The organism is Enterococcus sp. AZ009, assembly GCF_050548785.1.
Lineage (GTDB): Bacteria > Bacillota > Bacilli > Lactobacillales > Enterococcaceae > Enterococcus_D > Enterococcus_D entomosocium.
Genome location: NZ_CP172960.1, coordinates 3053005 through 3168347 on the forward strand (window position 1 = coordinate 3053005; position 115343 = coordinate 3168347).

A 115343-nucleotide genomic window follows, 5' to 3' on the forward strand; every position below is an offset into this window, starting at 1 on the left:
AGCGCAGTCAACACCGGATAATCTTTGGGATTCAGTGAATACAAAATTGTCTTCGGCAGTAAGCTTTCCGCCTGAAGCTGCGCCAATGTCCGACTTAAGCCGTTCGCTAGACGGTCGTCCCCCATCGCATCACCGCCGCTATCAGGTCCTCGTTGTTGGAAAAGTTTTTGACTGTTGTTGCGAGTCGCCATCAGATGCAATTGCGCGGCCCAGCCTTGTTTCGCATATTGGCGCATCAAGTCAATCAGCAAGCCGGTTTGAAACTGTCTGATTTCTTCATTAGTCAGTGTCTCAGTGGTCAAACGCTTTTGAAAAATCGCTTCAAGTGCAGCGCCATCATAAGCTTCCTCTCCAAGACGTGACAGACTGTGATCTGCTAAACGACAACCTTGTTGCTGGAAGTAGGAAATACGCACGGTCAATGCTTCAACCAGCGTTTGATAGCTAGTGATCTCTTTGCTCGCAGCTGCAGCCAATTGCTTAAGGTACGCTGGAAATTCTGGATTCTGCAGATTGATTGCTTTGTCAGGACGAAAGGTAGGATACACGGCAAAGGATTCTTCTGCCAGCTTTTGATGATACGTCAACGAATCAATGGGATCATCCGTCGTACAGATCACCTCAACAGCCATCTTTTTGATCAGCCCTCGTGGTGAAAATTCCTTCGTTTGCAGCTGTTGATTGGCTTTTTCCCAAATGCTTGCTGCATTGGCTGGTGTCAATCGCTCATCAATACCAAAGATTCGCTTCAATTCCAAATTGGTCCAGACATATAATGGATTGCCAATGCAAGCCTCCAAGGTCTGCGCCCAAGCACAGAATTTTTCGTAGTCGTCAGCATCGCCAGTGATCAAAGATTCTGCAACACCGTTGGCACGCATCAAGCGCCATTTGTAATGGTCCCCCGCCAGCCACGCTTGGGTGAGATTGGTGAAGTTTTGGTTTTCGAAAATCTCTTTCGGCTCTAAATGGCAATGGTAATCAATGATCGGCTGCTTTTTTGCATACTCATGGTACAACTGTTTGGCAAAGCTGTTTTTCAAAATAAAATCGTCAGTTAAAAACATTTCTTCGCTCCTTTTCTTAACGCCCCACGCTCTTGTCGATGGCTTCCCACAACCCTAATAAGTAGGAAGCGCCGATCGCCCGATCATACAAGCCATAGCCTGGACGTCCCGTTTCTCCCCAGATCATTCGCCCATGATCTGGTCGAATGTAGCCGTCAAAGCCATTTTTGTACATCGCTTCTAGGATCTGATACATGTCTAATGAGCCTTCAGAGGAGAGATGCGGTGCTTCATAAAAGTCTTTGTCATTGCCCAAGTATTGAATGTTACGAACATGGGCAAAAGGAATCCGATCCCGGCGACAAAACTCAGCCAAAATCTCATAGACATTATTGGCTGGGTCTTCGGCGATACTGCCAGTACAAAGTGTGATACCATTTGACGGACTGTCGACCACGTTGCAGACCCAATCCAAATCATCGCGGTTTTTAACGATACGCGGCAGACCAAAAATCGAATAGGGAGGATCATCTGGATGAACAGCCATCTTGATGCCGACCTCTTCACAGGTGGGAATGATGGCTTTTAGGAAGTAAGCAAAGTTTTCTCTTAATTTGTCATCATCGACATCCTTATACGCAGCAAACAATTCTTTGACATGTGCCAAACGTTCTGGTTCCCAGCCTGGCAAGGTATAGCCAGAGCTTGACTCCTCAACTTCTTTGACGATCTCTTCTGGGTCTTTGTCGATCCCTGCTTTTTCAAATGCCATCGTAGAAGAACCGTCGGCTAAGCGATAATCGAGATCCGTTTTGATCCAATCGAAAATCGGCATAAAATTATAGCAGATCACTTCGATCCCATATGCTGCCAAATTACGAATCGTTTTTTTGTAGTTTTCGATATACAGGTCTCTCGAAGGCAAGCCAATCTTGATGTCATCATGAATATTGACGCTTTCGATCACCTTCAGGGAAAGGCCAACTGCTTCGACTTCTTCCACGAGCGCCTTGATCCGTTCTTTCGGCCAAACTGCCCCAGCAGGCAAATCAAAGAGTGTGCCGACGATGCCTTTCATTCCAGGAATTTGACGGATATCTGCTAACTTGATTTTATCGTAGTCTTTTCCATACCAACGAAATGTCATTTCCATTTTTTATTCGATCCCTTCTACTGTTTCATGTAATGTTTTACGGACTGCGCCGGTTCCTGCCAGCATCTTAGCGAACAAGTGACCCACCTTTTCAGCGATTCCTGCTTGATAGAGATCCAAACCAAAAATCTGCGGATTTGCTAAGATTGGTCGAATGATCCCTTGAACATCGGCGGCTGTCCCTAACTGACACTCACGTAAAATCTCTTGTAATTCTGCTAAGAGGGGATCAGGACTTGGGCCAAATGGATGGCCTTCATCATCGATCGCTAATAGATAATGCAACCAGCCTGCAATCGCTAAGGGAATGAAAGTCAGCTCAGAAGCCGAGCCTTCTTTCTCCACATACTTTTTGATGGTTTCGCCAAAACGGATGGCGATTTTCTGTGAGGTATCTGCGGCGATCCGCTGTGGAGTGTCAGGAATCAGCGGATTGGGTAAACGAAGGCCCACCACCTCATCGATAAATTTCTTTGGCTGAATGATCTCAGGATCTTCCACTACCGGCAAGCCTTCACGATAGCCGATTCCTTTGATCAAAGCAACAATATCTGGATCGGTCATTTCCGCAGCAATAGATGTATAACCGAGTAAACAGCCGAACAAACTCATTGCGGTATGCAGTGGATTCAAACAAGTTGTGACTTTCATACTATCGGTTTTGTCGACGATCTCTCGACTCGTCAAGATCACCCCCGCTTTATCCAAATTCGGGCGACCATTTGGAAAATCATCTTCAATCACCAGGTAATGAGTCGTCTCTGTGTTAGCAAACGGAGCGATATTCGTTCCTTTATCTGTACGGATGACTGGCAGCTGCTCGATCCCAGCTGCTGCTAATTCTTCTGCAACTGCTGTTGAAGGATTTGGCGTGATCCGATCGATCATTGACCACGGAAACGTCACCTGCGCGTTGTTTTCTAAGTATCGGACAAACGCTTCTGAAACATGCCCCAGCTTTTGCCATTCTTTTGCAATGGTGACAATCGCCGTTTGGAAACGGAGCCCATTTTGCGAAAAATTATCGGTGGAAACCATAGCGATCGGAAGTGCCCCTGATTGAAAACGATCCCATAAAAAGCTAGCCAAAATGCTCATTGTATGGTTGACCTGATGGGGACCCGCAGCGAGATCCGCTTGTACGACAGGTAAAAATTTCCCCTGACTGTCTTTTAAGCCATAGCCTTTTTCTGTGATCGTTACGGTAACCAACTGTAGTGACGGCTCCTGAAATACTTTGCGTATTTGCTCATAACTCGCAGCACGGGAAGGATGGCAATAATAACTAGCCGCCGTTGACTGGAGCAATTTTTTCTCCAACCGTCCCCCTTCATGCATGACCACTTCTAAAATATCATTCTCGTAAGGGGCATATACTTGATCAATCACCTGTTCATCAAAGGTTTCACAAACTACGATTCCTTTTGTCAGCGCTTGTTGATCGATCAACGTTTGGGCTACTTCTGCGTGAAATGCCCGATACAAATTTCCCCCACCAAAGTGTAACCATTGAAACTGAGTATCTGATTGATCCGTCACTTCTTTGGGAACGATGGGCATCGTAACTCCTGCCTGCTTCAAGGCAGCAAAATCAAACATCCTACTTCCTCCTTTTTCTTAAAAACTGATATATTAGTATTCTAGTTCATTCTATACTGAATTGCAAGCCTTTACAAAAGGTTATTCAACTTATATACTAGTTTTATTACTCAAAACTATCCCTAGGCACCTTCCTTCATAGTTTTTCTTTAGAAGGTAATTGAATGCCTGATACAGAAAGAAGCGTTTATGTTGAACCCTACAAATTTTCAATCACAAGCTTATGAATCAATCAAAGAGTTGATTTTAACCGCCAAACTGATTCCCGGTCAAAAAATATCTGAAAAGGAATTGGAGCAACGGCTAACCATTGGCAGGACGCCGATCCGTGAAGCAATTATTCGTCTGCGCCGTGAAGCACTGATCCATGTCGTTCCCCAAAGCGGCACCTATATTTCTAAAATCAGTATCAAACAAATTGAAGAAGCTCGTTTTGTCAGAGAGACGCTTGAAAAAGAAGTATTCGTAGCGGCCTGCCAAGCCATTACAGAAGAGCAGCTGAAAGAACTAGAAAAACTCGTTATTTTGCAGCGGACCTATGCCCAATTGAAGGATGAAATCGAGTTTTTCCAACTCGACGAGGCCTTCCATCAGTTGATTTATAAAATCGCCGACAAAGAAAATGTCTGGAATTGGCTACAAACGATCAATCTGCCTTTAAATCGCTTCCGCTTCTTACGTTTAGAGGTGGAGGAATTGTCTTGGGAAATTATTTTGCGGGATCACGAAGAAATCTTAGCCACTTTAAAAGAAAAAGACCAAGCCAAAATTGCTCCCTTGGTCGGACAACACATTGATGTCATTGATAACGATTTGATTTTTGTGGAAAAGGCCTTTCCCGATTACTTTACGGAGTAAAGCTATTTGAAAATCATGGACCTTAAAAACCACCCTCGTCGAGTAGATTGCCTACTTGACGAGGGTGGTTTCATACGCTGAACAAGCGAGAATACGCTCATTCGATTGGGTGATAACTAAAGCCTTGGCCCAGTACTTCTGAGACATTATTGACGATCACAAACGCTTTTGGGTCAATGGTCTCAATGATTTGTCTGATCTGCATAAATTCTTGGTCGCTGGCCACGATCAACAGTACTTGTTTGTCTGCTTGCTGGTAGCCGCCTTGGGCAGCCAATAGTGTGGCACCACGAGCTGTTTTATCAAAGACTGCTTCTCGAATCTCGTTCACGTGGTTCTCACTTAAGATCATGATGGATTTCTTCCGGTTAAAGCCCGTTTCAATGTAGGTCATCACACCAGAGGTGATCACGATCGATAATATCGCAAACAAGAACTCTTCAAACCCGAAAACGAACAAGTTCATGGAGACCACGATCGCATCGGTCGCCAGCAAGCCAATCGCTGGATTCAAATTAAAGTATTTCTTGAAAATCAGCGGTGGAATCGTTGTACCACCGCTAGAAGATTGATTTTTGTACAAAATCGCTACTCCTAAAGCAAAAATCGCACTGCCAAATATCACGGAAAGCAGCCGATCTTCAGCCACCATATATTCTGGGACTAAAGCAATTGCTACTGGAAAAGCAAAACTACCATAGAGGACTTTCAAAAAAGGCCCCTTCCCTAAAAAGGCATAGGCAAGAATAAGCATGAGAATATTCAAGACCATGATCACAGCCGCTCGATCCCAACCGAGGGCTGACTCTAATAAAATACCGATTCCGCTGACACCGCCAGCTGCCACATGATGCGGGCCTAAAAATAAATTGATGCTTGCCGCTAACAAGAAAAGTGCTGCGGTGATTTTTCCATAGGTTTTCAGAATTGTCATTTGTTTCCTCTTTTCTCTGTCATTTTCACGGTTTATTCAAGCCGCTTTGCAGCCATTCTTACTCCTCACTATACGCCCATTTGATGTCACCGACAAAATTTATGTTTAGCCAGAGGGAATAACCGGAAATCTGTTGGCTGATTGCTTGATTCAATCGTTCTCGCAAGGGATCTTGCCGCCCAACTGTATCGAGAGGTGTTGCAGGTAAAATCACCACATCTAATTCCACAATGACTTGATTGCCGACTTTGGCGGTACGTAACACAAAGTCCACCACTTCTTCTGCGCGCAGTTCTTTTTCAACGATCGTCATGATGGACTCTCGTAGTTCTTCTTTCGGAGTTGAAGAAGTCAATTCCAGAATGGCCGCTTTCAACTCTTTAATCGAAAGCTGAATAAAGAACAAGGTGATCCCGATGGAGATGATTGGGTCGACATACATCGCGAAATTTCCATAGGGACTGGCTTGAATCAGCCATGACACAAGAAATGAACCGACGACACCCAGACTAAAGAAAAAGCCGAAACGCCATTGTTCTAGTTCTACCCAGTAAAAGGGATGAGTCAGTGGTTTCTTTTTTAAGTACAAGTAAAAAGAGAAACAGTAGATCGTACCAATCAGCGAGAAATACAAACCGATTGGATCAATCATGCCATCACTGACGTGTAATAAACTAAAAGCAGATTCAATGATTCCATAAATTGAGATCAGCAAGATGATACTATATTGAATAAAAACAACCAACGGCATCAACGCTTCTTTGCCGAATGGGAAACGTTCAAAGTCTTGGGCTTGGATATATTTTGCCACATACAAAGCAATCAGTGACATCACTGCACCAATCAATGTATAAACACCATCTAACAAGAGGACGTTATAACTGACCAGTAACCCAAAAAGCAAGGCACCGCCGCCATAGATACTCCCAGCGACAATCGATGCCAGCAAAAGCTTGCGTATTTTTTTCTTTTCACTCATGATACTCCTCTTTCTTTTTTTTAAAGAAACTATCAATTTGATTGCATTCTTCTATCTATAAGCCTATCTTCCCATATAAATAACATAAAAAACAGTCAATTTTTTCATACAAAGCGGAAAAAAATAGTATTGCTGTCAATCATTCACTCTATTCTCTAGTGATGCATATTCGATCTTTCTATCCCACTCTTTTTACATTCTGGTGTAAATCCCCTTGACTACGCGGATTGATTCCCTTATCATCAAGGGTAACCATATTCAATCAGAATTTTCAGAATATTCCGTTATATTTTTCATAACGGCGATTCATTGGAAGACAGGGAGGATGAAGAGAGTGAATGAAACAAAACAAGTCCCATGGACAGGAGAACCAAACCAACGAGCGATCAACTATTTGAATGAAGAAGGCAAAGTGATCGTCTGCCCAACCAAAGTCGGCTATATCATTGCCGTCTCTGATAAAAAAGGGCTGGAACGCAAGTTTTCAGCAAAGAATCGCAAGCGTAACAAACCAGGTGTCGTTCTTTGCAGCTCATTGGAGCAGCTACATGAATTAGCCGAATTAAATGCGGAAACCGCCGCCGTTTATGAAACGTGTTGGAACAATGACGTGTTATTCGGTGCGATTTTGCCTTGGAAAGAATCAGGAAAAGCCTATATCCCAAAAGATGGTTCAGAAGAATTGATGACGGACGTTCGGGGAACCAGCTGTTTCGTGATCAAATTCGGTGTCCCTGGTGAGCAGATCTCAAAAGAACTTTGGGATCAAAAAAAGAAATTGCTTTTCGCCAGCTCAGCGAACCCTTCAGGCAAAGGAAACCGCGGACTTGTTGAAGGGATCGGCGAACAAATCGCGCAAGAAGCCGATCTAATCATTGAAGGCAACGACTATGTTGCATCGATCCAACCAGACAAAACGCTGGAAACCCGCTACGAACAAGGAGTCATGGTTTCTTTCGTTGATAAAGACGGTAACTTGATTCCAGAGCAAGGAGACCAACGCTCCATCACTCCCGCACCTGTCTTGATCCGTAAAGGACTCGATGTTGAAAAAATCCAAATGTACCTTTCTGATCACTTCAACTCATGGGACTATCGCCACGGGGAGTATTATTAATCTTTCATCGTCAACAAAGAACCGAAGAACCAGCTAACGGCCCTCCTATTCAAGGAAAAACGCTCAGCTCGTTCTTCGGTTTTTCAATAGAAAAAAATACTTTTCTTCTATCGTGTTTCTTTCAAAAGCTGAATGATCTGTGCCTGTTGTTTGATGATCGTATCTTGTTGCTTGATTTTAATCCAGTTTTGGTCGATTTGGATAGCTGCTCCGAGATTTTTGTAACTAAGGTTGGGGATCTCCATGAAATGTATTCGGTGTGCAGATAAGTCATTAAAGATCTGAACAGACAGTTCCTCACTCAATTCATGAACCTCTTTTTCTACAATATACTGGTTGATCAGGTCTTCTACAGTCAAACGCTTTTTTCGTTTCTTGCCTTGTGTGCCATTCGAATTTTCAGATTTCTTGTTCGTACCAAACATTTTTGTTCTCCTTTCGTTAGGTCATCCTTCCTCCATTTTGTGATTCCGTGTCTCTTCTTCAGTGACCAAAATAAAATTGAGCGAAACCTACATACGAACATTTTGTCATAAATTAGCATTATAATCTACATTTTGTTGTTTTTAAAGATAAAAAAGGAGATAAATTACGATCAGGTTTTCTCTGTCATAGAATTCCAACTCTATTTCTGCTATAATCCCCTCATAAACACATAGGAGGGACTCTATGAAAAAGCATTCCTCAATTGCTTTCTAGGGGACGACGCCAATGACAGTGACTTTGGACTACACTTACTGCTGGGTTGTGGGCTGCCGCAACACAGTGCTTAGCACAAAACGAAAAAACTAAGCGTGGTACGGATTGCGAAATCGCATGAAGCTGGAAGCAGAAGTAATCGTTACGGACGGTGAATGTGTCCCTAGCCAAAGAAGCCTGATGAAGAACGAACGGAACCCTTTTCTCTCAAAAGAAATCATTCTTTTGGAGGAAAGCAAAATGAGAAAAGGTGAAAATACGACCTTTGTTTGTAAAAACTGCAGTACGCCTGTGGCACCCTTGACCAATGGTTCTTACCGCAACCATTGTCCTCAGTGTCTCTACTCGTTACACGTGGATATTCGCCCGGGTGATCGTCAAAATACTTGCCATGGCCTGATGCGACCCATCGATTATCGCCAACATTCCAAAAAAGGCTATCAGCTGCTGCATCAATGCACTCGCTGCAAAAACCAGCAGTGGAATATCGTGGCACAGGATACGCAACAGCCTGACCATTTTATTGAGTGGTTGGCTCAAACCGCTGCGTATCACTAAACAGCCAAAGAAGACCATGCTTCAGGCTGGTCTTTTTTGGTAATCAGAACAACGGCCCCCTTATACCACTAACTGCTAATAGACATTGTCGTCATAAGAAGTGCTTACTTTAACCTAAAAAAAACAGCTCGCTGTCTCGTCGATTGGTTGACGAAATCAGCGGGCTGTCCTGCTAGTGTCTTCTTGATGATTTTACGTTGGTTTGCGCTTATTCAAAAACGAATTGATTGTGATACAGTTCCGCATAAAAGCCGTCAGCCGCCACCAATTGATGGTGATTGCCTTCTTCAATGACTTCGCCGTCCTTTAAGACAACGATGCGATCGGCATTCAAAATCGTCTTCAAGCGATGGGCGATCACAAAACTGGTTCGTCCTTTGATTGCTTCATCCATTGCTCGTTGAATTTTCGCTTCGGTCACGGTATCAACATTACTGGTGGCTTCATCCAAAATCAACAATTCTGGATTGGTCAAAATCGTTCGGGCAATACTCATCAATTGTTTTTGACCAGTACTGAAAAGATTGTTCTCTTCGGTGATCTCCGTGTCATAGCCTTTTTCCAACGTCATAACAAACTCATGGATATTGGCTTGTTTCGCTGCTGCAATGACTTCTGCTTCGGTCGCTTCTGGTTTCCCAAAAGCAATGTTTTCACGAATCGTCCCTGAGAACAGCACGGATTCTTGCAAAACGATTCCCACTTGAGAACGCAGCAGATCCAAGTCTAGCTCCCGGATGTCGATGCCGTCAAAGGTCACAGAACCACCATTCACATCATAGAAGCGATTCAACAAGTTCATGATGGTCGTTTTTCCTGAACCAGTCGGTCCGACCAATGCGACCATTTCGCCTTTGTTGACCGTGATCGACACATCTTTTAGGACCAATTTTTGACTGTCATACCCAAAGTCCACATGATTCAAAGCAACCGCCTCTTTGATGCCCTTCACTTTGATCCCGTCTTTTGGTTTGACCTCATCAGGTTCATCAAACATTTCATTGATTCTGCGCGCACCGGTGATCGCCAACTGAATCATGCTGTAACCAGAAGAGATCTGCATCAATGGTTGGTAATACTGCTGCGAATACTGGACAAAGGTCACAACTAATCCTAAAGCAACGGAACGTTCTAAGTCACCGTTCAATGCTAACCAGCCACCAAAGAAAATCACGATTGCCGTGTTCAACAAGGACATCCCTTGCATCAAGGGGAAAAGCAGCCCAGAGTAGACTTGCCCTTTGTAGGTAGCTTCCCGGACTTGTTGGTTGTGGACCAGAAAACCATCGATGGTTTCTTCTTGCAGTCCATTGGTGATGATGATTCGTTGACCACTGATTTTTTCATCGATATAGCCGTTTAATTTTCCGACTTCATCTTGCTGCAGATCGACATATTTGCGGGCTTTTTGGATCACGATCACCGCGATCAACACCGCAATCGGGGTAGAAGCAATCGTTGCCCATGCCAATTCAACGTTTTGACGGAACATCATGATCAAGATCCCCACCATTAAGACTACATTGGTCAGCACTTGCAACAATGCTTGGTTCAGACTGTTTTGGATGTTATCCAAGTCACTGGTGAAACGGCTCAAAATATCACCGTCTTGATGAGAATCAAAGAATTTGATCGTCAATTTTTCCAGTTTATTAAATAAACCGATCCGCATTCTGTTGGTTGATTTCCCCACCACTTGCGTGAACAAGATACTATAGACAAAATTGGCTGCACTGGCTAAGACATAAAAAATCAACAGTTTCCAAATGATCGATAGAAAAGCCGATTTATCATCGACCCCTTGCATCAAACCGCCAACATAATTCGCCAATTCCTGGAACGCTTCTCCGATAAAGACTGGCGCTTGTACTTGCAGATACGTTGCCAGAATCACCGTCACAAAAATGAATAGAAACGACCACTTGTATTGTTTTAAGTAATGGTAGAAAAATTTACTCGCTTTGAACAAATCTGTCATGGTTACTCCTCTCCTTTCTGTGTTGCGAAGATTTCTTGATAGATGGCATTGTTATTGGCTAAAAATTCATGGCTTCCTTCACCAACCAAACGTCCATTATCTAAAACGAAGATGCGGTCGGCTTTCACAACAGAGGCAATCTTTTGCGCGATAATGATTGTTGTCGTGTCTTTTAATTGTTTTTCAAACGCTTCGCGAACCAATTTTTCCGAACGAGCATCTAATGCACTCGTACTATCATCCAAAATCAAAATTTTCGGTTCACCGATCACGCCTCGAGAAATCGATAAGCGTTGCTTTTGTCCTCCAGAAAAATTGCTGCTGCGCTCGGAGACCGGCGCTTCAAAACCCGCTGTCAATTTTTGAATAAATTCGCTGGCTTGAGCGATTTCTGTTGCGCGAGACATCTCAGACTCTGAGGCATCTTTTTTCCCTTGCCGTAAGTTTTGGGCAATCGTTCCTGAAAAGAGGATCGCTTTTTGCAAGACAAAAGCGACCGTTTTACGCAAGCTTTGTTCATTGACTTCTTTCAAGTCAACACCGCCAACCCGCACGACACCTTCTGTTGGGTCAAACAAACGGGGAATCAGTTGCGCCAGTGTTGATTTGCCGGCACCAGTCGCTCCTACGATCCCAATCATTTCGCCAGGTTTGATGGTAAAACTGATAGCCGTTAGGGCATTTTTTTCATCCCCAGGGTAACGGAAGCTGACGTTTTCAAAAGCGACACTTCCAGACAATTCTTGTTCTGGGACATCTTGGTATTGCAGATCCGGTTCGGTATCTAGAATCTCTTTGATCCGTTTTAGCGAAACTGCAGCCCGTGAAGTCATCATCATCATCATGCCGCCGATAATGATCGCCATCATAATTTGCATCAAATAATTCATGAATGAGGCAATTCCCCCAATCAAAGTTGGGTCATCTTTCGCTAGATCACTGACAAAGAAAATCGCGCCGACCACTGCTAAGTTGGCCGCCAGCATAAAGGAGGGGATCATTACAGAGAACAGGGTTCCTACAATAATATTATGCTTCGTTAACGTTTCACTGACTTTAGAAAAGCCTTGCAGTTGGTTGTCTTCTTGAACAAAAGATTTCACCACACGAATCCCCATCAAATTTTCTTTGGCAATCCCATTGATTTTGTCGATCAAGTTCTGGATGATCATAAAGTGTTTGCCCATCCGTGTAAAGGATAGTGCCGTAATCACTAGGACAGCGATAATCAGTAAGACGATGATCCACCACAGTTGCGGCATGGTTGTCATCGCCAAAATGAAGGCACCGATAAATAAGAACGGGATCCGAAACAACGATTGTAGCGAGATCATCACTAAGTTTTGAATTTGCGTGATGTCATTGGTCAAGCGCACCACAAGATTTCCCGCTGAGAAGGTTTCGATATTTCCAAATGAGAATGTCTGGATTTTCCGAAACATCTCTTCCCGAATATCGGCACTAACGCCTTGCGCCACTTTCGCAGAAAAAACCGTGTTGATGATCCCTGCAACAAGGCCTAGCAATGCTAGCCCAATCAACTGCACACCAATTTTTTTCATTTCATCATTGTTTTCAGTAATAATTGATTCTAGCACTTGCTGCAAGAGCTTTGGCTGCCATAATGCAGCAACGACCATTAAAATGACCGATAATAAGGCAATGCTGGTTGCCGCTTTGTACTTTTTGACATGGCGTAAGACCAGATCCATATACGTACCACTCCTTTGTGTTCAGCAGAAAAGACTGCCAAAAAATTTCGGTTGCAAAACAATTTACCATGGATTACGGCTAGAAACAAGCGAACAAATAAAACAAAAAGAGCTTTCATGAAAGCTCTTTGAAAATATTGCATAAATGTTGGCGAAAATAATGAATGATAAAGGGATTATGATGATCCTCAATAGGGTCTTCCTTATTTTCTGTCGCTAAATCTTTGACTTACGATTCGCTGTTTTCCAGCTCACTTTTTTGTTTTTTTGTCAGTTTTTGTTTGACTAGATCGTAGGAAACCAAAATCATTTGTTCGATGTTTTCTTCCATCAAGGCATCAGATACCAACTTGATGGTATTCCAATGGGTCTTATTGGCATAATACCCTGGAATGATGACGTCAGGAAATTGCTCTCGCAGCGTTTCGTTGACCTCGGGCAGATTTTTCAAAGTCAAAAATGCTGTTTCTTCTGCTTGCGGACTCATGATCCCAAACTGTTTTCCTACTAAATCAAAGTAGATTGCATCCCAATCTTCGCGGTAATAGACTTTGGCTCCCGGCAAGCCTTCCCCAAATGCTTGAAATCGCTGCATTTTTTGTGCAATTTTTTCTTCAATCGATGTACTCATTGTGTTTCCCTCACTTTCTACTATCAAAACCGTCATTTTCTGTCTCAATTTTGACAGATTGAATCGCTTTCTGCTCTATTTCCTACTATTATACATGGTTGCCGTGTAAAAAGGGATTTTTTATCAATGGCATGTCGCCTGAAAATGACTCTTGAGAGCTGCATGCGGCGTTACATTCATTCATCTGTCTCAGAAGATACAAAAAAACCCCTTATCAGCGAGTAAGATGTACTCGCCAATAAGGGCAATTGATTACTAGATGTCATGGACAAGATTCATTTTAGAATCTTAGTACCAACCATTTGCTTCCCAGAATGCTCTGGCAGCAGACCAAGAACCATAACGTGATGCAACATATTCATCGGCAACCTTTTCTTGGTTAGCAGCTGAATAGTCACCATTTAAGTAAGAGTTGGTTAATTGGTAACGGCCGTAGTATTGTCCGTTTGTCGCTGTGTAAGAACCACCAGATTCTTTGTTTGCGATCCATTCTTTTGCTGAAGCTTCTGAGCCGCTAGCTGAAGAGCTGTAGCTTGAGCTGCTTTGTGTGCTTGCAGCAGCAGATTGTGTGTTGCTTGATTGTGAAGCTGCTGGTTCACTTGGTTGTTGTACACTTGCTGCAGCAGTCGTGTTTGCAGATTCTGTATAAGTGGCAGTGCCATCTGTAGGGATGATCAATGCTTCCCCAACAAAAATCAAGTTTTTATCAGCAATCTCGTTTGCTTCAACGATCGCATTGATCGTATCATCAGAGCTATAACCGTAAAAGTTAGTAGCGATTGTTGATAATGTATCACCAGATTGAACAGTGTATTGTTCGTCTGCAAAGGCGTCTTTCCCACCTAAGAAAAGGCCGAAACCGGCAAGGACAGCTGTACTAAGTAAAACAGTTTTTAAAGACTTCATATAATTAAATCTCCTTCTTTGAAACTCATTTTGCGTCATTTGAGATGACTCAAGCGCATAAACAAGTCTAACACCGAAGAATATTTCATAGGTAAAGAAATCATTACAGATGATTACGAAAACGACAGTTGCCTTACGTTTCGTAAGAATTGAAAAAGACTATCATATCAAGCTTTTATCTGCTGTAATTTTTAACATTACAGTTATTTTGTTTCTAGGTAAACCAGTTAACCTTAGAAAACCTTTCCTATATTACAAAAAACCCTCTTTTTACACAGATTTGTAACAAAAGAAGGAACGAGACAAGGTCTCATTCCTCATTTACTTCCTATTTTTTCTTCACTGGGATCAATTTATTCATGACGATCGCCGCAATAGCGCTTAAAGCAATCGGTGAATCTAATAAATATTGTAAGAATTGAGGCGCAGATTCTTTGATTTCTGCTGGCATAAACAACAAGCCGATGGCAATAATCAATGGTACCCCGATAATATACAACTCACGCTCGGAAAACTCTTCATTCTTAATGACCCGAAAGCCGCTCAACAAAATAATGACACAGACGACCGCGAACACGCCGCCGATGACAGCAGAAGGTACTGCGTGAATCAAGGCTGAAAGTTTCCCCATGAAGGACAATAGGATAAACCAGACGGATGCCATCACAAAGACTTTTTTACTAGCAACCCCGGTGATCGAAATGATCCCTGCATTGGTAGAATAACCAGTCACAGGGGTCGTTCCTACTAAGGCGGCAACCAAGCAGCCTAATCCTTCGCCGATCACGCCTTTATTGATCTGTTCATCCGTAACAGGTTCTTCTGTCACGGAACTGACCGCATACCAAGTACCTGTTGTTTCTGCTAGGAGCACCATATAGATCACTAGCATCGTTAAGATCGCTGAAACATCAAAGTGCAGGCCATAGTTTAGAAATACCAGTTTTGGCAGACTAAAGAAAGAAGCATCCGCCACCGACTGAAAATCAACGCCCCCCATAAAGGAAGCAATCACGGTACCGATAACCAAAGCAATAATGACCGAACTGATTCGGAAGTATTTTCCCATTCCCGGAAAATAATCGCCTAACATGGAAAACAAAATCAAAATCGCCGCAGTAATCGCAGCCAACAACATGTTTTGATTGGCACTTAGTGTTTCAGTGGCAGGATAGATATTGCTGGTAAAGGCCGTTGGCAGCAATGTCAACCCAACGATCATAATGATCGTTCCACTGACGATCGTAGGAATAAAATGACGAACGATATACTTATAAATGCCCGTAAAACCTAGTAAAATGACTGCTGTGGCACCTACGATGCTGGCTCCTAACACCGTGTCCATGCCGTTGGCACCAAAATAAATACCGATGATCGCTCCAACGGGGACAAAGGATGGCCCTTGACATACGGGTAATTTCAAGAAAAAGAGGACTTGGATCAAAGAAGCGATCCCTGCTCCTAAAAAGGTCGATTGGATCAAACCTGATGCATCTGAAGAGGACATCGCCACCGCCGTTGCGATAATAAATGGCGGCACATACACGTCCATTGCCAACACATGCTGCAACCCTAAAAGTACTGCTTGACCAAAGGGAATGTCTTCATTCATTCCGATCGTTAAATGTTTATTTTTCGTTGATTCCACTGTCTCATTCTCCTCGTTTTTCGTGTACTTTTTTTCCTTGGACCCAGACTTGGCGAATATTTTGCATCGTTGCTAAGTACAGGATTTTTTGTAATCTTGCTTCGGGTGAGGTGAACACACCGAAGTCAGGCAAAGGATTTTCTTTTTGTCGCGTATCGATCACTTGCACATCAAACGCATACCCTTCTTTGATGACACCTACTGGTAATTTCAGTGCCTCACCGCCGCCTTTTGTCGCCAATGAGAACGCATCGATCACGGATATACGAGAATCGGCTACTCCTCGTGTGTTTTGAGGAAGCGTGACATCCACGCCATCTTCTAACATTCTCGAAGACATCACAGCTTGTTTGATGTTGTCATACAAACTCGGTGAAAAACCGCCGGAGATATCCGTTCCTAAACCAATCGTGACCCCTTGCTCTTTCAAGCGCTTGATTGGGATCACACCATTGGCAAAGTAGGCATTTGAGATGGGACAGTGCGCAACTGCGGCGCCGCTTTCGACAAAACGGGCGCCGTCAGCTGGGCTGATGAAATTGCCATGAGCCATCACTGCTTTTTCTCGCAACAAGCCGAAATCTTGCAGCACTTCGGTATCCGTTTTGCCAAATCGCTCTTGAACAAAGTCATGTTCCCATTGCCCTTCACTGCAGTGGGTCTGAACATGGACATCATATTTTTGAGCCAATGCGCCTAACCCTGCCAAGCCTTCATCGGTACAGCTCGGGACAAATCGCGGAGTAACCACAGGATAAACGCCTTGAGGTGCGGTCTTTGCGATTGCTTGTACTTCTTGAATAAAACGTTCTGTATCCGCTAATGCCTCTTCTGTTGATGCGTCCCGATAAAAAGCAGGATTGGCTTGAGGATCGTCCATAACGACTTTTCCGACTAATCCCCGTTGACCAAGAGCGGCACAAATCTTCGCCAATTGAAGGCTCGCTTCTAGATGGATCGTTGCAAAATAAAGAACCGTTGTCGTTCCTCTTGCCAATAGCTGTGCCACCAAATCTTGATAGACAGCTTTGGCAAATGCTGGATCGGCATATTTTGCCTCCAGCGGAAACGTGCATTCATCTAACCAGACATTTAACGGTTCATCTAACGCGATCCCTGCTTGCGGCCATTGCGGTGCATGGACATGCAGATCGACAAACCCTGGTAAAAAGCACTGGCCTTCAGATAAAGCCTGAAGATTCTCTGATGCTTTTGCCAGCTCTGCCTCATACCCTTGATCTGTTTTGGCAGTGACTTTCGTGATGATCCCTGCGTCATCGACTTGAATCAAAGCTTCTTCTATATATTCTAGTTTTCCATCAGTTGGCGTATGGAAAACATCTCCTTTAAAATAGTGAATGGTTGCCATTTGTTTGATTTCCCCCGTTCTCTAAGACATTGTCAGGAAAAAGCCGTTCATTTAATGTTCCTTTTTCACTAACACGATGTTCTTATTTTAACGCTATTCGAAAATAGTGCAATAAAATTCACTATCATAAAGAAAGATAAAACGATAAACGTTCGGTTTTTATGCGATTTCAAAAAAAGACACCGTCTAGAAATAAGACAGTGTCAGTTAACGACGCTTATACTTTTGTTTTCTTTAGTTGCCGATAAAATACCACCAGTCCACCTACTAGCAAACAGAGTACTCCTGCAATCGAGCCCCATTTTGCTGGCTCTAAAAAGCTTTGGATCCTTGAGGTCTGATTCGTTGCCGTCGTTCCTGATAGCTGAAACAAGAAAGCCAGCGGCTGATGTTCAAAACGAAGAATAACAAATAGGAGTGTCATCAAAAGAAATTGATGTACCAGACTCCCTTTGCTTTGTGTGGCATACTTGGCTAAGCTCTGCTGTTCAATTGCTTCCGGTTTTGCCGCCAAATACTGTTTCGTGAGCCATTGATTCAATCCCGCATTAAAGAAACTAATGACAAATAAACTTATTGGGATCAAAAGATCGCTGCTAAATAGAAGAACACCAACCATCAATCCAAGCAAATACGCCGGTACTAACTGTTTTTCTAGCAAGCGTGCGAGTTTTCCTCCGAGAAACATTGCGCCAAAAAGGCCCAGTGCATAAGGCAAGTAAACGTGAGTACTAAGCACTTGTGCCCCAAATCGACCGGTAACATAGACCGAGCCGAAAAGAAAAAGAAAGTTACCGATCACTCCCCGAATAAAGGTGAGGATGTTCAAGTGAAGCGGCTGTTTCCACGAGCGGCTGCGTTTCGTTAAAGTGATCAGCAGCAAAGCAAAGAGAAACAAGAAGCCAGTAATCGCCCACTCAAACAGGGCATTCGACTTGATCAGCCTGGCTGCTCGCAAGCCAAACAGTAAGAGAAAGAAAAAGAAATACAACAAAAACTGCTTGTTGAATAACTGGTTGCGCTGCATCAACGGTCTTTTTGGGAGGTTGTTGAAGGTTTGACTACTCTTAGCTGCCAGCACAAAGAGTGCAAAATAACTGCCAAATAGGCCAACGCCTTGAAGGTCATCAGGCAACCGTAAGGCAAACAGTAAAACAAAAAGAAAGAACAGCGCCTCCTTCCAATCATTTTTCAGCGGCTGTTCAGTGAGCTTGGCTTTTTGTCGTACCATCAGATCAGCTGGCGGCAGCCAAGAAGCACTGATCCCCAACAAACCAGCAGCTGGCAAGAGTGCCACGCTCCACCAAGTGCTCAAGATACCTACCAATGCGCCGGCGCCGCCGATCAAGACACTTGCTGCTAACAATGATGGTGCAAAAAGCGCCGTAAGCGTCTGTAAGAAAAAGACCCCTGTCATGCGAAAGGTATAAAAGAGCGCAAAGGCTAATGCTGCACTTAGCGACTGCTCTTTGCTCAAAGATAAGAAATAAAGATACGGGATGATCGTGATCGTATTGCTGATGATCAAAAGTGCGGTATGGGATTTTAAAACTTTCATCGTCCGACTCCTTGCCTTGATTTAAAGTTCCATCTTTCTTCTATCCTACACTTTCAAGCAATCCTGTCAACTTGCGTGCCAAATTTAAGCAAAAAGAAACCAAGTGTATTGTCAAAAGACTGACACTTCGTTTCTTTTTCTTATTGCGATTTTCGGCTAGGAGCCAGTAGACTGAATCGTTTGCTTAATTGCCTGAATTTCTTCATATAACCCTTGAAACTCTTTTGCAAGCTCACTCATGATGTCTGCGCTCATCAAAAGATCTTCCGCATGACTTAATAGTAAGGACATCCAAACTTTGTCCCCTTGAGCTTCTTGTTGAACTAACTTCCGATGTGCCAAATGGGCTTCATGATAGTGTTCTTTTCCTTTTTCGATTGCTTGCAGTGCAGCCAGATTCTGGGCTTCTCTTCCTTTTTGAATACTTTCAAAAAAGCAACTTCTTGCCATACCCGCTTGCGAGATAATCTGAAAACAAATTTGTTCTTTTTCTTCCATTCTACTCTCCTATTAGTTCAAGTGCTTGTTCCAATGCTTTTTTTCCATCCATCATGCCATAGGTGCGCATGTCGATACTGGCTGCTGGACAAGCAACTAAGCCTTGGACTTCATTTAATCGGTAAGAAACTTGCGGTCCTAACAGTACGCAATCAGCATCTTTTGCTGCAGTCGTGACAGATTCAATGGAGAACGCATCGATCGCCACCGCTTCTCCTTTTTCTTGCGCTGCTTTCTTCATATTATTTACTAAGACGCCAGTAGACATGCCGCCAGCGCAAACTAACACTATTTTTTTCATCATTTTTCCTCCATTTTCTCGTTATTTGTTACTCAACGACTGCCGCTTGGGTTTGCAGATTCTTTTCTTCAGCTAGTGCTGCTTTGTCTTGCAGACGCATAAAAGGGATGTAGATGATGACACATAAGACAAATTGAATCAATTGTGCAATGATCCCTTGCCAGCCATTCACTAAGAAGCCACCGAAAATAATCGGAAAGCCAGTCGGGATATTGACTCCATTGTGATAAGGCAAAAAGCCGACAATTGTTAAGAGATATGCTGACAACACGGAAACAGCCGGTGTTAACATCAAGGGAAGCAGCATTCTGATATTCATCACCTGAGGAATCCCAAATTTGATTGGCTCAGAAATACCAAACATGGAAGGGATCAATCCAATTTTACCAACGGCTTTTAGTTGCTCTGATTTGCAGCCAAAAATAGCCAGTAAAGCGACTGCAAATGAACGAGCCCCGCGATTGTTCAAAATAAACCCAATCGTAAACAAATGTGGTAATGCTTGGCCGGCACTGTATGCCGCCAGATTATCAAGCGCTGGTTGGTAAAAGACCAACATCAAGATCGGATAAACAGCCAACACTCCGTGAATGCCAAAGAACCAAAGAAATTCGATAAACGCCACAATGATCATGCAGGCAAAAATATTCGCTCCTAGCAAGGTCAATGGAGCTTGTACCCAAGTATAGATCATATCTGTCAGTGTGCCGTAAGGAGTTGCCGCCATGCCCACATAAATGATGCCCATAATGGCTGAAACAATAATTGCTGGCACGATCGCTGCAAAGGATTTGTTGACGATCGGCGGTACCGAATCCGGCATTTTGATCATCAAATTCTTCTGTACACATAAAATGTAAATCCTGGCACCCAACAATCCGCCAAACATGGCGACAAACATCCCACCGGAGCCAAGGGTCGACAACTCCATCGTACGGGTTTCTTCTAAAGTCGAAATCGGACTCAAGATCAAAAATGATACCAAACTCATGATACCGGCATTTAGTTGATCCGCATTTAAATGCTCGGCTAATTTATAGCCAACTAGAAAGGCGACATAAACGGAAACGACATCGATCGTCATCGAGTTGACTTGGGTTAATAATGCTTTCACACCAATTTGTTCCATTATCTGTTGCGTTGCCCCAATGTCGATCGCATTGATCAAGGAAGCAATGGAACTGATCATCATGACGGGCATTAAGCCCATCATTGCATTGGCAATGGCTTTCATATAAATATTGTTTTGTACTTGAACGGCTGCAGCTAGTATTTTATCTTTCAGTGTATTCATAAGGTCCTCCTTCACTTAATCCCGCAAGTATTTATCTTTAAGCAGCTGGATTTTCTGCTGTGAAAAACCCAGTTCTTCTTTTACATACGTTTCAATCCCCCCATGAGCCTCAATCAAATCCAAAGCGGTTTGTAAAAAACACCGATCAGCTTCTTTGAAGTATCGCATTGCTGCCACAAAATCGGGGTTGTTCGTTTCTTCTTGTATCTGCTTGAGACTCTTGGTATTTTTCTCCCTTTTGTACTCGTTGGTCAGCAGGTAATCTTCCATGACCTCTTCATAACTGACACCCAACAGTAACTGAATCAGGGCAACCCCATACCCGGTGCGGTCTTTGCCACCACGACAGTGCTGAACCACTGCACCTTCAGCTTCCAAATGAATGGCCAATACTTCTTTAAAAACGGTCTTGCATTGACTGTTTTCAACAAATTCATAATTTTGCCGAATCATCAATTCTTTTGCAACTTCGGCGGTGATTTTTTCTGCAGAAAGCGCCATTGGCTCCCCTTCTTCTGAAGAAGCTAAAGCAGCAATATCAGCAATTGGCGTCAAATAAAGTATCTGAGCATTCCCAATGGGTTTGTCTTCATTGTCTGCTCTTTCTTGGGCATTGCGGTAGTCAATAATTTTCTCAATTCCCAGAGCTGCTAATTTTTTCTGATCAGCTTCTGTCAATTTGCTCAATTCGTCTGAGCGGTATAGTTTTCCAGTCACTACGTATTTGCCCTCTTTGGTCCGATAGCCGCCAAAATCGCGAAAATTATACGCACCTTCTAAGGTTACTTTTTCATTTGTCATACACTACTCCTTTAAATAATTAATGAACGTCATAAAGTCCGTTGTCGCAGCTAGTTTGTTTACTTTTTCAAACGAAGAACATTGTTTGATCAAATGATCATTCAGCGGTTTCACTTTTAAGTGATCTTGTTCAGCAATCACTAATAAGAAAACGAGACGAACCGTCTGTTTGTACCAGAACACTGGCTTTTTCAAGTTTGCAACGGCAATCACCGTTTCTGCACCAATCAGCGCATTGGGATGAGGGAAAGCGACTGACGGTAAGAAATCGGTTCCAAAAAAGGCTTCTCGTTCAAAAACCAACGTTTCAAAATTCTCAGGCATTGAATACTGTTCTTTGATTTGTTGGCATAAAAAATGCAACACCGCTTCTTTTGTTTCAAATTCTTGTTCACAGATGAATAACGATTCCTTAAAGTAGTTCAAAAGCACTTCTTCTGTGAAGATAGCGGCCAATGCGGCTTCGATCTTTTTGATCATATCCGGTTGCATAAAATAATCAACATTCATAACAGGAATCGTTCCTTCGTAAGGAAGTGGAATCGAAGAAAAGATAAAATCGAACTCCTGCTCTTCGATCATTTGCAAAAATTCATAAGGATTGCATACCGTGACTTTCTTGATATAATTGCGAAAATAAAACTCAAATTTCTCTTTAAGGAAGGTATTGGCCGCTCGGCCGAGGTCATTGACCACTAAAATATACTTGCGCTGTGTTTGCGAATCTTTCTTATTTAAAGCCACATCAAAGTGCATCGCCAAATAGCTGAGTTCATGATCACTGACGGTCTTTTCAAATTGCTTTGCAATGACTTGACCGGCAATAATGGCTAAATCATAAGCGACATTACAGTGTACCTTCACCTCATTCAACAAAGGATTTTTCAGCTCGATCCCCAATTCGATCCGATCGATCAGCGGAGCAAAGTGCAACATCAACATCGTTTGCAGATCCAAGTCCTTACTGAAATCGATTTGGCGGCTTTCCTTGATCGCTTTTAAAATTTTGCTGACCAATTCTGCTGCTTCATCTGAAACAGTCATCTTTTCATTTCTAGGGACTACTCGTTTGCCAACGATTTGCCCTAAAACATAATTTCGCTCGTATTCGGTAAAATGTACAGCACACTCTTTTTCAATTCTGGCTATGATTCGCTCTCCTAGTAATGTCTGTTCATCATTGGTCCTGCCGCTGATCGGTAGGTTTCGATCTAAGTAGCGGCCGCTTTGCATGCGTAAGACAGCGATCGCTAAATGATTCACCAGATTGTTCAAAATAGCCTCCGACATGGGGTAGGCTTTTTGCGAAAACTCCGACGAAACGATGGCTTTTATCTGCTGGTGAAGAAGCGACGGTGTATCTTCGCTGATTGTGCCCTCTTCTAACTGCTTGATATGGGTTCTTTGCAAATAATTACTAGCCATAAACCGTCTCAAGTCAAATTCGCTACCGCTAAGTTTCATTCCGTAATACGGCTTCGTTTGAATGGAGAGCTGGTAATGGCTTAGTATCCGTCGCAGCTTTTTCAATTCTTGAGATAGCTTACTCTGAGAAATGAATAAGCGTTCGCAAAGCATTTCGGATTTAATATACGTTTCTTCTTGAATAAAGAATTCAATAATTCTAGAAACAAAGTCGTCATTGTGGGACGCTTGTTCTTTCCTTCGCTGAAAAGCTTCTTCGTTCGTTATTTGTAAATACAACCCACTCCCTTTTTTCGCTTGAATCATACAACCGTATCGTTCTTGATGCTGGTTGATTTCTTCTGCATAACGGCGAACGGTTTTTCTGCTAACACCCAACTCGGCAGCAGCCGCTTTACTCGTCATAAAACCGTCATGCTCCGAAAGTGTTCTTAACAACAATAGGCTTAATTTTTCCATCTCTCTCTCCCTCGCTTACTAGTTTAGAGTCAAACCCAAGCAACCTCCATAGGTATATCTTCCCTTTCATTAAGGGAAATTTCTACAAGAAGTTGCTTGCCTTGTGCTTTGCTTCTTATCAAAAAAACGAATGGTCGTGACTTTCACTTTGTTGTTGCCACATATGACCGACCAATTTGTTTGAGTTTTCTTCTCCACAAAAAAAGACATGATCTTCACTCAATGAAGGTCATGTCTTTTTTATTTAGCGAACCTCGCTAATTTTCTCTACCGACTGTCGCACTTTTAATTGATGGGGACTAATTTTTCGATGGCTCGTTTCTGCTTGATTGGTGATGATGTCTGCTAGTAATTCAGCTGCTTCATAACCGATTCGTTCCATATCTTGGGCAACGGTTGTTAATTCAGGCGTTACGTAGCTAGCCAAAATAATATCATCGAACCCGATGACCGAAATATCTTCAGGAACCCGCAAGCCCATGTCTTTGATTCCTCGTATCGCTCCGATTGCCATAATATCACTAGCACAGAACAGTGCAGTGATTTCTTGATTATTTTCTAACAGATTTTTACAAATCAAATAGGCAATTTCTTCTTCATAGTTGGCGTACTGGATATACGACTCATTCACTAACAAGCCATGCGCTGCCAAAGAAGCGCGGTAGCCTTTTTCTCTAAGTTCACTGACATTGGCATCACGACTCCCGTTGATCATGCCAATTTGTCGATGATTATTGGCAATCAAAAAATCCACAGCTTCTTGCGCCGCTTTTTCATTGTCAATCGAAACCAAGCCGATCTTAGGATTGTCGATTTCCATATCAATCAGAACTGTCGGCAAAGAGGTTTGCTGTACTTCCTGGTAGTAAGGATCGGTGGTTTTTAACCCTTGGATCACTACACCAGTGATATTGTGCTCATTGCAGAACTGACTAAACGTCTTTTGCTTTTGTTTCTCAGTACTTGTCCCATAAAAGACAAACTCAAAATCTGACTGATCCGTATAACGATAGACCCCATTCAACACTTCCAAAGGCATCGTTGATTTTCGGTTGAAATTCAACTCATTTAAAATCAAGGCGATGGTTTGTTGTTTCTTCGAAGACAGTGTCCTTGCTGCCATGTTTGGGGAATAGTCTAATTCTTTCGCTATTTTTAAAATTTCTTGCTTGGTTTGTTGGTTGATATCACTATACCCGTTAAAAACTTTGGATACAGTCGCTATTGATACACCGGCTGCCTTTGCCACATCGCGAATCGTTGTTCGCATTTGCTATCTCTCCTTTATCCAAATACCACCATCAGTCTTCGTAGCGAGCAATTGGGTTGTCTCCGCTAACTGACAGTCAATATGGCGATCCTTTAAACTGATTTTAACAGGTTCTCCTTGATAAAAGAGCGTAAATTTTAGTTCTTTTATTTTCTGTGGCAAATGATTCGCTAATCGCAGGCCTTGATCGTAATACAACCCTGCAAAACCGTAAATCAAGCTCAGCCAACTTCCCCCCATATTTGCTGCGTGAATGCCATCGACAACATTTTTTTGGAGATCCGTTAAATCCATCAAAGCCGTATCCATAAAATAACGATAGGCTTTTTCAGAATCCCCAATTCGACTCGCCATCACGCTAAAAATAGAACGAGACAAGGAGGAATCATGCGTCGTCACTTGTTCGTAATAGTCATAATCTTTTTTTAATTGCTCAAGACTGAAGTCTCCTGTATAGAGCATTTGGGCTAAAACCGTATCGGCTTGCTTACAGACTTGATGTTTGTAGATGACCATTGGATGATAATGCAGCAGGAGAGGATACTTTTCAGCAGGTGTAGTCTCAAATGGCCAGACTGCTTGTTCTAAGAATCCATCGTCTTGCTTCGTAATCCCTCGCTGTTCATCGTAACCAAAGTACATTAAGTCGGCTGCTTGCTGCCATGCACTAATTGTTTCTTGGTATTTACCATACCGCTGTGCTAACTCAATGGCATAATATAGATTATTTTGAACCATTTTATTCGTATAAAAATTATTATTAACAAGGGCACTGTACTCATCAGGTCCAGTCACTCCATTGATGCAAAAGGCAAGTTTGCCCTCTTTTTCTACTAGATCGCCATAGCTCAACCAGAATTTCGCCGTTTCAAAAACAACTTCACTGCCAACCGTTTCGATGAATGCCTGGTCGCCAGTCACTCGTTCATACAATTGGAATGCATAAACGATATCCGCATTGATATGGACTTGGGCAGTTCCCGCTGGATAATAAGCACTCGTCTCATTTCCATCAATTGTTCGCCAAGCAAACAAAGCACCCTCTTGGCTTAGCTCCTGCGCCCGTTGTTTGGCTTGCGGCAAGATCTTCCCGCGATAGGAAAGCAATGCTTTGGCTATTTCAGGGTTCGTGAAAATAAAAAATGGCAACAGATACATTTCCGTATCCCAAAAGTAATGCCCTTCATATCCCTCGCCAGTCAATCCTTTGGCTGCGAAATTTGTTCTGCCGTCTCGCCCCGCACCTTGATTCAAATGAAACAAATTGAACCGAATGCCTTTTTGAAGAACTGGATCTCCTTCGATTTGGATATCACTTGCCGCCCAAAATTGCTGATAACTTTGTTGCTGCTCTTGCAAGAGAACTTCAAAATCGGCAAACTCTTGGTTAAAAGGTGTTTCGTGATTTTGATTATCTTCAAGTAGTTTCATTTGGAAAACCGTCGTAAGCGTTTCCTCTGCTTGTAATTGCTTTTCGCCATTGATCACTCGAATTGCTATACTTCGTTGACTATTTTCAGCAGTCCAAATCGCATAATCCTGATAATCAGCTTTTCGTAAGTGATGTGCTTTACTGGCAACCCGAGGATCATCTGTTTGAACAATTGCTGCTTTTTGTTCTAACGGATGTGTCATGGAAATTGGCTCTGAGAAATTGGTGTTCTTAATTTGATACTGACAGACGTAGAGTTCACTTCGTGTCACAGAGGCAAACGACTGCATCACCAATTCAAAAGTTTTACCTAGTGGCGTTACTACTTTATAGGATTCATCCAACACGCCTTTTTCCAAATCCAAAGTCATTTGTATAGGCTTTACTTGCCATTCTGAAGCACTAGAGTCCTCGTCACCAATCTGTAAACGTACGCCTCTTAGATTCGGCAGCTTGATGATCGTCTGATGCTCTTTGGCATAGCCGTATGCCCATTCACCATATTGGATCGGCTCACTATCAAAAAAGCCATTAACAAAGGAGCCTGGGTTTCCCTCGTAAAGCTCATTAACTTTTAAAGGATGCCCTGCCCGCACGCCAATTTGACCATTGCCAACTGCAAACAATGTTTCTAAGTATTCAGGGGTTTGATGAGAAAGTTCCTGTGTTCTTACTTTAAATGAATCATTTTTCGCCATCCATTCGCACTCCTTGTAAGAAATATTTGTTGAACAGCAAGTAAATGATCACAATGGGAATGATCGTGATCACACTTGCCGCCATCGTCTGATCCCATCGTACACCACCATTTCGACTTTGGAAAGTCTGCAACCCTAGAGTCAAAGTATATTTACTTGGCGTGGTCAAATAGAGCATTGGTTTCATGAATTCGTTCCAAAAGCCCATAAAAATAAAGACAGCTTGTGTTGCGATGGATGGTTTTGCTAATGGCATCACGATACGAAAGAATGTTTGAAATCTGCCGAGACCATCGATTGCCGCAGCTTCTTCCACATCTTTTGGAAAAGATAAAAAGAATTGACGCATCATAAAGATATTCCCGATGTTGATCGCAGCTGGTAAAATCAACGCTGAAAAACTATCTAACATTCCTAGATTCATCAAGATTAAGTAATTTGGAATCAACAAAACCTGAGCTGGCACCATCATCAATGCCAAAAACCCATAGTAAATTCGTTCACGCCCCGGAAAATTTAATCTTGCTAAGGCATAACCTGCCATCGTGTTTAATAAAATATTGATGGTCGTTCCAATAACGGATATAATCACGGAGTTTAGAAACCAACGCATAAACAAAGAAGAGCGCCCCAAGACATATCGAAAATTGTCTAAAGTAAACTCATTGGGGATCAAACTCATATCCCCGGAAACAATTTCTCTATAGGGTTTGAAAGATGCAGCAATTGCCCAGACAAAAGGATAAAAGGTCAGTACTGCATAAAGAATCAAGATCGTATAGAGCAAGATCTTTAAAATTTTTGTTTTCTCTTTTCCTCTCACGTACGTTACCCTCTTTCTTTGTTCAATTTTTCTGCTAAAAGTGACGTGATAAAGATAATAATTGCTAAAACGATCGCTAATGCTGCCGCATACCCCATCGTGTTCATTTGTCCAAAGGCGTATTGGTAAATCATTAGTGACAAGGTCAGAGTCGAATTGTTGGGTCCCCCTGATCCGTTCGAGAAGATATACGCCTGGTCAAACATCTGAAAGGTACCAATGATCCCCGTCAGCAGTACATAGGTAGTGATTGGGCGTAGATAGGGAATCGTGATATACCGTAATTTATCCACGGTTGTCGCACCATCGATCTCTGCTGCTTCGTACAAAGAATGAGGCAGATCAACTAAAGAAGCCAAATAGATCGTCATATAATAAGGCACGGTCGACCAGATATTCATTACCATAATCACTTTCAACGCATAGGCCGGTTCTTGTAAAAAATTGATTGGTTCTGAGTAAAATCCTAAATTCATAAATAAGTCATTGACTGGACCGTAAATATTAAAAATAAACATAAAGATGATCGTCAATGCTGAACTAGAGGTTAAAGTTGGCAAAAAATAAACCATCCGAAACAGTTTCTTCCCCTTGATTCCTTTGCTGCTTAAAATATACGCGATAATCAAAGCAAAAATCGTTTGTAACGGAACGACGACCAAGGCAAACGTGGCCGTATTTCTAAGAGCGATTCGCGCTTTTTGATCGGTGAAGATACGTAAATAGTTTTCTATCCCTTTAAAAGAAAATGTATTGGTAAACAAATTGACGTCGTTGAAAGATAGATAAAAAGCAAAGAGAACAGCTAAGACGAAAAAGATTCCTACGACAATGATTGCTGGAGCCAGAAAGAGCCACGCTTGTCGGATTTCTTGCCATTGGCTTTTTGTATAGTTAGTTTTTTTTCGTTCCATCATGTTGTCACCTTTCCCAAAAGAAAAGAGAGAGGAGTTCCTCTCCCTCGTTCAAATTCAGACTAGTTTGCTGTAATATCTGCGTTCGCTTGTTCATCAGCAGCTTCCATTGCTTCTTCAAAGGTCATGTTTCCATTTAAAGCATTCGGTAAAAAGTTTTGATAGGCTTTGTTGATCGTATCTAAAGTGGTGCCCTTTTGCCAAATCGTTGCATAATCCCAAGCCTCTAGGTGAACATTCAAGTCACTGTTTTCTGTGATTTTGGCCGCATCTGCTACATCTTGACGACTAGGTAATGTCCCGGTTCCTTCAACCCATGCTTGCATACCGCTTTGACCAGTAGCGTGTTGAATCCATTTATCTGCCAAGGCACTTTTTTCAGTCCCAACATATTTTCCCCAACCGACAGAAAACATCATTGACCCTTCCGTTCCTTTATACGTTGGCATTTCTTTTACAACAAAAGGAATATCAGGAAATTCTGTCTTAAGTGTCTCATACACCCAGTTTCCTTCATCCATGATCGCAATTTTTCCAGAACCAAAAGCTTCGCCGTTCCAACCTGTTCCGATATCTTGCGGTGTAACAGCTGCTTTCGTATCGACCAACTCTTTTAAAATAGAAAGATTATCAACTACTGCTGGATCAGCCAAATTAGCCGTCCCATCTTCATTGATTGGTTGAGCATTTTCCCGCGTTGCAAGATGATAGTTGCGAGCCATATCTTGGTTATAGCTCATGGCAAAAACATTTCCGTCACCATACGCCTCATTGATTTTTTCTTGGAACGACGGCAGCCACTCAACATACGCTTCAAGTGTGTCTGGCACTTCATCGATCGACACACCCGCTTCTTCAAAAATCGCTGTATTGAAATAGAGTGCTAAAGTTGACATATCTTTGGGAACAGCCTGCAGTTGTCCATCCGAAGTCGTAAAAGCATCGATCAAGCTATCATAAAACTGCTCACTTTCAAAATTAGCCGGATCCAGCTCTGCAAGTGTGCCATTCTCTGAGAACCATGGGAACATATAGGCATCCACGTAAAAGACATCTGGTGCCGTTCTACCAGCCATGTCAGCTTGAATTTGGGTATTATAATCGGTATATACTTTCTTTTCAACTGTTGCACCCGTTGCTTCTTCAAAAGATTGGATCATCTCATCCAACGATTTTTCTTCTGCCTCGTTGCCACCCCAAACACCGATCGTTAACGAATCCCCTGTGAAATCCGTCTGATCTGTCGAACTACTGGTGTCTTCGTTTCCCCCACAAGCTGCCAGCACCACTGCTGCAGACAATAGAAGCCCTGTTCCTACTACTTTTTTCCATCCAGTCATTTTATTTCCCCCTAAAAAGTGATTTTGATTTGTTCTTCAAGCAGATAAACCTTATCAAAAGCGATAAACTCAATCGCTTGCTCCCCATGGTTGGTGACCGTAAAACCTTCCTGTGTGACCTCAATCTTTAATGGCTGTTGGTGCCACATAATACCAAATTCAAGTGCTTCCCAAGCCTTTGGTAAATGTGGTTCGATTCTTAACTGGCCGTCTAAACAACGGACACCACCATAGCCGAAGACCGTCATTTGCCAAATACCGCCGAGTGATGCTGCATGAATCCCTTCATTGGAAGACAGCATATTTTCTCCCATATCAATGTTGATTGCTTGTTGAAACAAATCATAAGAAAGTGCTATTTCCCCTAAATCAGCAGCGAGGATGGCATGTGTCGATAAGGATAAGGAAGAATCATGCAACGTTTTCGGCTCATAGTAATCCCAATTCAACCGTTTCTCTTCTTTTGGAAAAAGGTTCTCAAATAAGAACAAGAGCAAAAGAACATCCGCTTGTTTCGAAACTTGCATCTCGTTGACCTGTTCTAAGTTATACTCATGGAACAGTGTGCCTACTTGCGAATCATTTTTATATTTCGTGAGATCGATCTCTTTTTTCGTCAAATAGGTATCATCTTGCGGGATGATTCCCGCTTCATTCGGTTGCGGTAAATAAATAGCAGCTACTTTTGCTTGCCATTCTTGATAAGCTTCATTTAATGGTAATTTTTCAGCTAGTTTCGTAAATTGTTCTGGCTGGTTCTTTTTCAACTCTTCATACAATGAAATAGCTAATTGAATGTTCCAGTGCGCAGTATGATTCGTGAAAGCATTATTATCGACATGCTCCTTATATTCATCTGGTCCGACTACGTCTAAAATTTCAAAGCGCTGGTTTTCTTCGGACCACTCTAAACGACTCGCCCAGAAGATCGCCGTATCAAAAATCACTTCATAGCCTTTTTCCCATGCAAATTGTTGATCATTCGTTACATCAATAAATTGTTTGATGCCGTAGGTGACATCGCTGGTAATATGCTGTTCAATAAATCCTGACCAAATTTTCGTTGGTAAGCCCGTAAGGATATCCGCAGCGCCCCAAACTGGCGTAGTCTCACCATCTTCAGGCCAAGCAGCTTCCCACGGAAATTGGGCGCCTTGATAACCGTTCTCAGTAGCTTTTTTATGGGCACCAGCCAAACCTAAATAGCGATAAGTCACTAATTTTTTGGCGATTTCTGGGTGTGTGAAGGTAAAATATGGCAGCATAAAAATCTCTGTATCCCAAAAGGTATGTCCTTTGTACCCTTCCCCAGATAGGCCTTTGGCACCTATGTTCATGCGTTCGTCATGGGCTGGTGTCATCACATGTAGATGATATTTTGCAAAATGAATCGCTAATTGATCTAGTGTGTTCTCTGTCTTGATTTTGATTGGAAAGACGGACCAGACTTCTTTGTCCCATGCCGCTGCTGAAGCTTTTGCTAATTCCTGATAACCGTTTTTGCGAATCTCTTTCAGCTCTTCAAGGGCAATCTTCTTCAAATCTTGTGGTGTCTTTCCTAAATGCTCTTTATCGATCGTGGTATAAACAGAAGAAAACTTCTCAAGCTTCAACGTCTCATTAGGTGCCAAGGTTTGCCAGTAACGATTGTAGATTTTCCGTCTTCCCATCTCGATCCGCTTCTTGGTTCCATCATAGCAATCTTCTGTTTTTTCTAGATTATGTGCTGTCGAAAGAACAAAGGCGATCTTAGATTGAGTGGTCTTTGGCATCATTTGTAAGAAACGATTTTCTGTTAATGATTTGTCACCTTCAGTAAAATGCTGTGAGCCGCTATTTGTCTTTTGTCCGTCAATACCAGAAATAATTTCCAACGTGACTTCTTTTCCTAAATTTTCGACCAGCACTTGTTGCGCAAACACATGCTTTTGGGCAAAGGAAACACATCGCTTAAAGGTCAGTTCGACATTAATCTGACCATGTTTCCATTGAAAGGAGCGCGTGAGTTCCCCAGTTCTCAAATTTAAGACACGTGAATAGTTTGAATATTTGCCTTTTGATAAATCTAATCGTTCGCCATCAAAAAGGAGCTCCATTCCAATCATATCCGGCACATTAGGAAGCTCAGTCACTTCATTTTCGTCGAATTTATTAAAGGTTCCTGCAACAAAAAGATTACGCGTTTCGCCAACATATTTCTCTTCTGTCACAGAGCGCATCCCCAGATACCCGTTGCCCAAACACATGATGGCTTCTGCTTTGCCTAACCATTTTGTATCAAAGGTCTTTTCCGTAATTTTCCAAGGGTCTTCTTTTAAATACTGCATCGCTGTCTCCATTTTTTCCTCCTACTTCTTCAGAAAACGTTTTAGTTTCTTTCAAAAATTTTTTATTTATAAAAATAGTTAATGGACCGAAACAAAAGTACAATCAAGCCCATGAAATAACTACCAATTACTAGGACAATTGCTGCGTTAAGAAACACCCATCCTACGATCAAGTGGAGTGGCGCATAGTAAGCATAATCTCTAATTATTTTTGCGGCTTGGTATTCGTTTCGCCACTTCCAAGCAATAAGACTCGCACTAGCCCAAGCAAAAATAACTAACAAAAGTAGCGCTTGTGTATTGATCTCCAATAAAGGATTCCCTGTTAACAACTCATCGAAGGAGGTTTCGTTCATACTGATCATTCCCCTGTTTCTTATTGAACCCCACTACACTTTGTCCTAAAATGTCGTGTAACGTTTTTTTCGTACCTAGATAGAGGAAGAAAGAACCAGTGAAAAACAACCAACCGATCATTGGTAAAAAGTAGAGCAATTTTGCTACTTCCCTCATTCCTACAGTTAATAAATTACGTTGATTCGTAAAAACAACGAGTTTCGCAAAATGTTTGCCAATCGTTTTCCCCTCAAAACTACTCAAACAAATCATGTTGTAGACCACAAAGAGAAGTTGTGGCAAGACAATCGTTACTCCAGCAGGTACCATTAGGAGATAGCTAAGCATGGTACTTGGTAAAAAAATGATCATGCAATCAATCAAAAATGCTAGCAATCTTAGTAACAGCATATTTGTCCCCCTCTTTTCGAAAACCTTTTCGTTACATCCACATATTACCAGACATCTTTTCTCTATTCAAGCGTTTTCATAAAAAATAATGTTTATTTTTTCCGATTTCCTAATGGAAAATCGCGTGAACACTAAAACGTTTTAGATTGTCTGTTTTTTTGCAAGCGATTTGGTTGGGAACCAGCTTTACTTGTGATACCATGAAGCAAATACGAAAGAAGGCGATTTCTTGGATTTATGGCTTACAAATGTACAACTTGAGACGAGTTATTTAAAAGAAGGCGATTGGTCTTATGGAACCAAAACAGAAAATACAGCAATCGGGATCAATGATGGAAAAATAGCGGAGATCGTGCCGATGACCGAATGGCAGGCATCAAGCGAAGCGACGATCATTGATGGGGGAAATCAGTTATTGTTGCCAGGATTGATCGAAAAACATTGTCATTTGGACAAAAGTAAATTAGGTACTCCTTGGCGTCCAGTAACGCCGGCAGCTAGCTTGGTGGAACGATTTGAAACTGAGATTCCCCAATTAGATGCCTTGCCGTTATCGATCAAAGAACGCGGACAAGCGCTGATCGATTTAGAACTGCCTCATGGTGCGGTGATGTTCCGCTCACATATTGATATTGAACCAATGACTCAGCTGCGTTATTTTGATGCGATTACCGAATTAGTTGCCGAACAACCTTTTGGCTCGGAGTTGGTCTTATTCCCACAACATGGCTTATTGCGCTCAAATGCTGCTTCTTTGATTGAAGAAGCCTTAGCAACGGGCAAAGCATCTTTTATTGGCGGTGTTGATCCTTATACACTCGATCAAGATTACCAGGCTTCCTTACGGACAACTTTTGAACTTGCTCAAAAAGGACCTGTCGGGATTGACCTCCATCTTCACGATCGGCAAGAAGCTGGCAGAGCGACCGTCAAAGAAATGATTCGTTTGACGAAGGAATTCAATATGCAAGGAAATGTGGCGATCAGTCACGCCTTTGGTCTAAATGACTTTGAAGGCACAGAACGCAAAGAAGTCTTTCAAGCCTTAGCAGATTTAGAGATCCACATCATTTCAAGTATTCCCATCAGCCCTGGCACGATTCCACCGCTTAAGGAATTGCAAAGCTATGGCGTTGCTGTTCATATTGGTTGCGACAACGTCTATGATTCTTGGTCTTCTCTAGGAGATGGTTCTTTACAAGAAAAACTGGCCCGCTATTTAGAGATTTTTGCCGTCAAAAGTCAGGAAGACTTGACGCAAGCATTAGGTTTAGTCACGGATGGCAAAGTCCCATTGGATAAAAACGGTGCGCAGCAATGGCCTAAGGTTGGTGATTCGGCTGATTTCTTACTGACACCAGCTACTTGTACGGCAGAATTCGTTGCCCGTAAAGGCTTCGTCAGCAAAAGCTTTTATCACGGAACAGTTGTTTTCACCGCATAAATCTTACCTATATAAAAGGCATCTGCGCTTCTTTTTAGAGGCGCAGATGCCTTTTTTCAGGAATAGTCGTTTGCTAATTGTACATAGTCTTTCAGGTAAATGAATCAACCTGCTGCTTCATAAACTCTTCTATTTCACTTTTTAGTGGCATTCCTGTTTGAGCCCCCAGCTTTTGAACGGACAGACTAGCTCCATTATTCGCCATAGAAACGGCTTCATAAAAATCGGCTTCTTCCCCTAAAGCTGCTGCCAAGATACCATTAAAGGTATCCCCCGCACCGGTAGTGTCTACAACTGAAACTTTGTTCGATGGAATCGTCACAACTTGTGACTTTTCTACAAATGTTACCCCTTTGCTTCCTCGTGTGACAACGATTCGCGTGGCATATTTTTTTTGCCAATCAGCAATGACCTGCTCAATTTCGTCTTCCAAAATGGCCTCTTTACCGATCAAAGCGGCAAATTCCGTTTCATTTGGTGTCAAAATATCAATATACGGCAGGAGTTCCGGTACGATTTCATTGTAAGGAGCAGGATTCAAAATCGTTAGAACTCCTTTTTTCTTGGCAAGAATCAATGCTTGTTTGATTGTTTCCACAGGAATTTCCAGTTGAGTAAGTAAGATATCCCCTTGTGAAAGTTCACTCATTGTTTGCTGAACGTAGGCTTCATCGATCAGTCCATTCGCACCGGGGACGACAGTGATACAATTATCCTCTGCTAATTTAAAAATACTCGCAATTCCTGTGAACATATTTTTTTCACGGGAAACAGACGATAAATCGAGAGCTTCTCTGCTGAGGTGCTGAAGAACCTTTTCCCCAAAAGTATCTTCCCCGATTTTCCCTAAAAATTTTGTTGATGCACCGTAACGAGAAGCTGCCACTGCTTGATTTGCTCCTTTGCCCCCGACAAAATAATCAATTTGCTCCCCAATGATCGTTTCGCCGATCCTCGGCATTCGTGTTGTCGTGATCACGATATCCATGTTCACACTACCTAAAATCGTTATCTTACTCAAAAAATCACCTATTTCTCTTGAATATATAAAAAGGGCCAAAGGCTTCCCGACCCTCAATGGTCGTTTCACCAACCTTTAAAAACCCTGTTTTTACAAATAATCGCTGCATGGGCAGATTGGTATGATTTGTGATTGAAAGAAGTGTTTCCCCTTCATCACACTGTTGTTCCAAACAGCTTCTGATCCACTGGCGGCCAAAGCCTTGCCCCGCTTGAGATGGTCTCGCAACGAGTCGCTGAATCGTTCTTATCCCATGATATTCTTTGCTACAATTTGACAATGAGTCAACTGACAAAACACCGGCACTTACAATGTTTTTATTTTCATCCTTCAACACAAACAGTTCCTTTTTCTCGATATCCTTCGCTAAGATTTCTAGGGAGGGATAAGTATCAGTCCACTGGTAGATTTTCCTTCTATTCATCTGCTGCTTTGCTTCGATGAACAGTTGAAAAATCTCTGCTAATTCTTGTCGTGACGCCCTTTGAAGTTCATTCATGACTCTAGTAAGGGAGCAATACCAACGACAAAATGACCACTGCTATAATCCCAACGATCGTTGGAACGCTGGTTCGTTTCAGTAACCGAACAGGGCTGACGTCGATTGAAGAAGACACAATCATAATTACAGCGGCAACTGGTGAGATCGTTCTGCCAAGATTGGCGATCATCTGCATTGGCAAGGCGATCAAAATCCCGTCAATTCCCGCTTTAGCGGCAATATCGGGAATCAGTTCAATCACAGCGTAAAACATCGCCAATCCTCCGCCACTCAAAATACCGAACAATGCGGTTGCGCCGCTGAATATCAATGCCGTTAACACGCCAGCAGATTGAGAATTTTCTACCGCACTCATTAGTGAATCAATCACTCCTAAGCTTTGGATAGCTGTGGTAAATAATGATCCACCCACAACCAACATGACTACTTGACTAAACCCTTGTCCCATTCCTTTGAATAGTTCCACTGCACTTTCTTGCGCGATTTTGAAAGATTTCTTTCTCAAACATTCAATCAGTAATGCGACAAAAAAGGAAATCATCGTTAGGACGAAAATATCCATTGTTACACCTTCTTTGAATATACCGATTATACCAACGATAATGATCAACACCAAAGGAAGTAGTGGTAAAATTGCATAAAATCCAGGAACAGCCGTTTCTTCTGACTTACTTTCAATTTCTTTTAGTTCTACAAAGGCATCTTTGCCTTCTTTTTTATCACAATACGTTTGCCAAAAGTAATGAACAATGGCCATGATCAGCAATGTTGGGATGGAAATTTTCGCATGGTACAGAACATAAGTTAAGATGTTGTAATTCAATGTCTGAGCCGCAATCACATTATCCGCACCTAATGGCGTCGGCATGATCGTGGCAGTCATTGCGATAACTCCGGCTGCTGTTAAGGAAGAGATACCAATCCCTTGAAGCAGTGGATAAAGGATTGCCATCAAAATTATTGCCAAACTAGATGCACTTGGGACGACTAACGACATCAAATTCCCTAATAAGAAAACGATCGGAATAAATAATGCCTTAGACTTGATTTTGGTCATTGGCTGAACCAGGATATTGACAGCTTTTTGATTGGCACCAATGAGATTCATATAACCTGAATATCCGAATAAGATCATGATCACTAGACCAGCAGAACTTACTTGAGAGATGATCGTATCTTTAAGCTTTAAAAAAATATCGAATAAGGCCAAGCCAGTCCCTTCGCCTTCTGGGTAAAGCGGATTTCCTAAAGCAACGGATGCACAAAGCAAGACAAGTGCCCCAATAATCAAAATCAATGCTGGATTATAACTCTTAATAATAAAATATCCGACGATCCCCAAAACAACGAGTACTAAAATCGCTTCTATCATTTCTTTCCCCTCCTATTTACACTTGCTGATTGCCTGTAAAAACCATTCTTTAAAGAGCGCTTCATCGATATCGACACAAACACGGCAATTGTTTTTCTGCTTCAGACGATTGTTGAGATCGACAATTGTCGCACCTGCTGTGTAGGCTCCTTGTGTTTCGATCGCAACAAAAGTCTCTTGAACAGTGAACATCTCTGGACACAAAAGATAAGCGATCGCGCAACTGTCATACATTTTCAGCCCCGTGCCAAAACTGCCACCACGGTATTTTTTGAATAATTGAACCATCATATCTCCGGTTTGATTCATTTCTTTGATTTTTGCACTGTCTTCTGGGTAAACAAGCGCTTTGGCGCCCACATCTAATGGTGCTACAGAAAGTGGTAAGCCGCTCTCAAAAACAATCGTTGCAGCCTCGGGGTCAATCGCAATATTGAACTCTGACAATACACCAAAGTTTCCTCTGCCTAAGGCTCCGCCCATTAAAACGATCTCATCGATTTTTTCTTTGACTTCTGGATAAATCTTAAGTAAAAGAGCAATATTCGTTAGAGGACCTAATGCGACAATTGTGATTTTTTCTTTATTCTTTTTGATCGTTTGATACATCGCTTCCACAGCTGAAGTTTCCAGCAGCAATGAACGATCTGGTTCTGGAAATGAATAGCCGGCCATTCCTGTGACCCCATGAACATCGCTGGCATCTTTGACTGCTCGCGTTAGTGGCTGAGATGCACCTTGTGCTGCTGGAATCGACAAATCCCAAAAGGAAAGCAGTTTCAGTAAATTATTGGTGACATGTTCAATACCGACATTTCCGGCCACTGTCGTGATCAACTTGACCTCCAAGACTTCACTAAATAGAGCAATTCCCAACGCAACTGCATCATCGATCCCCGGATCCGTATCAATAATGACTTCTTTTTTTGACATACGTATTCTCCTCTCACCTTTGATAAAACGTTTTATCATTTTTCTAAAAAAAAGCGAACATCTGATAAAGCGTTTTATCTAATGTTCACACAAAGAATAGCATCGTTTTAAAGCGCTGTCAATAGTAAAAAAAGAGTTTCGCTAGGAAACTCTTTCAGTCACACTGTTCTTTTTTATCAATCTAGGTGTCAATTGGACGTAACGTGGCTTCTGTCCGCTGATTGCATTCATCAAGGCAAGAACCGTTTTTTCACCTAAATCATTTACATCTTGTTCCACAGACGTTAGAGATACTTCTAAAAGATCATTCAAAACAAGATTGTCGTATCCTACGATCGAAACATCCTCTGGAACCTTGATTCCTAGTTCTTTGGCACGCTTCATAATTCCCAATGCAATCAAGTCGTTGCCAGCAACAATGCCGGTTACATCTCGGTTTTTTAGGAGAATGTCTGCTTTTTCATAGGCGTCTTCAAATTGGAACTTTGTTACCACATGCCAACTGTCTTTTCGTTGGAGATTGAATTCCTTCAGCGCATCTAAATAGCCTTGGTATCGATACACACAATTGATATTTTTATCAGGGTTCATCATCGTGCCGATCTTTTTGTGTCCTTTTTTTATTAGCTCACTGGTAGCAATATATCCCCCATGCCGATTATTATAAAAGACTTGATCGACCTCAAAGTTATCTATTCCTCTATCAACCAAAACGATTGGAACCGAAAGATTCTTCAATCGTTCTTTGGTTTGTACCTCATCCGCGTAGGATTCGGTTGAAAGGGCGATGATCAACGCATCAACGTTGCGGTCAATCAGGAGCTGAATCAATTCCTTCTCAACGTCAACTTTATCATCTGAGTTGACCAAAATCAGCAGATACCCCTGTTTTCGCAGCAAATCTTCTAAGACCTTGGCCAAGTTGGCAAAAAAAGGATTGTTGATATCTGGGATGATCAGTCCGATCGTATTGGTTTTTTTCAAAACCAGGCTTTTAGCCGCAGCATTCGGCGTATAATTGTTTTCTGCCGCCAAGCGCTTGATTTGCTGTTTTTTTTCTTCTGTGATCCGAATCGGTTTGTCATTTAACACTTGAGAAACGGCTGCGATCGATACACCTACTTCTTTTGCAATGTCTTTTAATCTGACTTTCACTGAATACCCCTTTCGCTTTCCTAATTTTGTAAATGAACCAAGCACTCAATCTTATGTTTTCAGTAAATCCTTTTTATACTGCTGAAAAAACGGATTTGAGAATTAGACAAAGATGATTGATTAAAGATTATACTGTTTTTTTGAATTCCTCTTAGATGTTCCACCTCACCCAATCAGCAAACAATTCTGGCCAACGGACAACCGATGCTTCGATCCCGTGTTGATTGCCGTTGGCGGTTTCCGGTGTTCCTAAACTTAGTCCATGACCACCGCGAGGGAAAATGTGCAGCTCATAAGGTATATTAAATTTGCGCAGCTGTTCGGCAAAAAGGAGGCTGTTTTCCGCCAAGACTAATCCATCTTCTAACGTATGCCAAAGAAACGTCGGCGGTGTCTGTTCATTGACTAAAGTCTCTAAAGACAAAGCCGCTTTTTCTGTTTCATAGCGATCTGCTAATAATGAACGGAAGGAATCTTGGTGCCCAAGTTCACCACTAGATAAGACCGGATAACTCAACAGTAACCCGTTAGGTCGCCATTCTTCATTGGCTCCTTGTAAAGCCTCTGCTAGAAAAGGTTGCTGCCAAGACACACCCAGATTAGCAGCTAAGTGACCACCAGCTGAAAAACCGGCAACAATGATTTTTTCAGGATCGACGTGCCAGACCTCATGATTGGTGCGCACAAGACGAACGGCAGCCGCCAATTCCTTTAAGGCTAACGGATAGACAGCCGGTTTGATACTATAATGCAACACAAAGGCTTGGAAACCAAAGCTCATCATTTTGATGGCGATGGGTTCCGCTTCGCGATCAGACAACATTTCATAGCCGCCGCCAGGACAGATGATGACCGCTGGTCGAACACGATCTGGTTCCATTTCAGGAGAATTTTCCATGACATACGTGGTTAAACTGGCTTGGCTTTCTGGTAAAAGTGCGGTTCTTTTTTCATGTATCACGGATTGCGCCTCATTTCATTGTAATTTTATAGACGATTGGTTGGTCGGTTTCAATTGGTTCAAAAGTTAGTTGCAAGCCTTCATCGGTCACTTGCCAATCAATAGGCTGTTCTTCGTGTCCTAGAATCGTCACGGTTTGGATGATGCCGTGAAATTCTGGCAAATTTTGATCTTTAGACTGGGCCAGTGCTTGGATCCTTGCGTGTCCATTCTCAGGACTTGCCATGCCAATAGCATACAACGAATCCCCCTGAACCGTAAAGCGGAAATCCTGGCTCGTGTATGTCGTCGCCTGTGCCTCTTGAAATTGGCCTGAGACAACGGTCGTGGGTCCTTCCCCGGCTTTGCGCCATGGTTTCGCTTCATAAATGGCTTCACCGTTTACATCCAGCCACGCACCGATTTCTTTTAAGATCGTTTGATCTTTTTCTGGGATCGAACCATTCCCTTTCGGCCCGATATTCAAAAGAAGATTGCCATTTTTGCTGACGACTTCGATCAAATCCTGTAAAATCTCACGCGTTGTTTTGTAATCCAACGTTGTGGTATAACACCATGAATTGCGAGCGATCGCTGTATCTGTTTGCCAGTAAAAAGGTTGTGGTTCGGCAAATTTTCCCCGTTCGATCTCCACGACACCACTACCAAACATCATGGCATCGTGTTTGTAGCAGATACCAACTTTTTTGCCCCATTCAGCCCCACGATTGTAATAGTAAGCAGCGAAAACTTGCAGGTGCTCCTTGAAGGCTTCGTGTTGGATCCACCAATCAAAATACAGCAGCTCTGGTTGATAGTTGTCGACGAGTTCACAGGTTCGCAGTAGCCAATCATCTAAAAACTCTTTTGAGGGATATGGCTCGCTATACAAATCTTGATTATCAGGTTCTGGCATAGCAGGCCAATAAAAGTCGCCTTTTTCTAACGGTTCCTTGATGTCGCTGTCAAATTCCTTACCATGTCCCATGAAAAACCAATGTTCGGCACGATGAGATGAGGTGCAAAAATGCAGGCCTTGTTCCTCAGCTGCTTCTTTTAATTCCGCAAGAATATCTTTTTTCGGTCCCATAACTGCCGCATTCCATTCAGAAAGCTCGCTTTTGTACATCTGAAACCCATCGTGATGTTCTGCAACGGGAAAAAGATAATTGGCACCGGCTTGTTTGATCAGTCGAATCCACTCATTTGCATCGAATTTTTCTGCAGTAAATATGGGAATAAAGTCTTTGTAGCCGAAGTTTTTTTGCGGACCGTAGGTGTTGATATGGTGATCGTATTCCGGATGGTCTTTGATGTACATATTTCTGGAGTACCACTCGTTATTAAATGCAGGAACACTATACAATCCCCAATGAATGAAGACCCCAAATTTTGCTTTGGGGAACCATTCCGGTAGAACAAAAGCGCCCAAAGATTGCCAATTTGGGAAAAAGGGGCCTTGATGCGCGACTTGGTGGATCGTTTCTACTGTGATCATGGTCTTTCCTCCAAAATACCGACTGTTTCCAGCCATGTTTTTGCAATCAACACATGTCCTGCAGTCGACGGATGCACACGATCACTGCTTAAGACATAGGATGACTGATAAAGCAAAAAATCATCAAACTTTTCCTGCGTATCTCCTAAAAGGATACCATACTCTTGCGCTACTTTAGCAAGCACGTGTTGGTAGTTGGTAAGCATTTCTCTTAGTGGATCTTCTTTGTTGGCTTCAACCATAAACGGGGTCAAGAGAATCATTCCTTTGACACTCGGTAATGTCTGAGCGATCAAATCACGCAACTCTGATTCAAATCTTTCAATCCCCACCAGTTCCGTTTGAGCAAATGTGCCATCAAAATGCCGCCACACATTATTTACACCGATCATGATCGTTACCCAATCTGGTTGAAATGCCAATACATCATCCTTCCAACGCTTCTTCAAATCGACGACTGTATCTCCACTGATGCCTCGGTTAACGATCATTAATTCCATTTGTGGGAGTAATGCTGTGGTATAGGCGTTGATCAGATGAACATAGCCGTCCCCCCATGACGACCATCCCGCAGGTATCGCTTGATAATTTCGATTACTATCTGTGATCGAATCCCCCATAAAAAGCAGACGATCTTTTTTATCCACTATCATTGTTTTCCTCCTTAAAGAAAGAAGACTGATCCGCTGGTGCTGGATCAATCTTCTTAAGTGATTGCTTAACCAAACGCTGTTTACTCACTTTTGTCAAGGAACCGTTGACCAACCATTTTTATGATTCTTTGTTTTTGATTAGTCCCCAAATTCTTTCGCTACTTCTACCCGTTTTTCGTTTTGATCTTTCGCATTATTCATGTCAAATTCTAGCACTGTTTGATAGCCTAAGCCGTCTGCTGTTTCTTGCATTTCTTTTAGCAATTGGTCAAATTCTGCTTCATCTTTGGCAAAAACCATTCGCCAAGAGTACTCGATGATTGTCGCTTTGGCTTGGTTCCGCAACGTAGAGATCTCTGAACTATCTTCTGGCGCTACATAGCTGGCACCAGGGGCAACTAACAATTGGTCGTTCTCCTCTAAATAGCCAATGGTCGATTCTGCACCACCCATATTTTTTGACCAATCTTCTTTTACAGGATCGGTTGTTTCATTTTGATAGCTTTCCCACATCGTATAAGCATATGGGAAGCCGGTATCAGGATTGATATCGATCGGTAATACCGTATTGACGTTTAGCGCGGATACACCATCTTTGTAACTTCCGCCACCATATTCTTCTGGCACATCCCCATCGCCATCTAGCAAAGCTTGTTTCCCAAACTCAGTTAAGACAGGCTCGCCATCTTTCATTTCCCAAGTTAAGCCTTCAGGGCCACTACTACCGCTTGTTTGAGAAGAATTTGCTAACACGCCTTCTGAAGAGTAGAGCCAGTCAATAAAGGCTGCGATTCGCTCTGGGTCTTCGGCATTTGAACCGATCCCGATAAATTGTTTGCCACCGTAAACTTCCGCACCATAAGAGAAGATTTTTTGGTCTTGAATCGGTGCCAACATAAAGCCTTTTCCTTCATTCAAGTTCGTAGTCGTATTAAAAGCCGCTTGACCTAACCAAGGCCACCATGAGAATAAGACTTGTCCTTCTTGGAATTTGGCAAAAAGTGTATCGTAATTTTGCGTCGTTGATTCTGGATCCACTAAGCCCATTTGATTGGCTTGGAAATAAAACTTAAGTGCGCGAATATATTCAGAATCACTATCGAGAATGCTTTGATAATCAGAACCATCCGCTTTTGCCAAGACAAAACCTGATTCATCGTACCCATAGTAGGTGACCAGCTGTTTGCCTGCATTCATCATGTTGCCGTCCCAATCGCTGAATAGAGAAAACCCATAAACTTTTTTCCCAGAATCTGTTGTTGGATTGTCTTCTTGCATTTTTTGAATCACAGGAAGCAGGTCTTCCAATGTACCGATTTCTGGATATCCTTGATCCCCATAAAGATCCCAACGCACATAAGCACCAAATGTAGGATCTAATCCTTCTGAAGGATCGGTGGCTTTTAATGTAGAAACGGAAGTTGGAAAGCCATATAGACCATCGGCATCTTTGTTTAGATTTTGAACAGCCGCATCGAAGCGCTGAACATTTTCCATAGTTTCATAATACTCGCTCGCATCGGTCAACAAACCAGCTTCAACTAATTCGTTGTATTGTTGGCCATTATCAACAATGATCAAATCGCCCAAATCACCTGCTGCCGTCCTCGTTTGATAAAGAGTGTCTCCGTTTCCAGCAACGTTTGGTGCGATGATGTTCAATTCCATATTGAATTTATCCCGCACGATTTTGGCAAACCAACCTTCTTGCATCCCCATATAGTTGGCTAGCCCATTATAGACATCGATCGTGATCGTTTCATCGTAGCCACTTTCGCTGGAAGCAGCGTCTGTGTCAGAGTCAGCCGCCCCTCCACAGCCGGCTAAACTACCTAGCAATGTCATGCCTAACAAACCTGTTGTTACATATTTCGACATTTTTTTCATTTTCTTCCCTCTTTCTTTTTATTAACCTTTCACCGCACCCAACATAATTCCTTTGACAAAATATTTCTGGAAAAGCGGATAAATAAACATGATTGGTAAAACAACAATGACTGAAACGGTCATGCGAATCGAAGTCGGTGTCTGCGTTGTTGCAGCTGAAGCGATACTGGAAAGTGATCCCGATGTATTTTTGACCATTTGTGCCAACGAATTGGCTTGATTGATATACGTATAAAGAAGGTATTGCAAGGAGTAGAGACTTTGATCCGTAATGTAAATCAGTGTATCTTGGAAAGAATTCCATTGACCAACTGCCGAGAAGATCGCGACTGTTGCTAAAATCGGCGTACAGTTGGGTAAAATTACCCGAAAGAATACTTGAATGATGCCAGCTCCATCCATTTCAGCTGCTTCTTGCAACGATTTGGGGATTGACTCAATATAGGTTTTCACTAAGATGATGTTAAAAGGCTGAACGACAGCCGGCAAAATATAGACCCAAAAATTATTCGTTAAACCTAATGTCTTCATCGTGATGAATAATGGAATCAGCCCTGCATTGAAATACATTGTAATCACGACAAAGCGATACCAAAATTTTCGTTTCCACATTTTTTCTTGGGTAAACATAAAGCCTAAGAAGGCTGAAGCTAAGACGGTTGCTGCTGTTCCAATCACCGTTCTAGCCACCGAAACGGTTGCGGCTAATGGCAACCCTTTTAGTTGTAACACTTGACTGTAGTTTTCAAAATGGATCTCTTGTGGAAAAAAGCGAATTTGTCCTAACGCACTCAACTCATTATTACTGATTGAATTAATAATCAAGTAATAAAAAGGATACGCACAAATCAACGTAATCAGAAAGAAAAAGGTATAATTGAGGATACTAAACGTCAGGTTTTCACGTTTGGGTACTTTTTTCGCCTTTTTCTTTTCACTAATCGATAGTTCCATAGATATCCTCCTCTCCTAAATAATGGAAGTCCCCCGAATTTTTTTCGACGCAATATTGACGATGGCTAACAAGGCAACAGAAATGACACTTTTTAGCATACTGATCGCGGTAGCCAGAGATAGACTATTTCCACCCATCCCTAAATTGTAGACATACAAATCGAGGACTTGGATCGTATTTCGATTGAATGCATTTTGGAAAACAAAGTACTGATCCATCCCGTTGTTCAACAAGTTGGCGATAGACAGCATCAGCATCACAAGAAACGTCGGCATCAAGGCAGGTAGTGTGATATGACGCATCAGGTGGAAACGATTCGCCCCATCGATTCGCGCCGATTCATACAATTCGGGGTCAATTCCTGAAATGCCTGCAAGATACATGATGGCACCCCAGCCCAAGCCTTTCCAAATATTCCAAAGACACATCATTAGCCACGTATGATTGCCGCTATCCAAAAATTTGACTGGATCTGTAACGAAGCCCCATTCTTGCAGCAACGTGTTTACCAGCCCTGTTGAAGAAAACAAGCTAAAGGCGATCGTATACACCAAAACCCAACTGATAAAATTCGGCAGCGTGGTCAGCGTTTGGACCAAGTTTTTAAACCATTTGCACTTGATTTCGTTCAATAAAATGGCGAAGCCTACTGGTAGGATCGAAGTGGCGATCCCTAAAAAACTCATGGCAAAGGTGTTTTTCATTACTTGTACGATCTGATCCACTTGTGTTGGACTAGAGACAAGAAGTCGAAACCATTTGAAGCCTACAAACTCGCTGCGCGCTAAACCTAATGCTGGTTTGTAATCATAAAGTGAATAAATCCATCCGTGCAAAGGAAAATAAGAGAACAAAAACACGAGAATCAGGAAGGGAACGATACATAAAAACAAAATCTTCCCTTCTCGTGTCACCCGCTTATTTTTTCTTGGGACACTGCTTAATTTACTTTCCATTTTCCTCCCCCTTTTTTGTAACCGCTTTTACATTTTTAATACTAGCACCTGAAATCTTATTTGCCACCTGTTAAAAATAGAGGTCAATCCGTACATTTTAGACTTTATTTTTCTTTTATTTATAAAGAATACTGATATATCAAGGTTTCAGATAAAAGACACCTAAATGGTAAGGCTTTCAAAATTTGTTTTTTGCGAGTACTATAGGAATATATCAATTTTGGAGGGATAAAAATGAAGTACAATCCTGATGGTCAACTGTACAAAATAACCACCGTTTTTTCACAATTCACATTGTTAAATTTACTATATATCATTAGCTGTTTGCCAATTATTACGATTGGAGCTGCGACAGCTGCCCTTTATGAAGTGACGATTCGTTATGCGGATGAAGAGCGTGGTGAATTGATCGTGGGCTATGTCCGAGCGCTACGAGCAAACTTTATGAAAGCCACCGGTAGTTTTCTCCTTCTTGGATTGCCCATGGTAGCACTACTGTATAGTAGCTTGTTTTGGTTTTCCTCAAAAACCATTCTTGCCAGTATTTTTGCCTTCGTTCTAATTGTTACAGCTATTTATCTGTTTATTGTGTTAGTCTATTGCCTCGCGTTAATTGGACGTTATGAAAACAGCTTTAGGCAAACATTAAAAAACGCGTTTCTGTTACCGATCGCGGACCCTATCCGTTCGTTAGCCCTCGCGCTTATTCCTATCGCTGCGTTTTGTTTTGTTGTTTTATTTCCGTTGTTTAAATTCCTCTTGTTGATTTTTGGTTTTTCTTTCGTTATTTATTGTAGTTCGTTCCTGTTGCTTTCCATCTTTCGTAATCAGCAAGCATGAAAAAAATCAGTCATCTCTCACTTTTTCGTCGTCTGAGTCAGTTTTCCATTCGGCGACAATTATTCATTCTTTATCTGCCTGTTGTTTTTTTATCCACAGTGACTATAGGTCTCTTATTGGTCTACGATTCAACCAAACAGCTGACAGGCAATTACCAACACTTGGCAGAGTTGAATGCTCAGCGTGTCAAATCTGTTCTTTTTGATACAACAAACACGCTGACCAACACGGCGAGTTCCTTATCAAACGATACTCATCTACGTCAGCTTTTAACTGCCAATTACCTTGACGACCAAGAAGCGATCGTGGACATCAATAGCTATGATCAGCTAGATGAGATCAGAAATCTTCAAACCTCGATTGCGAAATTAACTATCTATACGACGAATCAAACCATTCCGAACTATAAATATTTTCAACAGGCAGATGACACAATTCAAGCGACCGCCTGGTACCAACGAGCCCTCAAACAGCCGGATGCTTTTTTGATGACGATGCCAGAGGATTACAAAGCAAATCGTTTGAGTCTTTATAAAACGTTGCCTTTGCCTTTATCAAAAGAAACTGCCGTTTTGGAGATCCAAGTCGATTATAATTATCTCAGCAACCGACTTCGTAATTCATCCTATGAATTGGAATTACAGTTAAATGATGATGTCATCTTTTATAGCGACAAAATCAATCAAGTCGGTGAACCGGGACAGCTTACGACTCTTTCTGAGCCGCAAACGAGTGCTGCCTTTTTAAAAGATGATGGTACCAAGGTGATGCTCACCAAAAGCACCTTACCCATGAGTAACAAAGAAGACATCATCACAATTTATAGTGCGGATACAAATGCCTATAGCAATCTACGCGCCAATCTGATCCGTTGGAGCACGATCGTTTTGGTGATTTTGATCACTACTTTCATCATCGTCTTTCTGTTTGCTCGATTCTTTACCAAACGAATTTCTCAACTGCAGCAGGCGGTCTACTTTGCCTCGATCGAGGATTATGATTTCTTTCAAAATATTAGCGGCGAAGACGAAATTTCTCAGATCTCTCTTGATTTCCATAAGATCATTCAACGAATCAAGAAAAAAGAAGAAGAGATCTACCGTTCGCGTCTGGCGCAGCAAGAGCTGTTGACTCAACAACAGCAAATGGAATTTAATATCTTAGCGGGGCAGATCAATCCCCACTTTTTGTTCAACACGTTAGAAACGATTCGCATGATGGCGCTGACTTCCGGCAATTCTGACGTCGTTTATGCCATCAAGTTACTTGCAAAATCGATGCGCTATACGCTAGAAGCCCACGGAACCAAGCGAACGAGCTTAGAAGAGTCCTTAGACGCGGTTCACGTGTATGTCAAGATCCAGCGGATGCGCTTTGGCGATCGAGTCAACTTTTCCTATTCAGTCTCCAATGAGATCGACCAAAAAGAAGTCCAAATATTGCCCCTCCTGATTCAACCATTGGTGGAAAACGCCATCTCCCATGGCTTGGAAGGCATCACCTATCCAGGGTTTGTCCGTTTGACGATCACCAAAGACGGCCATGATCTGGTAATCGTGGTACAAGACAACGGCAGCGGGATACCGCCAGAAAAACTCGAACACTTGCAGCAAAAAATCAAGACGCCCTCCACCCATGCCAAAAAGAACATTGGGCTAGCCAATGTCAATCATCGGGTCAAAATGTTTTATGGACCTGAATACGGCTTGACGATCGAGAGTGTGCTGGGCAGTGGCACACAAGTTACCTTGCGGATCCACGATCTAAGCCAAGATTCATTTTCTCCTCGCTAAAACAGTAAAGCCCCCCTTCGATTCCTGTTTCAGAAATCGAAGGGGGGCTTTTGATTGATTAGAAATCCCGCACACGAACGGTTTGTTGTGGTGAAGAAGCACTGGCGTAACAGCCCACCATGATTCCAGTAAAGACACCACCGACCTCAGTGGTCAGATATTTTGTTTCTCCACTGCCTAAAGGCTGTGCTTGTCCTTGTTCATCAAGAACAGAAAAACGATAGGTTTCTTTATCGGCGCTCAGCTGCAAGGTGACTGTATCCGCTGCATAAGGCAGTTTCTTTTCCACTTTCCATAAGGAACCGATTTGTCGGCGGAAAACTAGCTGCTGACTGGACGCCGTTTTTTCTAGGTATCCCTCATAGTGATGGGTGGCATTTAAGAAAACCGTCAATCCTGCTTGTCCATCCGTTAGTTGCCGACAATCAAAGGTTGCCTGAAATTGTTGCTCAAAGGCGGTTTGTCGTTGGAACACAGCCGCGAGTTTGCCTTGATCAGATAGACCCGTCTGATTAGGATGCAGCAAGAAGCCATGCGGCTCTTCTTCAATCAACGTCGGGTCCCATTCGAATAAAGTCACGTAATCAGGCTTGCTGCTCTTCTTTTGTGTTTCCTTTGGTGCCGCCGCTGTGTCTACCTGAATGATTTCTGGCAAGTGACCTTCCTCGCCAAACACCGGCCATGGGTTTGACCAGTCCACCGGTAGCAGGCATGTTTCCCGACCTAGCAAATGCCTCAAAGGATAGCTGATGGGGCGTACTGCCAGACAAACTGCCCACCAGTTGCCTTGGGTATCTTGCACGAGGTCCGCATGCCCTGTAGCTTGCAGCGGCAGATTCGTGCTGCGATTGGTCATCACTGGATTGTTGGGGCATGCTTCATAGGGTCCCGTCAAGGAACGACTGCGGGCCATGGTCAGCATATGACCATAGGACGTTCCACCTTCGGAGATCAACAGGTAGTAATAGCCGTCTTTTTTATACAAGTGGGGGCCTTCTGGATCAGCCGCTCCGCTGCCTGTCCAAATGTTTTGGCGCGGACCTAATTCTCCAGAAGCCAAATTGATCGTCCGCAGATAGATCTCCTTATGGGTGCCTAAGTAATAGGTCTGCCCATCGTCATCTGCGAAAATCGTCGGGTCGATCCCAGGGGTGTCCAGCCAAATCGGGTCAGACCACTCACCGGCGATGTCATCTGTCCAGATCAGAAAGTTGCCTTCTCTTCCTTCGTTTGCCCCAACGTTGGTACAAACGAGGTAAAAGCGGTCCTTGATAAAACGCAAGGTTGGGGCATACAGACCAAAAGCATTGGGATTTTTCGTCGATAACTGCAGCTGCTCAGGTCGCGAAAGTCCATGACCAATCAGCTGCCAGTCTGCCAAGTTTTTACTGTGATAAATTGGTAATCCAGGAAAATATTCAAAAGTACTCGTCACCAGATAAAAGTCTTCACCGACACGGCAAATACTGGGATCTGGATGAAATCCAGGTAAAATTGGATTCGTGATGGTTCGCATCGGCATCTAGAACTCCTTTATCGTGGTTTGGTCAGCCGTCAGCTTATGGCTCGTTTTTCCAGCAGTCGTGTGAATCTGCAAGGATGCTTGCTGGATCCCTGTCAGCTTGACGATCAGTTCTTGATCGACTCTTTCAACAGCCACCTCGCCAATCCACTCACCGTGGTGATCATAGATAGCCGCAGCGGTCTTGTCTTGCGGATCAAAGAGATGAATCGTTGGATGTTCGGCATAGTCATAGACTGCTTTGGTTTGTTCATGGCCTTCGATAATCAGTTGATTTGGTCGGACTAACAGTGGCAAGTGGAAATAATCATAGGTTTCTTGGTACCAACGTCCGCCCTCGTAAGCTTTGCCAGATAAATAGTCGATCCAATGCCCCTTCGTCTTCGGTACGTAAAAGGAGACCGTTCCTTGATCATTAAAAATGGGCGCAACTAAAAGGTGTTCCCCCAGCATGTATTGGCGATCCAAATGATGGGTCATCTCGTCTTCAGGAAACTCTAAGACCATCGCCCGCATCATCGGAATCCCCGTTTGGGCGGTTAGCACCGATTGAGCTTGCAAGTAAGGCATCAAGGACAATTTTAACTTGGTAAAGGCTTTGGCTACCGCCACGGCTTCGTCGTCATAAACCCAAGGCACTTTGTATTCCCAGCTGCCATGGTAACGGCTATGGGAAGACAGCAGACCAAATTGTGTCCAGCGCTTGTAAAGGTCTGGGGTTGAGCCAGCTTCAAACCCTGAGATATCGTGGCTCCAATATCCAAAGCCGCCTAACCCAAAGGACAGACCTGCCCGCAGTGACTCTGCCATTGATGGATAATCTGAGGTACTGTCGCCACCCCAGTGTACAGGCAAGCGTTGCGAACCAACCGAAGCTGCCCGCGCAAAAACGATGGCTTCTTCTGCTCCCTTGACTTCTTTCAGCAAGTCAAAGACGACTTTATTGTATAGGTAGGCGTAATAATTGTGCATTTTTTCTGGATCAGAGCCGTCATAGTACACCGCATCGGTGGGAATCCGTTCACCAAAATCCGTTTTGAAGCAATCCACACCCATGTCTAATAAGGCACGCAGCTTGCTATTGTACCAAGCGACCGCTTCAGGGTTGGTGAAGTCGACGATCGCCAAACCTGCTTGCCATTTGTCCCATTGCCAGACATCTCCATTGGCGCGTTTCAAAAAGTAGCCATTGGCCATCCCTTCGTCAAACAAGGGTGATTTTTGCCCAATGTAAGGATTGATCCAGACACAGATTTTCAATCCTTTGGCTTTCAAGCGCTGCAGCATTTTTTCCGGTTCTGGGAAAGTTCGTTCGTCCCACGTGAAGTTGCACCACTCGTATTCCTTCATCCATAAGCAGTCAAAATGAAAGACCTCAAGGGGAATCTCACGTTCTGCCATACCGTCTACAAAAGATGTTACGGTTTGTTCATCATAATCCGTCAAGAACGAGGTACTTAGCCACAACCCAAAGGACCACGCAGGTGGCAGCGACGGTTTCCCCGTCAAATCAGTGTAGCGCTGGATCACTTGTTTTAACTCATCACCGGCGATCACAAAGTACTGCAGCGTTTGTCCTGGATTGCTGAATTGAACACGAGAAACTTTTTCACTCCCCACTTCAAATTGCACCCGGTCGGGTGAATTGACAAAGACGCCATACCCTTTATTACTTACATAAAACGGAATATTTTTGTAAGCTTGCTCCGTACCAGTGCCCCCGTCGGCATTCCAGATATCAACACTTTGGCCGTTCTTCACGAAATTTGTAAAGCGTTCCCCTAAACCATAAATCGTTTCTCCCACATCCAGGGTCAACTGTTCGCTAATATGGGTATTTGCTTGCGGATCGATCACTAAGGCTTTGCTGCGAGGGTTGCTTTGGGTAATCAGCTGTTCTTTGTAAAAAAACGAAGCTGTCACATTTTCCTCTTTGCTGATCACGACTTGCAAGTCTCCCGAGCGAAAAACATACGATTGCTCATCTTCTGAAATATCAGGAGTGATCTCTTCTGTCATCAATTCAAAGTTGGGGGCTTTGGCTTGGACCCCTTTATAATTGTAGAGGGTGATCCCAATGATATTGGTTCTAGGGGTAGTAACTTCCATCGTTAACAATCCGCCATCCAGTGTTGCCCCTTTATGCCCGACATAGCTATAAGGCAGATATAAGACCAATTTGTTTTCTTCTTTACGGGCATCGTAGACATGCACCGCAAATTTCACATCAAATCCTTCACGAAATAACCAACCGCCATCTGAAAATTTCATTTTTTTCCTCCTTGTTGGATCAATGTCAACGCCCCTAACAGACCAGAATCATTATAGTAACGACAAGTCTCGATCGGCACTTGGAAATCCGGCCAATGGGGGTTCTCATTGATTGCTTGTTTGATTATAGCTAATAGATCAGGGTTTTGGCTGATGCCGCCGCCGATAAGTATTTTTTCGGGATTCATCGTGACAGCTAGGTTGTAAATCGCAAGTGCGACATAACGTGCCCACTGTTTCAGAATCTCCTGCGTTTCAGGGTCACTCGACCGCTGCTGCATGATGGTTTCGCCTAAAATCTCCTCTGATTCAGGAATCGCTTTTGCCCGTCGATAGGCAGCAATCAGTCCTCTCGTTGAAGCTAAGTCATGGAGGGTCGCAAAAGAAGATGCTTGAAAATCAGTGATCATCATTCCGAATTCTCCTGCCCGAAACCCATTTCCGTGAATCAACTGGCGCTGATGAACGAGCGCGCCACCAATACCGGTACCTAATGTGATCATGACAAAATCTTGTACGTCAGTAGCATTGCCGGTCGAGAGTTCTGCTAAAGCAGCACATTTCGCATCATTTTCGATCCAGATCGGATAAGACTTGGTTAAACGCTGCTGTAGCTCTTGTACGACAGCACAGCCGTGTAAAGGAGCCAACGCCCCCGCCATGATCGATCGGCCATTGACTGAATCAATGAAACCAGGAAAACTCAGCCCGATCCCTTCGATAACATGCGCTTGCTCGACTTCTTGTATTTTGGCAGCTAAGGCAGCAAAAAATTCATCCCGCGTATTACTCGGGGTTTTGATTTTGCCTCGGTCCAGCCATTGATTCTTCTCGGTAAAAACCCCGAATTTGATATAGGTCCCGCCTACATCAAAGCACAGGCGTACATCTGTCATTTCTCCTCCTCCGTTCAAAAAGCGCTTACAGTTTCATTTAAATTATATAAAAGAAAAAAAAGAAAGCCTACCAAGCAATTTAGTCATCGTTACCCTAAAAAATAGATGTCCGTAGAAAATCACGGACATCTTTGTGGTTATTCATTTTTCCGAAACTCATTCGGTGAAACCCGATGGTATTGTTTGAACTTTTTATAGAAATAATCAACATTGCTGTAGCCCACCAATTCAGCAACTTCGTAGACCATTAGATTGGAATGACGTAAGATTTCCACCGCTTTTTCCATTCGTACTTCATCCAAGAACGCCAAATAATTTTTACCGGTTTCTTTGCGAAACTTCTTGCCTAGATAGGCACTATTGTAATTGAAACGTTCCCCGATTTTTTTCAAGGTCAAATCTTCTTGATAATGCTTTTTTGTGTATTGGATCAATTCTGCAATGATATCGATTTGGTTCAAACTGCTGGCGACTGTTGCTTGCAAGTCTGCTAGTTTTTCGGTGATCACCTCTTGTAGCATCGGAAACGTTTGGGCGAGAAAAATCTGCTGATGCACTTCGTCTGTCGACCATTCGATCGCTAATGCTACTTTTTCACTGATTTGATGCTGCAGCCATTCGATGTCGCCATTGACTTGCCATTTGATCTCTTCTTCCAATGCCAATAAATGATAAAAGGTTTGATAATAGCGGAATAACGGCTGTTCCAACGGATCGTTTGCCAAAATCGCTTTTACTAATTCTTCACGCAAATCGCTTCGTTCTTCTGCTTCTTGGGTCGTATCCAAAACATGGTGAGAAATGACTTGATTGGGAAATAAGAAAATCAATTTACTTAATGTCTGGATATCGATCATCAATGGCTTCAAGTTCTCTTGCGCCGCAAACCAGCGGGAGATCAAGATCTCTTGATGAGCCATTTTTTTGCGGCACCACGCATCGATCGCCTCGTCGGGAAAGCGTTCCTCGTTTAACAAAACCAAATACCGATGATGCCGATGGATCAAGGTGATGACTTGCGCTACTTGCTCCTGCAATTTCTCAACCAGCTTTTGGGCATCTGCCTCCTCGGAAAGTCGCAATAGCTTGATGGCTTGTGCGTCTTTGATCCCCGTTTGATCCCCGCCAAACAATTTCTCCATCAACTGACTCTTCTGATTTTTCTGCTGATCGGTCTTGGCTTTTTGATCGATTTTCGTCAAAATACCAATCAGCTCTTCTTCATCAACTGGTTTCAGCAAATAGGTCACAGCACCCAGTTGTAACGCTTGCTTGGCATAGTCAAAATCTGAGTAGCCGGACAAAATAATGGCAAAAAACAAAAGCCCTTCCTCCGATGCTGCTTGCACCATCTCAAGACCATTTTTTCCCGGCATACGGATATCAGCGATCACAACGTCTGGCTTCAATTCGCGGATCATTGCCAAGCCATCTTCGCCGTTTTCCGCCGACCCGACGATTTGATACCCCAGACATTCCCAATCGATGATCAGAGGCAGTCCATTTCGGATCGATGCTTCATCATCAACGATCAACACTTTACGCATTTTCCAACCTCCATTTTCAGCTACTCCTTCGTTACATCATGTTTCACTTGTCAAACTTGCCCCATTGGTGCGAATCACCTCTTGATACCAATAAAAACTATCCTTCGGGATGCGCGCCAACTGACGTTCGTTTTGATTGTCGCGATCGACATAAACAAACCCATAGCGTTTTTGGTATCCATTCAACCAACTTAGTAGATCTGTAAAGGACCAAGCACAATAGCCGATCAGCTCAACCCCATCCGTGATAGCCTTTTGCAGTTCCACCAGATGTTCCTGCAAATAGGTAATGCGGTATGGATCATGGATCTGTTTGTCTTCTGTCAATTGATCGATGGCGCCTAACCCATTTTCAGTAATAAAAATCGGCAAGTCATAATTGGCTTGGATACGTCGCAAGGCTACACGGAAACCAACGGGATCGATCTCCCAGCCCCAATCTGTTTTTTTCAAGTGGGGATTTTCCGCCGTCGCAAACATGGTTTCTTCTGGTGAGAACTCGCCAGCTGCCGCTTGCATCAAATACGGATCGACTTTAGAAAATTCTTTCTTTTCAGCTGACTGCTTTTGCAAATTGTTTTGTTGGGCCGTCCCACCGTGATAGTAATTGATCCCTAAGAAATCAGGTTTTGCCTGTTTTAATAGTGCTTGATCTTCTGGAGTGACTTCAGGAGCCAGACCGACTTTGGCTAATTGCTTGTAGACAAATTTCGGGTATTCGCCTTTGCAATAGACATCTAAAAACCACGCGTTGTTGAAGGCTTCGCCATTTTCTGCAGCCAGCACATCTTCTGGGTCACAGCTAAACGGATACATCGGACCATAGCCAAAACTTGGACCAATCTTGCCCTGTGGAACCAGCTCATGGAACAAATTAATTGCCTTTGCATTGGCAAGGTTGATGATATGATTGGCTGCATACATCCGTTTTAAGTCCTTCAAGCCCGGTGGATGTGCCGCCCAACGGTACCCAAGAGAAGTGAAGACATTTTGTTCATTCATGGTGACCCAATAGGTGACTTTCTTTCCTAAGCGTTCAAAAAGGATTCGGCAATACCGTTCAAATGCCGCTGCTGTTTCTCGTCCCTCCCATCCTTGGTATTTGTCTTGCAAAGCCTGAGGAAGATCCCAATGATACAGCGTCAAAATCGGTTCTACTCCTTGCCGAAGCAATTCGTCCACCAGCTTTTCGTAAAACGCCACACCAGCTTCATTGACCGCACCTTCGCCATCAGGCACGATTCGCGACCACGCCACGCTGAAGCGATAGGCTTTCAAGCCCATTTGCTTCATCAAGGCAACATCTTCTTTGTATCGATGGTAGTGATCGATCGCCACTTTGCCGTTGGTTTCCTCAAAGGTATTGCCGGGAATTTGGGCATAGGTATCCCAAATCGACGGACCTTTGCCGTCTTCTGCCCATGCGCCTTCAATTTGATAGGCCGCCGAAGCCGCCCCCCATAAGAAGTTTTCTGGGAAAGGATCTAAGTTTGTGTGAAACATCAAGTTGCCTCCTTCAATTCCTAAACCGAGTTAAATCGGTTACATTTTATCGTATCATAATTTGGTTGATTCGTAACAATTGCCAAAAGATATTATTTAGGTGAAAAAACTGTCGCTCCTCAGAACGACAGTCGTTTCTTATTAAAACAGGTAATCATTCAAACGAGATTTCACATATTCAATGTGGCTGGATTCTAATTCGATTTGATCATGCGCCAATGCGTAATCTGTCAGTGTTTCTAAGTTTTCCTCATCAGCAACGATCTTCGCTCCGATGCCTTCTTGGAACGAGGCGTACCGTTTTTCCTTCAACTCGTCTAAGAAGCGGTCTTCTTTCAGTTTCGCTGCTGCTTTCAACGCTCGGGCATACGTATCCATACCAGCGATGTGGGCTAACAACAGATCTTCCATTTCAAATGACGAACGACGGACTTTAGAATCGAAGTTGATTCCTCCCGGTGCGATGCCGCCGTTTTCTAAGACTTCGTATAAAGCGAGTGTCGAGTCAAAGACGTTGGTTGGGAATTCATCCGTATCCCATCCTAACAGCATATCTCCTTGGTTGGCATCCAGTGAGCCTAATGCGTTATAGCTACGGGCAACGGCGATTTCATGTTCAAAGGTATGGCCAGCTAATGTTGCATGATTGGCTTCTAGGTTTAATTTGAAATCTCCTTCTAAGCCGTAGTGCTGAATGAAGGCCATCGTTGTCGCTGCATCAAAATCATATTGGTGTTTTGAGGGTTCTTTTGGTTTCGGCTCTAATAAGAACTGCGGTTTATGACCGATTTTTTCGCCATAAGCGATCGCCATTTTGAATAGACGGGCGATGTTGTCTTGTTCAAATTTCATGTCTGTATTCAACAAGGTTTCATAGCCTTCACGGCCGCCCCAGAAGACATAGTTTTCACCGCCTAATTTTTTCGAGATATCTAAGCCTTTTTTAACTTGGGCTGCTGCATACGCGTAAACTTCCGCATTATTGGTGGAAGCAGCGCCGTTGTTGAAACGAGGGTGTGAGAACATATTTGCTGTATTCCATAATAGTTTGATCCCCGTTTGTTCCATTTTTTCTTTGATCAAATCGGTGATTTCGTCTAAGTTTTGGAAAAATTCTTCTAACGTTTCTCCCGCAGGTGCCACGTCAACATCATGGAAACAGAAGAACTCTGCCCCTAATTTTTCGCAAATCTCAAAGAAGGCTTCTACTCGATTTTTCGCCGTTTCCATTTCGGTGTCACCAATCCACGTCCGTTTGTTGACGGGTGCGCCGAAAGGATCAGAGCCGTCTTGCGTCATCGTATGCCAATAGGCGATTGCAAAACGTAGATGATCTTTCATTTTCTTGCCTAAAACAACTTCTTCGGCATCGTAGTGGCGAAATGCAAACATATTGTCTGTTTTAGGACCTTCGTAGCGGATTTTTTCGATTTCTGGGAAATAAGTCATTGTTGTTGCCTCCATTTTATGTTTTTTAGTGTAATAAACTAACTTACTTGGTTCCAATCATTTAGAACCAAAAACGATTCCTCGCTTTAATCAAGCAGATTTTCTGCTGCCATTATGCTATTCGATTTGCGCCAACGCATGGCAGATAGGCGCGGTTTGCTGATAGACGGTCCGGTAGATCGCATAGATTTCTTGGTATTTGGCGACATTTTCAGGAATCGGTGCAATTGCCTTGCTGTATTTGACAAAGGCGTTAACACAAGCGGCCGCATCTGGATAAATGCCGCTGCCGATTGCTGCCAGCATTGCTGCGCCCATACCTGGACCTTGTTCAGTAGATAAAGTCAGCATTTCTGCATTAAAAATATCGGCTTGCATTTGCAGCCATTCGGCATTTTTCGCACCGCCCCCCACAGAAACGATCTGGGTGAATTTCCGCTGTGCTCGTTCTTCCATGATCATTTGGGAATCTTTCAGAGAGAAGGTGATCCCTTCTAAGACGGCACGACTGAAATGCTTTTCGCGATGCCGTGTGTCAATGCCAATAAAACTTCCCCTGATTTGGCTGTCGGTATGTGGTGTGCGTTCGCCCACGATATAAGGCGTAAACAGCAGGCCTTCTGCCCCCGGTTTTACCTCACTGATCGCTGAAAGCAATTCCTGAAACGATTGGTTTGGGGCAAACGTATCACGATACCAGCTTAAGGAATTTCCAGCGGCTAAAGTGACCCCCATTGAATACAACTTGTCTTTGATCGCATGACGGAAAAGGTGTAGATCGCCTTGATAATCAACCTCTTGCGCTTCTTCAAAGGATAAGAACACACCGCTAGTGCCAATCGACACCATGCCGACACCTTCGGCGATGATCCCGGACCCTAATGCAGCACAGGCATTGTCTGCGCCACCTGCATAGATCGTCACCTCTTGTTCAAAGCCAAAGGCTTCTTGCAGTTCTTTTCGCATTTGCCCTACAGGCGCTGCTGATTCAAAAAGCGGCGGCAGTAAATCCGATGCGATTGCGAATTTTTCTAGAATGGCTTCAGACCAGCACTTCTTTTCGATATCCAGCAGTAACGTACCCGCCGCATCAGAATAATCCATCGAATAGTTACCAGTCAGCCAAAAAGCCAAGTAGTCTTTTGGCAGCATCATGTGACGAACTTGTTGCCAATGTTCAGGCTCGTGTTCTTGGACCCATAAAATTTTGGGTAAGGTGAACCCTTCCAAAGCAACATTCTTGGTGATTGCTTTTATTTCCTCTCCAAAGGATGCCATGATCGCTTGACATTGTTTGGTGGTTCGAACGTCATTCCATAATATTGCCGGGCGAATGACTCGGTTTTCTTCATCCAATAAAACAAGACTATGCATTTGCCCGGAAAAGCTGATGCCGATCAATTCCTTCTGCAGCTTTGGAAGCTGCTGGATCAAGGTTTTGATTACCTTATCTGCCGCCTCTTGCCAATGCACCGGCTCTTGCTCACTGAACCCCGGTCTAGGGGATGACAATGGATAGTCAACACTTGCTGTTCCTTGGAGTTCCCCGGTTTGATCAAAAACTAAGCCTTTTAACGCACTTGTTCCTAGATCCAACCCTAAAAAATAAGCCATCTCTTCTCTCCTTCCTCTGTTTGAAGCAGTTAACCATTGCCTCTCAATCGGTTAATTAGCATTCAAAACTAACTAATTGGATAGTAAACGATTCTCGTATTTCTGTCAAGCGCTTTCAATGATTCTTTCTTTGATTTTCGTTCTCAAACTGCTGCTCCTACATTCTTCCTCTTTTCTTTATTCTTCAGCTTGCACAATATTAATTTGCACGGTAAACTAACACTAATCACATCTATGAAGAGGAGAACACATGATTATCAATAAAATGGGCATACGCGAACAAAATGAAGCGGCTGTATTGAAGACGATCATTGACAATGAAAATGTGTCACGAGCGGAAGTATCAAATTTGACCCATCTCAATAAAGCGTCTGTTTCTCAAATAACCAAAAAACTGATTGACACGGACTTCGTTCGCGAAGTCGGCATTGGGGATTCCACTTCGATCGGTGGTCGCAAACCGATTCAATTGCAATTCAATCACCGCAGCAGCTTAGCTGTTACCTTTGACATCGGCTATAACTATGTTCGTGGAATGCTTTCTTATATCAATGGCGAGATGATCGCCTCCGCCGACCATTCCCATGAATTGATCACCAAAGAAAATGTACTAGCGACGATCGATTCCATGATGAAAGAATTTTGGCCGCAAATGCCGCAAACCACTCATGGATTAGTAGGAATCTGTTTGGCGATCCACGGCATCGTTCACAATCAGACGATCACCTTTGCCCCCTACTACGACTTGGAACACTTTGATTTGATCGCCCCTTTGAGCCAAAAATACAATACGGCGGTCTATATAGAGAACGAAGCCAATCTGACGGCTTTAGGCGAGTACTGTTTTTCTTCTGATTCCACGAATTTACTAAGCGTCAGCGTCCATAGCGGGATCGGTGTCGGAATCATCGTTGATGGGCAGCTGCAAACCGGTACTCACGGCATGGCGGGGGAAGTTGGCCATTCTACGCTCTTTCCTCACGGCAACTTGTGTCCTTGCGGCAATCGAGGTTGCTTAGAGCAATATGCCTCGAACAAAGTCTTGTTTGATACCTATAGCCACTATACAAAAACTGCGTTCGTTAATTCGGATACCTTCGCACAAGCCTACCATGCCGGAGAAAAATCAGCAGTCGAATTGGCGCAACAAAATGTTGAGTTTCTTAGTATTGGGCTGAATAATGTCATCACTTTTTCTGATCCCGAAGAAGTCTATATCAACAGCTCGATCTATCGCAAAATTCCTGATTTATTGCTGGCGCTGCAGCAAAAATTGACCAGCCAGTTCACCAAAAACACGAAGATCAAAAACAGTCGATTAGGCGATCAAGCCCCGTTATTTGGCGGCAACGTTTTAGTGGCAAAACATTTCTTAAATATCAACGATTTGCGCTTTGCGGCACTTGATCTCTCCCGTGCGATCCGTTAAATGAATGCTGGACTGAAAACTCAGTCCAGCGTTTTCTTTTGGTAAAAGGGTCTCGCTATCCTTTGATTCCGCCAGCCGTCACACCGCCCACGATGTATTTCGATAGAAACAGGTAAATCAGCAGTAAAGGAATAATACTTAATGAGATCCCTAGATACATACTGCCAAATTCAGTACGGTAAACATCAGTTTTCAACAATTGGACCAGCATCGGCAACGTATACTTTTCCGTATCGTTGATCAAGATCAAGGGCATCAAGAAATTATTCCACGAGGTCACGAACGAGAAAATCGCCATGGTAGCTAAGCCCGGTTTCATCAAAGGCAACATGATGCGATGGAAAATTTTGATTTCGCCGGCTCCGTCTAAACGAGCAGAATCTGCCAAATCAGGATGATAGATCGTTTCTAAGTATTGCTTTAAGAAAAAAACGGTAGCGGGTGATGCAATCGCTGGTAAAATCAATGGCAGAAAATTATTTAAGAGTCCTAAGCGATTCATAAATTGATAAAAACCGATCATGCTGATTTGCTGAGGAATCATGATCAGCCCAAGAATGACAGCAAACAGGACTTTCTTGCCACGAAATTCATAGGCGATCACGCCATAAGCCGTCAGCGCCGAAAAATACACATTGAGAACGGTAGCACCAGCAGCAATCAGGAAACTATTTTTAAACCCATTGAAAACATTGAAGCCTCTGCCCATTAAGACGGACCAGTTGTATTGGAGATTACCGCCGGGCCACAAGGACAGCCCTTGCTGGATCTGTTCCGCTGAACGGGTTGCATTGACTAAGACGACCCAAAACGGCAGTATACTTAGGATGGTCAGCAATACCAAAAAGACATAGATCAACAATCGTTTTGCTCGATAGCTATTTTCCATTTATTTTCGCCCCACTTTGCTGTTTTCTTTGAAAAATTGAAACAATAGCGTGCTTAATACGATTGAAAGTACCAATAATAGTACCGACGCGGTTGCGGCAACGTTGAAATTCCGACTCCCGGTAAAGGCCTGGTTGTAGATAAACATCGTGATCGTTAAGACGCTATTGTTGGGATTGCCATTTGTCAGCAAAAAAGGAATGTCGAACATTTGCAAGCCGCCAATCAAGGACGTCACCAATGTATAAAGCAAGATTGGTTTTAACAAAGGCAGCGTGATCTTGCGGAAAATTTGACCATCATTGGCTCCATCGACCATTGCTGATTCAAAAAGAGCATCATCAATGCTCAAAATGCCCGAAACCAAAACGATCGTTGTCTGACCATACCACATCCAAAATTGGATGAAGGAAACGATCAGCCGAGTGCCCGTTTCACTACGGAAAAAGTCATAAGGCTGGTCCAAAACACCGAAATGCTGCAAGACTAGGTTGATCGGACCTAACGGAAAACTGAACAAAACAAAAAATAAGATTGCTACTGAAGCCGCAGTAATGATGTTGGGTAAGTAAAAAGCGACTTTGAAGAAGCCTTTCCCTCGCAAGCGCAGCTTGATATTGGTAAACCATGCCGCCAACAACAAAGCCAAGCCAATTTGAGGGACAAAGTTTACGCCCCACAAAATAAAAGTATTGCTGATCGATTTTAAAAATAACGGGTTGCGAAAAATCGCAAAATAGTTATCCAGTCCGACAAGATTGGCAGCTGGATTCCACCCTTTTAGATCTGTAAAGCTCAGGTAAATCGTATAGAGAATTGGATAAAGCTGAAAAACCAAGAATGCTAGAAAAAATGGTGCGATAAATAATAGCCCATAGCGATGATACTGTTCAAATCTTCTCTTATTCTGCATCGTAATCCCCCTGATATTTTTTTCTTCCACTGTCAACTTCTGCCTGTAAAGACAAGCCATTTAAGCAGCGCCATCGTACCTAGAAAAGGTTGAAACCGACCCCGTCTTCGGTGCCGGTTTCAACAACACCTAATCTACTTGAACATCTGGATAAGCATTGACAACCGCATCTTTAAAGTTTTGGATCGCCGTTTCCTGATCCACTTCACCTTTTGAATATGGTGTCAAACAACTATCCGTAAAGAGGGTTTCAATCGTCTGGTCATACTCGGTCAGAATTTTCGCGTTGATGTCTTGAACCATATCGGCAAATTCTGCATAGTGGTTTTGACCGCCTAAAAATTCCTCTTGGTATTCGCTTTTAATTTCTTCAACGACTCGCTCATTCGATACAAAATCACCGGTATCTTCGGCCCATTGTTTTAAAAATGCTTGATCTGTGGTCAAGTAAGCCACCAATTGCGCCGCTTCTTCTTGCATCTCAGAATTTGCCGTAGCACCGATCCATGTGCCGCCCCAGAACCACGACGACGGTCCTTGGATCATGCGCCAGTCCCCTTCTGTTGAGCTGGAGTTATCGGCAGCTGTCGCATTTGGTTTTAACCAATAGTGCAGTCCCCATGTCGGCAAACTATAACCGAATACATTGTCGCTATTCATTCCAGCAAACCAAGCTTCTGATTGTCCTTCTGTATCTTGTGTCAGGCCTTCTTCTACAAATTTTCGTGATATATCCAACAAATCATACAAACTGTCGTCGATCACTAATTTACCGTCTTCAACCCAGCCATGTTCGCGTTGACCATAAAAAGGCTTCGCCAAATCTTGGACACTAGAGATCATATAGGTGGTTCCACCACTTTTTTCTTTGACTGCTTTGGCTTCCTCATAGAACTTGTCGTAGTCTGACAAGGCCGCTTGCGCAGCCGCTGGATCATCGATCCCTAGCAGCTCTTCTGCCATCGACGCCCGGTAATAAAACCCGCCAGGAGCAGCTTGCCAAGCCAAGGCATGAAGAACCCCGTCTTTTGAAGTTCCTACGTCTTTGACATATTGATACGTATCTGCCGCGGCTTCATCAAGTCCCAGTGAACCAAGGTCTGCCATCATCCCTGATTCCACATATTTTTTGACAAAGGCAGATTCTAAAGCAATCACATCTGGTGCATCTTTGGAACCGAGAATCGGATCGAGCTTGGTCTCGAATTGGTCAGAAGGAATCTCCACGATCCGAATGTCATAGGCCAAATCGTCATGCGCCGGCAAATAGTAATCATTGATCATCGTTGATAATTCTGAAGTAAAGGTCCAAACCACGAGTTCATCCTTGCCACTGCTTCCCGTTGCGCTGTTATCCGAGCCACTGTTTCCTGAACCATTCCCGCAGCCACTAAGCATAAAAGCCGCTAAGCCCGCCACTGACGCTGTTTGTAAGACCCGTTTCCAATTTTTCATCTTTCTTCCTCCTCGATTTTTTGATAGTCAAATGAATCAAAATCAGCCGCCAAACGATTGCCAGTCGTATCGATCGCAAACATCCCCACAAAAGCCCCCGTAAAGAACCCACCGTAATGTTCTGCCACATAGTCGTCAGACAATTGCAAGCTGTCAAATAGCTGATCGATGACCTGCCACTCTTTTTGATCAAAGGAGTACGCGTATTGATAGTGGGCATAATTGACGATCGTTTTGAAGTAGACCGTTTGTACATCGGCTGGTATCACAACTTTTGATACTTTTTGGCTCTTCAGTTGGCCCTTTTCGCTTGCCAATACAGTGATGATTTTTCCTTTCCTCTCATCATGAGTGATGTAGATCGCCGACCAATTTTGTGTATTGTAGTAATTCGTCATGCCTGCCAACTGTAGAAACGAGGTCGGCGAAAATTCGACGGCAGTCGTTGCTTCGAAACGAAAATCGCTCCATCTTCTTGCCACCAGTGCTTGATGGAACAAGGAATTGAACGACTCTCGCCCATACAAGCGCAAATACCCTGGTCGTGCGGTCAAACTACCGATTTCCTCAGAAAAAGGAATCCGCAAGGTTTGAAACATTGGTGCCAACGACGCATCTTCAAAATCATCAAAGCCTGATTCTGTTTCCCACGGATGTTCGGGCAGCTGTGGCTGTGGGACCTCCGCTTTTGGAAAGTTCCCGCCTGTGATATACGGCCAATCATTTTCCCAGTAAACAGACTGGATCGCTGTTTCTCGTCCGAGCGGGCAATAGCCGCGATTTTCTAAGAGGGGTGTTTCTGGATACTTCAGCGCTCGTCCTGTTAAGTGAACAAAATACCATTCATCGGTCTGCGTTTTCACAAATGAACCATGACCGGCTTTTTGTAGCGGGATCTCTGGCTGTCCCCATGAACTAATTAGAGGGTTTTGAGGATGAACTTCATAAGGCCCTTCGATGTGCGTTCCACGAGCGATGGTACTTGCATGTTCAAATTGGGTGCCGCCTTCTGCCGTCAATAAATAATAATAGCCGTTCACTTTATACATGACCGGTGCTTCAGTCAATTTGCGCTCTGTTCCGTTGAAGATAATTTTGGGCTGCCCCACCAATTTCTTGGCTTGCCAATCAAACTCTTGGAGAGCGATCCCATAAAAGGAATGGTTTGTCGGGCGATAATCCCAGACCATGTTCAGAAAATATTTTTTGCCGTCATCGTCATGAAATAAAGAGGGATCGAAACCAGAAGAATTCATATAGATTGGTTCTGACCAATCCCCATCAATGGTTTCACAGGTGATCAAATAATTGTTCACATCTTTCCAGCTATTGGATTGTGTTTTGACATCTGAATAAATCAACCAAAAACGACCATCACTGTAACTTAAGTTTGGCGCCCAAACGCCCCCAGAATCAGGATTTCCCAGCATATTCAACTGACTGACACGATTGACTGGTGTACTGATCAAGCGCCAGTTCTTCAAATCCTTCGAATGGAAGATGCGCACACCTGGAAACCATTCAAAGGTCGACGTAGCAATGTAATAATCTTCTCCTGCACGACAAATACTCGGGTCTGGATGAAAGCCTGTTAGTATCGGATTGGTAATCAAAAAATTTCCTCCTCTTTCCCTTTTTGGCATTTTGTGATTCAACTGAGAGTCAGTAGGAATGAGCTTCTTTCAGTTAGTAAGTTTTCTTTACTAATATACCTAACTAAAAAAAGAAACTTGTTACTGCAGTCCATTTTAAAAATATTCACTAATCATTGTTCTATTTACTTTCTTCAGCTGAACTGTCATAATTATAAAATGAAATCGCTATCATTCACAGGACGATTTCCACACATCGATAGACAAAAAATGGAGGAAAGATTGCGTGACCATTTTAGAAGAATATCATTTTGGCGAATACCTAGGCGTTTCCAGTTACCATCCCTACTCGCTTAATTACATGGAACATTTTCATCGTTCCTTTGAATTGCTTTTTTGTAGTGAAGGCGAAGCGGTTGTCAAAATCGAAGAAAGTCCCTATGTCCTTACAACTGGCCAAGTGTTATTAGTCATGCCTTACCAGACCCATGCCATCGAAACCCCCAAGGAATCACAACTGCATATTCTGGTTTTTTCGCCGGAGTTTATTCCAGATTTTTATGCCAAAACCAAAGATTTCGCTTTGTCAGATCCGGTTATCACCATTGATCCATCTGTTGCCAAGCAGCTCTACTATCCTTTATTTGAAACGGATTCCCTCTATTTACGAAAATCGGCACTGTATCAAGTCCTTTACCTTTTTGAGCACCAAACGACTTTACTACCAGCCAAAAATCAAGAGGATATCCTGATCCAGCTGCTTGCCTATATCGAGTCACACTTCAAAGAAGAGCTGACGCTCGAAAAACTAAGCAGCAGTATCGGTTATAGTAGCGTCTACGTTTCCAGAATGATCACTGAGAAATTGAAAAGCACCTTTCCTCGGCTTTTGAATCAAGCAAGAATTCGCCATGCCTCTTTTTTGCTGACTCATAGTCTCTTGCCGATTACGGAAGTAGCAGAACAGGCTGGCTTTCAAAATGTGCGAACCTTCAATCGAAATTTCAAAGCTTTGACCTCACTGACTCCGAAAGAATACCGCTTAACACACAATGCTCATTTTTCATTGCTGAAGGAATAGCAAAACAAAAAAGCAGCTTCACTTACCTATAAAGTGAGCTGCTACAATCTTACTCGTTATTCTAGTCAGCCTTTTGCCACGTTCCCAGAAAGTAGTGAAAAACGTTCAAACGCTCCCCTTCTTCATAGAGAAATGAGCAGGAAAAAACCAATTGCCAAAATGAACCTTTGTTGTTTTACCGATTCCGCAACGCTATGCCTGATTTACAGCACCGTATGTTCTTGCTTAATGCCGTTTGCTTTATCGAAGCTTCTTGGAATAACGATCAAGCCCAAGAAAAATGATTCACGACTAGCCAGTCTCTGACTTCCGTCAGATCAGAAAAAGTTTTCACCTGTGCAGCTACTTCTTGCTCAAGTTTTGGCTGTTTAAGCAAAGGATATTTCCCATTTTTCTTGACTGGCAAAATACTCAAATCATCCGCAATCAGAAAAGCTGGGATCTTGGCTTGTTTTGCGGTTCTTATGCCGGCTAGAGAATCTTCTAATACCAAGGCTGCTTCAGGCTTTACGCCTAATTGTTGGCATGCTGTCAGAAAGATTTCTGGATCAGGTTTGCCCTTTCGCACTTGATCCCCAGAAACCACCGTATCAAACCAATCTGGCATCTGTTCCATTTCAAAATACGCCTTGATTTTTTCTTTCGACGAAGAGGACGCCACGGCTATCAAGCAATCTTGTTTTTTTAATGCTTCCAATAGTTCAAGAAGGCCGGGCTTTTTGAAAACCCGTTTTTCTTCAGCTAAAATCACTTCTTTCTGACGATTCATCGCTTCTCGCCACCGATCCGTTGGTACCGTACTGCCATAAAGTTCCTGCATCCCTTTACGAATATCTGCTTCCGTTCTGCCAGTCAGGTAATAATAAACATCTTGGCAAACTTCAAAATCATACTCCTCCGCGGCTCTTAAATAGGCGCGGTAAGCTAACCGACCTGTTTCAAACATCAAACCGTCCATATCAAAAATCACCAGTTTTATCTTCTCCATCCTATGGCCTCCTTTGCTTTTCTGCGAATAAAAAAGCAATGGTACCAAAATCCTTTGGCACCCATTGCTTCATCTTGTTTATTTACAGCTGACTGCTCAACTTAGCAATGATTTTACATGCGCCAAATGGCTGTCAGCCTTTTCCCGCCCTTCTTTTACTAGCGCTTCTGACAGAATGAAGGAGCCGCCAACCGCTAATACTTGCGGATCAGATAAATAGTCTTGAACATTTTCGAGAGTGATTCCGCCAGTTGGGACAAATCGAATATCGTAAAACGGACCACTGAGGGCTTTGATTGCCGACAAGCCCCCGTAGATATCCGCAGGGAAAAATTTCACAACTGATAAGCCATAATCCGTTGCCCGTTGAATGTCATTGGGGGTAGCTGTCCCTGGAAACACTGGAATGTTTTCGGCAAGACAAAATTCCACCACATCAGGTACAAGAGCAGGGGAAACAATAAAGCGCGCCCCTTTCTCAACCGCTGCTTTCGCTTGTTCTAAGGTGCGGACCGTGCCTGCGCCTACGATCAATTTGCCCGATTGAGAGAGTTTTTCAATCGCTTCTAAAGCAAGGTCACTGCGGAAGGTCACTTCAATAAAATACAGTTCATGCTCAATCAGCAGTGATTCTACTACTGGCAAATAGGTAAGGTCTGTTGCAGTGTAAAGAGGCAACACCCTTGTTTTTGCCAATTGTTCATAGAGTGTCATACGCTCTCTCCTCCCTTCGTTCCCCTCGATTGCATTTGCTCTTTCAAGACGGCTTCATGAAGCCCTTGAAGATAACTGATACCAATCGCGCGATCATACAGACCATAGCCTGGCATCGCCACTTCCCCCCAGATCGTCCGCCCGTGATCAGGACGGATGACACCATCAAAACCGACCTCAACCAAGGCTTTCATAATGGCATACATATCTAACGATCCTTCAGTGGAAAGATGGGCAGATTCTTTAAATTTGCGTTCCCCCATAAACAACACATTGCGAAAATGAACAAAGTTGATGCGGCCTTTTAAGCCATGAACGATCTCCACCATGTCGTTTTCTGGATCGGCACCTAACGAACCGGTGCACAACGTTACCCCATTATAAGGCGAATCCACGATGGCCATGATTTTTTTCAAGTCCTCTAAATTTTTGGTGATCCGTGGCAAACCAAAAATTTCCCAAGGTGGATCGTCCGGATGGATCGCCATTTTCACATCTACTTCTTCACACACAGGAATGATCCGCTTTAAGAAATAGCTTAAGTTATCAAAGAGGATCTCTTGAGTGACCCCTTCATAAGTTGCCATCAAACGCTGGAACTTTTTCAGTCGTTCTTCTTCCCAGCCTGGCAATTTAAAGCCTTTTGATTGGCTATGGATCAGCGTATACATCTCACTAGGTTCCATATCATCCACAACGGCTTGATCATAGAGCAAAGAGAAGCTGCCATCCTCGTTTTGATAAAATAGATTTGTTTTTGCCCAGCCGAAGATCGGTTTGAAGCTATAGCAGATCATATGTACATCACAAGCTGCTAAATTCCGAATTGTTTGAATATATTGATCGATGTAGTGATCCCGTTCCTCTGTTCCGGCTTTGATCGCATCGTGGATCGCCACACTCTCAATCCCTAATAGTGAAAGATGCTCTTTTTCAATTGATGCTTTTAGTGCGTTGATTTCGGAAATCTCCCAGACATCTCCAGGCATTTTATTTAGAAGTGTTCCTACAATGCCGTGCATTCCTGGAATTTGTCGAATATTCGTTAACGGGATCGTATCCCCTTCCCCGTACCATCGAAACCCCCATTGCATTTGCTGTCATCCTTTCGTTTTTAAAAATCATCGTCCTCATCAGTCTCTTCGCTACTATCACCTGCTGAAGAATTGTGCCAAAGCGCTACACTGTTTTCTCCTTGCTGGATCACTGCTGCCACCGCCTGTTCAATCGGTGTCGCCAAAAATTGGTGATTGATCGCTTCTAATACCATCGGCAAATTCACCCCGCCGATCACATACGTCTTTTCCTGAAGCGATTCTTCTAATTGATTGATCGTTACAACCGACTGATTGTAGGGACTCGCACTCAATAGATCAGCAAACACCAAGACACCGTCCCCTTGATCTGTTTCATGAATCGCTTCATGGATTTTGTTTCCCAGAAGTTGAATATCCTCTCCGTGGTTCAAATTAACGACCGCAATATTTTCGACACTGCCCATGATCACCTCTGCAGCATCTTTAAAACCAGTACTCAGCTGTCCGTGAGTTGCCAATACGATTCCTAACAAATGTTATTCCTCCTTTTTCGCTTCCTAACCAAATAACGCAAGAACTTTTTGCATATTCCTCAGATTCAGCTCTTTTTGCTTTAATTGTTTTCTAGGCAGCACATACGTCTGATCCTGATGCTTTTCTGCACAAAACAGATAGTTGATGCTGCCCATTGCTTCACTACTGTGTTCGATCGCCAACTGCTGCAGTTGCCCTTCATTGAATTGCTTGCCGATAGCTCGAATCGGAGCATCGGCACCAATAGAATCTAAATAATAAATCTTCGCATTCGGCCTTACTGAATCACGTAACACTTCCAACCCGCGTTCTCCGTAACTTCCTTCATCAAGAAATGCGAAGGCCGTCGCTGTTTGACTGTTTTGACTGATTAAGGACAGCAGCGCTAAGATAGAGGAGGTATTGCGGGTTAGATTTTGCTGAAATCCTGCCCCGTGGCTTACGCGATTTAATAGCAGAAAATAAACACCGACCCCTAAAGCAAAAAGTGCTGTTTGCCAAGACAATAAGGGAAATCTCCCTGAAGCAAAGTGGATATAAAGCCAAGTTCCCAACAGCCCTAAAAGAATCATCACTGCTGAAGCAGTCAGAATAAATTGATTTGTTTTACGGCCTTGCTCCTGCCGATCAAAAAAATGGTAATCGCCGAAATGCTCTGGCGGTGTATCATAATACGTGCAGATGATCCGTTTTGCTTTAGTCAGATCACCAACATACAAATTGCGTGAGGCATTTTTTTTCGTGTGATCATACTCGATCACCTGAAGGTCTTTGCGAAATGGAATGATATCCGCGATGAGTGCCTTCAAAAATCTTTGTTTGCTTTTATCCGTTGATCGCGCTCGGTAGACATACCGATAACGAAACAGCCAATCACGAAATGTTTCTGTTTGATTCATGGCGGATTCTCCTATTCACAATTTACTGACACTGGAGGACCTCTTTTCCTTGCGAGATCCCCCAGCTTCCCTCACAATATTCCTTAGATATAAATGAATTAGTATGCTACTTATAACTTGAACTGTTTCAAAACATCCTTCAGTGTTGATTTCGGTGCAGAAGGCGTTGCCTGAAAATAGATTGATTCCACACCATATTCTTCATTCATTTCTTTGAGTTTTTGCGCATCAGCTTGATTTAAATAAACAGATTTTGTTACCAAGAGATCCTTCTCGGGATCTTTTTGGGCGATACCGCCTATGTTCAATTCTTTCATCGGCACGCCGTGTTTGACTAAGTCGTACATCACGCTGACGGTTTTGGCGATCAAGATACAGTTGTAATCTTTGAAGTTGTATTCATCCCAGTAAAATTTGGCTTTTTCTGGTGTAACGACGATCGTTTTTTGCCCTGTTCGGCTACCGGCATTTTTGTATAGTTCCCGCATGAACTTATCCTTAGCTACTACCTCATCCACTACAAAGATCGAGTTGACTCCGCTTTTTTGCGACAAGGTCATCATGACCTGCCCATGGATCAATCGCTCGTCTACTCGTGCTAAATTTACTACACCCATTTTTGACACTCCTTTTTATAAAATCCCTACACCAGCTAAAATGATCAAGATCAAAGTCAGCCATAGCAGTGCTTGAGTCACTTTCAGTCCCTTTTTGTTATAGAACCAGTAGACACCCATTACGACAGCCAATGGCAAGATCCCTGGTATGATCTGATCAAGAATATCTTGAATAATAAATTCTCTTCCTGAGATATCAAATTTTAGAGAAGAACTCACATTCACATAATTTCCTGCCAATACCCCCATCATGAATAAACCTAAAACAGATAGCGTTTCAATGGCTGTTTGAACACCTGTACTTTGCATCAGTCCAGTGGCATTGCGCCCCATTGAAAAGGCTTGACGAGCAAAGAATAGGCCGATGGAAACTTGATACAGGGCAAAACAAATGAATGGGAAGAGGGATCCTAATGGGTTCCCTTGTTGTGCCCATGGCACCGCAATCGCTATGAAAATGTATTGCACAGTTCCTGAATCGATGGCATCACCAATCCCTGCTAAAGCCCCCATCAAACCGGCTTTGGTGTTGTACATCAAATCATCTTGCATCAAAATCTCTTTTTTCTCATACTCTTCTTCAGCTCGCTGCTGTTCCATCGAAGACATCAATCCAGTGATGACTCCGCCACCCCAACTCAGTTGTGTATTGAAGAAAAGCAGTTGTCGTTTGTAAGCAGCTTTTAACGCATCATCGTCTTTATAGAGTTTGCGCAAAATCGGCATCATTGCATATAAAAGCGAAGGTGCCACATAACGTTCGAATGAGTGAGGGATTTCATTTGCGAAATGCCATCTTAAATAGGCTTTAGTCACATCTTTTGTGGTAATTTCTTCGGGCGCACCTTGTGCATTTTGAACCATTTCTGACATTATTGCTCCTCCTTATCGGTTAAAAACCATCATCGTAATCATCGTCTTCTTCAAAAGTTGACGACGCTTTTTCTGCAGCAGGCGCTATTTTTCCTTTTTGAGACTGGACAAAAATCAATGCAATCAAGATACCAAAAATCGAATAAGTTACCATGGTGATTTCCAGTGAACTTAAAACCACACTCATGAAATAAGCTAGGAAGAAAAAGACCATATAATCTTTACGGCCAATGACATAGACCGTTGTCGCAATCCCGATTGCCGCTAAACCACCACCAACAACTTCTAAAATATGAATAACTACAGTTCCTTCTAATGCATTGATTACATCAGCGATCAGTGGGGCACCAAAATAAAGCGAGATAAAAATCAGCGGTACATATAGAATAAATGAAGCCAATGTCGGGTATAAAATAATGGAACGGCTCATTGCTTTGGCATTAAGATCTTCTACTGCTTTATCCGTATATTTTCCTAAGAAGGTATTGATAAAGAACCGGAACTGATATAGGTAACTTCCTAACAAACCAACCGGCACTGCTACGGCAATCGCGGCTTCTGCAGGAAGATTCCCAAGTAAAGCCACGGGCACAGCAATCGCTGCGGCAACTGATGGTTCTGCTGGCATTGACCCGCCCGGAGCAAAAACCCCCATATAGATCATTTGCAACGCTGCAGTAACGATCATCGCTTGTTTGACATCCCCCATCACTATACCGACGATCAAGCCGGTCATTAATGGCGAAAATCGTAAAGTCAGCGTTGCGCCTCCACCGAGCCAACGAGACATGACTGCTGCCACCCATAAAGCAATCAGTAAACTTTGTGTAATGCTCAATGTATCCATTTTTTGCTCCTCCTATACATCTTTCAAATAAGTTTCTAACGCATAAATAGCTTCTTTCAAACGTTCTTTGTTGACTTCGACCGGAATCAGATGAACTTTTTCTTTCGAATCAATAAAGGCTACCAACTGATCGATCACTTGCTCGTCTTTAGGATAGATTTCCATTTGGTGGAGGCTCATTGGTAGATGTAACTCTTGATAGAATGGCAGCAGCTGATCAATCGCTGCCCATTTTTCTTCAAGAGCTAATTGATAGAACATCCCATAAGCAACCTTTTCTCCGTGAAGAAAGCGGTGACTCTCAGGCAAATATTTACTGATGGCATCATGCATCGCATGAGCCGCAGCATTCCGGGCGTATTTGTCACCTAAGCCCCCGACCATACCAGCGACAGCTATAATGATCTCAGACAAATGACAAAAGGCATCAGTGACTTCTTGCTGTTCCATATCTATAATGGCTTGCTTCGATTGAGATAAAATCGCTGTTTCACATAATTTGGCTGTATAGCCAGCCATCTGCAAGAATGGTTCGTCTTGGAGATGTGGCTGAGCAAGGATCGCTTCGGATTCGATCCATTTCGCCAAGGTATCAGCCAACCCAGCGATAAAGTAGTCCACCGGTGCATCAATGACTAAAGTTGGGTCAGTGATCAAAAAAGCCGCCTGTCTCAAATAGTGCTCCGTTTTCCCTTCTGCTTCTCCTGACTCTTTGTACATTACCGATAACGGTGTCCAAGGAGCACAGTTGCTCGCTAATGTGGGAATCAATCCGAATGGCAAATTGGTTTTATGGGCAGCATAACCAACTAAATCCGCCAATTTCCCGCCACCAACGCCGAGAATAAAATCAATTTCTTTTTCTTGCGCAATTTTTTCAATCAATTCAGTCCCATAATAGCTGCATTCGCCAGTATAACGATGGTAAAAAATTTCTATGGGCAGTGACTTCAAAAACGTCATTTTTGGTTGTGCTTTTTCCCACGAAACAGTCCCATGAACAATCAACAATCGTTTTACTTGATACTCGGCTAGCACCGTTGGCACAAAATCAATTGCTCCTTCATGATAGCGGTACACTTGTGGACCTATCTTTACCTTTAAATCTGTTAACATCTCTTTCACACTCCTTTAAACTGCTAGAAATTTACTTTGTGCTTGTACAGCGCGATCTGGTAACAATCCTTTGGTAATTCTCTCGATGTCCGTCACACATTTATTGCCCATTTCTTCTAAACACTCTAATGTGTAAGCAGAGGTATGTGGCGTCATCACGACATTGTCGAAGGCAAGATAAGGATGGTCTTTGCTTCCTGGTTCTTCTTCCAAAACATCTGTTGCTAAACCAGCGATTTTCCCACTTTTCAACCCGCTTACAATGGCAGCTTCATCTAATAATGCTCCCCGTGCACTATTCGAGAGATAGACTTTATCCTTCATCTTAGCGACTTCAGCAAAGGAAATCATATGGTAGTTTTCTTCTGTTAAATTCGCACAAAGACAAATGATGTCTGATTTGGCCAATAATTCATCTAATTCCACTTTTTTGCCACCAAAGCTCTGAATATGCAGTGCTGATTTGTACGGATCATATGCCAAAACATCACAACGGAAGCCATTTCTTAAAATCTCCACTACACAACTTCCTGTATTGCCTACCCCAATAACGCCAACTGTTTTATTGAACAATGCTCTGCCGACAAAATCTGCTCGTTTTTCCCATTGGTCGGCGCGCACTTGCGTCATTGATTCCACAGTACAACGCAAGAGTGCCAGTAAATTCGTTACATTGTTTTCAGCCACCGCATCCCGTTCCACCAAAGCAGGGATGATTGAAACAATCGTTTGATGTTCTTTCGCTGCTGCCAAATCAATGTTGTTATACCCGATTCCATGCCGTGTGATTAGTAAGAGTTCATCCTTATTTTCAAAAAATTCTTTTGTAAAAAAAGGGGTCACACTAGCGATGATGATGTTATAACCCGCCAATGCTTTCGCCAACTCTTTGCCACCGATCTCACTGTCGAAGGAAAAGTAGTTCACTGGTCCAATCGCTTGCAAGCGTTGGATATGCTCTGGAAACACTTTGCCAAAACTGCTTGAATTCACCACAGCGATCTTGAAATTTCCCATTGATTCGCTCCTCTCTTAGCTTCTTATGACCATCTCATGGTCGCTAGATCCATTTTTTATCCACACATCTTTTTCCAGAAATCGTTTTCTTGTGAAATGTTTATCATGAGTAAACTCACGGCGTCTGCAACTACCACCAAATTGATCGCTAGCGCAATTTATTCAGTCTATTTTGCTGTCTTAGGATTACCAATCTTATCAGTGTGCCTTGTTAGCAATGGGATTTCAAAAATTATGCGAATGTTTCTAGCAATCAGTAATGAGTAAAGCGAGATTTCAAGCCAACTGGTACGAAATCAAATCCAGTTCGACGTTGGTTTCCCAATTGACCCTTTCTTCATTGCCTCTCACTTGCTTCGATGCCATTGGCGAACAGCTTGCAAAAACACCTGATTTTGTAACCAAGTTAACTGTTTTGCCATCAACACAACCCGATAACTAAGTTGCCCGACAGAAAAGCGGTTTCATTTCATCAGCGAAAAAATGAGCAGTCAGTAGTTAGAATCTTTCTTATTTGAATCCCCCTTTCAATCAAGCTGGCTCTAACCCTTGACCGTGATTCGACTGATCGCTTTTCCTGTAGGTAACATCGGCTAAAGTCTACGTTTGGCAGGTATCGATGTGCTTCACTCAATGCTGGCTGAAACTAGATCGATTCCTTTTTTACCGTAGTTTCTTTCACTGATCCTGCAAGGTCGCCCCTTCCCCTAAGTCGCTTTGCTCTTTGAGCTTGAGACACATTCTCCATTTTCCAAGACCGATAAGCTCGCCTTTATGATAGCGCCTCCATTCCACACCTTTATTATACAAAAAAATATTTTTTTGTAAATAGAAAAAATAAAAATAATTTTTATTTGCATTTTTTTCGCAAAAGAGGTACTTTAGAGGTAAAGAGATGTTGTTATTAAAAAGGAGGTAGAAGCTTTTGACTGTCTCGATTCGCTTGCAAATAAAAACGCTTTATAAAGATCTCAGTCTTAAAGAACAAGCAATTGCCGACTATGTGTTAGAAAACCCTAGTAAGGTCTGCCACAGTTCGATCAGTGATCTCTCAAGTGATTTGGGCATTGCTGATTCCACGTTTTTCCAATTCACAAAAAAACTCGGTTACAATGGGTTTAAGGACTTCAAAATGGCGATGTTGATGCAAGAAAGCGAGCTTGCCGCCCTCTCAATCCATGAAAATATCGAGAAATCGGACAATGAATTGACGATCGCACAAAAAGTATTCGATTCGATCATGACGACGCTCACGGACACTAGAAAGTTATTAAAAGAAGAGGATCTTCAGAAGGCCGCAGCAATGATCAATGAATCCAATCGGCTTTTCTTCTTCGGGGTGGGTGGCTCTGAGATTGTAGCCACAGATGCTTATCACAAATTTTTGCGCTCTTCGATCTCTGTCTTCCACAGTGCAGATTTTCATATCCAATTGATGGAAGCGGCGGTATTAACACCAGATGATTGCGCCTTTTTCATCTCCCATACCGGAAAATCACGAGAAACGATTGAGTTAGCCAACGTTGCTAAGAGCAACGGTGCCAAGATCATCGTTGTGACCAGTCATGCGGCTTCCCCTTTGGCAAAACTTGGCGATGTCGTCTTAATTTCAATTTCACAAGAAATCGAGTTTCGGTCAGAGGCACTTTCTTCTCGGATTGCCCAGTTAAGTATCTTGGACTCCCTCTATGTGATCGTGATGTTTCTTAACCGTGAGAAAGCCCAACGCTCGATTGCAAAAATTAGACGTTCCATCTCAACAGCAAAAGAAACCTAACAGAATAGAAAGGTTGTTCTCTTGTGGATATTTTTGCTTAATGAACATACGGCAATTAATCCGTAAGAAGGGATGAAAATTTTATATGGTTTTATTTGCCTAAACTATGATTGCCTTCCCAGAATGTAGCGGAAGGCATTTTTTTGTACAAAAAATTGTTTAATCAGCCACCAAAACGAGAAAACCTTCGTGCAATCTATAAAGATTCTCAGACACAATTTTCAACAAAAAAAACACTTTCCATCTTAGCGGAAAGTGTTTTCGAAATCTCCATTTCTTACCATCTTTTGGAGACAACTTCTGCCCCGAATGGCATCAATGCCAGTTGGGCTAGCTTTAAGGATTGTGCTGCAAATGGAATGCCAATGATAGTGATGGCAAGAATGACCGCACTAGCTAAATGACCTAAAGCCAGTGGCACACCAGAAAAAATCAGCCATAATATATTGAGAATCAAGGAAGTACCACCACCTCGGTAGACGATTTCTTTGCCAAAAGGTGCTAATGACAAGCTGGCGAATTTAAAGCACTGCAAACCGATTGGAATCCCAATAATCGTGATGCACCAGAGGCAGCCTGCTAGAAACCATGAGATTGCGCCAATCAATCCACCAAAAATAAACCAAATGAGATTGCCCAGAAAATTCATTTTGCTTCCTCCCTTCTTCTCGTCTAAAAAACTGTACCATAAACGCAAGTTGAAATTTTTTTTACCTAAATGAGGCGTGTGCAAGCAAAAAAACAGATGCTTGGCCTTTTTCCTGGCTATGTTATCGTCACAGCTCTAATTAGCAACGGTTCAAGCTTTCATTCCTATTGTCCAGAATCAACCGTTGATTCGCTGCTGTTATTTGATTCATTTGAGTCATTGCCGAAGACACCGGTGATCGAAGACCAGATGCCGCTAAAGAAGCTCTTGATATTTTCCCAAAGGCCCTTAGAGGTTTCTTCGATTTGCTTGCGGGCTTCTGACAGATCCAATTCTTTGATGAAGTCATCGAAGATATTGTTGTCTCGCATGTCGCTCATCAAAGAGGTCAATTCAGAAATTTGATTTTCCGTAACGATTCCTTCCAGTCCGTTGTCCTTCAAGGCTTTTTCTACTGTCTCTTGAATATCTGCTTGAGTCAATTCCGTACCATCTGCGGTTTGAGCAGCCAAATCGGTTTTCGCTTGTTCTTGCGCAGCATTCAAAGCTTCATCGGAATAGCCTTCTTTGTCTTTGTTCTCTTCGGTGATCGTAGAAAGCACATCCATCTCATCTTGAGCTACGGCTACTCGATTCTGATTGATGACACCGCCTGATTCTTCAACGATTTTGTATACCCCAGCTAAAGCTCCGGAACCGTCGATCGGTACGGCAGAAGCGACCGTTAGCTTCGCATCAGTGATTCCTGCCGTCAGCGCTGCATTTTGGTACTGGGCTGCAGTGATGCGGGTAATGTTATCTGGTGTCGCGATATCGACAGTGATTCCTGCCCCGCTTTCTAAAGTCTGCATTCTGACCGAGCTATAGACCGCCCAATCTGCAGTAAAGCCGCCATCGGGAATGTATTTCATCAAGTCATTACCGTTTGTCGTATAAATCGGTGTTTCGCCTTGGATGCCTAAGCGCTCAAGTGTGTAGTCTTCTTGTGCTTTCGTCAAGGCATTTCCGATCGCCACAGCATTGACTTGCAAACGATCTGAACTGCTGTCAGAGGTACTTGTTTGACTGTCGGTAGTGGCTGTCGTTGCGGTAGAACTGCTTGTTGCAGTGGAACTGCTCGTCGTTGAATTGGTTTCGTCAGCAAAAACTTGTGGTGCTGCTAATAAAACTTGGCTAGATACCAAGAGAGTCGCTAAAATCATCGCTGGTTTTCGAGTCTGTTTTTTCATCACTATATCCTCCAAGTGTTGATCTCTTTTTCAGGGATTTTCCCCTCTTACTGCTGTTATTGTACTATAGGTTTTCTTGCAAAGCCTACGTCTAGGGTCTGAAATGAAGAAAAACTTAGAACTCTGCTGCTATTTAAAAAAGGCGCAATTTGGTATTATCCTTGGTACAGCAATACTTTAGGCGCTTTTCTTTTCATCAACTGTTTTTTTAGCAAACCCAACAGCATAGGATTTTAAACGGCTGCCCACTTTCCTCAAGCCGAGAAAGGCTCCCGTTAAAACTATCGTATAAAAGAACAACGGAAACCCTCCTAGTGAAAAAAAGACTTTCCCGGATTCCAGAAACAGCGGGTGACTCAGAAAGATCAATCGACTAGCCTCAGCTGCTTGTTTTGCTTGCCAAGTCCGCTTTTGTGGTTGCTGCTTGATCAGCCAAGCAAGGAAAAAAAGAGTCGTCGGCACAAAGAACAGCATGAAATTCTTATCGTCCCCCTGATTGAGATACACGAGTCGACCTTCAATGCCTAATAAGCAAAGAGAGACCGCGAATTTTCTGCCAAGATGCTTCGTGAAAAAAGGACGTTTCTGGTGTTCACCTAAACAAAACCCGCACAGCAAAAAAAGAAACCCATAAAAAAGACCGTTTCTCGTTGTAAAAAATAGAGTCCGATAATTTTGATAAAATACCAATAAAGGTCCACTTAAATAACTGCTGTACGTTTCAAGACAGCCAATCAAATACAAACTGATCGCCAGTAAAAACTGCCACCGATAGCCAAGAAAACGGGTTTTCCTTACTAACCACATGCCAAAGAGCAACGCTGGAAAATACCAAAGATGGTACCAGACCCCTACTGTTAAAAAGCCAGCAGCCAAACCGATGACCCGTAATGGATCGGCAAGATTTTGCTGTCCTAAATAAAACCAACCTAAGGGAAGATACACGATCGACCAACGCAAATAAAGCTTGAATTGTCGTTTGCACCATTGCTGCCATGAACAGGTGCTCTTTTGAAAAAAATAGCCATTCAGCAGGAGAAAAAAAGGAACCGCCAAACGACATAAGAGACTCTTTAACAAAAAATGAAGCTCGTTGTTTTCTGCCAGTCGACCACAGTGAACGAGAATCACCAGTAAGGAAGCGAAGAATTGGGTATAGCCAATTGGAACCATAAGGTGTTTTGTCTTCATTCGATCGTTTCTCCTTTCTCCGTCAAATTTGATCAAACATACTTCACTCTACTGGCCCTTTCTTTTTCTGACCAGCACTGAAAGCTTCCAGAATAGAAAGACAGTGCAACAAGTAGAAACATTGATAAATAAAGGATGTTACCCTTTGTTGCATCGTTAATTTCATAGATCCTCGTTCGCATAGAAAAGAGTTTGCTATAATATATAAGAAGAATGATGGAGGCAAAACAGACACATGGATATTGGGAAAATTATTAAAGAAGAACGCACCAAACGAAATCTCACGCAAGAACAATTGGCGCAGGAATTTTTTGTCACTCGGCAACTGATTTCAAAATGGGAAAACGGCAAGAGCTATCCTGATCTAGACCAAGTAGTCAAACTGAGCAACTATTTTGAATTGACCTTGGACTATTTATTAAAAGAAGACAAACAGATGGTCCAAGAACTCAATCTGACCACCCATCGAAAACGAATTGGCCTCGTATTGATCGCCCTTTTGACTGTTCTCAGTATTAGCTTAAGTACGATTTTGCTGGCAGGATTTTGGATCGATCCAGTCTTTTTCACAAAAGAAGACCTAACGATCACTTCTATTAAAAAGTACCACTTGCCTGCCACTGAGATAACGAATCAGGAAACCGGACAAGTGATTCAGCTGCCTGAAGATACGGAATACTTGATCACTTATACGATCGATCGGCCAATGGTAAAAACGGGCCGTCTGTCGGGTTATAAAGAATACAGCAGCGAAAATGCCAGCCAATTAATGGTTTCGGGTTATCACGGTTTTCATTTTGGCACGCAAACAAGCAAAATCGTCATTCGCAGCAATCGCGAAGACAATTTAGCTGCACCAGAATTAAATGCAAACAAGGATCTTTATCTTCGTAATATGAATAAAGCGCGCGCCTATCAAAAATCTGCAGCAGGTGACGCATTTTCTATCGAAGACGAAGGCGATCTCCTCTTTACTGCAGAAGAACTGGAACAATTACCCTTTGAACAAGGACAACTGCCAGAGTAAACAAAAACCACCGAATCGTTTTGATCGGTGGTTTTTTGCTGACTTCTTATCCTAGCAAGATCATTGCGATCGCCGCCAAGGCGTTATTGAGAAAATGCATGGCGATGGCTGTTTCTAGACGCTTAGTTTTTACATAAATCAACGCCATGATCAGACCCATAGCACCGTAGATCAAAAACTCGATCAGGTTGGTGACGGAATGGATGATACTAAAAACGGCTACACTTGAAATGATCCCGACTATCGGGTATTTCTTGAATAAAAGGCCGATAAACCCACCACGGAAAACGATTTCTTCCATGATTGGCGCCGCCACAGCGATCAATAGGAAGATCAAAAGCGGATTTTCGCCTGTAAACAGTTCCCCTAACAATGCATCATTCGCGGTCGCCTCTTGATCGGATATATGCTGCAGATACATGGTACCACCAACAGCAACGACTCGACCTAAAACAAAACCACCGATGATCCATAGCCAGTTGCGCTTCGTTGACCAGCCAAAGTCAAAGGTGGCAAGTCCTAGCTTCCGAGCCAAATACATCAGTAGGCCAATGTTTGCCAAAAGCAAGGCAATCAACCCGTAGCTCATCATCGCAGGAATCCTCGGCTCTCCTGCTTCCAAATAATAGATTTTTACCACACTGAATACGGTCATCCCTACTTGACTTAGTAAGAATAAGCCAATCAAAATAAATAAGTTCTTTACTGCTTTCATGCTCTCCTCCATCGTTTGCTCATTGCATTTTGCAGGATTGGGTTACGACAAATCATGACACAGTCCATCACTTGGTTCCCCATATATCCAGAAACTACTTAGCCACTATCGGCTTGTTTCTAATGATACTGAGTTTCCTCAGTATTTACAACAAATAAAAAATAAAAACAGTTATTTTGCGTATTTTATCCAACAAACCACGTTTTTTCTTTCGCTGCCCTCAAAAAAATATAAGTAGTGTTTGAAAAAAGCGCTCTCTTATGCTACACTGTTCCTACTTTTGTTTGGCTGACGAACCGCTGCCCCAACCATGTTCGTTTGGACCAACTCGTTGCGAGTATTCGATTTCGAATGCTCTTTTTGTCGCGTTTGTCAAAAGAAAGTGAGTGAATCCAAATGATCCAAGTAGAACACCTCAGCAAGACCTTCCAAGTGTCCAAGCGAAAAAGCGGCTTTCGCCAAGCAGCCAAAGCATTTCTTTCTCGTGAAACCACCACCGTCCATGCGTTGCAAGACATCAGCTTTACCATCAATGAAGGCGAAATGGTTGGCTACATCGGGCCTAATGGTGCTGGAAAAAGTACCACCATAAAAATCATGTGCGGGATTTTGACCCCTGATCAAGGCATTTGTCACATCAATGGTCGTACGCCTTGGCAAGAACGTATTCAACATGTCAAAGACATCGGCGTCGTCTTCGGACAGCGCAGTCAACTCTGGTGGGATGTCCCCGTCAATGACAGCTTTGATTTGATCCGTGATATCTACAAAGTCGACGCTGCTAGTTATCAGCGCAACCTAGAAGAATTAGTCACCTTACTAGATTTAGGTGAGATCTTAAAAACCCCTGCTCGGTCCTTGAGTCTCGGTCAGCGTATGCGCTGTGAGATCGCCGCCTCCTTACTCCATGACCCCAAAATCTTATTTCTTGATGAACCCACCATCGGTTTAGATGCTGTATCAAAGATTGCCGTGCGTCAGTTTATTAAAAAAAGAAACCAAGAAAAAGGCACCACAGTCATCCTGACGACCCACGATATGCAAGATATCGAGGCGCTGACACAGCGAATTCTGTTGATCGGCAAAGGGCAAATTTTGCTGGATGGTCGCCTCGATGAACTAAAGCATCGTTTTTCTGATGTCAAAACGCTGGAGATCGACTATCAAGGGAATGAACCTCATCTGCCAGAAAACGTCCAGCTGCTTCAAAAAGACGTTGGTCGCCTTGTTCTGAAACTTGATCCCAAAGAAGTGTCGGTCGCTCAGCTGCTCAGTCTGCTCAGCAATCAAGTCGAGATCACCGATTTGGCCGTTGCCAGTATCACCGCCGAAGAAATGGTCGCTAAGCTGTATCAGGAGTATCAAATATGAGGAAGTATCAGGCATTTTTCCGCATTCGCTTTATCAATACCTTGCAATACCGCTCGGCGGCAATTGCCGGGATGGCTACGCAACTAGCTTGGGGCTTGATGGAAATTCTGGCATTCCACGCCTTTTACCAAGCAGATCCTAGTGCCTTTCCCATGACCTTTCAACAAACCGTCTCCTATGTTTGGCTCCAGCAAGCCTTCTTGTCTTTATTTATGTTGTGGTTCTTTGAGGCAGAAATTTTCAATACCATCACCACAGGGACGATCGCCTACGAACTTGTGCGGCCGATGGATCTATACAATCGCTGGTTTTGCCAATCGGCTGCCAATCGCTTAGCAAAAGCCGTCTTGCGTTGCGGACCGATTTTTGTGATTGCCTTTTTACTGCCAGCACCTTATCGCTTGATTCTGCCAGCAAACATCGTTGCCCTGTTCTTGTTTCTTTTGTCTATGGCGCTGAGTTTAGGTGTAGTGATCGCTATGTCGCAGCTGGTCTATATCTCGACTTTTTATACATTATCCTCCATCGGGGTGCGGATCGTCATCAGCTCCATCGGTGAATTTTTAGCTGGCGGGGTCATTCCTCTGCCTTTCTTTCCACAGCCTTTTCGCCAATTCGTGGAACTATTGCCTTTTGCTTCCATGCAAAACGTCCCGCTGCGAATTTACAACGGGGATCTGACTGGCTTTGCGCTTGTTTCAGCATTGCTCTTACAAGCGTTTTGGCTCGTACTTTTGATCGCGATCGGAAAAATTTGGCTGCAGCAGGCACTCAAACGTGTCGTTGTGCAAGGAGGTTAAGGAATATGGTTTATTGGCATTATTTTTGTATTCATCTCAAAAGTCAGATGCAGTATAAGGTTTCCTTTGTGTTAACTGCTTTGGGACAATTTCTAGGTTCCTTTACCGCTTTTTTAGGCATTTGGTTTATGTTTACCCGGTTTCATCAAGTGGATGGCTTTACCTTTGAGGAAGTCCTGCTTTCCTTTGCGACGGTTTTGTTTGCCTTTTCGATTGCGGAATGCTTCTTTCGCGGGTTCGATCTTTTTCCACAAATGATCAGTAATGGCGAGTTCGATCGGGCACTCGTGCGTCCTCGATCCTTGATCTTTCAAGTCTTAGCTTCCAAAATGGAGTTCTCTCGTCTCGGTCGTTTTATTCAAGCCTTGCTGTTGTTTGCGTATGCGATTCCCAATAGTGGAATTGCTTGGCATTTTGGAAATGTCCTGACTCTTTTTCTAATGATCGTCTGCGGCGCCCTCTTTTTCGCCCTATTGTTCTTAGTGTATGCCGCCATTTCCTTCTTTACGATCCAAGGACTTGAATTTATGAATATTTTTACCGATGGTGCCCGAGAATTTGGTCGCTACCCATTTAGTATCTACGGAAAACACGTCTTGCGTTTGTTGACCTACGTCGTGCCGATGGCTTGGTTTCAGTATTATCCATTCTTGTATGTCATTGGTCGGGTAACTAATCCTTGGTGGATCTTATCACCGTTGGTTTGTCTGCTCTTTGCCTTTCCCGCCTTCTTCTTTTGGCGAGTAGGTTTGAAGAATTATATTTCAACGGGTTCGTAGAACAAGCAAGAATCCCTTATAGACATCAATCATTGAAGACGCATCCTCTAATGATTGGTGCTCTTTTTCTTTTCGATAATTGTAAAATTGCTCAGTCGCTTTTTTATTCGAGCAATCACGTCACCGATATACTGTAAATATTTATCCCCTTAAAGACAAAAACTGGCTAGGAAAAGCAAGCAATCTCTGGTAAGATAAATAAAAACGTAAAAGAGGACCAGTTATGGAATATTTAGCGATTTTACTTGTTTTCTTTCTATTGAATGTAGTGATACTTGTACTTGGATTGAAGAAGAAACGAATCATGCTGCTTTTTCTGTCACTCTCTGGTTTATTGTTGGTTTGCTTGATTGCCATTTCTTACGTTTTCTTCTATTCAAATACACTTTAAGTTGTCAAAAACACGGGGAGATGGCTACGAACCTACCGAAACAAACGAGGCTGTTTTAGTCATTACACCCGATTTAGAAGCTATCGGACACACACAATTTATGTCCACCTTGAAACAAATCGCTGTTCTTTTGCTCTTTATCAAGTCTAGCGAAAGCAATATATGCACCTTTGATGTCGGTGATACCGTCCCCATCTTCGCACCAACCTTTGTAGATGCCCGTGCGTTCGCCGATCACTCTTCCAAGTCCGAGGTAGAACGATGTACCACTTATGTTTTTTTGCAAAGTAGATAGACAATGGATACAGAAGACCAATCAGTCGTATAGGACACGTTTGTGAAAATCACACGAAAAAACCAGGACCTCCGAAAGGATCGTTCTGGTTTTTTTGCTGATTTGATTATCTAGAGAAACGATCTAAATCGCTCTGATTCTAGCCAAATTTCTGAAAGAGAATTATAGAAGGATTCTCCTAGCTGATCCGTCATCGACGCTGGTTTCTCAATTTAGCAATAAAGCGAAAAAGCGGATTCTACGCTTTTTTCGGTCTTTTCGTCATTTCCCAAACAGCTTCTGCTGCTAATTTCCCAGAAGTCAATGCCCAGGCATTATTGGCACCTGATGGAGAGTCTGATCCCATGACGCCTCCCACAACTTCACCTGCAGCATAGAGCCCTTTAATGGGCTGGTTTTGCTGATTCAAAACTTGCAACGAACGATTGACCGCTAACCCACCTAGCGTAGTCGCAAACCGAGGCTTTTGTTCGATAAGATAATAGGGACCTGCACCAATCGGTTCTTGCAAGTATTCAGGTGCACGGTGAAACTCTTCGTCGCTTCCTTGCGCTACCCAGTAGTTAAAATTATCCACTGTTTCGATCAGTTGTTCTACAGGCATCTGCGCTTTGATGGCTAACTGTTCTAACGTGGCAGCTTTAAGAATACGAGGTGTGGCCTTTCCTTCTTGCGCAATCCAACAAGCCAGCTCTTCACTGGTGATTCCGCCTTCTGCTACGCCTTGGCTGAAATGCTCAAAGTGTTTGCCGTCTAGCAATAAATAAAGCATTGGCGAGCGTTGTCTTAATAATGCTTCTAATACTAGCTTATTGCTAGCTCGCTCATTTACTACCCGCTTTCCAAATTGATTCACTAGAATACCGTTTTCTTTCAACACGATCAGATTGCCACCAATCGTTGATTTCGCCACCCCTTGAGAAATTTCCAATCCATTGGGATAGATTTTTCCTTGATCCATCGCTCGCGTTTGTGCCTTTAAAGCAGGGATGGTTGCCATCAACAGACCATCGCCGGTGGCAGATTTTGGTCCATAATACAAAATTTGCTTGAATCTTTCCTTGAGTAAGGAGGCATTATTCCCATAGCCACCGGTTGTCATAATGACTGTTGAGGCATAGATCATATGAGTTTTCCCTGATTCTTCGACGGCTTTAACGCCTATGACATTATTTTGATCATCTACTAGTAGCTGTTGGGCTTTCGTTTGGAGCAAGACCTGAACCGCACTATTCTGTAGTGTTTTACGGACGGTTTGGGCAAATCCAGCGCCGCCCCCTTGATAAGCAAGTTCGCGATTTTTTTGATATTCTGGTAGGACGTGCAGCCCTTGCTCCATATCGTAGGCTACACCTAAGTATTCATGGACCCAATCTGTGGTTTCTCCTACGTTCTCAGCGAAAAGGGTCAAAAGGTTTCGATCGTTCAGCCCATTCCCGTTTTCCAGAAAATCAGCCACCATTGCTGTCGGTGTATCATCTTTTACACCAGCAATCTGTTGTAGTTTCGAACCAGTCACGATTTGGTTTCCACCACTAATAGAGATCGCTCCGCCCACAAAACTTAATTTTTCCAGTAAGATGACCTTTCGTTCTAACTGATCCGCTCGCAATGCAGCAGCAAGCCCAGCAGCGCCTGAGCCAATGATCACTACATCAACTGCTTCTTCAACCACTTCTTCTGACCAAGCCACGACTGGCTTTGGCCGTGCTTTGAGGACCTCTACATCGGCGCCTGCAAGTTTTACCGCTTCTTCCACCCCTGCGATCACCCCTTGACTGGAAGCAGAAGCACCAGAAACAGCATCGACATTCAGCGTTTGTCCTTCAATGATCTGTGCCGGAATTCTCGTAAAGACTAAATCAGATAAACCTTCAGATTCATTGCCTTTATCAATCGTAATCTTTTCAATCGTTTCCTTTGAAAAAGTCACTTGCATTTCAATCGGACTATTGTGTCCTTGGGCTTGTACAAGATATGTCCCTGGTTGGTAAGCGACTTTCCGCTTTTGGAGTTCTTTCAAGCGTTCATGCTTTTGTTTCTCCTCTTCTGGATCAATGACCATATCTTCCATAAACTGCCACAATGGTGTTGGGATTTTCAACTCACTTTGCGCATGACTAAGAGCAAAATGACGAACAACTTTCTTCTCGGCGATCATCTGAACCCAATTAGGTTCGACTAAAAATCCTTTCCCGATGGCAAGCAAATCGTAGCCAATTTTCAGTGCTGCTTCTGCGTCTTCTCGTTGCAAGATAGAGCCCACTCCTATAATCGGAATAGTCGAAAGTTCAGGCGAACGCATTGTTAAAAACTTCACAATCAATGGCTCGCTGCTCTCGTTATCAATAATAGAACTTCGATGATAGGTTCCCATTGAAAAATGAAGGTACTCTGGCTTGCTTTTCGCTAGTTGATTCAACAAGTACATCGTTTCTTCAAAACAAATACCAGGCTTTTCCATTTCTTCTGGCGAAAAACGATAACCGATAACAAAGTCTTCAACCGATTCTTCTTGACGGACCCGCTGTGCTTCTTTTAATACGGCTAATGGAAAGTGCGCTCTTTTTTCCAGACTGCCTCCCCAATGGTCGTTTCTGTGATTTGAATGGGGCGAGAAAAATTGTTGGATCAAAAAGGTATTCGCACCATGTATCTCCACACCATCGTAACCAGCTTTGATCGCACGCCTAGTCGCGTCTCCAAATCGTTGAATCATCGTTAGGATCTCATCATTACTCATTTCTTTCGGAACAGGTGCGTTTGGTCGTAACGCTGCGACGGGACTTGCGCAAATCGGTTGTACTCCACCATTGTACTCAGGCCATGCCATTCGTCCAGCATGATAAATTTGCAGGATCGCTTTCGAGCCTTTTTCTTTGATGGCTTTTGCTAATCTAGTGAGCCCAGCAATTTTCTTGTCTGTATCTACCCCGAGTGCTCCCGGAAACCCACGCCCATGTTCTTCGATAAAGCAGCTTTCTACGATCACTGCCGCAGCTGCACCGGCACGACAGCGATAGTATTCAATGATCTCTTCCGTTATTTCACCATCGTAAAAAGCAGATTGAGTTGTCATAGGTGCCATAACGAGTCGATTTTTAAGTTCAACGCTAGAAGATAGTTTGATCGGTTCAAATAATTCTTTTTTCATAAAAATCAGTTCCTTTCAAATAGCTTGCTTCGTCAGACCGCATGTATTAAGGCATCACGAAATACACCCATCTTTTTCGGACAAGTCGAAAAGATGAGTGTCTCCCCTGTTCAGTTATTACTTACTTCATTTCCCCATTTATTTTTGGTTTTCCGGCCGAGAATTGATGGCATACTGTTTACGCCCACCAGGTTTTGGTACTTGATCCCCCATCATGATCCCAAAACCGCCTTCAACACGTAATTCGTGCCCGTTCGTATAATCGGAACGTTCGCTGGCTAAGTAAAGGACTGCATTAGCAATGTCTTGCACATCGCCGATTCGCTTATTGGCAGTTAAACGTTTCCGCCCCTCTTCAACTTCTGGGTCTGCATAAAAGCTTGCGGATAAAGGTGTCTTCACAAAGCATGGCAAGACACAATTGCTGCGAAGGCCGTACTGCCCCCACTCTGCAGCCATTTGTTTCGACATCATATTAACTCCAGCCTTACTTGGGCTATACGCACCAGAATATGTTTCAGGGCTGATTGAGGCGATCGTTGAGACATGCACCATCCGCCCTGATTTTTGTGCGATCATCACTCGCCCGATTCTTTGAGAAACCAAGAAGTAGCCGTTTAAGTTGACGTCGATCACTTGTTTCCATTCTTCAAATGGTAGATCTTCAAGCAATGAAAATTTCAAAATAGCCGCTGTGTTTACCAAAACATCAATGCGGCCAAAATCTTCTTTGACCTTTTCTGCCAATGCATCTACCTGCTCTTCGATCGTCGAATTGCAGACATAACTGTTTACTTTCACACCGAATTGATCTGCTAGCTGTACAGCATAGTTGGCAAGGTTTTCCTCATGCAAATCAACTAATGCAAGTTGTGCGCCTTGATCAGCAAAGTCCTGTGCGATTTTTTTCCCCATACCACCTAAAGCGCCAGTAATAACTACGACTTCATTCTTAAGATTCAACCAAGATTGCTCCATCATTTATACCACCTCTAATATTGTTATATTCTTCACTAACAATATACCTTGATATGAGCAGAGAAACTAATTCTTTTTTTCCATTGATCAATAGCTTCTGTGAATGGTTTGTTCCTTTAACGCAGTCATAACGAGCGCTTGAGCGAGCTCAGGATTTTTACAATAGATTATGCAGCTAGCAAGCAATGTAGGGGAATTTTCCAGCTGATAAAACGTCTGTACAAAAGATGCAGCAGCGATCTCACTCAAGGAATAGAGACGTGCCTGTTTTTTCAAAAAACCTATCTGATAGTGCAGTTGTCTTTGAATGGTCCAGAGATTTTTACGATATTCCAATACATGAAACACTTCATGCATGAAAACCAATTCCGTAAGTGTCGTCGCAGGAAGTAATCGGCTTAATTGCTGTGCTTCGATAAAATGCTGCGCTTGCGCCAAGAAATTGCGATCAATCATAATATGATCTGTTTTTTTATAGACAGCAAAGGTATAGCGCTCCTGTTGCGCTTGCGCTTCAGGCAGTTCATTGATCTTTAATGAATCAATGATTCCTTGCAATTCTTGAGGATGCTCTCGATACCAGCGGGCTTCTTGCTTACCTATGCTTTCAGCAGTTTCAATAAAGGACTCTGCCTGCGCAGGATCAACTTTGGCGTGAAGGAGGTCTTGTTTGAACAGCTGCAGGTGAGGATTGGTTGCTTGAGACCATAGGTGTAAAAAATGTTGGCAAAATTCTTCTACTTTCACGGATCTCATTCCTTCCTTGGCCTACTGCAAGCGGTTCGCAGCAATAATAATAATCTCTTCTGTACCAATCAACTGACTTAATTCAATATCGATCAACATCATCAATTGGGTATAATCTGTCGAACTAAAATCAAAGAGACGCGGTCCAGCACAAATATAAAAATCTGGCCGGATGACTAGATCACTTTGGTAGTTCGCCATACTTTCCCAAAGACGAGCGATTTGTTCACTATAACTTTGGATCGTCGTTTTCACGACATCTGCATGGTCTCTTTGCACGCGAATAAAGCCTCGATGATCAATGACACAAACACGATCGCCTTTTTTTGTCGCTGCGCCATAAACATAAAAATGTTCACTTGTAGCACAAGAAACCACGTTTTCTTTAGCAACTTGCAGCTCAGCATAGGCAATGTCTTGCGCTTCTTCACGGTTAATTTGGTTTTGACGCTCAGCGGCTTGAGCAGCTGTGGTACCGGAGGCTCGCGCAGTAATTTTTTGCGTCTGAGGATCGATTTCAATATAGACTTCAATACTATCAGGCGTTGCCCCACTCTCGATCGCCAAAGTAGCTGCTTCTTGCTTGATTGCTGCAATATCCGCTTTTGTTGGATTCGGGACAATTCGTTCCACCACGTCTTGAACGACGGATAACGCCACACCGATCGATGAAATCACTTCAGCATTTTCAGGTATTTTATAATTCAACGACAATTGTTTCGCTGCATGTTTGATCAGTGAAGAGACGCCTCCTCCTACACCTACTAAAGTCATTTGGTTAGGCTCTAATTGATACTTGCGGGCAAAAGATTGAATCACAGGTGCTATTTTTTGGACTGCTTGATCCAATATTTGCTGTGCGACATCCTCCACCGTCGTTTCTAAGTACTTCGCTAAAGGCTGCATGGCTTTTCTGGCCGAATGGGCATTGCCATAGGAAAAATCATCCTTTGTGACATATCCTAAGACATTCGCTGCACAAGAATTCGTGATCGTAATTCGTTTCCCGTTAGCAAGTTTGATTGCAACATAATCTGCTGGGTCACCTTCTTTTGGCGCATAAAGCTCCAGTTCTGGTGCAACGATCTCTTCTTCTGGCAGATACGTACTATATTCTAACCCAGCGATATGGGCACTTCTTGGGCCGACGTCTATCACGCCTTTTTTGTTCACTCGAACCATACTGCCGCCAGCCACACCTAGGACGCGAACATCTAATGAATTGACATACGTCTTATGGCCTGCAATCTCTGAGTAATCGATGACTGGCCGACCATTTTTGATCACGCCAAGATTCGTAGAAGTTCCCCCTACTTCAAAATAAATACCGTTCGACGTTCGCAGATACATCAATGCTCCCATCACGCTGGCTGCTGGACCAGAAAGCATCGTTAGCACCGGTCGTTTTTTCATTTCAACAATGTCCATCAACCCGCCATCGCCCCGCATGATCATCAGTGGTACATCCACACCTGCTTGGCGAACACTATTTTCTGTTGAATTTGCCGTTTCCAGCATCGTTGGCAAAATCGATGCATTGATTGCTGCGGTACGGGTTCTCCGGGATAACCCATATAGTTTGGTCATCTCCGACGCCAAGGTTACTTCGATGCCCTTTCGTTTGGCTACTTCAGCGATTCTTTCTTCTGTTTGTAAATCATCTACACCAAAAGCTGCTGAAGTCACGATGACCTGAGCTTGTGCCTGTTGTAGTTCTGCTAATGCCGCTTCGATTGTTGCTTCTGAAAGCTCTTTTTTAGGAATAAAGCGAGCAACGACTTCAATACTTCTTCCCGTACCTAAATCAATGTCTTTTAATGCCGTTTGCCACTTTGCCAGCCAACCTTCGACGCCGCCCTTTGCTGTACTGATAATGCCGACCTTCGCTACATCTCCTTCTAAGAGTGCATTGGTGGCTTGGGTTGTGCTGTGAGCGACAAAGACCACTTCATCTGGCTGGATCTGATTTTCGGCTAAACACTTAATAAAAGAGGCCACTACACCTTCTGCAACCCCTTGCTCACTTTTGTGGGTCGTTTTTACAGATGACTTTCCAAGCACCTCTTGCGTGTCATTGTTGATTGCGACAGCTTTCGTATGAGTTCCACCCACATCAATGCCAATTCGGACACTTCTTCTCATTTTTTTCACCTACTTTTTTAAATCGGGCTATATAACAGGAACGTCGCAATTTCAAGAACCAGCGAAATGACGACTCCTGGTAAAAAAGCAACCTTCATGTAATCTTTCGTATTGATATTATTGAAGCCTAATCCCCAAGCATTCCAAGAAATGGTCAAATCAAAATGACCCATACCGATCATATTAGAAATGAACAACGGATATAAAAACGTCACAGGATAATTGGTTTGATTGCTGATTACTGCTAATAACGCTGCCCCACAACCAATCAAAGAAAGTGGCCCGCGAAACCAGGTCAAGGGAGCTAAAAAACCAAAAAGCAAACAAAGCGCTAAGGGATGCGTCGGAATGATTCCTCCTAGCAATGATTCAAAATAAGGTGCAGCGAAGGTTGCAGCTGCATTGAACATCGCAAGGGTCATCCAAAAGGCAACTAAGGTCGCAGTATCTTTGACCCCATCTGCAAAAATACGTGTCAAAATCTGAGAATCTTTTCTAAACCCATCCTTTAAAACACCACAAATCCACAAGGCATAAAGACTCGCACCAATAAAACAAAAGATCACTGGAAATTGAAAGATGATGACTCCTACGACCGGTATAAAAGGGGTAAGTAACGCCAAACTAGGAACGTCTTGAACTTTCGGTTCTTCTCCAACCGCCCAAGCATAGGTCAAACTTTCTACTCTCAAATACCCAATAGCAAAAATCGAAGAAACCAGAATCATCACAAAGAAAGCCAATAATCCAAACGAAAAATAATCATTGTAGGTGTAATCAACCCCACCATTCACATTGCCAAAAAAGGCTTGATACTGTGTGAAATTGATTGGATTTAAGAAAACACCTGCTGCAACGGAAGCCGAAAAACTAAAGAATGCCACGACTTTAGGAATACCAATCGAAAATAAAATTGGCAATACGATCACGGCGATCGCGATGACAGATCCGGCACCTGACATGGATGAAAAGATAAAGCCGGTAATCAAATTGACAATTACTAGAATAATCGCTGGGCTATCCCCACCTAGTTCCACACTCTTACGAATGATAGTTGCCGCAATGCCCGTTTCCAACAAGATCCTACCAAAGAATGCTCCTACAAAAATATTCATTTGTGAAGCCCCCCAGCGTTCTGGCGCCTGTTGATAGACCTGTGCCAGCATCTCGGTAAAAGGGAGGTTTTCAAATGCCGGATTGGGTGAAATGACATTCCCTATAAGCGGCAACAACACCCATAATGTTGCCATAACGATAAAACCAATCATCAGGTTATATCCTTTGATACAATAAAAAACCATGCCACCAAATGACACTACTAGTAATAAGCCAATCAAGCTATCCATTCTTCTTCTCCTCCATACAAATTACGCCGTTTGAACCTGCAGCCAGATACGCGAAAGCCGCCGTTTAACAAAAGCGAAAAAGGAGGAAGTGGTTGGCCACTATCCTCCAGGACGTTTAGTCCTTTAATTTATCAAATGCGCTGTAGCCAAATACTCTTTTGTGTTGCAGTAACAAATAAACCATCATGACGATCGCTAAAACCGCAGCTGCGAGTAATAAGCCCATCATAATAAAAATCGCTTGCGTTTCTCCTACTGACCGAGTCATGGAAGCAACGATGTAAGGTAAAAAGGTACTTGCTAAGCCCATCCAAGTATAGTAGATCCCGGTATTTCGACCTTTTGGTCCAGGGCAAAACATTTGTCGTACCCCTAGCCCAGTTTGCAACGCCCCTCCGGCAGCAAAGAAACCCAAGAAGGCGATACTGATATAAATCACTACGACATGTTGGATCACTAATACCATCCCTAACGCAAGAGCGATGAATACCGTATCAATAAATAAGACTTTTAAGGGATTCCAACGCAATTTCCCCATCATTACTGCCCAAAACAAAACAGCCACCATTGAGCCAAAAGTATAGATCGATGTTAGCCCCGCTGACTGCATCTCAGTCAAACCAGCATTCGTCAAACCAAACGCTTTGGTATACTGTTGGGCGCCGTACATGATGAACATACAGATAAAACCAAAGAACATTGTGAAGAAGTTAACGATTATATTCGGCTTAACAAGCATTCTGGCCTTCATTGCCGCAATTTCTTCTTGAACCGCATTCGTTTCTTTTCCATCGACGGTTACCGCTTTTTCTTTCATCATGTCATCATAGGCGAATGGCGCGATAGCTGCTAAAATCGTGCAGACGATCGATAGGACTAATGGAATAATAATCCCCATCGACTGATTCCCAGACCCGATGAAATTTACCACAAGTAAGGGATAGATAACCCCTGACAAAGAAACAAAAAACTTGATCCCAATCATTGCTGAAGCCGCATATTTCGGTGCTGCTTCTTGAGAAGCGGGATACAATGCAGCATCCCAGAAACCAGAAGTCGCCACCCCTGCGATAAAGGCACAGACAGACGCGATCACCATATTCGTCGTCAGTAACAGACCTAAAAAGCATAGCGTATACAAAACAGCCCCCATGACCGCCATTTTTTTGCGTCCCACTTTATCCGAAATTTCTCCACCGATCCAGACGGTCAAAAATTTTCCTAATCCGGTCGCAGTGATGGCCAACGATACCGCAGCGGCTCCTGCAGAAGCATCGGTATAGCCCCATTTATCCGAAAAATAAGTCGCATTTTGGCTTAAAATAATGGCTTGGATCCCATGAGTGAAATAACACATATAGATAGTTGCCAGTGACAAAATATACTTTTTTGCTCTCATTTGTACGCTCCTTATAAAAGAACATCCAGCTTTCCTACGAAATACCCACAGGGAAATTTTCGTAGGAAAGGGATACTCGGTCCCTAGTTAGTTTGCTCTGACAGGCAGTTCCTTGCCAGTAAACAGTTTAAAGGCGGCTTTTCCTTGTCCCACCAGCATTCCTTTTCCACCCACGGTCTTACACCCTTTTGCGCTGGCATCTTTCAATAACTGGGTCATTGGTGGGTTATAGATCGCATCAGCCACCGTCAAATCTGCATGCAGTACCTCTGTGTTTGCAATCGGTGTCGCTGTATTTCCTTCACCCATTCCAACAGTCGTTGCATTCACTAAACAATCGGCTCCTTTTATTTTTTCAGCAAGTAACGCTTGATCCGTCAGATCATAAATATCAATTACTAGATCAGGGTAATATTCTTTAATGCGAGCAACGGTCTCTTTGCCTTTTTCATAAAATGCATCTTTGATGTTGAAAATTGCAATGGAGGCTGCCCCTTCGATCGCCAATTGGACTTGGATCGCGGTGGCAGCTCCACCAGCTCCGATCACAACAAATTTTTGATCTTTCATTTTTACATCGTGTGCTTGCAGATTATCAACAAAGCCGACACCATCGGTAATATGGCCGACGAGCTTGCCTTCATCATTGACGATAGTATTGATGGCACCAACCATTTTTGCAGCGGGGGTCAATTCATCCATGTATTCTGCCGCTGCCGTCTTGCAAGGCATCGTGACATTTCCACTCATTTTGAAGGTTCGAAATGCCTCGATCGCCTGGGCGACTTGGTCTTCTTTAATGTCAAAAGCTAAATAAACTGCATCGATATCAAGCTGGTCAAAGCCATAATTATACATGGCTGGCGAACCAGAATGCCCAACAGGTGTACCGATCAATCCTAAGAGCTTCGTTTTTCCCGAAATTTTTTCGCTCATCGTATTTCCTCTTTTCTATTTGATTTTTTTTTACGCAAGCAATTCTGGCCATGCGTTTTGGATCACTTCAATACTCGTTTTGTAATTTTGCTCTGCTGCTTTTTGATAGCCTTGACTTAAAATCGGATCAGAAATCACTTCCGTGCCTACAACACGAGGCTTGATGCCGTGTGCTTTTAGTGCCCGTAAGAAGCCTTCGGTATCACCCCATCCTGTTCCTGGACATAAGCGATCGTGCATCGACTCATCCCGTAAGATCGTATCAGGATATCGTCTTTCTAAAACATCACAAATTTGGATCGAAACAACTTTCTCCGCTGGGACCCCTTCCAAGTCAGCTGCTGTCATGTTGGCTCTCGCCCAGTGCCATGTATCTAGGATCAGCATCCCATTTTCACAATCTGCCTCTTTGACAATATTCCATGCACTAGCTAGATCAGGAACACCGCTATAAGGCATGAATTCTAACCCAATGACTAATTCTTTTGCTCGTGTACATAGTTCTTTAAAGGCTTGGATATGAACCTCTGCTGGGTATTTTTCCATTAAGCCACAATTGATGTGCCCAACACCAAACAAACGTGCCATATGATAGATCGTTTGCTCTTTAAATTGTTGCAGCAGTGTTTCCGGTGTTTCCATCGTTTTATTTGGATCAGCCCACAAGGTGATATATTCGACCTCGGTTACTTTCATGTCATGTTCTGCAAGAATTTCAAGCATCCGCTCATCAGAATAGCCTTGCTTCACAGCAAGCATATAGGTCTCCGCACGTAAACCGATCCCGTCGTATCCTGCCTCTTTCGCGATCTTCACTCTGTCTTCAAAATTAATCTCTGTCCCTAATGTGTAAGAGCTAATCGTCAATGGAATGTTTCTCATGTTATTTCCCCCTTTAAAAGTCTGTAAACAACTACTACTTGGTTTACAGCTGGAAATAAAAACACGAACTAAAAAGCGGCCGCAGTAATTGTGTTTTTATTCACAATGTTTATTACCGTTATTATAGCTTTTCCCTCTCCGTACTTCTAATTGTTTTTTCTTTATGGATCTATAGATAAAAGATATAAGTCTTGTGATATACTGATAAAAAAAGAAGGATTTTAGAGGAGGTTTCAATGAATCTTCAGCATTTAAAATATTTTGATATCCTTGCTAGAGAAGAACACTATACACGTTCGAGTAAATTGCTCAACATCACACAACCAAGTCTCAGTAATGCCATTTCACTTTTAGAAGATGAGCTAGGTGTACAACTCTTTGAAAAAAACGGACGAAATGTGATCCTAACCAAGCCTGGAAAAATTTTCCATGAACATGTTATACGAACGTTAGAAAACTTAGATTCGGGTATCGATACAGTAACAAAAATCAGCAAAGGCTTTGGGCATATCAGCTTTGCTTTTTTGCAAGTCCTCGGTACATCTTACGTACCAAAAATCACTAAACAATTTCTTGAAGCAAATCCTGAAAAAAAGATTCAATTTGAATTTCACTCAGATAGCGTCAGTACCGAAACAGTCCAAGGACTAAAAACCTTGCGCTATGATCTCGGTATTTGTTCCTACATCACCAATGAACCAACCATTGAATTCGTCCCGATTGCAAGTCAAGAACTTGTCGTGATCACCGCGTTGGATCATCCTCTCGCACAATTTGATGAAGTCTCTTTGGACGACTTAGCAGAATATCCCCAGATTATTTTCAGCAAAAAAAGTGCCTTACGTGAAATCATCGATGACCTTTATCAGCGTAACAACGTCAGCTATCAAGTAGCCTACGAAGTCAAGATCGATCAAGTGATCGCTGGACTAGTCAGTCAAGGATTGGGGATTGCTATCATTCCCAATATGACGATGCTTGACTCTTTGCCCCTTAAGCGAATCAAACTTAATGGCATCAGTTGGGAGCGATACTTTTATTTAGCCTACAATAAAGAGACTTACTTACCACCTGTAGTCAGCAATTTCAAAGAATTTATTTTGGCCCATGCAAATCCGAAACAGATCGTTTATTGAGTGACTGGGTGGGTGAAAAACAAAGCTTTAGAAAATAGGAATAGAACTATGTTCCCGCCTTTTTTTGGCGTTTTCACTTAATAAAAAACAGACATTCATTAATAGAATGTCTGTTTTTTATTGCTTATTCTCTTGTTCTTTTTTCTCATGACGAATAATGAAAAGAGCTATACTCACCGCACGTTTCGCAGATATAGTAATAATTGCGCTTCTTCTTATTGTAGAGTTTCAACTTCTTCCCATTTTTACAACTCTTGCATTCTTCTAATTCCGTCAAGGTTTTATAATAAAACAACTCACTGATCATCTCTGGATAAAAATGCGCAAGCAGCTCAATCAGTTTTTTTCTATCAACCAACAGTAGATTATCACCGGCTATTTCTAATGCTTGATCTGTAAAAAAATGTGTAGTGATGAAAAGCCCATTGGGAAACCCTTTGTCTGGAAAAATCCCTTTAAATGCGGCAACGAGTGGCTTACTGATCCGCTCCGTTGTCTTTTGCGGATTCCAGGCTTTACATTGGACCGCTATTGCCTTTTTATTATTAGAAAAAGCATACACATCAATACCACCATCTTTGTAACCATCGATGTTTTGGACGGTATATCCCATCTTTTGTAAAATACATTCAGCAATATAATTCAAATCCTCTGATTTACAGGTTTCTAATTGAGCCACAATCTTTTTCAATTTTTTCGGGTATGTACGTTCATTATGGTTGCTTAGTTCTGAGAAATTAATGACTTCCTTCTTTTTCTTAAATGAAAACATGTCTCTTCCTTTCTTGATTGTTTTGGATGTGATTCGTTAAAGCATAGCTAGTGAGTGGTCTTTAATTATGTAGAATAGAAACTGGTTCTTAAAGAGAGAACTATCTACTTTTCTCAATAAAAATCGTGTGAACTCGATAAAATAAGTCAAAAATAAGAAACTTATAACGGAATATTATTAATTTAATGATAATTTTATTCAAGATAAATGTCAATTGAAGTTTGAATATTCAATAATAATCGATGATTAAATCAAACCACTCTTGATCATTGCTCCATTTCGAAAATTACTAGATAGGATTCGTTACAGTGCTAATTTCAACATTCTTGCCTACAGATTTATTGATTCCTTTTACTTTGTTTGTAACAGATTCTGAATGGTTTCTTTCGGTTTAGCAGTTGGGTGTCTATTACCTATAAAAACAAAAAAAGGTTTCCCTCGAAAAAGGGAAACCTCAGAAATGTTATCGAAACAACATTTACATTTATTTGTCTTATTCTGCAGCGTTGTTGTCTTTGAGACCGTATTTTTTGTTGAAACGGTCCACACGTCCGTCTGCTTGTGTGAATTTTTGACGTCCAGTGTAGAATGGATGTGAATCAGAAGTTACTTCGACACGGATCAATGGATACGTGTTGCCGTCTTCCCACTCAACAGTTTCTTGAGAATTCTTTGTAGAACCTGATAAGAATTTGAAACCAGTAGTTGAGTCCATGAATACAACTGGATGATAATCTGGATGGATATCTTGTTTCATTTCTTCTTCTCTCCTTTGCCCTGGCTCATTTGCTTCACCAGAGTTGATTTGTCGATTTTACAACATGACTATCTTACCATGTTTGGATTTTAGATGCAATTATCTTTTTATATTTCTTTTTGGCCGCTTGTCTCCGAAATGGACATCATGAAAAGCCGCTAAAAACTCTTCATTCTTTTTCGTTTTGCGCAAGAATTGAATGAATTGTTCTGTGAACTCCAAGGAATCCCCCAACATGTTGTTGCGTAAGCGCCAAGTTTCTTCCAATTGTTCACTGCTCATCAGCAATTCTTCTTTACGGGTACCAGATTTCTTGATGTCGATCGCTGGGAAGACCCGGCGTTCTGCGAGGCTGCGAGAAAGCTGCAGCTCCATATTGCCGGTTCCTTTAAACTCTTCATAGATGACATCATCCATGCGGCTGCCGGTATCTACCAAAGCTGTGGCAAGGATCGTCAAACTACCGCCTTCTTCAATATTGCGGGCAGCGCCAAAGAATTTCTTCGGTTTGTACAAAGCAGCTGGATCGATCCCGCCGCTTAGTGTACGTCCGCTTGGAGGAACGACTAAGTTATAAGCTCTCGCCAAACGAGTGATACTATCCATCAAAATCACGACATCACGCTTGTCTTCCACCAAGCGCATCGCCCGTTCTAGTACCAATTCTGAAACACGGGTATGATTGCTAGGCTGTAGGTCAAAGGTTGAAGAAACCACGTCACCCTTGACACTACGTTCTAGATCAGTTACTTCTTCTGGACGCTCGTCGATCAAAAGTACGATCAATTCCACCTCAGGATAGTTGTCCGTAATCCCATTGGCAATTTCTTTCAATATACTGGTTTTCCCAGCTTTAGGCGGGGCAACGATCAGTCCTCGTTGACCAAAACCCACTGGCGCCAGCATATCGATCATCCGAGTCGAAAGACGTCCTGACGTTGTTTCTAATTTTAAATGACGGTTCGGATAAAGGGGCGTCAGCGCTGGAAAATGCGGGCGCTCTTTGGCATCTTCTGGATCTTTGCCGTTAACAGACTCAACGTGCATCAATCCATAATAGCGTTCAGATTCCTTAGGCGGGCGCGCCTTACCGGCGACTTTATCGCCATTACGCAAACTAAACCGACGAATCTGTGAAGAAGAAATATAGATATCTTCTGCACTCGGTCCATAGTTGATTGGACGTAAAAAACCATAGCCTTCTTGGCCTACGATATCCAAGATTCCTTCCATATAAAAGAAGCCTTGTTTTTCCGCCTGCGCCCGTATCACAGCCAATGACAATTCTTTTTTATTCATTTGGCTGTAATAAGGAATTCGAAACTCTTTGGCAAAGGTGTAGATCTCTTTTAAGGTTTTGTTTTCCAACTCTGCCATCGTAAGATAATCGCTCATAATTACTCCTCTATCATTTGAATATCAGCTCCAAGAGCCGTTAGTTTTTCGATGATATGATCATAGCCGCGCAAAATGTACTCGACATTAAAGACGCTAGTCGTGCCAGTCGCCATCAATCCGGCAATAACTAGACAAGCCCCTGCCCGCAAATCAGAAGCGACAACTTCTGCTCCGTGCAATTGGCTCGGTCCGCTGACAAAAATCATGTTGCCTTCTGTCGTTGCTTGTGCGCCCATCCGTGCTAATTCAGGAATATGGTTGACCCGTTTGGCGTAAATCGTGTCCATAATCTCCGATGTTCCCTTTGCTTTTAGCAATAATGGTGTGATCGGCTGTTGCAGGTCTGTGGCAAATCCCGGATAAGGATAAGTTTTCACAGTCGCTGGTTTCAACTCTTTTGAGGGATGCACATAGATTTCATCTTCGCTAATATCCATTCGCACACCGATTTCTTCCAATTTCGCAATGTAGCTTTCTAGATGCTCATAAATCACATTTTTGACTGTAATGCCTTCACCCGCTGCTGCGGCTAAAGAAAGATAGGTTCCTGCTTCGATTCGGTCTGGAATAATAGAATGACGACAACCGTGCAGTTCTTCCACACCTTCGATACGAATTTCATTGGTACCTGCACCTCTGATTTTCGCTCCCATATTATTTAAAAGGGTCGCGACATCAATGATCTCGGGTTCCCGTGCAGCATTTTCAATGATCGTTTTGCCTTTGGCTCTTACTGCTGCCAGCATTACATTGATTGTTGCTCCGATAGAGACCATATCTAAGAAAATCCGTTCGCCAGTCAAGCCTTCTTCTTCGGTACGCAAATACATGGCGCCATGCTCGTTGGTGACTTTTGCGCCAAGTGCTTCGAAGCCTTTGATATGCAAATCGATTGGTCGCGGGCCTAAGAAACAGCCGCCAGGCAACCCAACGACGCCTTCACCAAACTTCGCCAATAATGCCCCCATGAAATAATACGAAGCCCGTAGACTATTGATTTTTCCGTTAGGCATCGGGATCGAAACGATATTGGTTGGATCGATCTCTAGCGTATTGTTTTCAAAATGGGTCTTCACGCCCATGATTTCGATAATCTCAATTAATGAGTGCACATCTTGGATGTCGGGCACTCCTTCTAAAATGACCGGTGAATCAGCTAAGATCGCTGCCGGGATCAATGCGACTGCACTGTTTTTTGCGCCGCTAATGGTGACTTCACCTTTTAAGGGACGATTGCCGTTGATGACAATTTTTTTCATTGAATTCCACCTATACTCTTTTTTAATTTATGTGTATCATTCCAATTTTAGCACAGATTACACAAAGAAAAAAGATGCAGTATATTTTTGATCCCCGCATCAAGAATATTTTCTTAGAAAACAAAAAAACTCTTAGAATCAGTGATTCTAAGAGTTTTGATCTTTGATTAAGATTAAGCTTTACCAGCTGAACCGAACCAGTCGATGTGTTCTTCTGCATCTTTAACGATTGCAGCAACACCTGGTGCTAATAATTTACGAGGGTCGAATCCTTTGCCTTCTTTATCTTTGCCAGCTTCGATGTATTCACGAGTTGCTTTAGCAAATGATAATTGGAATTCAGTATTTACGTTTACTTTAGAAACACCCATTGAGATTGCTTTTTCGATTTGGTCTTGAGGAATACCAGAACCACCGTGTAATACTAATGGTACATCAGAACCTACTGCATCAGCGATTGCTTGTAAGTGGTCAAAAGCAAGGCCTTTCCAGTTTTCAGGGTATTGACCGTGAATGTTACCAATTCCGCAAGCTAGGTAATCAATACCAGTTGCAACCATTTGTTTACATTCTTCGATGTCAGCTAATTCGCCAGAACCGATGATTCCATCTTCTTCTCCGCCGATTGAACCAACTTCACACTCAACAGAAACGCCTTTTGCGTGTGCTTTTTCGACAACTTCTTTAGCCAATTTCAAGTTTTCTTCAAATGGTAAGTGAGAGCCATCAAACATAACAGAAGTGTAACCAACTTCGATACATTCCATTGCTGCATCGTAATCACCATGGTCTAAGTGGATTGCAACTGGAACAGTGATGTTCATTGAATCAACCAAGTTTGTAACGATGTCTTTAGCAACTTTGTATCCGCCCATATATTTGGCAGCACCCATTGAAGTTTGGATTAGAACTGGCGCTTTTTTCGCTTCAGCAGCTTTTAAAATCGCTTGTGTCCATTCTAAGTTGTTTGTGTTGAATCCGCCGACTGCATATCCGCCTTGACGAGCAGCTTTTAAGAATTCAGCTCCTGATACTACTGGCATAAAAAATTCCTCCTAAGTTTTGAAAAACTTTATTTGTTAAGCAATGCTTAACCGACAATGCTATTTTAGCAAAGATTTGCGGTATTTGCTACTAAAAAGAGGAATTTCTCTTTTCAAAAAAAGATTGCACAAATATAAAAATCCAGCATTTTCATCATCTTTTCTGAAAGTCAACGATTCTGTAAGGTTTTTCTCTTCTGTCTGCGGTCGTTAGATAACAAATCGGCATGTGAAAATTCGAGAAAAATTTCACATATTTTTTCGTCATTTTATCATAATCTTCCAGTAAATCCTTCCTTCTTCTCCTCTGAGCATAAGAATAGCCTTGTGAAAGCGGCTATATTATCATGTAAAAAAGGAGGGATAAAATGAAAAAAGCGCTTATTGGATTTTTGGCAGTCATCGGGGTTCTTTTCTTGGCAAGTTGCAGCTCGGGGGCCAAAGAAGAAACCAAAACATTCACAATGGATCAAAATGGGGTTTCGATGGAACTGGTCTTCACTTATGAAGGCGATAAAGTAAAAACCCAGACTGCGAACAATGTCATGCCGTATTCAGCGATTGGGGTAACGACCAAAGAAGAAGCACAGACGGTACTTGATCCGATCGCAGAGCAGTATCAGCAAGTCAAAGGGTTGGACTATTCCCTCGACTATACAGATAGTGAAGCGACTGAATCATTGACCATCAATTATGATGAGTTGGATTATGATTCAGCGAAACAATTGCCTGGAGTTAGTTTTGAAGGAAACACCGAAAATGGGATCAGCATGGAACGTACAGAGGAAATGCTCTTAGACCAAGGGTATAAGCTAAAAGAATAATCCTCTCTAAGCACCAGCAAATCAACATGCATTACCGCTGGCGGATTTCATTCGAACTGTTAGCGAAAAAAATAATGCATCAGTCAGAAACTTCCGGTCGCTTTGACGGAAGTTTTTTTGTGTGCAAAAAGGGATAGCTTCTACCAACGCTCAAGCAAGTTTCAACCTTTTACGGATTACTAGGATCGCGCAACTCAAAAAACTCCCCATCTTGAGATGAGGAGTTTCGCACATTCATTCCTTGGTTTGCCGCTAGCGATTATTATGCTTTTCGGTTGTCTAATGAAGCTCCAACAAAGGCTTTGATCAAGCGTTGTGGGCGAGTTGGACGAGAAATCAATTCTGGGTGGAATTGGCAACCCACGAAGAATTTGTTTTCTGGAATCTCAACGATCTCAACCAAACGATTGTCTGGTGACACACCTGAGAAAACCATCCCGTTTGCTTCAAAGATTTCACGGTATTTGTTGTTGAATTCATAACGATGACGGTGACGTTCCTGAACAACTTCTTCTCCGTCATAAGCTGCAGCTGTTTTGGTGCCTTTCTTCACTTTACATGGGTACAAGCCTAAGCGCAATGTCCCGCCTAAGTTTTCGATGTTTTCTTGGTCAGCCATCAAATCAATGATGTTGTTGGCTGTTTCAGGATCTGTTTCTGCGGAATTGGCATTTTCCAACCCAACGACATTGCGGGCATATTCCACACAAGCCATTTGCATCCCAAGACAAATCCCTAAGAATGGCACATCGTTTTCCCGAGCATAACGGATCGCTTCGATTTTCCCTTCAATCCCACGATCACCAAATCCACCAGGAACAAGGATCCCGTCTACTTCACCTAAGTAAGACTCCACATTTTCCCGTGTGATTTCTTGGGCTTTGATCCAATCGATCTCGATGTCTGCATCAAAGGCAAAACCAGAATGTTTCAAGGCTTCGACAACTGATAGATAAGCATCTGGCAATTCCACATATTTTCCGACTAATGCGATGCGTACTTTTTTCTTCAAATTCAGTACCTTTTCTTCCAATGCTTGCCATTCAGTCATGTCAGCAACTGGTGCAGTCAGTTTCAAATGATCACACACGATTTGATCCATGCCTTGCGCTTGCAGTGCCAATGGGATCGAATAAAGTGTTTCAACGTCACGAGATTCAATCACGGCTTCTGGTGCCACGTCACAGAATTGGGCCAATTTGTTTTTCGTTGATTGTCCTACGGGTTGTTCTGTCCGAACGACCAAGATATTTGGTTGAATCCCTAAGCCGCGCAGTTCCTTCACACTATGTTGTGTCGGCTTTGTTTTCATTTCGCCTGCTGCTTTCAAATAAGGAATCAGCGTCGTATGGATGTACATCACGTTGTCCGCACCTACGTCTGCCTTCATTTGACGCAAAGCTTCTAGAAACGGCAATGATTCAATATCCCCTACTGTTCCGCCGACTTCTGTGATGATCACATCTGAATCAGTCATTTTGGCTGCCCGCATGATTTTTTCTTTGATCTCGTTGGTGATGTGCGGGATCACTTGAACAGTCGCGCCTAAGTATTCTCCTTTACGCTCTTTCCGCAAAACTTCTGAATAGATTTTTCCAGTTGTTACATTTGAGTATTTGTTCAAATTGATATCGATAAAGCGTTCATAGTGACCTAAGTCTAAGTCGGTCTCTGCTCCATCATCGGTTACGAATACTTCACCATGTTGATATGGGCTCATCGTTCCTGGATCGACGTTGATGTACGGATCGAATTTTTGAATGGTTACTTTCAAGCCGCGATTTTTCAACAAACGTCCTAATGATGCTGCTACGATCCCTTTACCAATAGAAGAAACCACACCGCCGGTTACAAAAATATATTTTGTCATAAACTGAAAAACTCCTTTAATCTATTTTACAGGAAAAGCATTTAGAAAATAATAAAAGCTCCCTATCCATAAATGAATAGGGAGCGAAAATTCTAAATCACTTTCTGACTCTTGTAAAGAGTGCCCAAACAGAATGATACATTCTCACCTCACAAATGTCAAGAAAACTTTATCTGATTTTTTCAGAAAAAACGGAGGTTTCCAAACGAAGCGCTTTACGCTTCATTGCAGCTGGTTTCTTCTTTTTCACGACTAAGTTCTATGGTTATTCTTTCTTAAACAACCTTCATGTTTTCTGCACAACTTTTTGCAATTTTTTCATTGCTTCTTACGAAATCGTTGAACTCTCTTTGGCATAATACAAAGTGTAGATGAAGTCTGGCGCTTTACTCGTTTTGGTAAAAATGATCGGAACGTATTTCTGGTTATTTTTGGCAAAGACGAGGTGCAGGTTCGATTCCTGCCTTCTACGCTAAGATAATTTTTCTTTTGCAGGATAGAGCTAACTATTCTGCTATTTTTGTCTGCCAAGTAATGTGCTCTGAATGATTATTCCCCAATAAGGAGTGCCCTCAATAAATATCAAAATTTGATTGCGCTTTTTGGTTATCTTTGAGATTATAGATATATATTTAAATTATTTTTTTATGACACCTTCCGGTAATCATTTTCCGATAAGGAAACAATCAGATTCTATTGTCTCCCAAAAGAGATTCTATAGAAGCCACAATTTTGGAGGAAGAAGACAATGACTGCTAAAAACCAAAAAGCACCAGATACTGTCAAGACACTAATCCGGTCTCGAAATCCTTTACAGATTTTTTTCGCATTCTTGCTCGTGATAGGGCTACCTACCATGCTTTATTGTTATTACTATAATTACAGTCCTTTCCCTAGTAAAAAAGTAGCTGGCGTCCCCAATAATCACCTTGTTCAGCTAGAGAACCCTATGGACCTTTCTAGTTTATTGTTGGATTTTGGCTCACAACTGAAATTTAACACAGTGGCTGAGTCCATGACGGTTTACTTTGATTATTATCAAAAAGGGGAGATAAAAGAACACAAAATAGTCGCTTCCCTGATAACAGAGCCAAGAAGTGACTATAATGGCTATTTGAACATAGGAATTACTAAGAGCGATTCTCTACTCTTCGTTGATTTATTTTCAAATGGTTCCTCATCAAATACAATGACCGACTTATCTAAATTCCACTATACGTCCCTTGGAGAAGATAGTTTATCTCCCACTGGAGCTAGCACTAGTATTCCCAATAACGAGCTTAACATTGAGAAAAAACAAGAAATTCCGTTGCTTTATATTGCCAAGGGCGGTGACGTCAAACTATATGCTGAAATGGAAAACAATCTATCTGAAGAAAATTTAAAAAGCGTTGAAAACGTCTATTACGTTTACTTAATAGTAGAATAACGAAAAAAGACCAGTTCAGGATGCTGAGCTGGTCTTTTTTCTGTCACACTGTCGATTAATTCCGACGGTTGTTATTACCAAATAAAATAATCAAACGTAAGAGTTGCAATAAGGTTGCTACGGCAGCTGCGACATAGGTCAACGCTGCGGCAAAGAGCACTCTTCTCGCTTGTGGTACTTCCTCTTCTGTTAACAAGCCACCATCTGCCAAAATACGGATCGCCCGTTTTGAGGCATCGAACTCGACTGGCAAGGTCACTAATTGGAAAATAAACGCTAATGAGAAAGCCAACAAACCTAAGTTGATCAGAAACGAGCCTCGTAACAGTACCCCGATCAAAATCAACGGGATCGAGATGCTGGTTCCGATATTGGCGATCGGTACGATCGCATGACGCAAACGCAAAGGAAAATAACCTTTGGCATCTTGGACTGCGTGACCACACTCATGGGCCGCAACACCGATTGCTGCTACCGAAGTTGATTGTGCGGTGGATTGTGATAAACTCAGCATTTTGTTGCCAGAATTGTAATTATCCGTTAAATCACCAGCGATCGCTTGCACACCAACATTATTGATTCCTTGGCTCTGCAAGATGTACTGTGCCGCTTTTGTGCCGGTAATATTATTTTTACTTCTGACTTTGTCATATTTGTTAAAGGTACTTTTGACATACGCTGACGCTGCTAGCGAAATCACCATACCGATAATTACGAGAATGAAAGTCGGGTCATAAAAAAAGCCGAACCCGTATCCGCCCATACCATACACGATAAAATTCCCCCTTTTAATCTTTGACCTTATTTTACCATTAAAGTGGTGAAAAAATTATGAAGATGACTGGAAGATTTTGTTTTTAACCTTTTTTTACAAATTCTGATTTTAGTTTCATTGGGCCGAAGCCATCGATCTTGCAATCAATGTTATGGTCGCCTTCGACTAATTTGATGTTTTTCACTTTCGTTCCTTGTTTGATGGCGCCAGATGCGCCTTTGACTTTCAAGTCTTTGATGACCGTTACTGTATCACCATCTACTAAAATATTGCCATTGGCATCTTTGTATACGGGTGCTTCTTCCGCCGCTTGTTGCTCTTGCCATTCGTTTCCGCATTCAGGACAAACAAACAGCCCGCGATCTTCATAAGCGTATTCAGATTGGCAATTTGGACAATTAGGAATTTGAGTCATAGTGTTGCTCCTTTAAAATATAATTTTCGCTGTAAAAAAACAACTCACCATCAGCATACCGAAAAACCACTAGTGGCGCAACCAAAAATCAGTGACCGATAAGCAAAAAAATCGCTTCTGTAGAGTAATAACAGAAGCGATAATTCACGTGTATCCGAAAAGGAACTACACAGAATTCATTTTTTATTTCGAGAAATAATTTGCACAAGCATCGCCGATCCATTGGATGATTTGTACCAGAAGAATCAGCAGGAGAATCACCACAATCAAAATCGCCGTTTCATAGCGATAATAACCATACTGAATTGCTAAATCGCCAATGCCGCCTGCGCCAATTGTTCCCACCATCGCTGAGTAGCCTAAAAGACTGATCAAAGTTAGCACAAATCCGCGAATCAAAGCTGGCAGACTTTCTGGTAAAATCACTTCGCGAATAATTTGCCCCGTCGATGCTCCGGAAGCGACACTAGCTTCAAGGACGCCATAGTCGATTTCGGCAAATGCGGATTCAGCGATTCGGGCGTAAAAAGGAATCGCGGCAATCGATAAAGCAATCGCTCCGCCCACCGGGGTATAAGGATCACCGATCAGCATCGCTGATAACGGAATCAACGTAATCAATAAGATCAAAAATGGTAGCGAACGGATTGCATTGACGACAAAATCGGCCAGATGATGCAAGAAAACATTTTTATGAAAAAGGTTACTGCCGACTAAAAACAGGACTAATCCAATCAATAAGCCGAAAACTACTCCTATAATTGCTGAAGTTCCCACCATGAAGAATGTTTCCCATAGTGCTTGGGGCAGGTTTGTTTTTAAAATCTCAAGCGTATCAGCCATTTTCTTCACCTATCTTTCTTAGAGAAAAGACGTTCGCAGCTAGGTGTTCTCGGGCTTTTGCTGCTTCTTCAGCGGGTCCGGTCAAATAGATATACAAAATACCGATCACATCTTTTTTGATATACTCAATTTTTCCGTGGATAATATTGATCGACACATCATAGGCTTTAGCTACAGTCGAAATCAGCGGTTCTAACGTATACTCACCTTGGTAGCGCAATTCCAGCAATTCGCCTTCCGTGAAGGTTGCTAGAATCTCCTCGGGAAGCGTCAGATCCAAGTAGCGGCCAACCAGTTTTTTCGTAATAGGCTGTTTAGGCTGGCTGAACAAGCCGTAGGTCGTTTGTTCTTCAACGATGCGACCCTTCTCCATCACTGCTACCCGATCAAAAAACTTGCGGGCAACATCCAATTCATGGGTGATAAAGACGATGGTGATGCCTGTCTGTTCCTTGATTCGGATCAATAATTTCAAAATTTCTTCAGTCGTTTCAACATCTAACGCACTGGTAGCTTCGTCACACAACAAAATCTCAGGTTCGTTGGCAATCGCTCGCGCAATGCCGATCCGTTGCTTTTCTCCCCCAGACAAATTATTCGGATACTCGTGAATTTTGTGAGGCAGATCCACCATTTCCAACAGTTCCTTGATCCTCGCTTCTTGCTTTTCTTGTGGATAATGCCCAGCACGCAAAGCAAAGGCTAAATTTTCCTTGATGGTTCGATTATGGATCAGATTGAAATGCTGAAAGATCATCCCGATTTTTTGTCGTACTTCACGCAAGTGTTTCCCTTTGGCTTGCGTGATGTCTTGACCATCAATCAGAATTTGACCGCTAGATGGCACCTGCAGTAGATTCAACGTACGAACCAAGGTACTTTTCCCCGCCCCGCTCAATCCGACGATCCCATATACTTCTCCAGCTTGAACGGAAAAATCAACGGAATCCACTGCTTTTTTGATTTGTTTTTTATGAGTGAATGTCACTGATACTTGTTTTACTTCTATTTTTGCCATAGGATATGCCCTTCTTACTCAGTCCAAAATTTCGGTTGATCAAAGTTGCTGAACGGTGATTCGGCAATCGCTTCTTTAAATGCGTCACTTTCTAATACTTCCGTAACTGCCTTAGCAAAATCACTGTCTTCTTCTTCGGAGGACACCACAAAGACATTTTTATATTCTTCTTTCAATGACTCCAACGCCAAAGCATCTGCAGGATCAAGAGAAGCCGCCCAAGCGAAGTTTCCTGGTACTAAAGCTAAATCAACTGTATCTAACGAACGAGCCAATTGGGCTGCGTCTAATTCTTTAAATGTCAGATTCTTCGGATTTTCTTCGATATCATTCACCGTTGCCTTCGTTTCGTCGATATTGTCTGCGATGGTGATCAACTCATTGGCAGCTAACAGTTGCAAGGTCCGAGCTAAATTTGAGGCATCATTGGCAATCGAAACAGTCGCCCCGTCTGCTAACTCATCCAAGCTGGACAGTTGCTTCGAATAGATGCCCATTCCCAGTGTGGGCACTTTTTGTAATGCCGTAAGAGATAACTGGTTATCTGCCGAAAATTTTTCTAGATAGGCCGTATGCTGAAACAAATTGGCATCGATTTGGCCATTCGCCAAGGCATTGTTCGGCTGAATATAATCATTAAACACTTTGGTCGTAAGTTGATACCCTTTTTCTTCCAGTAATGGAGAAATCACCTCTGTCACCATGTCCCCGTATGGTCCCGGCGCCACTCCAACGACTTTTTCTTCCACTGCATTTACACTGTTTTCACCGGACTGTGTATCCCCTGTGCTGCTAGTATTGCCACAAGCTGCCAATGTAATTAAGACAGCAGCAGCAACTAATCCAACGACTCCCTTTTTCAACTGTTTCATTTTTTTGTTCCCCCTTTTTATAATAAAAAAACGTCCTTTCTCCATCATAGAGAAAGGACGAAACAACCTTGTTCGTGGTACCACCTTTGATTCATTGGCACAATCAGCCAACCTTATCAGTTTATCAACTGCTTTGCTGTAACGGGCAATCCCGCTGCACGCTTGCTTTTGCTCACGTCCAAACGCTCCAAGGCCATCTTCAGTCAAACGGCTGTGCTCTTTCTCACCAATCCGAGCTCTCTGATCCAATCGAAACTGACTTACTCTTCTTATCATCGCGTGTTTTTTAATTTGTGTTTAACTATACGATAGCCTCAAATGAATGTCAATTCTTTTTTTCACGAAAATATCATCTTTTTGCAATAACTTTCACAGTGTTTACAGAGTCAAATTCTCATCTAGAATCAAGCCTTCAGAGACCATAACCGCATCGCCGATCAATTCTAATGCGCCCTGATCAACATCAACTTCTACCGTTAACTCGCCCCCTAACACGTGCAGCAAGACATTCGCTGCCGCTTGCTGTTGACGTTTGGTCACGACATACGCAGTGGCACCAGAACCTGTGCCGCACGCATAGGTAAAACCTTCCACCCCTCGTTCATACGTGCGAACGATCAGATCACCCTTGTCATCTTCTTCATAGAAATTGACATTCGCCCCTTTGGGGAAAACCTTCCAATAGCGTATCTCTTTGGCAAGTTCAGCCAGCTGTTCCAACTCAGTTTCTGCCAGACCAGGATAGTGAACCACCGCATGAGGGATTCCTGGATCACCCAATTCCACATAGTCCACGAAAGAAACCATTGGATTCGGGTACGCTTGATCAAACGTTGTCACGGTTGGTGGGTTCAAGGTTACTTTGTAGTGTTTTGCCGACAAGCGCCATGCGGGGACATCGCCAGCAACTGTTTCGATGGTCATCTGCTCGCCAGCAATTCCCTTCTCAAAGGCATAACGGGCAATACAGCGAGCGCCGTTGCCGCACATTTCTGCTTCGGTCCCATCAGCATTGTAAAACCGCATCCGAAAATCAGCGGTTCCTGTGGGGAAATCCACTGCCATGACTGCATCCGCACCGACAGAAAATTTCCGATGGCAAACTTGAGCAGCAAATTGCGACAGTTGTTCATGGGAGAATTTCAATGTGCGGTTATCGATTACGATAAAATCATTCCCCGCACCTTGCATTTTTGTATAAGGAATCGTCATGTTGTCACCTGCTTTTCAAAATTTTACTTGCTGGAAGCTTCTTCTTTTAGAAACGAAGGAACCACTTCATTTTGCAGCATTTGCTCGTAGGACTGGCGTTTAACGGCTAATTCCGCTTGGCCATTTTCCACAAAGACGACTGCGGGTATCTGTAAATTATTGTAGCTGCTGGCCATCGAATAGCCGTAAGCTCCTGTTGCGAACGTAGCAAACAGATCCCCAGTTTCAACGGGCGGTAATGCAAGATCTTTTACTAAGATGTCTGTGCTCTCACAAGCTTTACCAGAAATGGTGATCTTCTGTGTCGCTGCTTCGGAAGCGCGGTTGGCTAAGATCCCAGTGTAAGTTGCCTGATAAAGACCAGGACGAATATTGTCTGTCATGCCACCGTCAATGCTGGCGTATGTTCTGATTCCCGGCAATGTCTTGATACTGCCGATGGTGTGCAAACTGATACCTGCTTCTGCGACGATACTGCGACCGGGTTCAATAACGATGGTCGGACGTTCGCTCTGGTGCTGCGCATAAAAGGCGTCGATTTTTTCCATCACAGGATCTAAAAAGTAGCTGTAGGGTTGGCGAATATCTGCATCTGTGTATCGAACGCCAAAGCCGCCGCCAACATTTAGTTCTTTGATCCAATAATCAAAACGTTCATGAATGGTTTGGACAAGGGCCAAAGCCGCATCAACTGCCGCTAGATGTGAGCGATTGTCCGACAATTGACTGCCGACATGAAAATGCAGGCCATAGAAATCCAATTCAGGTGCTTGAATCACTTCTTCCACTAATGGAAATAAGATTTCTTCATCTAAAGGAATCCCGAATTTTGAATCTTTTTGTCCGGTCGAGATAAATTGATGGGTGCTGACCGAAACCTCGGGTGTGATGCGCAACAAGATTTTAGCAACGACTTGCTTTTCTTGACATAACGCGCGGATCAAGCCGACTTCTTGAATGCCATCAACGATGATCCGTCCCACGCCATAATCAAGGGCGGCTGCTAATTCTTCAATGGATTTGTTATTGCCGTTAAACTCGATGTGTTCTGCTGGAAAATCAGCTTGGATCGCTGTATACAGCTCCCCACCGCTAACCACGTCTAATGAAAGTCCTTCTGACTTGATCACTTGCAGCATCGCTGTAGTACAGAAAGCTTTAGCGGCATATGCTGCTCGTGTCTTGCTGTAGCGCGTCAAAAACTGCGCCTGAATCTTTTGGCATTCTTCGCGAATCTCCGAAACGGAATACACGTAAAGGGGGGTTCCAAAGGTTTTTGCCAGCTCAACGGTATCGCAACCGTCAATGTATAAGTGATTGTTCTTGATTTCTTTTGCCATCGCTTTACTCCTTGTCTGTCGGCTCGTTCAACGCCTCGATCAAACGAACGTAGCATTCGATGCCTTGCAATAGATTTTTTTCGTCAAAATTCATTTTGCTGCTGTGTAAAGGGTGGACATAGCCTTTTTCTTCATTTCGGGTACCCACAAAGAAAAAGACGCCTGGGATCTCCTTTTGGTACATCGAAAAATCCTCTGCCAACATATATGGCGGTGTTTCTCGGTAGCTCTCCCCGACCACTTTTTCCAATACTTCCACCATCTCAGGATCATTGTCCACGACACGATAAAGATGTTCGAATTCAACATCCGCCGTGCAATCATATCCTTTGGCGATTTCTTGTGCGACAGTGGTGATTCTGCGCGTCATCGTTTCATAGACTTCATCTTCAAACGCCCGCATCGTTCCTTTTAAAACGACCTTGCCGGGAATGATATTTTCCGCATCTCCCCCATGGATCTTCCCAAAAGTGATGACCCCAGCAGAAAGCGGGCTGATATTGCGTGAAATGATCGAATGCAATCCTTGAATGATCGCAGCCGCAGCTAAAATGGCATCATGCCCTTGATGAGGCTGGGCACCATGGGCACTCGTACCGTTGATCGTTAGATTGATCTCGCCGTTACGGGCCATCATCGGACCTTTCCGACTCGCAATGACTCCTTCGGGAAAGTCTGGGAAGACATGCAGCCCCACGATTTTTTCCACGCCAAAATCTCGTAAGATGCCTTCATCGATCATCAGTTGAGCGCCACCGGGGCTTTCCTCGGCTGGTTGGAAAATCA

Annotated in this window: 102 protein-coding genes and 1 other annotated feature (2 of these 103 only partly in view); of the genes, 18 read left to right on the forward strand and 84 right to left on the reverse strand. The window is 42.9% G+C overall.

The window, feature by feature from the left end; translation table 11 throughout:
* The 3 genes in view from uxaC to IGJ74_RS14485 are tightly spaced (at most 16 nt apart) and all read right to left on the reverse strand, a layout consistent with a single transcriptional unit that may run on beyond the window.
* Window positions 1-1067, reverse strand: the 5' portion of a protein-coding gene (uxaC, locus tag IGJ74_RS14475) for a glucuronate isomerase (protein ID WP_194188170.1). Its footprint begins 322 nt before the window's first position; 1067 of the gene's 1389 nt are visible here — the first part of the coding sequence; its start codon is at window positions 1065-1067; the stop codon falls past the left edge of the window.
* Between the two features lie 16 nt (window positions 1068-1083).
* Window positions 1084-2160, reverse strand: coding sequence for a mannonate dehydratase (gene uxuA, locus IGJ74_RS14480; RefSeq protein WP_061053189.1), 1077 nt, complete (start codon window positions 2158-2160; stop codon window positions 1084-1086).
* 3 nt (window positions 2161-2163) lie between these two features.
* Entirely contained in the window at window positions 2164-3759 is a 1596-nt protein-coding gene (locus IGJ74_RS14485) for a mannitol dehydrogenase family protein (protein ID WP_218192930.1), read from the reverse strand.
* A 189-nt stretch (window positions 3760-3948) separates the two neighbouring features.
* Between IGJ74_RS14485 and IGJ74_RS14490 the strand changes: the two genes are divergently transcribed.
* A complete protein-coding gene (locus tag IGJ74_RS14490) occupies window positions 3949-4617 on the forward strand; it encodes a GntR family transcriptional regulator (protein WP_005234106.1) in 669 nt (222 codons plus the stop codon).
* 97 nt (window positions 4618-4714) lie between these two features.
* Here IGJ74_RS14490 and IGJ74_RS14495 read toward each other — a convergent pair whose 3' ends face one another.
* On the reverse strand, window positions 4715-5551 hold the full coding sequence (locus tag IGJ74_RS14495) for a YitT family protein (protein WP_005234105.1): 837 nt from the start codon (window positions 5549-5551) through the stop codon (window positions 4715-4717).
* A 58-nt stretch (window positions 5552-5609) separates the two neighbouring features.
* Window positions 5610-6530 (reverse strand): cation transporter, encoded by a 921-nt coding sequence (locus IGJ74_RS14500; RefSeq protein WP_016612736.1) that lies wholly within the window; start codon window positions 6528-6530, stop codon window positions 5610-5612.
* Between the two features lie 325 nt (window positions 6531-6855).
* Here IGJ74_RS14500 and IGJ74_RS14505 point away from each other — a divergent pair, with 325 nt between their 5' ends.
* Window positions 6856-7647, forward strand: coding sequence for an L-threonylcarbamoyladenylate synthase (locus tag IGJ74_RS14505; RefSeq protein WP_016612737.1), 792 nt, complete (start codon window positions 6856-6858; stop codon window positions 7645-7647).
* 107 nt (window positions 7648-7754) lie between these two features.
* Here the strand turns inward: IGJ74_RS14505 and IGJ74_RS14510 are convergent, their stop codons facing one another.
* Window positions 7755-8072: a hypothetical protein gene (locus tag IGJ74_RS14510; protein ID WP_008380648.1), complete on the reverse strand. Its 318-nt coding sequence runs from the start codon at window positions 8070-8072 to the stop codon at window positions 7755-7757.
* A gap of 514 nt (window positions 8073-8586) precedes the next feature.
* Between IGJ74_RS14510 and IGJ74_RS14515 the strand changes: the two genes are divergently transcribed.
* Complete coding sequence (locus tag IGJ74_RS14515; RefSeq protein ID WP_008380645.1) at window positions 8587-8904, forward strand: RNHCP domain-containing protein; 318 nt, start codon at window positions 8587-8589, stop codon at window positions 8902-8904.
* A 208-nt stretch (window positions 8905-9112) separates the two neighbouring features.
* On the opposite strand, the gene IGJ74_RS14520 is transcribed toward IGJ74_RS14515, so the two are convergent.
* The 20 genes from IGJ74_RS14520 to IGJ74_RS14615 all read right to left on the reverse strand — a co-directional run bounded on the left by IGJ74_RS14520 (window position 9113) and on the right by IGJ74_RS14615 (window position 33035).
* A complete protein-coding gene (locus tag IGJ74_RS14520) occupies window positions 9113-10882 on the reverse strand; it encodes an ABC transporter ATP-binding protein (RefSeq protein ID WP_005234100.1) in 1770 nt (589 codons plus the stop codon).
* 2 nt (window positions 10883-10884) lie between these two features.
* Complete coding sequence (locus IGJ74_RS14525) at window positions 10885-12594, reverse strand: ABC transporter ATP-binding protein (protein ID WP_005234099.1); 1710 nt, start codon at window positions 12592-12594, stop codon at window positions 10885-10887.
* Between the two features lie 229 nt (window positions 12595-12823).
* Window positions 12824-13225, reverse strand: coding sequence for an MmcQ/YjbR family DNA-binding protein (locus tag IGJ74_RS14530; RefSeq protein WP_228100702.1), 402 nt, complete (start codon window positions 13223-13225; stop codon window positions 12824-12826).
* Between the two features lie 288 nt (window positions 13226-13513).
* Window positions 13514-14131 (reverse strand): LysM peptidoglycan-binding domain-containing protein, encoded by a 618-nt coding sequence (locus IGJ74_RS14535; RefSeq protein ID WP_087664645.1) that lies wholly within the window; start codon window positions 14129-14131, stop codon window positions 13514-13516.
* A 328-nt stretch (window positions 14132-14459) separates the two neighbouring features.
* Complete coding sequence (locus IGJ74_RS14540) at window positions 14460-15743, reverse strand: uracil-xanthine permease family protein (RefSeq protein ID WP_086317423.1); 1284 nt, start codon at window positions 15741-15743, stop codon at window positions 14460-14462.
* A 40-nt stretch (window positions 15744-15783) separates the two neighbouring features.
* On the reverse strand, window positions 15784-17148 hold the full coding sequence (guaD, locus tag IGJ74_RS14545; RefSeq protein ID WP_087664643.1) for a guanine deaminase: 1365 nt from the start codon (window positions 17146-17148) through the stop codon (window positions 15784-15786).
* Window positions 17149-17365: 217 nt separating this feature from the next.
* Window positions 17366-18706, reverse strand: coding sequence for a hypothetical protein (locus IGJ74_RS14550; RefSeq protein ID WP_194188172.1), 1341 nt, complete (start codon window positions 18704-18706; stop codon window positions 17366-17368).
* A gap of 156 nt (window positions 18707-18862) precedes the next feature.
* The gene (locus tag IGJ74_RS14555) at window positions 18863-19204 is read right to left on the reverse strand and encodes a PTS lactose/cellobiose transporter subunit IIA (protein WP_061053195.1); all 342 of its coding nucleotides are present in this window, start codon (window positions 19202-19204) and stop codon (window positions 18863-18865) included.
* 1 nt (window position 19205) lies between these two features.
* Window positions 19206-19505: a PTS sugar transporter subunit IIB gene (locus tag IGJ74_RS14560; protein WP_034872120.1), complete on the reverse strand. Its 300-nt coding sequence runs from the start codon at window positions 19503-19505 to the stop codon at window positions 19206-19208.
* A gap of 28 nt (window positions 19506-19533) precedes the next feature.
* Window positions 19534-20799: a PTS sugar transporter subunit IIC gene (locus IGJ74_RS14565; RefSeq protein ID WP_087664641.1), complete on the reverse strand. Its 1266-nt coding sequence runs from the start codon at window positions 20797-20799 to the stop codon at window positions 19534-19536.
* A gap of 15 nt (window positions 20800-20814) precedes the next feature.
* Window positions 20815-21600 (reverse strand): tyrosine-protein phosphatase, encoded by a 786-nt coding sequence (locus tag IGJ74_RS14570; RefSeq protein WP_008380628.1) that lies wholly within the window; start codon window positions 21598-21600, stop codon window positions 20815-20817.
* A 3-nt stretch (window positions 21601-21603) separates the two neighbouring features.
* Window positions 21604-23484: a BglG family transcription antiterminator gene (locus IGJ74_RS14575; RefSeq protein ID WP_087664640.1), complete on the reverse strand. Its 1881-nt coding sequence runs from the start codon at window positions 23482-23484 to the stop codon at window positions 21604-21606.
* Between the two features lie 244 nt (window positions 23485-23728).
* On the reverse strand, window positions 23729-24754 hold the full coding sequence (locus tag IGJ74_RS14580; protein ID WP_005234088.1) for a LacI family DNA-binding transcriptional regulator: 1026 nt from the start codon (window positions 24752-24754) through the stop codon (window positions 23729-23731).
* Between the two features lie 3 nt (window positions 24755-24757).
* A complete protein-coding gene (locus tag IGJ74_RS14585) occupies window positions 24758-26884 on the reverse strand; it encodes a glycoside hydrolase family 65 protein (RefSeq protein WP_087664639.1) in 2127 nt (708 codons plus the stop codon).
* Window positions 26871-27707: a carbohydrate ABC transporter permease gene (locus IGJ74_RS14590; protein ID WP_016612747.1), complete on the reverse strand. Its 837-nt coding sequence runs from the start codon at window positions 27705-27707 to the stop codon at window positions 26871-26873. Before IGJ74_RS14590 ends, IGJ74_RS14585 begins: the two co-directional genes overlap by 14 nt.
* A gap of 5 nt (window positions 27708-27712) precedes the next feature.
* Complete coding sequence (locus IGJ74_RS14595) at window positions 27713-28621, reverse strand: carbohydrate ABC transporter permease (RefSeq protein ID WP_008380619.1); 909 nt, start codon at window positions 28619-28621, stop codon at window positions 27713-27715.
* 62 nt (window positions 28622-28683) lie between these two features.
* Entirely contained in the window at window positions 28684-29961 is a 1278-nt protein-coding gene (locus IGJ74_RS14600; protein WP_016612748.1) for a sugar ABC transporter substrate-binding protein, read from the reverse strand.
* An 11-nt stretch (window positions 29962-29972) separates the two neighbouring features.
* Complete coding sequence (locus IGJ74_RS14605) at window positions 29973-32300, reverse strand: glycoside hydrolase family 65 protein (protein WP_086316527.1); 2328 nt, start codon at window positions 32298-32300, stop codon at window positions 29973-29975.
* Window positions 32301-32350: 50 nt separating this feature from the next.
* Window positions 32351-32644, reverse strand: a complete 294-nt coding sequence (locus IGJ74_RS14610) for a hypothetical protein (protein WP_087664638.1) — start codon at window positions 32642-32644, stop codon at window positions 32351-32353.
* Entirely contained in the window at window positions 32622-33035 is a 414-nt protein-coding gene (locus IGJ74_RS14615) for an RDD family protein (RefSeq protein WP_005234081.1), read from the reverse strand. Before IGJ74_RS14615 ends, IGJ74_RS14610 begins: the two co-directional genes overlap by 23 nt.
* A 229-nt stretch (window positions 33036-33264) precedes the next feature.
* On the opposite strand from IGJ74_RS14615, the gene IGJ74_RS14620 reads away from it, so the two are divergent.
* Window positions 33265-34479 (forward strand): amidohydrolase family protein, encoded by a 1215-nt coding sequence (locus IGJ74_RS14620; protein ID WP_087664637.1) that lies wholly within the window; start codon window positions 33265-33267, stop codon window positions 34477-34479.
* 91 nt (window positions 34480-34570) lie between these two features.
* On the opposite strand, the gene rbsK is transcribed toward IGJ74_RS14620, so the two are convergent.
* From rbsK to IGJ74_RS14675, 11 genes are all read right to left on the reverse strand, one after another.
* Window positions 34571-35500: a ribokinase gene (gene rbsK, locus IGJ74_RS14625; protein ID WP_087664636.1), complete on the reverse strand. Its 930-nt coding sequence runs from the start codon at window positions 35498-35500 to the stop codon at window positions 34571-34573.
* A gap of 4 nt (window positions 35501-35504) precedes the next feature.
* On the reverse strand, window positions 35505-35999 hold the full coding sequence (locus IGJ74_RS14630) for a GNAT family N-acetyltransferase (RefSeq protein WP_005234078.1): 495 nt from the start codon (window positions 35997-35999) through the stop codon (window positions 35505-35507).
* 4 nt (window positions 36000-36003) lie between these two features.
* Window positions 36004-37374 (reverse strand): C4-dicarboxylate transporter DcuC, encoded by a 1371-nt coding sequence (gene dcuC, locus IGJ74_RS14635; RefSeq protein WP_005234077.1) that lies wholly within the window; start codon window positions 37372-37374, stop codon window positions 36004-36006.
* Window positions 37375-37386: 12 nt separating this feature from the next.
* Window positions 37387-38307 (reverse strand): ribonucleoside hydrolase RihC, encoded by a 921-nt coding sequence (gene rihC, locus IGJ74_RS14640; protein WP_008380607.1) that lies wholly within the window; start codon window positions 38305-38307, stop codon window positions 37387-37389.
* 141 nt (window positions 38308-38448) lie between these two features.
* Complete coding sequence (locus IGJ74_RS14645; protein ID WP_008380606.1) at window positions 38449-39462, reverse strand: LacI family DNA-binding transcriptional regulator; 1014 nt, start codon at window positions 39460-39462, stop codon at window positions 38449-38451.
* 151 nt (window positions 39463-39613) lie between these two features.
* The gene (locus IGJ74_RS14650; RefSeq protein ID WP_008380605.1) at window positions 39614-40423 is read right to left on the reverse strand and encodes an alpha/beta hydrolase; all 810 of its coding nucleotides are present in this window, start codon (window positions 40421-40423) and stop codon (window positions 39614-39616) included.
* Window positions 40424-40433: 10 nt separating this feature from the next.
* Window positions 40434-41900 carry an alpha-L-fucosidase gene (locus IGJ74_RS14655; RefSeq protein WP_005234073.1) on the reverse strand — a complete coding sequence of 489 codons (1467 nt, stop codon included), beginning with the start codon at window positions 41898-41900 and terminating at the stop codon, window positions 40434-40436.
* Window positions 41897-42553 (reverse strand): SGNH/GDSL hydrolase family protein, encoded by a 657-nt coding sequence (locus IGJ74_RS14660; RefSeq protein ID WP_430608554.1) that lies wholly within the window; start codon window positions 42551-42553, stop codon window positions 41897-41899. The genes IGJ74_RS14655 and IGJ74_RS14660 overlap by 4 nt, the downstream gene beginning before the upstream one ends.
* 138 nt (window positions 42554-42691) lie before the next feature.
* Window positions 42692-44440, reverse strand: coding sequence for an ABC transporter substrate-binding protein (locus IGJ74_RS14665; protein ID WP_005234070.1), 1749 nt, complete (start codon window positions 44438-44440; stop codon window positions 42692-42694).
* Window positions 44441-44461: 21 nt separating this feature from the next.
* Entirely contained in the window at window positions 44462-45394 is a 933-nt protein-coding gene (locus tag IGJ74_RS14670) for a carbohydrate ABC transporter permease (protein WP_005234069.1), read from the reverse strand.
* 15 nt (window positions 45395-45409) lie between these two features.
* Window positions 45410-46351: an ABC transporter permease gene (locus IGJ74_RS14675; protein WP_005228459.1), complete on the reverse strand. Its 942-nt coding sequence runs from the start codon at window positions 46349-46351 to the stop codon at window positions 45410-45412.
* 234 nt (window positions 46352-46585) lie between these two features.
* On the opposite strand from IGJ74_RS14675, the gene IGJ74_RS14680 reads away from it, so the two are divergent.
* Entirely contained in the window at window positions 46586-47191 is a 606-nt protein-coding gene (locus IGJ74_RS14680) for a YesL family protein (protein ID WP_005234068.1), read from the forward strand.
* Window positions 47188-48984, forward strand: coding sequence for a sensor histidine kinase (locus IGJ74_RS14685; protein WP_008380604.1), 1797 nt, complete (start codon window positions 47188-47190; stop codon window positions 48982-48984). The genes IGJ74_RS14680 and IGJ74_RS14685 overlap by 4 nt, the downstream gene beginning before the upstream one ends.
* A gap of 58 nt (window positions 48985-49042) precedes the next feature.
* On the opposite strand, the gene IGJ74_RS14690 is transcribed toward IGJ74_RS14685, so the two are convergent.
* From IGJ74_RS14690 to xylB, 7 genes are all read right to left on the reverse strand, one after another.
* A complete protein-coding gene (locus IGJ74_RS14690; RefSeq protein WP_087664635.1) occupies window positions 49043-50506 on the reverse strand; it encodes a glycoside hydrolase family 43 protein in 1464 nt (487 codons plus the stop codon).
* Entirely contained in the window at window positions 50507-52777 is a 2271-nt protein-coding gene (gene yicI / locus IGJ74_RS14695) for an alpha-xylosidase (protein WP_087664634.1), read from the reverse strand.
* Window positions 52774-53673, reverse strand: a complete 900-nt coding sequence (locus tag IGJ74_RS14700) for an ROK family protein (protein ID WP_087664633.1) — start codon at window positions 53671-53673, stop codon at window positions 52774-52776. Before IGJ74_RS14700 ends, yicI begins: the two co-directional genes overlap by 4 nt.
* Window positions 53674-53810: 137 nt before the next feature.
* On the reverse strand, window positions 53811-55220 hold the full coding sequence (locus IGJ74_RS14705) for a response regulator (protein ID WP_061053206.1): 1410 nt from the start codon (window positions 55218-55220) through the stop codon (window positions 53811-53813).
* A gap of 36 nt (window positions 55221-55256) precedes the next feature.
* Entirely contained in the window at window positions 55257-56723 is a 1467-nt protein-coding gene (locus IGJ74_RS14710; protein ID WP_008380598.1) for a glycoside hydrolase family 1 protein, read from the reverse strand.
* Window positions 56724-56864: 141 nt separating this feature from the next.
* A complete protein-coding gene (gene xylA, locus IGJ74_RS14715; protein ID WP_008380597.1) occupies window positions 56865-58172 on the reverse strand; it encodes a xylose isomerase in 1308 nt (435 codons plus the stop codon).
* Window positions 58173-58289: 117 nt separating this feature from the next.
* Complete coding sequence (gene xylB / locus IGJ74_RS14720) at window positions 58290-59786, reverse strand: xylulokinase (RefSeq protein ID WP_086316540.1); 1497 nt, start codon at window positions 59784-59786, stop codon at window positions 58290-58292.
* A 250-nt stretch (window positions 59787-60036) separates the two neighbouring features.
* Here xylB and IGJ74_RS14725 point away from each other — a divergent pair, with 250 nt between their 5' ends.
* Entirely contained in the window at window positions 60037-61215 is a 1179-nt protein-coding gene (locus IGJ74_RS14725; protein ID WP_005234059.1) for an ROK family transcriptional regulator, read from the forward strand.
* A 55-nt stretch (window positions 61216-61270) separates the two neighbouring features.
* On the opposite strand, the gene IGJ74_RS14730 is transcribed toward IGJ74_RS14725, so the two are convergent.
* From IGJ74_RS14730 to IGJ74_RS14745, 4 genes are all read right to left on the reverse strand, one after another.
* Window positions 61271-62104, reverse strand: coding sequence for a carbohydrate ABC transporter permease (locus IGJ74_RS14730; RefSeq protein WP_005228444.1), 834 nt, complete (start codon window positions 62102-62104; stop codon window positions 61271-61273).
* Window positions 62105-63016 carry a carbohydrate ABC transporter permease gene (locus IGJ74_RS14735; protein ID WP_015510298.1) on the reverse strand — a complete coding sequence of 304 codons (912 nt, stop codon included), beginning with the start codon at window positions 63014-63016 and terminating at the stop codon, window positions 62105-62107.
* A 129-nt stretch (window positions 63017-63145) separates the two neighbouring features.
* Window positions 63146-64471 (reverse strand): ABC transporter substrate-binding protein, encoded by a 1326-nt coding sequence (locus tag IGJ74_RS14740; protein ID WP_087664632.1) that lies wholly within the window; start codon window positions 64469-64471, stop codon window positions 63146-63148.
* A complete protein-coding gene (locus IGJ74_RS14745) occupies window positions 64468-66084 on the reverse strand; it encodes a glycoside hydrolase family 43 protein (protein WP_087664631.1) in 1617 nt (538 codons plus the stop codon). The genes IGJ74_RS14740 and IGJ74_RS14745 overlap by 4 nt, the downstream gene beginning before the upstream one ends.
* Before the next feature lie 265 nt (window positions 66085-66349).
* On the opposite strand from IGJ74_RS14745, the gene IGJ74_RS14750 reads away from it, so the two are divergent.
* The gene (locus IGJ74_RS14750; RefSeq protein WP_176285370.1) at window positions 66350-67144 is read left to right on the forward strand and encodes an AraC family transcriptional regulator; all 795 of its coding nucleotides are present in this window, start codon (window positions 66350-66352) and stop codon (window positions 67142-67144) included.
* A gap of 265 nt (window positions 67145-67409) precedes the next feature.
* Here IGJ74_RS14750 and IGJ74_RS14755 read toward each other — a convergent pair whose 3' ends face one another.
* From IGJ74_RS14755 to IGJ74_RS14800, 10 genes are all read right to left on the reverse strand, one after another.
* Window positions 67410-68132 carry an HAD family hydrolase gene (locus IGJ74_RS14755; protein WP_430608558.1) on the reverse strand — a complete coding sequence of 241 codons (723 nt, stop codon included), beginning with the start codon at window positions 68130-68132 and terminating at the stop codon, window positions 67410-67412.
* A 96-nt stretch (window positions 68133-68228) separates the two neighbouring features.
* Window positions 68229-68846 (reverse strand): bifunctional 4-hydroxy-2-oxoglutarate aldolase/2-dehydro-3-deoxy-phosphogluconate aldolase, encoded by a 618-nt coding sequence (locus tag IGJ74_RS14760; protein WP_005234053.1) that lies wholly within the window; start codon window positions 68844-68846, stop codon window positions 68229-68231.
* Window positions 68843-69940 (reverse strand): mannonate dehydratase, encoded by a 1098-nt coding sequence (uxuA, locus tag IGJ74_RS14765; RefSeq protein WP_005234052.1) that lies wholly within the window; start codon window positions 69938-69940, stop codon window positions 68843-68845. The genes IGJ74_RS14760 and uxuA (IGJ74_RS14765) overlap by 4 nt, the downstream gene beginning before the upstream one ends.
* A gap of 20 nt (window positions 69941-69960) precedes the next feature.
* Entirely contained in the window at window positions 69961-70416 is a 456-nt protein-coding gene (locus IGJ74_RS14770) for a PTS sugar transporter subunit IIA (RefSeq protein ID WP_005234051.1), read from the reverse strand.
* Window positions 70417-70440: 24 nt separating this feature from the next.
* On the reverse strand, window positions 70441-71316 hold the full coding sequence (locus IGJ74_RS14775) for a hypothetical protein (protein ID WP_087664629.1): 876 nt from the start codon (window positions 71314-71316) through the stop codon (window positions 70441-70443).
* A gap of 110 nt (window positions 71317-71426) precedes the next feature.
* Window positions 71427-71933, reverse strand: coding sequence for a PTS system mannose/fructose/N-acetylgalactosamine-transporter subunit IIB (locus IGJ74_RS14780; RefSeq protein WP_005234049.1), 507 nt, complete (start codon window positions 71931-71933; stop codon window positions 71427-71429).
* 15 nt (window positions 71934-71948) lie between these two features.
* Complete coding sequence (locus tag IGJ74_RS14785; protein WP_087664628.1) at window positions 71949-72806, reverse strand: PTS system mannose/fructose/sorbose family transporter subunit IID; 858 nt, start codon at window positions 72804-72806, stop codon at window positions 71949-71951.
* 19 nt (window positions 72807-72825) lie between these two features.
* Window positions 72826-73653, reverse strand: coding sequence for a PTS mannose/fructose/sorbose/N-acetylgalactosamine transporter subunit IIC (locus IGJ74_RS14790; RefSeq protein WP_087664627.1), 828 nt, complete (start codon window positions 73651-73653; stop codon window positions 72826-72828).
* Between the two features lie 12 nt (window positions 73654-73665).
* Window positions 73666-74769, reverse strand: coding sequence for an iron-containing alcohol dehydrogenase family protein (locus tag IGJ74_RS14795; protein ID WP_218192931.1), 1104 nt, complete (start codon window positions 74767-74769; stop codon window positions 73666-73668).
* A 15-nt stretch (window positions 74770-74784) separates the two neighbouring features.
* Window positions 74785-75786 carry a D-isomer specific 2-hydroxyacid dehydrogenase family protein gene (locus IGJ74_RS14800; protein WP_005234045.1) on the reverse strand — a complete coding sequence of 334 codons (1002 nt, stop codon included), beginning with the start codon at window positions 75784-75786 and terminating at the stop codon, window positions 74785-74787.
* Window positions 75787-76045: 259 nt separating this feature from the next.
* Here IGJ74_RS14800 and IGJ74_RS14805 point away from each other — a divergent pair, with 259 nt between their 5' ends.
* Together IGJ74_RS14805 and IGJ74_RS14810 are read left to right on the forward strand one after the other, a co-directional pair.
* Window positions 76046-76228, forward strand: coding sequence for a hypothetical protein (locus tag IGJ74_RS14805; RefSeq protein ID WP_005234044.1), 183 nt, complete (start codon window positions 76046-76048; stop codon window positions 76226-76228).
* 483 nt (window positions 76229-76711) lie between these two features.
* Window positions 76712-77563: a MurR/RpiR family transcriptional regulator gene (locus IGJ74_RS14810; RefSeq protein WP_005234042.1), complete on the forward strand. Its 852-nt coding sequence runs from the start codon at window positions 76712-76714 to the stop codon at window positions 77561-77563.
* Between the two features lie 277 nt (window positions 77564-77840).
* Here the strand turns inward: IGJ74_RS14810 and IGJ74_RS14815 are convergent, their stop codons facing one another.
* The 3 genes from IGJ74_RS14815 to IGJ74_RS14825 form a co-directional block, all read right to left on the reverse strand.
* Entirely contained in the window at window positions 77841-78212 is a 372-nt protein-coding gene (locus IGJ74_RS14815) for a YccF domain-containing protein (RefSeq protein WP_087664625.1), read from the reverse strand.
* Window positions 78213-78376: 164 nt separating this feature from the next.
* Window positions 78377-79441: a DUF1002 domain-containing protein gene (locus IGJ74_RS14820; protein WP_008380562.1), complete on the reverse strand. Its 1065-nt coding sequence runs from the start codon at window positions 79439-79441 to the stop codon at window positions 78377-78379.
* 177 nt (window positions 79442-79618) lie between these two features.
* Window positions 79619-80632 (reverse strand): acyltransferase family protein, encoded by a 1014-nt coding sequence (locus tag IGJ74_RS14825; protein ID WP_087664624.1) that lies wholly within the window; start codon window positions 80630-80632, stop codon window positions 79619-79621.
* A gap of 235 nt (window positions 80633-80867) precedes the next feature.
* Here IGJ74_RS14825 and IGJ74_RS14830 point away from each other — a divergent pair, with 235 nt between their 5' ends.
* Window positions 80868-81659: a helix-turn-helix domain-containing protein gene (locus IGJ74_RS14830; RefSeq protein WP_008380558.1), complete on the forward strand. Its 792-nt coding sequence runs from the start codon at window positions 80868-80870 to the stop codon at window positions 81657-81659.
* Window positions 81660-81705: 46 nt separating this feature from the next.
* On the opposite strand, the gene IGJ74_RS14835 is transcribed toward IGJ74_RS14830, so the two are convergent.
* The gene (locus IGJ74_RS14835) at window positions 81706-82374 is read right to left on the reverse strand and encodes a CPBP family intramembrane glutamic endopeptidase (RefSeq protein WP_008380555.1); all 669 of its coding nucleotides are present in this window, start codon (window positions 82372-82374) and stop codon (window positions 81706-81708) included.
* Between the two features lie 396 nt (window positions 82375-82770).
* Here IGJ74_RS14835 and IGJ74_RS14840 point away from each other — a divergent pair, with 396 nt between their 5' ends.
* The 4 genes from IGJ74_RS14840 (at window position 82771) to IGJ74_RS14855 (ending at window position 85715) form a co-directional block, all read left to right on the forward strand.
* Window positions 82771-83745 carry an ABC transporter ATP-binding protein gene (locus tag IGJ74_RS14840; protein WP_005234036.1) on the forward strand — a complete coding sequence of 325 codons (975 nt, stop codon included), beginning with the start codon at window positions 82771-82773 and terminating at the stop codon, window positions 83743-83745.
* The gene (locus IGJ74_RS14845; protein ID WP_008380552.1) at window positions 83742-84545 is read left to right on the forward strand and encodes an ABC transporter permease; all 804 of its coding nucleotides are present in this window, start codon (window positions 83742-83744) and stop codon (window positions 84543-84545) included. The genes IGJ74_RS14840 and IGJ74_RS14845 overlap by 4 nt, the downstream gene beginning before the upstream one ends.
* A gap of 5 nt (window positions 84546-84550) precedes the next feature.
* Complete coding sequence (locus IGJ74_RS14850) at window positions 84551-85324, forward strand: ABC transporter permease (protein ID WP_005228413.1); 774 nt, start codon at window positions 84551-84553, stop codon at window positions 85322-85324.
* 223 nt (window positions 85325-85547) lie between these two features.
* On the forward strand, window positions 85548-85715 hold the full coding sequence (locus tag IGJ74_RS14855; RefSeq protein WP_005234033.1) for a hypothetical protein: 168 nt from the start codon (window positions 85548-85550) through the stop codon (window positions 85713-85715).
* A gap of 533 nt (window positions 85716-86248) precedes the next feature.
* On the opposite strand, the gene IGJ74_RS14860 is transcribed toward IGJ74_RS14855, so the two are convergent.
* The 8 genes from IGJ74_RS14860 to IGJ74_RS14895 all read right to left on the reverse strand — a co-directional run bounded on the left by IGJ74_RS14860 (window position 86249) and on the right by IGJ74_RS14895 (window position 97594).
* On the reverse strand, window positions 86249-89164 hold the full coding sequence (locus IGJ74_RS14860; RefSeq protein ID WP_087664623.1) for an NADH-dependent flavin oxidoreductase: 2916 nt from the start codon (window positions 89162-89164) through the stop codon (window positions 86249-86251).
* 138 nt (window positions 89165-89302) lie between these two features.
* Window positions 89303-90142 (reverse strand): SDR family NAD(P)-dependent oxidoreductase, encoded by an 840-nt coding sequence (locus IGJ74_RS14865; RefSeq protein WP_061053223.1) that lies wholly within the window; start codon window positions 90140-90142, stop codon window positions 89303-89305.
* A gap of 87 nt (window positions 90143-90229) precedes the next feature.
* On the reverse strand, window positions 90230-90898 hold the full coding sequence (locus tag IGJ74_RS14870) for a hypothetical protein (RefSeq protein ID WP_016621677.1): 669 nt from the start codon (window positions 90896-90898) through the stop codon (window positions 90230-90232).
* A gap of 12 nt (window positions 90899-90910) precedes the next feature.
* A complete protein-coding gene (locus IGJ74_RS14875) occupies window positions 90911-93031 on the reverse strand; it encodes a hydantoinase/oxoprolinase family protein (protein ID WP_218192932.1) in 2121 nt (706 codons plus the stop codon).
* A 17-nt stretch (window positions 93032-93048) separates the two neighbouring features.
* Window positions 93049-94377: a hypothetical protein gene (locus IGJ74_RS14880; RefSeq protein ID WP_005234027.1), complete on the reverse strand. Its 1329-nt coding sequence runs from the start codon at window positions 94375-94377 to the stop codon at window positions 93049-93051.
* Window positions 94378-94492: 115 nt separating this feature from the next.
* Window positions 94493-95776 (reverse strand): MFS transporter, encoded by a 1284-nt coding sequence (locus IGJ74_RS14885; protein ID WP_087664622.1) that lies wholly within the window; start codon window positions 95774-95776, stop codon window positions 94493-94495.
* Window positions 95777-95863: 87 nt separating this feature from the next.
* Window positions 95864-96712, reverse strand: a complete 849-nt coding sequence (gene aroE / locus IGJ74_RS14890) for a shikimate dehydrogenase (RefSeq protein WP_087664621.1) — start codon at window positions 96710-96712, stop codon at window positions 95864-95866.
* Between the two features lie 30 nt (window positions 96713-96742).
* Window positions 96743-97594 (reverse strand): sugar phosphate isomerase/epimerase family protein, encoded by an 852-nt coding sequence (locus IGJ74_RS14895; RefSeq protein WP_005234024.1) that lies wholly within the window; start codon window positions 97592-97594, stop codon window positions 96743-96745.
* A 236-nt stretch (window positions 97595-97830) separates the two neighbouring features.
* Between IGJ74_RS14895 and IGJ74_RS14900 the strand changes: the two genes are divergently transcribed.
* Entirely contained in the window at window positions 97831-98730 is a 900-nt protein-coding gene (locus tag IGJ74_RS14900; RefSeq protein WP_005234023.1) for a LysR family transcriptional regulator, read from the forward strand.
* A gap of 145 nt (window positions 98731-98875) precedes the next feature.
* Here the strand turns inward: IGJ74_RS14900 and IGJ74_RS14905 are convergent, their stop codons facing one another.
* The 5 genes from IGJ74_RS14905 to IGJ74_RS14925 all read right to left on the reverse strand — a co-directional run bounded on the left by IGJ74_RS14905 (window position 98876) and on the right by IGJ74_RS14925 (window position 103959).
* Entirely contained in the window at window positions 98876-99502 is a 627-nt protein-coding gene (locus IGJ74_RS14905; protein ID WP_086316552.1) for a restriction endonuclease, read from the reverse strand.
* A 493-nt stretch (window positions 99503-99995) separates the two neighbouring features.
* Window positions 99996-100259 (reverse strand): type B 50S ribosomal protein L31, encoded by a 264-nt coding sequence (locus tag IGJ74_RS14910; RefSeq protein ID WP_008380527.1) that lies wholly within the window; start codon window positions 100257-100259, stop codon window positions 99996-99998.
* A 99-nt stretch (window positions 100260-100358) separates the two neighbouring features.
* On the reverse strand, window positions 100359-101654 hold the full coding sequence (gene rho, locus IGJ74_RS14915; RefSeq protein ID WP_005233978.1) for a transcription termination factor Rho: 1296 nt from the start codon (window positions 101652-101654) through the stop codon (window positions 100359-100361).
* A gap of 2 nt (window positions 101655-101656) precedes the next feature.
* Entirely contained in the window at window positions 101657-102916 is a 1260-nt protein-coding gene (locus IGJ74_RS14920; RefSeq protein WP_005233977.1) for a UDP-N-acetylglucosamine 1-carboxyvinyltransferase, read from the reverse strand.
* Between the two features lie 173 nt (window positions 102917-103089).
* Window positions 103090-103959: a class II fructose-bisphosphate aldolase gene (locus IGJ74_RS14925; RefSeq protein WP_005228297.1), complete on the reverse strand. Its 870-nt coding sequence runs from the start codon at window positions 103957-103959 to the stop codon at window positions 103090-103092.
* Window positions 103960-104327: 368 nt separating this feature from the next.
* Here IGJ74_RS14925 and IGJ74_RS14930 point away from each other — a divergent pair, with 368 nt between their 5' ends.
* Window positions 104328-104783, forward strand: coding sequence for a YehR family lipoprotein (locus IGJ74_RS14930; protein WP_005233973.1), 456 nt, complete (start codon window positions 104328-104330; stop codon window positions 104781-104783).
* Window positions 104784-105045: 262 nt separating this feature from the next.
* Here IGJ74_RS14930 and IGJ74_RS14935 read toward each other — a convergent pair whose 3' ends face one another.
* Window positions 105046-106653: a CTP synthase gene (locus IGJ74_RS14935; protein WP_087664618.1), complete on the reverse strand. Its 1608-nt coding sequence runs from the start codon at window positions 106651-106653 to the stop codon at window positions 105046-105048.
* Window positions 106654-107401: 748 nt separating this feature from the next.
* On the opposite strand from IGJ74_RS14935, the gene IGJ74_RS14940 reads away from it, so the two are divergent.
* Window positions 107402-108082: a hypothetical protein gene (locus IGJ74_RS14940; RefSeq protein ID WP_008380519.1), complete on the forward strand. Its 681-nt coding sequence runs from the start codon at window positions 107402-107404 to the stop codon at window positions 108080-108082.
* A 55-nt stretch (window positions 108083-108137) separates the two neighbouring features.
* On the opposite strand, the gene IGJ74_RS14945 is transcribed toward IGJ74_RS14940, so the two are convergent.
* From IGJ74_RS14945 to IGJ74_RS14980, 8 genes are all read right to left on the reverse strand, one after another.
* Entirely contained in the window at window positions 108138-108845 is a 708-nt protein-coding gene (locus IGJ74_RS14945; RefSeq protein ID WP_016612795.1) for a zinc metallopeptidase, read from the reverse strand.
* Window positions 108846-108939: 94 nt separating this feature from the next.
* Complete coding sequence (locus IGJ74_RS14950) at window positions 108940-109272, reverse strand: zinc ribbon domain-containing protein YjdM (protein ID WP_005233964.1); 333 nt, start codon at window positions 109270-109272, stop codon at window positions 108940-108942.
* A gap of 183 nt (window positions 109273-109455) precedes the next feature.
* A complete protein-coding gene (locus tag IGJ74_RS14955; RefSeq protein WP_087664617.1) occupies window positions 109456-110115 on the reverse strand; it encodes a methionine ABC transporter permease in 660 nt (219 codons plus the stop codon).
* Window positions 110108-111133, reverse strand: coding sequence for a methionine ABC transporter ATP-binding protein (locus IGJ74_RS14960; protein WP_218192933.1), 1026 nt, complete (start codon window positions 111131-111133; stop codon window positions 110108-110110). The genes IGJ74_RS14955 and IGJ74_RS14960 overlap by 8 nt, the downstream gene beginning before the upstream one ends.
* A 14-nt stretch (window positions 111134-111147) precedes the next feature.
* Window positions 111148-112005, reverse strand: a complete 858-nt coding sequence (locus IGJ74_RS14965) for a MetQ/NlpA family ABC transporter substrate-binding protein (RefSeq protein ID WP_087664615.1) — start codon at window positions 112003-112005, stop codon at window positions 111148-111150.
* Window positions 112006-112055: 50 nt separating this feature from the next.
* Window positions 112056-112290, reverse strand: a binding site (T-box leader).
* 93 nt (window positions 112291-112383) lie between these two features.
* The gene (gene dapF, locus IGJ74_RS14970) at window positions 112384-113217 is read right to left on the reverse strand and encodes a diaminopimelate epimerase (protein ID WP_218192934.1); all 834 of its coding nucleotides are present in this window, start codon (window positions 113215-113217) and stop codon (window positions 112384-112386) included.
* 23 nt (window positions 113218-113240) lie between these two features.
* Window positions 113241-114557, reverse strand: a complete 1317-nt coding sequence (gene lysA, locus IGJ74_RS14975; protein ID WP_005233959.1) for a diaminopimelate decarboxylase — start codon at window positions 114555-114557, stop codon at window positions 113241-113243.
* A gap of 4 nt (window positions 114558-114561) precedes the next feature.
* Window positions 114562-115343 carry the 3' portion of a M20 metallopeptidase family protein gene (locus IGJ74_RS14980; protein ID WP_008380505.1) on the reverse strand. 388 nt of this gene lie beyond the right edge of the window, so only the last 782 of its 1170 coding nucleotides appear in the window; its start codon lies off the right edge, out of view; the stop codon is at window positions 114562-114564.

Coding starts and splice junctions, on each gene's coding strand:
- uxuA (WP_061053189.1), bottom strand. CDS start 2,160: ATGGAAATGACATTTCGTTGGTATGGAAAAGACTACGATAAAATCAAG.
- IGJ74_RS14485 (WP_218192930.1), bottom strand. CDS start 3,759: ATGTTTGATTTTGCTGCCTTGAAGCAGGCAGGAGTTACGATGCCCATC.
- IGJ74_RS14490 (WP_005234106.1), top strand. CDS start 3,949: ATGTTGAACCCTACAAATTTTCAATCACAAGCTTATGAATCAATCAAA.
- IGJ74_RS14495 (WP_005234105.1), bottom strand. CDS start 5,551: ATGACAATTCTGAAAACCTATGGAAAAATCACCGCAGCACTTTTCTTG.
- IGJ74_RS14500 (WP_016612736.1), bottom strand. CDS start 6,530: ATGAGTGAAAAGAAAAAAATACGCAAGCTTTTGCTGGCATCGATTGTC.
- IGJ74_RS14505 (WP_016612737.1), top strand. CDS start 6,856: ATGAAGAGAGTGAATGAAACAAAACAAGTCCCATGGACAGGAGAACCA.
- IGJ74_RS14510 (WP_008380648.1), bottom strand. CDS start 8,072: ATGTTTGGTACGAACAAGAAATCTGAAAATTCGAATGGCACACAAGGC.
- IGJ74_RS14515 (WP_008380645.1), top strand. CDS start 8,587: ATGAGAAAAGGTGAAAATACGACCTTTGTTTGTAAAAACTGCAGTACG.
- IGJ74_RS14520 (WP_005234100.1), bottom strand. CDS start 10,882: ATGACAGATTTGTTCAAAGCGAGTAAATTTTTCTACCATTACTTAAAA.
- IGJ74_RS14525 (WP_005234099.1), bottom strand. CDS start 12,594: ATGGATCTGGTCTTACGCCATGTCAAAAAGTACAAAGCGGCAACCAGC.
- IGJ74_RS14530 (WP_228100702.1), bottom strand. CDS start 13,225: ATGAGTACATCGATTGAAGAAAAAATTGCACAAAAAATGCAGCGATTT.
- IGJ74_RS14535 (WP_087664645.1), bottom strand. CDS start 14,131: ATGAAGTCTTTAAAAACTGTTTTACTTAGTACAGCTGTCCTTGCCGGT.
- IGJ74_RS14540 (WP_086317423.1), bottom strand. CDS start 15,743: ATGAATGAAGACATTCCCTTTGGTCAAGCAGTACTTTTAGGGTTGCAG.
- guaD (WP_087664643.1), bottom strand. CDS start 17,148: ATGGCAACCATTCACTATTTTAAAGGAGATGTTTTCCATACGCCAACT.
- IGJ74_RS14550 (WP_194188172.1), bottom strand. CDS start 18,706: ATGAAAGTTTTAAAATCCCATACCGCACTTTTGATCATCAGCAATACG.
- IGJ74_RS14555 (WP_061053195.1), bottom strand. CDS start 19,204: ATGGAAGAAAAAGAACAAATTTGTTTTCAGATTATCTCGCAAGCGGGT.
- IGJ74_RS14560 (WP_034872120.1), bottom strand. CDS start 19,505: ATGAAAAAAATAGTGTTAGTTTGCGCTGGCGGCATGTCTACTGGCGTC.
- IGJ74_RS14565 (WP_087664641.1), bottom strand. CDS start 20,799: ATGAATACACTGAAAGATAAAATACTAGCTGCAGCCGTTCAAGTACAA.
- IGJ74_RS14570 (WP_008380628.1), bottom strand. CDS start 21,600: ATGACAAATGAAAAAGTAACCTTAGAAGGTGCGTATAATTTTCGCGAT.
- IGJ74_RS14575 (WP_087664640.1), bottom strand. CDS start 23,484: ATGGAAAAATTAAGCCTATTGTTGTTAAGAACACTTTCGGAGCATGAC.
- IGJ74_RS14580 (WP_005234088.1), bottom strand. CDS start 24,754: ATGCGAACAACGATTCGCGATGTGGCAAAGGCAGCCGGTGTATCAATA.
- IGJ74_RS14585 (WP_087664639.1), bottom strand. CDS start 26,884: ATGGCGAAAAATGATTCATTTAAAGTAAGAACACAGGAACTTTCTCAT.
- IGJ74_RS14595 (WP_008380619.1), bottom strand. CDS start 28,621: ATGGAACGAAAAAAAACTAACTATACAAAAAGCCAATGGCAAGAAATC.
- IGJ74_RS14600 (WP_016612748.1), bottom strand. CDS start 29,961: ATGACTGGATGGAAAAAAGTAGTAGGAACAGGGCTTCTATTGTCTGCA.
- IGJ74_RS14605 (WP_086316527.1), bottom strand. CDS start 32,300: ATGGAGACAGCGATGCAGTATTTAAAAGAAGACCCTTGGAAAATTACG.
- IGJ74_RS14610 (WP_087664638.1), bottom strand. CDS start 32,644: ATGAACGAAACCTCCTTCGATGAGTTGTTAACAGGGAATCCTTTATTG.
- IGJ74_RS14615 (WP_005234081.1), bottom strand. CDS start 33,035: ATGCTGTTACTAAGATTGCTAGCATTTTTGATTGATTGCATGATCATT.
- IGJ74_RS14630 (WP_005234078.1), bottom strand. CDS start 35,999: ATGAATGAACTTCAAAGGGCGTCACGACAAGAATTAGCAGAGATTTTT.
- dcuC (WP_005234077.1), bottom strand. CDS start 37,374: ATGATAGAAGCGATTTTAGTACTCGTTGTTTTGGGGATCGTCGGATAT.
- rihC (WP_008380607.1), bottom strand. CDS start 38,307: ATGTCAAAAAAAGAAGTCATTATTGATACGGATCCGGGGATCGATGAT.
- IGJ74_RS14655 (WP_005234073.1), bottom strand. CDS start 41,900: ATGATCACAGTAGAAACGATCCACCAAGTCGCGCATCAAGGCCCCTTT.
- IGJ74_RS14660 (WP_430608554.1), bottom strand. CDS start 42,553: ATGATAGTGGATAAAAAAGATCGTCTGCTTTTTATGGGGGATTCGATC.
- IGJ74_RS14665 (WP_005234070.1), bottom strand. CDS start 44,440: ATGAAAAAAATGTCGAAATATGTAACAACAGGTTTGTTAGGCATGACA.
- IGJ74_RS14670 (WP_005234069.1), bottom strand. CDS start 45,394: ATGGAACTATCGATTAGTGAAAAGAAAAAGGCGAAAAAAGTACCCAAA.
- IGJ74_RS14675 (WP_005228459.1), bottom strand. CDS start 46,351: ATGGAAAGTAAATTAAGCAGTGTCCCAAGAAAAAATAAGCGGGTGACA.
- IGJ74_RS14680 (WP_005234068.1), top strand. CDS start 46,586: ATGAAGTACAATCCTGATGGTCAACTGTACAAAATAACCACCGTTTTT.
- IGJ74_RS14685 (WP_008380604.1), top strand. CDS start 47,188: ATGAAAAAAATCAGTCATCTCTCACTTTTTCGTCGTCTGAGTCAGTTT.
- IGJ74_RS14690 (WP_087664635.1), bottom strand. CDS start 50,506: ATGCCGATGCGAACCATCACGAATCCAATTTTACCTGGATTTCATCCA.
- yicI (WP_087664634.1), bottom strand. CDS start 52,777: ATGAAATTTTCAGATGGCGGTTGGTTATTTCGTGAAGGATTTGATGTG.
- IGJ74_RS14700 (WP_087664633.1), bottom strand. CDS start 53,673: ATGACAGATGTACGCCTGTGCTTTGATGTAGGCGGGACCTATATCAAA.
- IGJ74_RS14705 (WP_061053206.1), bottom strand. CDS start 55,220: ATGCGTAAAGTGTTGATCGTTGATGATGAAGCATCGATCCGAAATGGA.
- IGJ74_RS14710 (WP_008380598.1), bottom strand. CDS start 56,723: ATGTTTCACACAAACTTAGATCCTTTCCCAGAAAACTTCTTATGGGGG.
- xylA (WP_008380597.1), bottom strand. CDS start 58,172: ATGACTTATTTCCCAGAAATCGAAAAAATCCGCTACGAAGGTCCTAAA.
- xylB (WP_086316540.1), bottom strand. CDS start 59,786: ATGGCTTATTTTTTAGGGTTGGATCTAGGAACAAGTGCGTTAAAAGGC.
- IGJ74_RS14725 (WP_005234059.1), top strand. CDS start 60,037: ATGATTATCAATAAAATGGGCATACGCGAACAAAATGAAGCGGCTGTA.
- IGJ74_RS14730 (WP_005228444.1), bottom strand. CDS start 62,104: ATGGAAAATAGCTATCGAGCAAAACGATTGTTGATCTATGTCTTTTTG.
- IGJ74_RS14735 (WP_015510298.1), bottom strand. CDS start 63,016: ATGCAGAATAAGAGAAGATTTGAACAGTATCATCGCTATGGGCTATTA.
- IGJ74_RS14740 (WP_087664632.1), bottom strand. CDS start 64,471: ATGAAAAATTGGAAACGGGTCTTACAAACAGCGTCAGTGGCGGGCTTA.
- IGJ74_RS14755 (WP_430608558.1), bottom strand. CDS start 68,132: ATGGAGAAGATAAAACTGGTGATTTTTGATATGGACGGTTTGATGTTT.
- IGJ74_RS14760 (WP_005234053.1), bottom strand. CDS start 68,846: ATGACACTCTATGAACAATTGGCAAAAACAAGGGTGTTGCCTCTTTAC.
- uxuA (WP_005234052.1), bottom strand. CDS start 69,940: ATGCAATGGGGGTTTCGATGGTACGGGGAAGGGGATACGATCCCGTTA.
- IGJ74_RS14775 (WP_087664629.1), bottom strand. CDS start 71,316: ATGAATCAAACAGAAACATTTCGTGATTGGCTGTTTCGTTATCGGTAT.
- IGJ74_RS14780 (WP_005234049.1), bottom strand. CDS start 71,933: ATGGGTGTAGTAAATTTAGCACGAGTAGACGAGCGATTGATCCATGGG.
- IGJ74_RS14785 (WP_087664628.1), bottom strand. CDS start 72,806: ATGTCAGAAATGGTTCAAAATGCACAAGGTGCGCCCGAAGAAATTACC.
- IGJ74_RS14790 (WP_087664627.1), bottom strand. CDS start 73,653: ATGGATACATTGAGCATTACACAAAGTTTACTGATTGCTTTATGGGTG.
- IGJ74_RS14795 (WP_218192931.1), bottom strand. CDS start 74,769: ATGTTAACAGATTTAAAGGTAAAGATAGGTCCACAAGTGTACCGCTAT.
- IGJ74_RS14800 (WP_005234045.1), bottom strand. CDS start 75,786: ATGGGAAATTTCAAGATCGCTGTGGTGAATTCAAGCAGTTTTGGCAAA.
- IGJ74_RS14805 (WP_005234044.1), top strand. CDS start 76,046: ATGAGTAAAGCGAGATTTCAAGCCAACTGGTACGAAATCAAATCCAGT.
- IGJ74_RS14815 (WP_087664625.1), bottom strand. CDS start 78,212: ATGAATTTTCTGGGCAATCTCATTTGGTTTATTTTTGGTGGATTGATT.
- IGJ74_RS14820 (WP_008380562.1), bottom strand. CDS start 79,441: ATGAAAAAACAGACTCGAAAACCAGCGATGATTTTAGCGACTCTCTTG.
- IGJ74_RS14825 (WP_087664624.1), bottom strand. CDS start 80,632: ATGAAGACAAAACACCTTATGGTTCCAATTGGCTATACCCAATTCTTC.
- IGJ74_RS14830 (WP_008380558.1), top strand. CDS start 80,868: ATGGATATTGGGAAAATTATTAAAGAAGAACGCACCAAACGAAATCTC.
- IGJ74_RS14835 (WP_008380555.1), bottom strand. CDS start 82,374: ATGAAAGCAGTAAAGAACTTATTTATTTTGATTGGCTTATTCTTACTA.
- IGJ74_RS14840 (WP_005234036.1), top strand. CDS start 82,771: ATGATCCAAGTAGAACACCTCAGCAAGACCTTCCAAGTGTCCAAGCGA.
- IGJ74_RS14845 (WP_008380552.1), top strand. CDS start 83,742: ATGAGGAAGTATCAGGCATTTTTCCGCATTCGCTTTATCAATACCTTG.
- IGJ74_RS14850 (WP_005228413.1), top strand. CDS start 84,551: ATGGTTTATTGGCATTATTTTTGTATTCATCTCAAAAGTCAGATGCAG.
- IGJ74_RS14855 (WP_005234033.1), top strand. CDS start 85,548: ATGGAATATTTAGCGATTTTACTTGTTTTCTTTCTATTGAATGTAGTG.
- IGJ74_RS14860 (WP_087664623.1), bottom strand. CDS start 89,164: ATGAAAAAAGAATTATTTGAACCGATCAAACTATCTTCTAGCGTTGAA.
- IGJ74_RS14865 (WP_061053223.1), bottom strand. CDS start 90,142: ATGGAGCAATCTTGGTTGAATCTTAAGAATGAAGTCGTAGTTATTACT.
- IGJ74_RS14870 (WP_016621677.1), bottom strand. CDS start 90,898: ATGAGATCCGTGAAAGTAGAAGAATTTTGCCAACATTTTTTACACCTA.
- IGJ74_RS14875 (WP_218192932.1), bottom strand. CDS start 93,031: ATGAGAAGAAGTGTCCGAATTGGCATTGATGTGGGTGGAACTCATACG.
- IGJ74_RS14880 (WP_005234027.1), bottom strand. CDS start 94,377: ATGGATAGCTTGATTGGCTTATTACTAGTAGTGTCATTTGGTGGCATG.
- IGJ74_RS14885 (WP_087664622.1), bottom strand. CDS start 95,776: ATGAGAGCAAAAAAGTATATTTTGTCACTGGCAACTATCTATATGTGT.
- aroE (WP_087664621.1), bottom strand. CDS start 96,712: ATGAGCGAAAAAATTTCGGGAAAAACGAAGCTCTTAGGATTGATCGGT.
- IGJ74_RS14895 (WP_005234024.1), bottom strand. CDS start 97,594: ATGAGAAACATTCCATTGACGATTAGCTCTTACACATTAGGGACAGAG.
- IGJ74_RS14900 (WP_005234023.1), top strand. CDS start 97,831: ATGAATCTTCAGCATTTAAAATATTTTGATATCCTTGCTAGAGAAGAA.
- IGJ74_RS14905 (WP_086316552.1), bottom strand. CDS start 99,502: ATGTTTTCATTTAAGAAAAAGAAGGAAGTCATTAATTTCTCAGAACTA.
- IGJ74_RS14910 (WP_008380527.1), bottom strand. CDS start 100,259: ATGAAACAAGATATCCATCCAGATTATCATCCAGTTGTATTCATGGAC.
- rho (WP_005233978.1), bottom strand. CDS start 101,654: ATGAGCGATTATCTTACGATGGCAGAGTTGGAAAACAAAACCTTAAAA.
- IGJ74_RS14920 (WP_005233977.1), bottom strand. CDS start 102,916: ATGAAAAAAATTGTCATCAACGGCAATCGTCCCTTAAAAGGTGAAGTC.
- IGJ74_RS14925 (WP_005228297.1), bottom strand. CDS start 103,959: ATGCCAGTAGTATCAGGAGCTGAATTCTTAAAAGCTGCTCGTCAAGGC.
- IGJ74_RS14930 (WP_005233973.1), top strand. CDS start 104,328: ATGAAAAAAGCGCTTATTGGATTTTTGGCAGTCATCGGGGTTCTTTTC.
- IGJ74_RS14935 (WP_087664618.1), bottom strand. CDS start 106,653: ATGACAAAATATATTTTTGTAACCGGCGGTGTGGTTTCTTCTATTGGT.
- IGJ74_RS14940 (WP_008380519.1), top strand. CDS start 107,402: ATGACTGCTAAAAACCAAAAAGCACCAGATACTGTCAAGACACTAATC.
- IGJ74_RS14945 (WP_016612795.1), bottom strand. CDS start 108,845: ATGGGCGGATACGGGTTCGGCTTTTTTTATGACCCGACTTTCATTCTC.
- IGJ74_RS14950 (WP_005233964.1), bottom strand. CDS start 109,272: ATGACTCAAATTCCTAATTGTCCAAATTGCCAATCTGAATACGCTTAT.
- IGJ74_RS14955 (WP_087664617.1), bottom strand. CDS start 110,115: ATGGCTGATACGCTTGAGATTTTAAAAACAAACCTGCCCCAAGCACTA.
- IGJ74_RS14960 (WP_218192933.1), bottom strand. CDS start 111,133: ATGGCAAAAATAGAAGTAAAACAAGTATCAGTGACATTCACTCATAAA.
- IGJ74_RS14965 (WP_087664615.1), bottom strand. CDS start 112,005: ATGAAACAGTTGAAAAAGGGAGTCGTTGGATTAGTTGCTGCTGCTGTC.
- dapF (WP_218192934.1), bottom strand. CDS start 113,217: ATGACGATTCCTTATACAAAAATGCAAGGTGCGGGGAATGATTTTATC.
- lysA (WP_005233959.1), bottom strand. CDS start 114,557: ATGGCAAAAGAAATCAAGAACAATCACTTATACATTGACGGTTGCGAT.